97 protein-coding genes, 1 tRNA gene, 1 other RNA gene and 1 pseudogene (2 of these 100 cut by a window edge) are annotated in these 115,343 nt (G+C 35.2%); 50 read left to right on the forward strand and 50 right to left on the reverse strand.

All coding sequences use genetic code 11. From position 1 onward, the window contains the following. The 15 genes from OZP11_RS20740 to OZP11_RS20810 all read right to left on the reverse strand — a co-directional run. Positions 1-693, reverse strand: partial view of an RHS repeat domain-containing protein gene (locus OZP11_RS20740; protein ID WP_281232399.1) — the 5' portion only. It extends 534 nt beyond the left edge of the window; only the first 693 of its 1,227 coding nucleotides appear in the window; it begins with the start codon at positions 691-693; its stop codon lies off the left edge, out of view. 97 nt (positions 694-790) lie between these two features. Continuing rightward, the gene (locus OZP11_RS20745; protein ID WP_281232400.1) at positions 791-1,342 is read right to left on the reverse strand and encodes a hypothetical protein; all 552 of its coding nucleotides are present in this window, start codon (positions 1,340-1,342) and stop codon (positions 791-793) included. A 185-nt stretch (positions 1,343-1,527) separates the two neighbouring features. After that, positions 1,528-2,664, reverse strand: coding sequence for a type II secretion system F family protein (locus OZP11_RS20750; protein ID WP_281232401.1), 1,137 nt, complete (start codon positions 2,662-2,664; stop codon positions 1,528-1,530). Further along, positions 2,654-3,130, reverse strand: coding sequence for a PulJ/GspJ family protein (locus tag OZP11_RS20755; protein ID WP_281232402.1), 477 nt, complete (start codon positions 3,128-3,130; stop codon positions 2,654-2,656). Before OZP11_RS20755 ends, OZP11_RS20750 begins: the two co-directional genes overlap by 11 nt. Further along, a complete protein-coding gene (locus tag OZP11_RS20760; protein ID WP_281232403.1) occupies positions 3,112-3,456 on the reverse strand; it encodes a hypothetical protein in 345 nt (114 codons plus the stop codon). Before OZP11_RS20760 ends, OZP11_RS20755 begins: the two co-directional genes overlap by 19 nt. Next, a complete protein-coding gene (locus OZP11_RS20765) occupies positions 3,444-4,733 on the reverse strand; it encodes a hypothetical protein (RefSeq protein WP_281232404.1) in 1,290 nt (429 codons plus the stop codon). Before OZP11_RS20765 ends, OZP11_RS20760 begins: the two co-directional genes overlap by 13 nt. Next, entirely contained in the window at positions 4,730-5,215 is a 486-nt protein-coding gene (locus tag OZP11_RS20770) for a hypothetical protein (protein WP_281232405.1), read from the reverse strand. Before OZP11_RS20770 ends, OZP11_RS20765 begins: the two co-directional genes overlap by 4 nt. Before the next feature lie 8 nt (positions 5,216-5,223). Next, positions 5,224-6,438, reverse strand: a complete 1,215-nt coding sequence (locus OZP11_RS20775) for a hypothetical protein (protein WP_281232406.1) — start codon at positions 6,436-6,438, stop codon at positions 5,224-5,226. After that, positions 6,435-7,406 carry a hypothetical protein gene (locus OZP11_RS20780; protein ID WP_281232407.1) on the reverse strand — a complete coding sequence of 324 codons (972 nt, stop codon included), beginning with the start codon at positions 7,404-7,406 and terminating at the stop codon, positions 6,435-6,437. Before OZP11_RS20780 ends, OZP11_RS20775 begins: the two co-directional genes overlap by 4 nt. A gap of 158 nt (positions 7,407-7,564) precedes the next feature. Then, entirely contained in the window at positions 7,565-8,542 is a 978-nt protein-coding gene (locus OZP11_RS20785; RefSeq protein WP_281232408.1) for a hypothetical protein, read from the reverse strand. 6 nt (positions 8,543-8,548) lie between these two features. Then, entirely contained in the window at positions 8,549-9,442 is an 894-nt protein-coding gene (locus OZP11_RS20790) for a tail fiber protein (protein WP_281232409.1), read from the reverse strand. Between the two features lie 3 nt (positions 9,443-9,445). Continuing rightward, complete coding sequence (locus OZP11_RS20795; protein WP_281232410.1) at positions 9,446-10,381, reverse strand: hypothetical protein; 936 nt, start codon at positions 10,379-10,381, stop codon at positions 9,446-9,448. Beyond that, positions 10,374-11,342, reverse strand: coding sequence for a hypothetical protein (locus OZP11_RS20800; RefSeq protein WP_281232411.1), 969 nt, complete (start codon positions 11,340-11,342; stop codon positions 10,374-10,376). Before OZP11_RS20800 ends, OZP11_RS20795 begins: the two co-directional genes overlap by 8 nt. A gap of 37 nt (positions 11,343-11,379) precedes the next feature. After that, the gene (locus OZP11_RS20805) at positions 11,380-12,312 is read right to left on the reverse strand and encodes a hypothetical protein (protein ID WP_281232412.1); all 933 of its coding nucleotides are present in this window, start codon (positions 12,310-12,312) and stop codon (positions 11,380-11,382) included. Between the two features lie 34 nt (positions 12,313-12,346). Beyond that, positions 12,347-13,075: a hypothetical protein gene (locus OZP11_RS20810; protein ID WP_281232413.1), complete on the reverse strand. Its 729-nt coding sequence runs from the start codon at positions 13,073-13,075 to the stop codon at positions 12,347-12,349. Between the two features lie 214 nt (positions 13,076-13,289). Here OZP11_RS20810 and OZP11_RS20815 point away from each other — a divergent pair, with 214 nt between their 5' ends. Genes OZP11_RS20815 through OZP11_RS20825 form a run of 3 tightly spaced genes read left to right on the forward strand, consistent with a single transcriptional unit; the run spans position 13,290 to position 15,521 of the window. Beyond that, positions 13,290-14,276, forward strand: a complete 987-nt coding sequence (locus OZP11_RS20815; RefSeq protein ID WP_281232414.1) for a hypothetical protein — start codon at positions 13,290-13,292, stop codon at positions 14,274-14,276. A gap of 1 nt (position 14,277) precedes the next feature. Then, a complete protein-coding gene (locus OZP11_RS20820; RefSeq protein WP_281232415.1) occupies positions 14,278-15,192 on the forward strand; it encodes a hypothetical protein in 915 nt (304 codons plus the stop codon). Positions 15,193-15,206: 14 nt separating this feature from the next. Then, positions 15,207-15,521, forward strand: a complete 315-nt coding sequence (locus tag OZP11_RS20825) for a hypothetical protein (protein WP_281232416.1) — start codon at positions 15,207-15,209, stop codon at positions 15,519-15,521. Between the two features lie 148 nt (positions 15,522-15,669). Here OZP11_RS20825 and OZP11_RS20830 read toward each other — a convergent pair whose 3' ends face one another. The 5 genes from OZP11_RS20830 to OZP11_RS20850 all read right to left on the reverse strand — a co-directional run bounded on the left by OZP11_RS20830 (position 15,670) and on the right by OZP11_RS20850 (position 23,712). Further along, entirely contained in the window at positions 15,670-16,086 is a 417-nt protein-coding gene (locus tag OZP11_RS20830) for a hypothetical protein (RefSeq protein ID WP_281232417.1), read from the reverse strand. A gap of 278 nt (positions 16,087-16,364) precedes the next feature. After that, positions 16,365-16,802: a hypothetical protein gene (locus OZP11_RS20835; RefSeq protein WP_281232418.1), complete on the reverse strand. Its 438-nt coding sequence runs from the start codon at positions 16,800-16,802 to the stop codon at positions 16,365-16,367. A gap of 6 nt (positions 16,803-16,808) precedes the next feature. Further along, a complete protein-coding gene (locus tag OZP11_RS20840) occupies positions 16,809-20,420 on the reverse strand; it encodes a DUF6443 domain-containing protein (protein ID WP_281232419.1) in 3,612 nt (1,203 codons plus the stop codon). An 18-nt stretch (positions 20,421-20,438) separates the two neighbouring features. Beyond that, positions 20,439-20,924, reverse strand: coding sequence for an RHS repeat domain-containing protein (locus tag OZP11_RS20845; protein ID WP_432419644.1), 486 nt, complete (start codon positions 20,922-20,924; stop codon positions 20,439-20,441). Further along, positions 20,821-23,712, reverse strand: coding sequence for a hypothetical protein (locus tag OZP11_RS20850; RefSeq protein ID WP_281232420.1), 2,892 nt, complete (start codon positions 23,710-23,712; stop codon positions 20,821-20,823). The genes OZP11_RS20845 and OZP11_RS20850 overlap by 104 nt, the downstream gene beginning before the upstream one ends. Before the next feature lie 572 nt (positions 23,713-24,284). On the opposite strand from OZP11_RS20850, the gene OZP11_RS20855 reads away from it, so the two are divergent. The 8 genes from OZP11_RS20855 to OZP11_RS20890 are packed head-to-tail and all read left to right on the forward strand — an operon-like array spanning position 24,285 to position 32,622. Further along, positions 24,285-24,695: a prepilin-type N-terminal cleavage/methylation domain-containing protein gene (locus tag OZP11_RS20855; RefSeq protein ID WP_281232421.1), complete on the forward strand. Its 411-nt coding sequence runs from the start codon at positions 24,285-24,287 to the stop codon at positions 24,693-24,695. After that, on the forward strand, positions 24,695-25,171 hold the full coding sequence (locus OZP11_RS20860; RefSeq protein ID WP_281232422.1) for a general secretion pathway protein: 477 nt from the start codon (positions 24,695-24,697) through the stop codon (positions 25,169-25,171). Before OZP11_RS20855 ends, OZP11_RS20860 begins: the two co-directional genes overlap by 1 nt. Further along, entirely contained in the window at positions 25,172-26,572 is a 1,401-nt protein-coding gene (locus tag OZP11_RS20865; protein ID WP_281232423.1) for a GspE/PulE family protein, read from the forward strand. A 38-nt stretch (positions 26,573-26,610) separates the two neighbouring features. Next, positions 26,611-28,809, forward strand: a complete 2,199-nt coding sequence (locus tag OZP11_RS20870; RefSeq protein ID WP_281232424.1) for a type II secretion system protein GspD — start codon at positions 26,611-26,613, stop codon at positions 28,807-28,809. Further along, the gene (locus OZP11_RS20875) at positions 28,809-30,002 is read left to right on the forward strand and encodes a general secretion pathway protein (protein ID WP_281232425.1); all 1,194 of its coding nucleotides are present in this window, start codon (positions 28,809-28,811) and stop codon (positions 30,000-30,002) included. Before OZP11_RS20870 ends, OZP11_RS20875 begins: the two co-directional genes overlap by 1 nt. 1 nt (position 30,003) lies before the next feature. Continuing rightward, positions 30,004-30,525, forward strand: coding sequence for a general secretion pathway protein (locus OZP11_RS20880; protein ID WP_281232426.1), 522 nt, complete (start codon positions 30,004-30,006; stop codon positions 30,523-30,525). 41 nt (positions 30,526-30,566) lie between these two features. Continuing rightward, positions 30,567-31,577 carry a hypothetical protein gene (locus tag OZP11_RS20885; protein ID WP_281232427.1) on the forward strand — a complete coding sequence of 337 codons (1,011 nt, stop codon included), beginning with the start codon at positions 30,567-30,569 and terminating at the stop codon, positions 31,575-31,577. A gap of 4 nt (positions 31,578-31,581) precedes the next feature. Then, positions 31,582-32,622 carry a hypothetical protein gene (locus OZP11_RS20890; protein WP_281232428.1) on the forward strand — a complete coding sequence of 347 codons (1,041 nt, stop codon included), beginning with the start codon at positions 31,582-31,584 and terminating at the stop codon, positions 32,620-32,622. A gap of 73 nt (positions 32,623-32,695) precedes the next feature. Here the strand turns inward: OZP11_RS20890 and OZP11_RS20895 are convergent. The 3 genes and pseudogenes from OZP11_RS20895 to OZP11_RS20905 all read right to left on the reverse strand — a co-directional run. Continuing rightward, positions 32,696-33,142 (reverse strand): annotated as a pseudogene (locus tag OZP11_RS20895) (IS1595 family transposase); the annotation flags it as partial. 126 nt (positions 33,143-33,268) lie between these two features. Continuing rightward, positions 33,269-33,643 (reverse strand): hypothetical protein, encoded by a 375-nt coding sequence (locus OZP11_RS20900; protein WP_281232429.1) that lies wholly within the window; start codon positions 33,641-33,643, stop codon positions 33,269-33,271. A gap of 556 nt (positions 33,644-34,199) precedes the next feature. After that, positions 34,200-34,946, reverse strand: coding sequence for an NUDIX hydrolase (locus OZP11_RS20905; protein ID WP_281232430.1), 747 nt, complete (start codon positions 34,944-34,946; stop codon positions 34,200-34,202). 395 nt (positions 34,947-35,341) lie between these two features. Between OZP11_RS20905 and OZP11_RS20910 the strand changes: the two genes are divergently transcribed. From OZP11_RS20910 to OZP11_RS20935, 6 genes are all read left to right on the forward strand, one after another. Beyond that, entirely contained in the window at positions 35,342-37,600 is a 2,259-nt protein-coding gene (locus tag OZP11_RS20910; protein WP_281232431.1) for a TonB-dependent receptor, read from the forward strand. 11 nt (positions 37,601-37,611) lie between these two features. Further along, entirely contained in the window at positions 37,612-39,921 is a 2,310-nt protein-coding gene (locus OZP11_RS20915) for a glycoside hydrolase family 3 protein (protein WP_432419645.1), read from the forward strand. A 260-nt stretch (positions 39,922-40,181) separates the two neighbouring features. Next, complete coding sequence (locus OZP11_RS20920; RefSeq protein ID WP_281232432.1) at positions 40,182-41,207, forward strand: nucleoside hydrolase; 1,026 nt, start codon at positions 40,182-40,184, stop codon at positions 41,205-41,207. Between the two features lie 18 nt (positions 41,208-41,225). Then, the gene (locus OZP11_RS20925) at positions 41,226-42,110 is read left to right on the forward strand and encodes an alpha/beta hydrolase (RefSeq protein WP_281232433.1); all 885 of its coding nucleotides are present in this window, start codon (positions 41,226-41,228) and stop codon (positions 42,108-42,110) included. A gap of 74 nt (positions 42,111-42,184) precedes the next feature. Continuing rightward, entirely contained in the window at positions 42,185-44,632 is a 2,448-nt protein-coding gene (locus OZP11_RS20930) for a beta-glucosidase (RefSeq protein ID WP_281232434.1), read from the forward strand. A gap of 163 nt (positions 44,633-44,795) precedes the next feature. Then, on the forward strand, positions 44,796-46,214 hold the full coding sequence (locus tag OZP11_RS20935) for a sugar MFS transporter (RefSeq protein ID WP_281232435.1): 1,419 nt from the start codon (positions 44,796-44,798) through the stop codon (positions 46,212-46,214). A 194-nt stretch (positions 46,215-46,408) separates the two neighbouring features. Here the strand turns inward: OZP11_RS20935 and OZP11_RS20940 are convergent, their stop codons facing one another. After that, the gene (locus OZP11_RS20940; RefSeq protein WP_281232436.1) at positions 46,409-47,506 is read right to left on the reverse strand and encodes a surface glycan-binding family protein; all 1,098 of its coding nucleotides are present in this window, start codon (positions 47,504-47,506) and stop codon (positions 46,409-46,411) included. A gap of 137 nt (positions 47,507-47,643) precedes the next feature. Here OZP11_RS20940 and OZP11_RS20945 point away from each other — a divergent pair, with 137 nt between their 5' ends. The 8 genes from OZP11_RS20945 (at position 47,644) to OZP11_RS20980 (ending at position 61,055) form a co-directional block, all read left to right on the forward strand. Continuing rightward, on the forward strand, positions 47,644-50,046 hold the full coding sequence (locus tag OZP11_RS20945; RefSeq protein WP_281232437.1) for a TonB-dependent receptor domain-containing protein: 2,403 nt from the start codon (positions 47,644-47,646) through the stop codon (positions 50,044-50,046). 317 nt (positions 50,047-50,363) lie between these two features. Beyond that, the gene (locus OZP11_RS20950) at positions 50,364-50,717 is read left to right on the forward strand and encodes a hypothetical protein (protein WP_281232438.1); all 354 of its coding nucleotides are present in this window, start codon (positions 50,364-50,366) and stop codon (positions 50,715-50,717) included. A 251-nt stretch (positions 50,718-50,968) separates the two neighbouring features. Continuing rightward, positions 50,969-51,538 carry an RNA polymerase sigma factor gene (locus tag OZP11_RS20955; protein ID WP_281232439.1) on the forward strand — a complete coding sequence of 190 codons (570 nt, stop codon included), beginning with the start codon at positions 50,969-50,971 and terminating at the stop codon, positions 51,536-51,538. A gap of 198 nt (positions 51,539-51,736) precedes the next feature. Continuing rightward, positions 51,737-52,876, forward strand: coding sequence for a FecR family protein (locus OZP11_RS20960; RefSeq protein ID WP_281232440.1), 1,140 nt, complete (start codon positions 51,737-51,739; stop codon positions 52,874-52,876). 236 nt (positions 52,877-53,112) lie between these two features. Next, on the forward strand, positions 53,113-56,661 hold the full coding sequence (locus tag OZP11_RS20965; RefSeq protein WP_281232441.1) for a SusC/RagA family TonB-linked outer membrane protein: 3,549 nt from the start codon (positions 53,113-53,115) through the stop codon (positions 56,659-56,661). A gap of 4 nt (positions 56,662-56,665) precedes the next feature. Further along, a complete protein-coding gene (locus tag OZP11_RS20970) occupies positions 56,666-58,093 on the forward strand; it encodes a RagB/SusD family nutrient uptake outer membrane protein (protein WP_281232442.1) in 1,428 nt (475 codons plus the stop codon). Positions 58,094-58,098: 5 nt separating this feature from the next. Beyond that, complete coding sequence (locus OZP11_RS20975) at positions 58,099-60,537, forward strand: zinc-dependent metalloprotease (protein WP_281232443.1); 2,439 nt, start codon at positions 58,099-58,101, stop codon at positions 60,535-60,537. After that, a complete protein-coding gene (locus tag OZP11_RS20980) occupies positions 60,534-61,055 on the forward strand; it encodes a DUF3347 domain-containing protein (protein WP_281232444.1) in 522 nt (173 codons plus the stop codon). The genes OZP11_RS20975 and OZP11_RS20980 overlap by 4 nt, the downstream gene beginning before the upstream one ends. A 327-nt stretch (positions 61,056-61,382) precedes the next feature. Here the strand turns inward: OZP11_RS20980 and ssrA are convergent. Together ssrA and OZP11_RS20990 are read right to left on the reverse strand one after the other, a co-directional pair. Further along, positions 61,383-61,779, reverse strand: a transfer-messenger RNA (tmRNA) gene (gene ssrA, locus OZP11_RS20985). A 221-nt stretch (positions 61,780-62,000) separates the two neighbouring features. Further along, the gene (locus OZP11_RS20990; RefSeq protein ID WP_281232445.1) at positions 62,001-63,203 is read right to left on the reverse strand and encodes a serine hydrolase domain-containing protein; all 1,203 of its coding nucleotides are present in this window, start codon (positions 63,201-63,203) and stop codon (positions 62,001-62,003) included. 241 nt (positions 63,204-63,444) lie between these two features. On the opposite strand from OZP11_RS20990, the gene OZP11_RS20995 reads away from it, so the two are divergent. Beyond that, positions 63,445-64,647 (forward strand): NAD(P)-dependent oxidoreductase, encoded by a 1,203-nt coding sequence (locus OZP11_RS20995; RefSeq protein ID WP_281232446.1) that lies wholly within the window; start codon positions 63,445-63,447, stop codon positions 64,645-64,647. 182 nt (positions 64,648-64,829) lie between these two features. On the opposite strand, the gene fumC is transcribed toward OZP11_RS20995, so the two are convergent. Next, complete coding sequence (fumC, locus tag OZP11_RS21000) at positions 64,830-66,215, reverse strand: class II fumarate hydratase (RefSeq protein WP_281232447.1); 1,386 nt, start codon at positions 66,213-66,215, stop codon at positions 64,830-64,832. A 336-nt stretch (positions 66,216-66,551) separates the two neighbouring features. Between fumC and OZP11_RS21005 the strand changes: the two genes are divergently transcribed. Continuing rightward, on the forward strand, positions 66,552-66,731 hold the full coding sequence (locus OZP11_RS21005) for a hypothetical protein (RefSeq protein WP_281232448.1): 180 nt from the start codon (positions 66,552-66,554) through the stop codon (positions 66,729-66,731). Positions 66,732-66,872: 141 nt separating this feature from the next. Here the strand turns inward: OZP11_RS21005 and OZP11_RS21010 are convergent, their stop codons facing one another. Further along, positions 66,873-69,365: a TonB-dependent receptor gene (locus tag OZP11_RS21010; protein ID WP_281232449.1), complete on the reverse strand. Its 2,493-nt coding sequence runs from the start codon at positions 69,363-69,365 to the stop codon at positions 66,873-66,875. A gap of 96 nt (positions 69,366-69,461) precedes the next feature. Further along, positions 69,462-69,806, reverse strand: a complete 345-nt coding sequence (arsC, locus tag OZP11_RS21015; protein WP_281232450.1) for an arsenate reductase (glutaredoxin) — start codon at positions 69,804-69,806, stop codon at positions 69,462-69,464. A 121-nt stretch (positions 69,807-69,927) separates the two neighbouring features. Between arsC and OZP11_RS21020 the strand changes: the two genes are divergently transcribed. Both OZP11_RS21020 and OZP11_RS21025 read left to right on the forward strand, forming a co-directional pair. Further along, complete coding sequence (locus OZP11_RS21020) at positions 69,928-70,860, forward strand: CPBP family intramembrane glutamic endopeptidase (protein ID WP_281232451.1); 933 nt, start codon at positions 69,928-69,930, stop codon at positions 70,858-70,860. Between the two features lie 7 nt (positions 70,861-70,867). Next, the gene (locus OZP11_RS21025; RefSeq protein WP_281232452.1) at positions 70,868-71,908 is read left to right on the forward strand and encodes an AMP-binding protein; all 1,041 of its coding nucleotides are present in this window, start codon (positions 70,868-70,870) and stop codon (positions 71,906-71,908) included. 89 nt (positions 71,909-71,997) lie between these two features. On the opposite strand, the gene OZP11_RS21030 is transcribed toward OZP11_RS21025, so the two are convergent. From OZP11_RS21030 to OZP11_RS21040, 3 genes are all read right to left on the reverse strand, one after another. Then, the gene (locus OZP11_RS21030; RefSeq protein WP_281232453.1) at positions 71,998-73,212 is read right to left on the reverse strand and encodes an RsmB/NOP family class I SAM-dependent RNA methyltransferase; all 1,215 of its coding nucleotides are present in this window, start codon (positions 73,210-73,212) and stop codon (positions 71,998-72,000) included. Between the two features lie 148 nt (positions 73,213-73,360). Continuing rightward, positions 73,361-75,334 (reverse strand): KUP/HAK/KT family potassium transporter, encoded by a 1,974-nt coding sequence (locus OZP11_RS21035; protein ID WP_281232454.1) that lies wholly within the window; start codon positions 75,332-75,334, stop codon positions 73,361-73,363. 132 nt (positions 75,335-75,466) lie between these two features. Further along, positions 75,467-76,765, reverse strand: coding sequence for a hypothetical protein (locus OZP11_RS21040; RefSeq protein WP_281232455.1), 1,299 nt, complete (start codon positions 76,763-76,765; stop codon positions 75,467-75,469). Between the two features lie 236 nt (positions 76,766-77,001). Here OZP11_RS21040 and OZP11_RS21045 point away from each other — a divergent pair, with 236 nt between their 5' ends. Then, the gene (locus tag OZP11_RS21045) at positions 77,002-78,060 is read left to right on the forward strand and encodes a WD40/YVTN/BNR-like repeat-containing protein (RefSeq protein WP_281232456.1); all 1,059 of its coding nucleotides are present in this window, start codon (positions 77,002-77,004) and stop codon (positions 78,058-78,060) included. 73 nt (positions 78,061-78,133) lie between these two features. Here the strand turns inward: OZP11_RS21045 and OZP11_RS21050 are convergent, their stop codons facing one another. The 4 genes from OZP11_RS21050 to OZP11_RS21065 all read right to left on the reverse strand — a co-directional run bounded on the left by OZP11_RS21050 (position 78,134) and on the right by OZP11_RS21065 (position 80,873). Then, positions 78,134-78,586 carry a sensor of ECF-type sigma factor gene (locus tag OZP11_RS21050; RefSeq protein WP_281232457.1) on the reverse strand — a complete coding sequence of 151 codons (453 nt, stop codon included), beginning with the start codon at positions 78,584-78,586 and terminating at the stop codon, positions 78,134-78,136. Positions 78,587-78,604: 18 nt separating this feature from the next. Beyond that, positions 78,605-79,018 (reverse strand): hypothetical protein, encoded by a 414-nt coding sequence (locus tag OZP11_RS21055; RefSeq protein ID WP_281232458.1) that lies wholly within the window; start codon positions 79,016-79,018, stop codon positions 78,605-78,607. 33 nt (positions 79,019-79,051) lie between these two features. Continuing rightward, positions 79,052-79,594 (reverse strand): RNA polymerase sigma factor, encoded by a 543-nt coding sequence (locus OZP11_RS21060; RefSeq protein WP_281232459.1) that lies wholly within the window; start codon positions 79,592-79,594, stop codon positions 79,052-79,054. 79 nt (positions 79,595-79,673) lie between these two features. After that, positions 79,674-80,873, reverse strand: a complete 1,200-nt coding sequence (locus OZP11_RS21065) for an SRPBCC family protein (RefSeq protein ID WP_281232460.1) — start codon at positions 80,871-80,873, stop codon at positions 79,674-79,676. Between the two features lie 349 nt (positions 80,874-81,222). Between OZP11_RS21065 and OZP11_RS21075 the strand changes: the two genes are divergently transcribed. Then, positions 81,223-81,603, forward strand: coding sequence for a nucleoside triphosphate pyrophosphohydrolase family protein (locus tag OZP11_RS21075; RefSeq protein WP_281232461.1), 381 nt, complete (start codon positions 81,223-81,225; stop codon positions 81,601-81,603). Between the two features lie 58 nt (positions 81,604-81,661). On the opposite strand, the gene OZP11_RS21080 is transcribed toward OZP11_RS21075, so the two are convergent. Continuing rightward, complete coding sequence (locus tag OZP11_RS21080) at positions 81,662-82,732, reverse strand: branched-chain amino acid aminotransferase (RefSeq protein ID WP_281232462.1); 1,071 nt, start codon at positions 82,730-82,732, stop codon at positions 81,662-81,664. A 311-nt stretch (positions 82,733-83,043) separates the two neighbouring features. Here OZP11_RS21080 and mnmC2 point away from each other — a divergent pair, with 311 nt between their 5' ends. Then, positions 83,044-83,709: a tRNA (5-methylaminomethyl-2-thiouridine)(34)-methyltransferase MnmC2 gene (gene mnmC2 / locus OZP11_RS21085; protein ID WP_281232463.1), complete on the forward strand. Its 666-nt coding sequence runs from the start codon at positions 83,044-83,046 to the stop codon at positions 83,707-83,709. Between the two features lie 167 nt (positions 83,710-83,876). Further along, positions 83,877-84,074 carry a hypothetical protein gene (locus OZP11_RS21090; RefSeq protein WP_281232464.1) on the forward strand — a complete coding sequence of 66 codons (198 nt, stop codon included), beginning with the start codon at positions 83,877-83,879 and terminating at the stop codon, positions 84,072-84,074. A 26-nt stretch (positions 84,075-84,100) separates the two neighbouring features. Here the strand turns inward: OZP11_RS21090 and OZP11_RS21095 are convergent, their stop codons facing one another. Next, complete coding sequence (locus OZP11_RS21095) at positions 84,101-85,048, reverse strand: LysR substrate-binding domain-containing protein (protein ID WP_281232465.1); 948 nt, start codon at positions 85,046-85,048, stop codon at positions 84,101-84,103. Between the two features lie 109 nt (positions 85,049-85,157). Between OZP11_RS21095 and OZP11_RS21100 the strand changes: the two genes are divergently transcribed. From OZP11_RS21100 to can, 4 genes are all read left to right on the forward strand, one after another. Next, a complete protein-coding gene (locus OZP11_RS21100; protein ID WP_281232466.1) occupies positions 85,158-85,637 on the forward strand; it encodes a Dps family protein in 480 nt (159 codons plus the stop codon). A 133-nt stretch (positions 85,638-85,770) separates the two neighbouring features. Next, the gene (locus OZP11_RS21105) at positions 85,771-86,052 is read left to right on the forward strand and encodes a hypothetical protein (RefSeq protein ID WP_281232467.1); all 282 of its coding nucleotides are present in this window, start codon (positions 85,771-85,773) and stop codon (positions 86,050-86,052) included. An 80-nt stretch (positions 86,053-86,132) separates the two neighbouring features. Further along, on the forward strand, positions 86,133-87,779 hold the full coding sequence (locus tag OZP11_RS21110) for a SulP family inorganic anion transporter (RefSeq protein WP_281232468.1): 1,647 nt from the start codon (positions 86,133-86,135) through the stop codon (positions 87,777-87,779). Positions 87,780-87,892: 113 nt separating this feature from the next. Beyond that, positions 87,893-88,528, forward strand: a complete 636-nt coding sequence (gene can, locus OZP11_RS21115; protein ID WP_281232469.1) for a carbonate dehydratase — start codon at positions 87,893-87,895, stop codon at positions 88,526-88,528. A gap of 50 nt (positions 88,529-88,578) precedes the next feature. On the opposite strand, the gene OZP11_RS21120 is transcribed toward can, so the two are convergent. The 4 genes from OZP11_RS21120 to OZP11_RS21135 form a co-directional block, all read right to left on the reverse strand. Beyond that, positions 88,579-89,274 carry a hypothetical protein gene (locus tag OZP11_RS21120; RefSeq protein WP_281232470.1) on the reverse strand — a complete coding sequence of 232 codons (696 nt, stop codon included), beginning with the start codon at positions 89,272-89,274 and terminating at the stop codon, positions 88,579-88,581. After that, entirely contained in the window at positions 89,253-90,113 is an 861-nt protein-coding gene (locus OZP11_RS21125) for a hypothetical protein (protein ID WP_281232471.1), read from the reverse strand. The genes OZP11_RS21120 and OZP11_RS21125 overlap by 22 nt, the downstream gene beginning before the upstream one ends. Before the next feature lie 92 nt (positions 90,114-90,205). Continuing rightward, the gene (locus tag OZP11_RS21130; RefSeq protein WP_281232472.1) at positions 90,206-91,408 is read right to left on the reverse strand and encodes an LETM1-related biofilm-associated protein; all 1,203 of its coding nucleotides are present in this window, start codon (positions 91,406-91,408) and stop codon (positions 90,206-90,208) included. Positions 91,409-91,517: 109 nt separating this feature from the next. Next, positions 91,518-92,045, reverse strand: a complete 528-nt coding sequence (locus OZP11_RS21135; RefSeq protein ID WP_281232473.1) for a superoxide dismutase family protein — start codon at positions 92,043-92,045, stop codon at positions 91,518-91,520. Positions 92,046-92,258: 213 nt separating this feature from the next. Between OZP11_RS21135 and OZP11_RS21140 the strand changes: the two genes are divergently transcribed. The 3 genes from OZP11_RS21140 (at position 92,259) to OZP11_RS21150 (ending at position 93,808) form a co-directional block, all read left to right on the forward strand. Continuing rightward, positions 92,259-92,693 (forward strand): META domain-containing protein, encoded by a 435-nt coding sequence (locus OZP11_RS21140; protein WP_281232474.1) that lies wholly within the window; start codon positions 92,259-92,261, stop codon positions 92,691-92,693. 7 nt (positions 92,694-92,700) lie between these two features. Continuing rightward, positions 92,701-93,225: a DUF4251 domain-containing protein gene (locus OZP11_RS21145; protein ID WP_281232475.1), complete on the forward strand. Its 525-nt coding sequence runs from the start codon at positions 92,701-92,703 to the stop codon at positions 93,223-93,225. A 97-nt stretch (positions 93,226-93,322) separates the two neighbouring features. Beyond that, positions 93,323-93,808 (forward strand): hypothetical protein, encoded by a 486-nt coding sequence (locus OZP11_RS21150; protein ID WP_281232476.1) that lies wholly within the window; start codon positions 93,323-93,325, stop codon positions 93,806-93,808. Between the two features lie 63 nt (positions 93,809-93,871). On the opposite strand, the gene OZP11_RS21155 is transcribed toward OZP11_RS21150, so the two are convergent. From OZP11_RS21155 to OZP11_RS21185, 7 genes are all read right to left on the reverse strand, one after another. Continuing rightward, positions 93,872-94,966, reverse strand: coding sequence for a glycoside hydrolase family 18 protein (locus OZP11_RS21155; protein ID WP_281232477.1), 1,095 nt, complete (start codon positions 94,964-94,966; stop codon positions 93,872-93,874). Positions 94,967-95,189: 223 nt separating this feature from the next. After that, entirely contained in the window at positions 95,190-96,980 is a 1,791-nt protein-coding gene (locus OZP11_RS21160; protein WP_281232478.1) for an acyl-CoA dehydrogenase FadE, read from the reverse strand. Positions 96,981-97,036: 56 nt separating this feature from the next. Continuing rightward, positions 97,037-97,387 (reverse strand): four helix bundle protein, encoded by a 351-nt coding sequence (locus OZP11_RS21165; protein WP_281232479.1) that lies wholly within the window; start codon positions 97,385-97,387, stop codon positions 97,037-97,039. Between the two features lie 128 nt (positions 97,388-97,515). Further along, on the reverse strand, positions 97,516-98,697 hold the full coding sequence (locus tag OZP11_RS21170) for a thiolase family protein (protein ID WP_281232480.1): 1,182 nt from the start codon (positions 98,695-98,697) through the stop codon (positions 97,516-97,518). Positions 98,698-98,803: 106 nt separating this feature from the next. Next, positions 98,804-101,194, reverse strand: a complete 2,391-nt coding sequence (locus OZP11_RS21175; RefSeq protein ID WP_281232481.1) for a 3-hydroxyacyl-CoA dehydrogenase/enoyl-CoA hydratase family protein — start codon at positions 101,192-101,194, stop codon at positions 98,804-98,806. A gap of 38 nt (positions 101,195-101,232) precedes the next feature. Continuing rightward, complete coding sequence (locus tag OZP11_RS21180; RefSeq protein WP_281232482.1) at positions 101,233-101,718, reverse strand: MarR family winged helix-turn-helix transcriptional regulator; 486 nt, start codon at positions 101,716-101,718, stop codon at positions 101,233-101,235. 220 nt (positions 101,719-101,938) lie between these two features. Continuing rightward, positions 101,939-102,976, reverse strand: a complete 1,038-nt coding sequence (locus OZP11_RS21185; protein ID WP_281232483.1) for a helix-turn-helix transcriptional regulator — start codon at positions 102,974-102,976, stop codon at positions 101,939-101,941. A gap of 219 nt (positions 102,977-103,195) precedes the next feature. On the opposite strand from OZP11_RS21185, the gene OZP11_RS21190 reads away from it, so the two are divergent. Both OZP11_RS21190 and OZP11_RS21195 read left to right on the forward strand, forming a co-directional pair. Beyond that, positions 103,196-107,569: a PKD domain-containing protein gene (locus OZP11_RS21190; protein ID WP_281232484.1), complete on the forward strand. Its 4,374-nt coding sequence runs from the start codon at positions 103,196-103,198 to the stop codon at positions 107,567-107,569. A gap of 17 nt (positions 107,570-107,586) precedes the next feature. Continuing rightward, positions 107,587-108,588, forward strand: a complete 1,002-nt coding sequence (locus tag OZP11_RS21195; RefSeq protein WP_281232485.1) for a PorP/SprF family type IX secretion system membrane protein — start codon at positions 107,587-107,589, stop codon at positions 108,586-108,588. A 58-nt stretch (positions 108,589-108,646) separates the two neighbouring features. On the opposite strand, the gene OZP11_RS21200 is transcribed toward OZP11_RS21195, so the two are convergent. After that, positions 108,647-109,261 (reverse strand): HD domain-containing protein, encoded by a 615-nt coding sequence (locus OZP11_RS21200; RefSeq protein ID WP_281232486.1) that lies wholly within the window; start codon positions 109,259-109,261, stop codon positions 108,647-108,649. Between the two features lie 94 nt (positions 109,262-109,355). Here OZP11_RS21200 and OZP11_RS21205 point away from each other — a divergent pair, with 94 nt between their 5' ends. From OZP11_RS21205 to OZP11_RS21240, 8 genes are all read left to right on the forward strand, one after another. Beyond that, positions 109,356-109,757 carry a hypothetical protein gene (locus tag OZP11_RS21205; RefSeq protein WP_281232487.1) on the forward strand — a complete coding sequence of 134 codons (402 nt, stop codon included), beginning with the start codon at positions 109,356-109,358 and terminating at the stop codon, positions 109,755-109,757. Between the two features lie 171 nt (positions 109,758-109,928). Continuing rightward, positions 109,929-110,050: transfer RNA gene (locus tag OZP11_RS21210), tRNA-OTHER, on the forward strand. A 266-nt stretch (positions 110,051-110,316) separates the two neighbouring features. Continuing rightward, positions 110,317-112,557 (forward strand): hypothetical protein, encoded by a 2,241-nt coding sequence (locus tag OZP11_RS21215; RefSeq protein ID WP_281232488.1) that lies wholly within the window; start codon positions 110,317-110,319, stop codon positions 112,555-112,557. 96 nt (positions 112,558-112,653) lie between these two features. Continuing rightward, the gene (locus OZP11_RS21220) at positions 112,654-113,205 is read left to right on the forward strand and encodes a hypothetical protein (protein ID WP_281232489.1); all 552 of its coding nucleotides are present in this window, start codon (positions 112,654-112,656) and stop codon (positions 113,203-113,205) included. After that, positions 113,205-113,741, forward strand: coding sequence for a hypothetical protein (locus tag OZP11_RS21225; protein WP_281232490.1), 537 nt, complete (start codon positions 113,205-113,207; stop codon positions 113,739-113,741). The genes OZP11_RS21220 and OZP11_RS21225 overlap by 1 nt, the downstream gene beginning before the upstream one ends. A 21-nt stretch (positions 113,742-113,762) precedes the next feature. Continuing rightward, positions 113,763-114,533, forward strand: coding sequence for a hypothetical protein (locus OZP11_RS21230; protein WP_281232491.1), 771 nt, complete (start codon positions 113,763-113,765; stop codon positions 114,531-114,533). A gap of 3 nt (positions 114,534-114,536) precedes the next feature. Next, the gene (locus OZP11_RS21235; RefSeq protein WP_281232492.1) at positions 114,537-115,277 is read left to right on the forward strand and encodes a hypothetical protein; all 741 of its coding nucleotides are present in this window, start codon (positions 114,537-114,539) and stop codon (positions 115,275-115,277) included. Positions 115,278-115,319: 42 nt separating this feature from the next. Next, a protein-coding gene (locus OZP11_RS21240; RefSeq protein WP_281232493.1) for a T4 RnlA family RNA ligase crosses the window boundary here: on the forward strand, positions 115,320-115,343 show its beginning. It continues 993 nt past the right edge of the window; the window shows 24 of its 1,017 coding nt (coding positions 1-24); it begins with the start codon at positions 115,320-115,322; its stop codon lies off the right edge, out of view.

Genomic DNA, 115,343 nt, shown 5'->3' on the forward strand with positions numbered 1-115,343 from the left:
TAATTCTTGTCTTACTGCTCTTCTGGCTTCTCTAAATTCTGCCCTTGTTTGCCCTTCCTCTCTTGCATATCTAATTCTCATTCCATCAGGGTCAATAAACCTCATTGGATTATCAATACAATAGTTATAGGATGACCATCTTCGATATTTCTCCGCCAAAGGATCAATGTTCATCCAACGTCCCAATGCAGGATCATAGTTTCTAGCACCATAATCGTAAAGATCTAAACGTTTACCATTTACATTGTCATCCTGAAGCTCTTTCCCGTTATATTTATATTTGTTGTCAATGCCATTTACGGCAGTGTTATAGCCTTTGTGTGATAATCCAAAAGCGTAGTAATTGTTTTCCTGTACAATTTCGCTGCTGTTTACAGAACCGTTATTATCTTTATCCTGATAACTTAAACGTATATTGCCTAAATGATCTTTGTACTGATAAATATAATTATAAATTCCTGAAGTTTTAATGATATAACCTTCTGGTTGTGAGAATTGTTTTAAGGCATTGTTCTCATATACAAAACTGCCGGCATAATCTGTACTGCCGCCTGTACTAACGGTTTTACGCTGTTTTACCCCTGTAGCATCGTAAAAATAATTTATAATCCCGCCATTTATCGTTACAGATACTGGCAGGTTTAAATGGTTGTAACTTATGGCTGTTATCCCTTTATTGGCATCGGTTTTCATGTTGCCGTTATTGTCATAGGTATATTCTATGGCTGTGTTGCTGCCGTTGTTAAATCCTTCGGTACTTCCTGAAGTATCTTCGACTTTGATAAGTTTATTACCGGCATCGTAGGTGTAAGCAATTTGGCGGAATTATCTCTTTTAAATACCAAGATGTAACATAATTAGGTAGATTTGATGTACTATTATTTTGTCTAACAACTTCAGTAGCATCTTGTGAATCGAATCCTAATCCAAAACGATAAATAGTTCCATCATCTTTTGTAATCTCTAATGTTTTTAATAGGTCAGTGAATTTGACGTTTGTGTTTTGTAAATCTTTAAAGACAGCTTTATTATCAACAAAATAAAATGTTCCGGAAAGACCTGGAGCATTTACTATAAATTCATCATATGCTGTATCGTTGCTAGCATTCTCGTGAGGATGAGTTTTAAATTGACTATATAAAGTTTGATAATTCTCAGATGTGAAAGTTAAATTTGCTAAATTAGGAACCGGTCTCCCGTTATCCGGGATGCCTTTTACGTTTCTAATTACTGCTCCTCCGGCGTTTAGATTCCAGCCTAAACCTACCCATGAGGTGGCATTGGGACTTACAGGAAAGTAATTGGGTATATCTTTTGTTACTGAGAATAAATTGAGTTGCATAAAACTAATGATAATAATATTAGTTTAGAAAAATGAAATTTTAAACATAATTAGATGTTAATATTATAAAATGTTAAATGATAGTCTTATTTTGTAAGAAAATACAATTTTAAGATTAAGTTTTGTTAAAAAAAGCATTTTTAAATAAAATATATTAATAAAAAAATATTTACTATTTCACTGCTCTACCCAATCGCACTGCTCAACTGAAACATTGGCAGATACATAGCCACTAATAAAACCGCTACCAATACTCCAACAAAAAGAATAATAAAAGGCTCTAAAACAGTAGTCATGACTTTAGACTGCTGTACCACTTCCTGATTGTACTGCTCGCTTAACTGTTTGAAGACATATTCGGTTTGATTGGTTTCTTCGGCTACTTTTACGAGTGATATGATTCGGTTATCGAAAAGGGGAGTGTTTTTTAAGCTTGAACTCAGGCTGTTTCCTTTTAAAATGCTGTTTTCAACCTGCTCTAAAGCATCCTGTAAAGGGACAAACTGAATCATTTTTTTTACCATTTGGATGCTGTTCAAAAGCGGGACTTTGGCTGTCGTTAGTAAGGTTACGGCTTGTGTAAATTGTGCCAGATAAACTTTGGTCATAAAAGCACCCAGAACTGGAATTTTTACCAGAAAGTAATGCAGCGTCCTTTTATATTTATGATTGTTTTTGAAAAATTGGGTTGAGGAAATAAAAACTATAACTGCCAATAAAAAATACAACCCATAGGTTTTTGTCCAGACTGATAATTTTACAATAAATTGGGTCAGTATAGGCAGTTCCATATTATTTTGTTTGAAGATATCCTGAAACATAGGCACCACATAACTCAACATAAAAATAACAACCAAAACAGCTGTGCTTAATACGATAGAAGGGTAGGTAAGGGCAGCAACTATGATTCGTTTCTGCTCGTTTTTACGTTCGAAAAAATGACCCAATTCTTCACATACTTGTGCGGTTGTTCCGGTTTCTTCACCTATCTGGATAGAATAATATTCGTATTCTGTAAACGATTTGGAGACACGCATGGCATCAGAGAAAGGTTTCCCGTTAACCACATCATTCAGGATTGTCTGGATTAGATCTTTGTCGGCATTTTTCTTTAAGGATTCTATAATCAGCGATAATCCTTCCTTAAAGCTCACACCGGCTTTTAAGAGTACAGCCAGTTCAAGATAAAACGCCTGCTTTTTTTTATTATTAAAGCTGTCACCAAAAAGTGTGATTTCTTTTTTTAATAAATTTTCGATACTGTTTGAGTCCTTAGACTGAACTGTTTTTTTATTTGGGGTATTTTCGATTTTAAAAGCCATCTTCCTGATTCATAAGAAAGGTTAAATCATTTTTTTTCGAAACAAAAATCTGGTAACCGGGTAATTCTGTTTCGGCATATATGGATAAAGCATCAACGTGACCGGAATTTATTTCCTTTCCTCTAAAGAAGGCTTTACCAGGATTAATTTTTAATTTAATGGTGTCAAGATTTCTTAAACTATATTTATCCTGAAAAGAATAAGTTATGGTATCAATTTCTGATGTCATAAATAACGCTTGCTTGTTATTATCATAAATAACTGTATGCTGTGTATTGAAATCCTGCCACAACTGCTGCTCAAAAAGGGCTAATGTGGTTGTTTTTTCAAAATTGGTCTGGATAGTGTGAATTTGTTTTTGTACAATTCTTAAAACACTAAATGCCATGCCTACGACAATAGCCGTTATAATCATAACTACTATTAATTCGGATAGTGTGAATGATTTTAATTTTCCGGCTGCCATAGTATTTGTTGTTTTGTAATTTCTTTTCGTGATGTATTGTTTACTGCTGAAATTGAAAACATTTTTTTCGCCGAAATTGTTTCTGGTTCAATATTGATATTCCAGTCTTTATAATTTTCCTGATAAGGCAATTTTATAACTTTGTTTTGTACTTCGTATTCTAATTCGCTTATTCGGGTTTCGATGCTGTGTGTATTTTTTGAAAAAGTATTAAAAACCAGATTGTTTAATATTAAACTTGAAATAATAAATATGATGACTACTAAAACAGTTGCTACAACTGCTTCGATTAATGTTGCCGATTTTATTTTTTTTAGTATAACCATTTCAAAACAGTTTTGGGTTCTTGTTCTAAAATGATACCGCCATAGAGTTGAGGAACATTCTCATTTTCGATCGTGGCATTATACACATGGTTCACAAAAATAGAACCTGCCTGATTAGCCGTAAATTGTCTGGTAAAAACACATCCCGAAACGGTTCCTCTAATTTCAAAGTTACCGTTACAGTACACCTGACCCTTTATTTTTGAGTCTTTTTCTAATACAATCTGAGTTAAAAAATCCGGTATTTCTTTTGTCTGGATATATACGACACTTCCTTTTATGATGCTTCCAATGTCTATAAAAACTTGATTGTCGGGCACGGTGCTGTAATTAGAATTGTCTAAAATAATATCTTTATTATCCTGATACAATAACAAAGCCGAAGGATATGATAAATTACATTTCTTGCCCATTATAATTTTTCGGGAAGCAATAGCCTGAAAGCAGCCGGTAACTTCGTCATCGATTTCGATAATTGGGGCGATTAGTATTATATCTTTCAGTAAAGCCGTTTTTTTGATTTTAATTGAAGTTTCGGATTTAATTATGATATTTCCTGATAGTATTTTATTCTCTATTACAATAGGATTTTGGGAGTAAAACCCTTTAGTTTTTTCTTTGAAAGAATTGGTAATTTTAATTCCTGAATTTAAATTTATGTAATCTTCCTGACGATCTATTTTATATTCTTTTAAATAAAAATTGATAGCATCTATAAACATTTTTTCAGGTTTAGGAAGTTCTGCTGTACTTTTTTCTATTCGGCCATAGATTAATTGAGAACCGTAATAACTATTTCCGGCTATATATCCTGAATTAACTCCCTGAGTTGGCAAGTATGCAATTCCCTGAATTTTAGTACTTCCTACAACAGTCAAAGCATTGTGGGTTTCCTGTAAATAAAGAGTAGGGGATTTATCTGCTAGAATTACAGATCCAATTATGGCTGTTTTAGTAAATTTCTTTTTTCGGAACAAGGTTGTTGTGATTCCCTTTTGAAAAACTCCCCATTGCGATAAATGTGTTTTTATTATTTGATTTTCTTTTTTTATAAAATCAATTTGAGAAGTATCTGTACTTAATTCTTTTTGTTCTAAAAGTGACTGAATTCCAATATCGGCAATTTGAATATTCTCAATAGCTCCTTTTGACTGCTCTTTCATATAAATAAAAGTGTACGCATATAAAACAAGACCTGCTAAAAGCAAAGCAATAAGTACAGCAATAAATACCGTAAATTGTAAAGCACCGGATCTAAGTTTTAATTTTAGTTTCAATCGTGAAGCATTATAATATTCAGGTTACCCTTGTACCTTACATAAATCGATTCCTTATCACCAGATTTTAGGAAAACTTCATTTTCAGTATCTCCTATCTTCATATAATAATTTTTGTTATCTATAATGAGCATATAAATTTTGTTTCCTCCTTTCGAATCTGTAATTAATCCTTTATAAATAATAGCAGGCCAAACTAAAGGTTCTGGCTGTTTAATGACTTTTGGCGTTTTAGAATGTGTGGATTTGGATTTTACTTCTGTTTCGGGAGCATACATTTTTCCTAGAAAAGGATCTCTGTAATTTACATTAATAGCAAAAGTTTCTCTTTTATTAACTTTTAAAGGTTTTAAATGGAATTCAGGATCATTGACAGGTACTGCTTCAGCTGAATTAGTAAAAGAAAATACCTGAAACAAAACTGCTCCCCAGACGAATAAAACGACCGGGAGCAGAATGTATATGTTTTTTTTATTTTTCATTTAATGAATTATTTCTGATTTAATTCATTTTCAATTTTTGCGATTCTCAAGGCCAGACTTTTCAAAGATTCAATCTCTTTAGCCTGTTCTTCAATTTTTTTGTTCTGCTGAATAGAATAGAGGGTTAATTCCTCGATTTTCTGAAGAAGTTTAGAATTCATTTCTCCCAGGTTAATTCCGTTTTTAAGAACTTCTTCCTCACTAGGAATATCTTTTAAATGTCCTTTTTCAGCAATGTGTTTTTCTACTTCTGTAAGTGTTGGCAGTTCGTATTCCTTTTTGAAAACAAAATCAGACCAGCCTGTTGCGGTTACTTTAACTTCTCTAGCACCAATTGAGCCTTCTACAGCCAGCTTGTGAGTTCCAGTTGTTGTTGTGCCAATGCCAACGTTTCCACCAACAGGGTTGATTATTATATTTTTAGGTCCAACGCCGCCTTTGACAGCCTGTAAGTATGAATTTTCATTCTGAGAATTTACACCAATGTTAATGCCTAATCTATTAGTTGCTCCATCGTGTATTGAAATGCCATCTGAACTGGATGAACCGGTACTTGTTGGAACTTTAACCTCAAACGTATTTAAAGGACTTAATGAGTTAATGCCAATTAAACCATTTGCTGTTATTGAAACTCTTTCGTAAGAATCTCCAACGCCGCCACTCATTATTCTAATTCTGCTCGATGCCATTCCAATTCCCCCTAATCCAGTTGAACCTGAAGTATTATAAAATAATAGATTACTATAATCATTTAGAGATCTGGCTCTTACTATTATACCTTGTGCTAATGAATTACTTGTGACATCTAATGGGGCGTTAGCTGAAGTTGATCCAATAGCAAAATTTCCATTCACAATTTGATTTCCTGTAAAGGTATTCGTGCTGCGAGTAGCTAATTCAATCCATGCTGTGTTTGATGAAACTAAACCAGCAGCAATTTTTCTAAAAAACAAGCGCTCATTTACGGTAAAAGAGGAAGCTATTTGAAGTTGATAATTATTTGTGGTATTAATATGTCTCATTGTAAATAAGTGATGCCATATCTGACTATCATCGGGAGTCATACCAGTTGTAGAAGTATTAAGACCATTGTAAATTCCTGACTTTAGAGGAGCTGAAAAATCAGGAATAACTACAGGAGCATATCCATCTCCAATTTGTTGTGCATATGAAAATATTCCGGTAAAGAATATTGCTATTAATGTGATATTTTTGAGTTTCATAATTTTTGTTTTTTAGAAGATAATTGATCTTTAAGATCTTTTATTTCTTCATTTTGTTTTTCATTCTCCTTTTTCATTTCGATCATATAAAGCGTCAATTCCTCGATTTTTTGTAAAAGTTTAGAATTCATTTCTCCCAGGTTAATTCCGTTTTTAAGAACTTCTTCCTCACTAGGAATATCTTTTAAATGTCCTTTTTCAGCAATGTGTTTTTCTACCTCTTCAAGGGTTGGCAGATCGTATTCTTTTTTGAAAACAAAATCAGACCAGCCTGTTGCGGTTACTTTAACTTCTCTGGCACCAATTGAACCTTCTACAGCCAGCTTGTGAGATCCCATTGTTGTTGTGCCAATTCCTAAACTTCCATTTTGGATGTAATGGTTTCCTGCTCCGGTTAATCGTAAATTTGCTGTTAAACCATCTGATACTGAAAAATCCTGAATATTTACTGCAACGGGATTTTGATTAATAGAAATTTGATTAATGTTAGTTACAACATCGACTTTCTCTTGCAGATAAGTAAGCCTAATTCTATAAGTAGCATAATATCTAACATCAAAATATATTGGTAATGCTCTATTTATTTTATCTCCCATACTTGTAGTTAGATCCGTAGGCACACCTACAGCTATTTTTCCGGAATGGTATACACCCTGTGATTCAACAAGTTTTAGAGCGGGAGATCCTGAATTTGCTCCCTGTGAATATCCATTTTCAATGATATATTTTTCATATCCTGTTCCATAAGATGTCTGAAATAACTCAATAATTACAAGACCTCCGCTTTGCCAATGAAAAGAATTGTATCCAATTGAAGCAATCTGATATCTTTTGGCTTGAGTATCTGTGGTGTATAGGTTTGTGATTACTGTAGTTTTTAATCCATTTTGGTTTATATCATTTTGTGAGTATACCAATAGATTTATGAATAAGAATAAGACCGAAAATGCCAGATTTTTAAATTTCATATATATAAAGTTTAATTAAGGATGTTTTTTTGTTTAATTTATAAACTGGTAAAAAATATATTGTAAATCGATATAACTGTTGTGTAAAATTTGAAGCTGCATTTATTGCTTGAATAATGAGTTAAGATTATGATTAAACTTGAGGACTCATGATAGTTTTATTTTTCAAGTTTTTCTAAACGTTTACTTTGCTCTGAAATAGTTTTATTTTGTTCCAGAATATATTGATGCAGTTTTTCAGTTTTCTTTTCCTGCTCAATCATATACAAAGTCAATTCTTCAATTTTCTGAAGAAGTTTGATATTCATTTCAGATAAATTAATTCCTTCTTTTTGCATTTCTTTTGCCGAAGCTATTTCCGGAAGATGTTTGTTTTCGGCTATAAATTTTTCTACAGAATTCAGAGATGGGAGTTTATAATCATTTTCAAAAACAAAATCTGCTCCTGCATCGACTGATACTTTTACTTCGCGTGAAGCTATATTGCCTGCGACAGTCAATTTAGAAGTTGGATTTGCCGTTCCGATACCTACATTTCCGTTTTGAATTGCTTTAATTGCTAAGGTTGCAGTGTTTGCAGTAAAAACGTTTCCCACATATAAATCCCAGTCTGATGTCATTGGGAGGAACTTGGAAACGCTCACGTCATTTCCAGTAATATTTAAAGGATTGAAATTTCCATTTACATTTATGGAAGTAACTTTTATGTATACAGTAATAGCAGTGTTTATTCCTAAAGTATTAACCGCTCTTATTCTAAATCTTGGATTTGCAGATTCGGTATTGCAGTCAACAGTAAAATTTGTACCAGTGCCCGTATAGGGATTATTATTGATTCGTCCTGTTTCTCTCCATAAGGCTGGATTAAAGTGACTAATAGATGCAATGTGCGTTGCCGCAGATGCTACATTTCCTCTTGTATAACTTATTGAAATTTGATAATAACCGCTTGCACCAGCAGATGTTGGATTTACTCTTAAAAATTCGATATAATCGCCGATTGCATAACCTGCCGGAAAAGTAACGCTGCTTTCATATTCAGCTGCGTAAATCAATGAAGTTTTATTATTGATTTTAGCAGAAAGCTTTATAGTAGCAGAAATAATTAGTATAGAAAGGAATATTATTTTTTTCATGTTAATTTATTTTTTTGAAATTGTTTCGATTTTCTTTTCAAGGTTTTTAATCTGCTTATTCTGTTCGATCATATAAAGTGTTAATTCCTCAATTTTTTTAAGTAAAGCCATATTCATTTCAGCCAGCATTAAACCATTTTTTTCTATTTCCTGTGCAGATGGAATTTCTGGTAAATGTTTATTTTCGTTGATATAGTTTTCAACATCCTGTAATGATCTTAATCTATAGTCATCAGCAAATACATAATCAGGGACTAACGGTCCAGTCATATCAACTTTTACCTCTTGTGTATGAATTTTGCCTTTTACAGTTAGTTTTTCATCTGGAATCGTTGTGCCAATACCAACATTTGACATAAAATAGGCGTTTCTACCTTGATAAATTCCAGTGGTTATTGCGTTTTCATCGATGGCTGTTTTAAAGCTGTGAGAAGGTCCATTGACTTCTTTATATGGAAGCACATTTTGAACACCATCATAAATTGTTGGATTTACAGCATAATTGGACTGGTAGTAATAAGTAGTTCCTCCACCTCTTAACCATATAATGATACAAATACAAGTGCCGTTTGGTGTGGCATCTCGCCAGCCGGCTATGAAACTGGTATTTAGACCGATCGAAGGTTTTATTTCTGCATCTATAAAGTTAGATCCGTGACCATAATTTGTTACATGATAATTAATATTAGCCATAAGCGAACCTCTCCAATCAGAATTAAAGTGAACATTACTGCGGCCTAATTTTAAGTTTGTAGGTGAATTATTAATCCATCCACCATCGTTAAAAGTCACAGGATAAAATTTGTCAATATCACCCCCAACGTTAAAGCTGCCTGTAATTTGTCCAAAACTATATTGTGCAAGGAAAATGAAGGCAGCAAGAATTACTAATTTTTTCATTATTTATTTGTTTTCGATTTGTTGTATTTTTTTTTCTAATACTTTTTGATTGGTTTTCAGGAGCTCATTTTCTTTCTTCATCTCAATCATATAAAGCGTCATTTCTTCTATTTTTTGAAGCAGTTTTGTATTCATTTCTCCCAAACTAATTCCATTTTTGAGAACCTCTTCTTCACTTGGAATGTCTTTTAAATGTCCTTTTTCGTTAATATGTTTTTCTACCTCTTCAAGTGTTGGAAGATTGTATTCTTTTTTGAAGACAAAATCAGACCATCCATTCATATCCACTTTTACTTCTTTGGAATGAATGATTCCGTTTACATCTAATTTATTTGTTGGATTTGCTATTCCTATTCCAACATTATTTCCCATTATAAGAAGTTTATTAACATGAAGAGTTTCATTCATGTTTGGACTATAATCCTGAATATCAGAAAGAACATCTGTGTTAATAGCAACTCCGTCTTTTTGGTAAGCTACAGATTTCATATTTTCTCCGGTAGAAGTTGTCCATCCCGAAAATTTGAACCCCCAATTGTGATAGGCAGCAGAATAGGGAACATCTAGTGCCAGATATTTTTTTCCGTTATAAATGCAGGTTTTTAATACCCAGCTGCTGTTATTATCTCTGGATTTAATAAGAGCAGATGTAGTCAAATAGGCAGACGAAGAATTTATTTCTACAATATTTATTCTATTACTAGCTCCAGCAGCACCCCTAAACGCTGTTATTGTACCCACTGCATTATTCATGTTTATGCCTGTTTCATCATACATTTGATGCAGTAGAATTAAATTTTTAGTGTAATTTCCCCCGCCATTTCCTCCAATATCAATTATTTTATAATCTCCTGCTAAAGGTGTTATTGTTTGTGCATTTATAGATACAGGTACAGATAACCATAATATTAATGACAATAGTTTTATTATTTTATTCATTTTGCTTCATTATTTTTTCAAGTGATAGTATTTTTTTATTTTGTTTTTCATTTTCTTTCTTCATCTCAATGATATAAAGCGTCATTTCTTCTATTTTTTGAAGTAATTTTGTATTCATTTCTCCCAAACTAATTCCATTTTTGAGAACCTCTTCTTCACTTGGAATGTCTTTTAAATGTCCTTTTTCATTAATATGTTTTTCTACCTCTTCAAGTGTTGGAAGATTGTATTCTTTTTTGAAGACAAAATCAGACCATCCATTCATATCCACTTTTACTTCTTTGGAATGAATAGTTCCGTTTACATCTAGTTTGTTTGCGGGATTTATAATTCCAATACCAATATTGCCATTTAGAGCGATTGCCATTTTAGTTGAATATGTCAGGTTTTGAGCAGAGGCAGCCGGATCAGCAGTTTGAAATAATAAACCATTCATACCAGTATCGGTTCCTGCATACAATCGCACACCAAAGGAACTGTTGGCATTGGTATGAGTAATAATTTCCAGACCGCTTTGTCCGTTTCCGTATTGTCCTAATTTTATTTCTTCGAAGTTATAAGTACCTGGAATACTAATTTTGTTGGCTGAGTTTTTTGCAAAATCGCCAATTTGTAAAATACTTTGAGGATTGGAAGTTTTGATTCCAATGTTTCCATTTGGCAGAAAAGTCATAAATTGATTATTATGACCAACTCCAATATAACTATTAGTGACAGAAGTAACCCCATTAGTAACTGTACCAAGAGTACCAAGAGAAATATAATTTTGATCTCCGGTTTCATTAGTTACATGATAACCTCTTGCCCAGCCGCCAGTAACACCCGGAAAGTTAGGCTTTATTTTTATTCCCAAATTAGGCGAATCAGTACCTATTGAGACATTGTTATATGTGGTAACTTGAGCATTAGTTGAAATATTGATGATGAAAAGAATGATTGTTAAAAAAAGTATTTTTTTCATAATAATGAGTAATTTAACGGTATAAAGAAGGTTTGTTTTAGTTGATCGTAAAATTGAAAACAGTACTTCTGGCGCTTTCATTTCCGGCATCATCAAATGATTTTACAAACCAGTAGTACGTGCCCGTAGTTAATGTTTTATTGTATGGACTCGTACCTCTGTCTTTAAAATTTAAATTTGTTAAAGTGCTTCCGGTATAAACATAAATACTGTCTCTTTCGGCAGTACCGGCTATTGGCGTTCTGCTCCACTGAAAATTAATGCTGGTATTTGTAGTAGTGCTTGCATTTGCAGGACTGGAAAGAGTAGGAGTGTTGGGCGCTTTGGTGTCAACAGTAATAGATCTTGAAGTATATAATGTCTGTTCTGTTCCATTGCTGGCTCTAATTTTCCATGTATATTTCCCTTCATCAAAAGTAAAATTGATAAAAGTCGCCTCTGTACTTTGTTCTTTTACCAAAGTATTGCTTTCGTCTAAAATTTGAAGCTGATAATTGACTGCGCCAATAATAGCATCCCATGACAGCTTTTGTAAAGCAGTTTTAGTAGTTAAATTATTGCTGGGAGTTAATAAAACAACCGTATTATTTTGAAAGTCATCATTGTTCAAAATTTCAAAGCTTTTTCTGAAATAGGCTGTTTCATAACTGCTGTTAAGAGCCCTTACTCTCCATTCATATTTTCCAATATTTAACTGCTGCGTATACGAGTTTTTTGTAACTGTTGTATCTGTAACTATCTGTAATGGAGCATCAAAATTGGGAGTTGCGATTTGCAGCTGATATTTAGTTGCATCATCTACGGCTTCCCATGAGAATGTTACCCCGGAAGATGATAAAGCGGCATTGTTTGCAGGAGCTGTTAAAACAACTTCTCTTTTTGAAATATCTTCAACAATTAATATTTCTTCGCAGGAAATAAAACTAAAAAAGATAAGGAACGAAAAATAGGTAAAGGAAAATTTATTCATAATATTTAGAGACTTTATTTAAAAAGAAACAGATTTACATATCAAATAAATCCTTAGTGTTTTTCTTTTCATTTATTTTTTGTGTAGTTATTCCAGAGCATTTATTGTTTTCGTTTACAATATCGGCAACATTCCAGCTGCCTTTACTTGATTTAACCCAGCAGAATGAACTAACCTGATAAGCTACGATAGTTTCGGGATTTATGTCGATACTATCTATTTTCTTACCTGATTTGTATAACGATATTGTATATTTTTTGTATTGATTGTTAGTTAAATAAAATGCATCTGACTGTCTGATTTTTGCAATTTCGTCAACAGGTAAACTTACGGCAAGACTTGAAATGATTTTTAATTTTTGAGTATCCGTCAATAATTTCAGAATATTTGCATTATAATCAGCGTTAATTTCCTGCACCAGACCTGCAATATCTAAAATCTTAATGGTTACCAGTTCAGGCTTAACAGGCAAGCTGTCAATAAAAGCAACTTTTGTCTGGTTTTGGTTGTATTTTGCTTTCGATACGTATATTTTATTTAATTTTTTGTTATAAGGAACCACTCCAATTTCGACCCTTATATTGTTTTCTAATTTAGGCAGTGCTTTAGGTTCAAATACATTCAGATGATATGATAATTTGGATGTTCCTATGCTTCCTAATTCTACAACCGAAGATGAAAATTTGTAGTCGTCATTTTTAATTTTAGTTGTCTGGCATGCACAACAAATAAGCACTATCAGGACAACAGTTTTTTTTAACATAATATATTCGTTTTTTTATATGATTTTGATAAAGATAAAGTCATTGTGAATACGCATTATTGCTGACTTTAATATTAATTATTTTTTAACAAATCTAATGAAATTGATGTAATATAGTGTTAAAATCAAATCTTTATTTTTTTAGGAAGTTAATTTTAACAAACTGATTATTTATGGAGTAATATCTTATATTTGTTTTCCTAAAAATATACTAATGAAAAGAATTTTATTTTTCCTTGGATTGGTTTTATGCCATACTGGAAACGCACAAACTATTACAACAAATGCAGCTCCGGTAGGATGGGAGCATAACGTTTTGTTTAACGCGGCAACCCGTTATAAAGTCTCGACGCAGGGACCAGTGGTCAGCCTTCCAATGTTATTTGACGGAAGCATGAACCCGTATTATGCTTCGGGTGTTACTCCTGATAATCCAATAGTTGTTCTTGTCGAAGATTTACCCAATTATCATACACAAAAGGGAGCCTGGGTTGGTTGGACAACAAGATATCTTCCGGCAAACCGATTTAAAATAGAAGGATATGATGCTTACAACGGAGTAAATGTCTGGCGGGTTATAGCTGACTATTCTACCGTAGATTATAATAAAGGTGATTTTGTCTCAGCAATTCCGGTGGGAGGGGCTTATACTAAACTTAAGTTTACTTTTTATAATGGTCAGGGAGGAAATGTTGGAATTTCTGAATTATTTTTTGTTCATCCGGAAGCTACTACGCCTTATGCCGGCTTATTATCGCCAGCACTTAATAACTGGAAAACTGCCGGTACAAATGTGGTGTTTACTTCCGGAAATGTTGGTATAGGAACGGCAGCACCTAAAAATCTGCTTGATGTAAAAGGAACGATGCATGCTCAGGAAGTAAAAGTTGATATGGAAAACTGGTCTGATTTTGTTTTTAAAAAAGAATATCATCTGCCAACACTTGAAGAAGTTGAAAGATATATAACTGAAAAAGGTCATTTAGCTGATATTCCAAATGAAGAAGAAGTTTTAAAAAACGGAATTAATCTGGGAGAAATGAACGCAAAGCTGCTTCAGAAAATTGAAGAACTTACTTTGTATATTATCAAACAAAATAAAGAAATTGAAATATTGAAAAAGAAAGGTGAATCTAACGATATTATTTCCAATCAAATTCTTGAGCTTCAAAATGAAATTAATAAATTTAAAAACAGATAAAATGTTCCAAACGAAAATGAATAAATTCCTGATTTCAATTTTTATTGTACTATGTTCTCATTTTTCTGTTTATTCACAGACCAGCAATCATTTTGAGATAACGTTAAGTTCGCCGGCTTTTCCAAATGGAGTGTCAAATCAGGCAGTAAATATTCAGTTTCCAAGTGCGCCGTTATGGGGGTGGTTTGAAGTTACAATAACTTCAGCTTATAATAATCAGATATCAACGGGAAAACTAACAAAAAGATATCAGATAGGTCATAATGTCGGGGGATACTTTCATCAGGCATCCGAAATTCCAGACGCATTTGGAGCCGTTGCAACTCAATGGCATATTGGCGATTTTAATCATGATACTAACAGTATTCCTATTTATCATTTGGTAAGTACCGGTAATACTTTGATAATAAAAATTGAAGGTACAATGGTTATCAGTACTGCAAATCTTAATTTAATAAAAAGCGAAACCACAATTAGTCCTTTAGAAACTGTTGTTTTTCCCGGAACCCGTCAATACATGAGTATTATGCAGGATAGGGTAGGTATTGGAACAAATACTCCTGATACAGCACTTGCAGTGAATGGTACGATTCATTCTAAAGAAGTAAAAGTAGATATGGAAAAATGGCCGGACTTTGTGTTTAAAAAAGAGTACAACCTGCCAACTCTCGAAGAAGTTGAAAAACATATTACCGAAAACGGGTATCTGCAAAATATTCCTAATGAAGATGAGGTCCTGAAAAACGGTATTAATCTTGGTGAAATGAATTCAAAATTATTGCAAAAAATAGAAGAGCTGACTTTGTATGTTATTGATCTGAATAAAAAAGTAAATGATTTAAAAATGAATAATAATAAAATACTTCAGGAAAATAAGCTTTTACTTGAGAAAGCTGCCAGTCAGAGGAAAATTTAGTTAACAATCTAAATATGAAATATAAAAAAGTAGTACTGGTTCTTATTATCTTGATTTTGCAAAGCTGTAATGTCGGAACAACCGGCAGTTGGAAAAATGAAAATATTGAAAAGGAGAAAAGAGAAGAAATCAGTCATTTAAATGATAAGTTATTTAAGGCTGTACAGAGTAATAATATTACTGATGTAAAATCTCTCATGTCAGACAAGCTTCTTAAACAGGCAGGCTCAGAAGCAGATAAGATTATTACTGATATCAGCAATTTTGTCAAAGCCGACAACTATAAAATCCTTGATGAAATACAATTAAAAGAAGAAATTAGTTGCTAATAATATATTGCAATAACGAAATGAGCCCGATACAATATCGAGCTCATTATTATCATAATTAATTATAATTTTTCTAAAACTTTTGGGTGCAGTCAAAGAGACATTTGCCAACTTTTAATTAGATTTTTTTTGAGAACTTAGGGAAATTTTACTTTGATACAAAAAGTGAATAAACTATTCCTTCCAGTTTATCATTTTTAAATAAATCTCCATTATTATCGTTCCTTAATATAACACCATCATAAATTGTATAATTTATAGTGTAATAATGATTTTTTTTCTCTTCATCAAAATCTATCTCAAAAAAACCATAACCAGCTCCAGTATTTACTCCCGTTTTAATAACAGTAGAGTAAGTAAAAGAATTAATAATCTGTTCTATTTGATGTATATCTTCGATGATTATCTTACCAGATTTTAATTTATGTATACTACAATCTATTTTGTTAGTTATAGTAATTTTTTTAATTTTTGAAACATCTATTTTTTCTACTTGTGTATTTTCCTGTCCGTGGCAGGAAATGAACAATAATAAAAATGATGCGTAATAGAATAGTCTTACCATTGATTTTTTTGTAAAATTGTGTTTGTTAATCTTTCGATTATCAATTGTTAGTTTTGTGTGTTTTTAAAAGACAATTTCAATGTCATTATATGAATAGAATATTCAATGAGATATAATAACTGTATTTTAAGCTTGTCAAAAATTGAAAAATTAGAGACGGCCAACAGGTCGTCTCTTTTACTACTTAATAATTAAAAAATTATATTCTTTTTTAGTTAATTACATTGCTATTTTGCAAAAACACCTAAACATAAACACAACCTTACTTTGTATTTATCTCATAATACTTCAATCTTATTCTTCTCTAATTCAGTTATTATTTCAATTATTTGGTTCTCATACCAGCCATCAATAAGACCTCCTATGTTAACAATACTTTTATCGATATCTTTCTTATAAATTCTAAATTTTAGACCTCTTGAATTTGCTCCTTCAAACTCATTTTTATACGTAAATCTTAAATCTGTATATCTGTAAGACTCTTTGTGTTTCTTGAAATATTTGCTAAAGATTAATATGATATAATCATCATGAATTTCTACTGCCTTTAAGTTTTTAAGAAAGGAAAGAATGAAATTTGGCAAAACAACTGATACTATCCATATAGGTAGAATATTGCTAAGAGTTAAATTTCCCCCGATATATATAAAAAGAATTAAAATATGAGACATCAAAATTCTATATAACAAATATTTTTTATTTCTTTCGATTATCATGTTTCTTTACTTTTTTAGATTTTGATAACTAGATATTCCGCTATTTACAGTGCCATAAGTACTGTAAATTGATATTCCATTGTATAACATGTTTTGACCTTGAGATAAATTTTTAGCAGAACTTATTAAACCATTATAATTTCCCAATAGATTTGGAGAGTTAATACTGCCTGTTGCCCACACTGAAGCTACGTCGATCAATGGAGCATATTCACTGCCATTTTGGCCAGCTATAAGACCTGGTACAGAAGAAAAGTTATGAAGAACAGAGTTGGGTTTGTCATTAAAGGAATCAGCCATTTGAGAAAGACCTATAGAAACTTGTCCTATTGTTAATGATAAGGCTAGTCCCGATGCTCCTCCTGTTTCCGGAATAGCAGCTACAGCCCCTACAGTGGCAACAACTCCAAACGCAGTGTTGCTCAAACCATTCATAAATTTGTTGTCACTATCCCATGGTTGCATTGCGGGGCCATACTCTCCCGACGGCACATAGGAACTTTTAGTATCACCAACAACTACTTCATCTAATTCAATAGTATTTCCAATATTCTTTGAGCCCAACATACCATACCACATAGCATCAGATTTTGAATAAACCCAAGTTCCATCTTCATCTTCATGAATTGTTGCATCTTCGGCTTCAAATCCAACGGGAGGTTCGGCAATCATTCCGTCTGGATCAATAAAATAAACGGGATTATCAAGAGCATAAGTGTAAGGATTAAATCTGCGTGATTTTTCCGCCAACGGATCAATATTCATCCATCGTCCAATTGCAGGATCATAATTACGTGCACCGTAATCGTACATGTTCAATTTAAAGCCTCCAATATTATCGTCCTGTAATTCTTTGCCGTTGTATTTGTATTTTAAAGCATTATTTGTGGAAATAATTCCTCCATTATAGCCAAAATGTTTTAAACCAAAAGCATAGTAATTGTTTTCTTCCTGAATGGCAAGAGTTTTATCATAACTGATACGCACGTTACCCAAATGATCTTTATACTGATAAATATATTTATAAGAACTTCCAGATGGTTCAGCATAACCTTCTGCAGTTGGGAAAAATTTTAATACGCCATTTTCATACTGATAACCTCCCAGATAATCTGTAGTTACTGCAGTTTTCCCTGTTTCGCTTACAGTCTTCTGCACCTTTTGTCCCGCTGCATTGTAAAGGTACACAATATTCCCGGCGGTGCCAAAGGTAATTTTTAACGGCAGATTTAAATGGTTATAGGTTATTGCCGTTATGTTTTTATTGGCATCAGAGATCATATTTCCGTTTAGGTCATAAGTATAATCATCTCCTGTGTTGGTGCCGTCTATAAATCCTATTGTTTTATTGCTGCTGTCGGCAACTTTTACCAGCTGGTTGCTTTTATTGGTATTGGAATAGGTATAAACTAAATTATCAATTGGAGTTACCGTTTCGCTGTTTCCGTTACGAGTAAGACCGGTTATGTTTCCGTTTTTGTCGTAGCCTACAGTTTCATTGTAAGCATTTAATGTTGTTCCTTTTTTATATAAACCTTCTTTTAATCGGTTCAAATCATCGTATTTATAGCCGTAGGCTCTTATAACACCATTGTCTGAATTGGTTGCCCAATGGGTTTCAGAAATATTTCCGTTGTATAGAGGTTTTACATTGGCAATGCCTGTTGAAGGTGTATTGTAATTAATCTTAAAAGCAAAGAGATCTTTAGGGTCGCCTGCTTTTGTAAGTGAGGTCACATCATTAATCCCCGTAAGCCATCCTCGGATGTTATAGGTATAATTGATGTTCTGCACAGCGCCGCCTGTTTTTTTAGAAATAAGCTGTCCTAATTCGTCATAGGTATTGGTAAATAAAACTTCTGCAGCCACATCGTTTATCTGGTGTGTCTGGCTTATTAAACGATCCTGGGGCGAATAGGTAAAAGTATCTTTTGTTTTCAGCTCGGTATCTCCTGCCAGTCTTTTATGTCTGGTTATCGTATATTCTGTTTTACCCGAAAAATCAAATTTGGTGTCGGTATAGGTATAGCCTCCCAGATGGTTTATGGCATAAATACGAACCGGTCTGGCTTTATCATCATAAAATGTAGCAGTGGTTTCTCCCATAACAGCCGTGCTGGCCGAAGGCACTCTTGTCCATGAAGCCGTCTGAAGTCCTTTTACCTCACTGGCAGAGAGAACTTTTTGTGTTTCGATAATTGCAGGTACTGCAATTGCAGGAGTGCTAGGGAAGGTATAATTGTCATAATAATTAACCGATAAAAGTTTAAAACTAGTCGGCGAAACTGTATTGGAGTAATAAGCCGGGATGCCGTCTATTGTTCCGCTGGTTAGTTTTGTTTCGTTCAGTACAGTCAGCGACGGACTGTTCTGCGCTGTCTGCAGGGTGATCCTTCCTGATGCCGTGGCAGGGGAAGCTGTCGACCAGCCGGTATAAACCGGACGGCTGAAGGCATCGTATTTGGTAATAATCCACCCAGCAGTATTTAAATCAGAAAACGGGGAATTAGCAGGTCCTGCGGCCACGACTCTGTCGAGTTTGTCATATACGATAAATTCCCATTGTTTTCCCGGGAGTTTTTTCTCTGCTAATCTGTTTCTGTGGTCGTATTTATATTGGTAGCACAAATCGTCAAGGATAGCTTTATTGGCATCGATAACCGCGCTGAAGGTGCTTCCTGCCTTGGCATGAAAACCGTCAAGAAGCCTGATGGAGTTTGATGCTGTTAAATGCAGGGTGCCTGCCGGTTCTACTTTGGCTGTAGAGGTTACATCTGACTGCGTGCTTGAAGAACCTCCAATTAAATCCACCGCTTTTGGAGGGATTACATAGGTAAGGTTTCCATAAATATCATAAACATAGTAGGTATCGTGTTCTATACCCGCATCAAAGGTTCTTTTAAGCACGATTTGTCCTTCTTTGTTTTTAAACTCCTGTATTCCGGCTTTTACGGCCGGGGCGGTGTTTTCATCATAAGTAACGGTTTTATAAAGCTGGTTTGCTTCATAAAAGCCGTTATTGTTAAAAGAAATAGTATACAAGCCGGATGCAGCATCCCAGGATGTACTGGCAGTAAACAGCCTGACTTCATCTTTGGCATTACTCTGGTAGCTGATTTTGATCTCATGTCCTGATCCTGATCTCCAGTCATTACCCGGAGCGGCCTGCATAAGCACACGGTTAAGAGGTGATGCTTCAAGTTCTTTTCGGCTGAAAGGGAAATCGGTAATATCCATGGCGGAGTTTCCGGTAACGGCTTCGGATGCGGTTTTGTAATAATTCATTACTTTAGCTTTTCCCGAAGGTTCAAAAGCCATATTGGTGGTTTCTGCCTTAAAAGGAAGATAGTCTTCAACCTGTCTTCCTAAGCTGTCGTATTCGATATGCGTTACGATATCTTTTCCGGATTTGGACTGCTGGCCGTCTATTTTCTGTATGGGTCTCCCGAGTCCGTCAAAATAGGTGGTGCTCTGTGATGCCTGCGAAATTGAAGGCGACACTATCTTCTGTGTAACCGGCACTTTGTAGGTAACGGTTTTAACATAGTTTTCACTCTGGGTCTGGCTCATTACCATAACAGGGAACAAAACCAAAAGGAATTTGATTAGATTTTTCATGGTGCTTTTGGTTTTTTTCTATTGTTTGTAACGGTACTGGTTTTCTGAAAGGATATTGCCTTTGGCATCTTTTACAACATCAAGACGGCCAAAATCATCATAGGTATAGGTTGTAGTCTGGCCTTTAGGATCTGTAACGGTGCTTACCCCGACAAGCGGTTTATAAGTATAGGTTGTAATCATGGCATTTGGCAGTGCTGTTCTAAACAGACCGAGGGCTTCTTTTAGTTCGGTTTCTGTTTTTGTATCTGATTTATCCTGTAAATTAGCTGCGTAAGAAGCAGCCTGGCTGTAAAGCGCATTTTCTATCTTGGCAATAGGCTGGGTTTTATTATAGCCCCAGATTATCGATACAGGCGTGCCGTTCTCCGGAGTATATTCAAGGATATTGCCTTTTTCATCATATTTGCCAAAGGTGATTTTTTTCTCTAATGATCTTCGTGACTTTGGCTGTATAAATAAATTTTGGCAGTAACAAATCTGCTGTTGAGGCATCTTTGCCAAAAACTGTTTTTTGCTCAGACTGTTTTACAGTTCCTCTGTAGGTTTCTGTTTTCAGCGGGGTATCGATTCGGTTCCCTGCAATCATTTCTGATACAAAAGGCTCCGAAAGAAGATCATGAGGATAATAATATCGGGTTTCCAGATTCTCTTTTAACGATGATTTGGTGCTCTGCGAAGTAAGCTGGATATGGCTTGGATTACCGTATTTATAAACCGTTTGGGTTTCAACAGGGTTTAATCCGTCAAGATCGTATTTTTTTGAGATTGAGGATTCTAAATAATGCCAGTACAGTTTTGTTTTATATTCTACTATACTTAAATTCTCTGCATACTGAGCAACACCGCAGGGATCATTAAAATTTTTACGTACAGAAAAAGACCTAACTTCTCCTCCATACGAAGGATCAAGTTTGTACGTATTTTCGCTTTCTGCTATAGTGATAAAGCCATCTCCGGATGCTTTTTTCTTAAATATTTCTGACTTTAATTCAAGACCGTTATCCCAGCCAAGATTGGTTAATGGTGCACTTTTAATATCTAAATCGCCTATAATCAAAGCACCTGTTACATCTCTGTGAATTTTAAATTCTTTCATTTCTCCTCCATTTTCGAAGTTGTCTCCTCCTTCGCTTACGGTCACATATTTATAAAAACAATTGCTGCTTCCGGTATCAAACAAAGAAATTATACTACTGGAACTTACCACAAGATCCTCGTAATCTGCAAACCAGCAAGCTGTCCCCAACTGTCCGTCTCCGGGCGGACAACTAACTCTTCTCACAGATTTATCCATGTACAAAGGCATTTTCCCTTTATTGCCGGATGAGTGATTCAGATCATCCTTAGGTCCGTAATAGTATCTTTTGTATCCTGCTGCTATTCCTGTACCCGAAAAATCTTTGGTTGTTTTAATACGTACACCTCCTGTTGGAATATTAGTATCCGTTTTAACAGGAGCTGTTGCGTAATACGTCGCTTTTAATGTTGCACTTGTGTAAGGCCCTCCTTTAAAAAAATGAAATTCATATGTTTTTCCTGCTTCCGCATTAAAATAAAAAATATTACTTTCTCTTCTTATAAAATTATATGGCGAATGACTAACCTGAGTTCCAAACTGGCTGTAAGTGTAAAATGAAATGTCGGGTAAAGTACAGTCTATACATTTAAGCAGTACGGAAGCAATATCATGTCCAGTATCGTAAGGATCATCAAATATAGGCTTCCCCTCTGCATCTACTTTAGGAGGTCCATTAGGACTTACATAATTGACATGACCGGACATTTCAACTCTTTGGGCTATTGGAGAGGTCATGGTATATACTCTACTATCAACTCGATCATTAACTCCTCTAACATAGGTATCCGTTTTTCGGGCAGGATAAGTGGTTTGTTCTCCCCAATACGTATTGCCTTCATAATCAAATTCAGTATATCCCTTGGCAGGATAGATAACTTTACTTAACATTCCTGTTTTTGCAAAATCTGCATACGGTTCTTTATCTGCTCCACTGTACTGTGTTTCATCAATGGTTACTCCGTAACCACTAATATTTTTAGGTATCAAATTGCCATTGCTTTTACCATTGTAATACCCCCAGTGATCCTGACTGGCAGAAAGTCTTTTTGGGAAATTCGACTGGTTTATATATTCAAAACTATATTTTTTTGAAGGGTCCAAGAAGGTAAAGTTTTGAAGAAAAACACGGCCATTTGCAGTTTTTAGATAATTGAAACTTACTTTTTCAATTACCTGATTACTCTCATTATAGTGAGTAAGGGTTTCTATTTTACTGTCTCCTTCTACTTCTGCATTAATACCTCCGGTAAAATAGGTAAAAGTGATATAACCTTCTTTACTGTTATTACTGTATATCTTTTTTATTCTTTTTCCTATAACTGACATTTCGTGAGCCACAATACCGCTGAGAGTAGGGGCTTTAATATAAAAATCCCTGCCGCAACCGGTCTGCCCCGGTGTAAAAGCCATTGTAAGGGTCTGCGAATTAGATGCTGTATAATCCATAAAATTATCCTCATACACCAGATTAACTACTGACCCGTTAGGATGGACCATCTGGGTTAAATACCAAGCTGTTACACTTGCACTAATAATTGAATGTCCCGCTCCCTGACTTCTAAAAGCAGTAGTTTCTTTTTCTGTAAAATAATACCTGATTCCATTAGCAGTTGTTAATAAAAAATCAGCATTATTTGTTCCGGTTCTTTCGATCTTAATTTTTTGATTGTTAACCAATACCGGAACATTATTTTTATCATAGATAAATTTTCCGGAATTGCCATTAAAATTAAAAGAGTAGATATCTTTTTCAGTATCAGCAAATTCCTGTCCGGCAGCCCTGTAAAACTGTAATCTATCGTCAGACGATGCATTGGGTATGTCATCCGGCGGATAAACCATTCGCTGGTTATCATCATTCTGATCTCTTACTGTACGGGTAATAACACCTCCAAAAATCAAATTCCATCCCAAACCTACGTTTGAAGCTACTTCGTCAACTTTGATCCCGTTTGAGCCATAAGAAAGCGAAATGGGAGACTCTAAATTTTTTGTTTTAAAATTAAGCAGCGGGATTGAGAGATTGGGTGCTCCCGTAAATAGCCCTACGGGAACATTCCCGTATTTACCTAATTCGCCCGCAACAGGAGACGGGGGAGTAATATTGGGTAGAAAACCTTCGGTATTCTGGGCATTAGAGGAAGATACTATACAGAGAAAGAACAGAGAGAACAAAAATCTAAATGAACTCTTTACAATTAAATTAAACATAGGAACTAACATTTTTTATAATAGATTTTATAAGGTATTTTAATGAGGCATATCTGGAATTTTATTACACGCGCTCAATATGATTTCGATTTTTTTATGAAACCCTGATTCATACAAATAACGTTCATCTGTCGCTCCATAATTACGTGCGTGTTATTTGTTCGCTAAATTGGTATTTTTACGTCATCAAGATTGATTGTATAGGAATATCAATAGAAGACTAGTCTGTGTTTTTTAAATTCAGAGTATTTCATAGGTAAAGGAATTCCATAATCGTATTCAGTAGTTTTTTGGCTGTAGAGTGTCAGATTTAGAAGTAAAATCGTGATAAGAAATTTAATTTTCATTTTGGTGATGTATTAGTATTACTGGCTTTGAGAGTTTTTTTGTGTGTAATTTGCTGACAGTGAAGTTGTTGTTTTGAAAATGTTTGTGTTTAAATGACACTTACAATTATAGTAAAATTTTTCTTATTTTTCTGTAAAATTATTAACAAATTATTTCTCAATACCCGCTTCCTTGTTTCTCAATAAAAAAGATATATTTGTAAAAATTAATTTATCTTTTTTGTTTTGAAAAAAAATCTATTTAAGAGACTCTCCTCTTTCAATCTTCAGGAAATGCTGATTGTTCTTGCCATCATAGGAATTTTGCTTTTAATTGCTTTGCCAAACCTGATGCCTTTAATTACAAAGGCCAAAAGTGTAGAGGCACAGGTACAGTTAAAAGCTATTTACAATGCCGAAAAACAGTATTATTTTATGTATTCGAAATACAGCCCTAATTTTAGCGAAATAGATTTTGAAGCACCAAAAACAACAAAAGAAAACGGAAGTGCCAATTACGTTTACGAAATTGTGCATTCGAGTAATAATGAGTTTAAAGTAAAAGCCACCGCAATTACAGATTTTAACGGAAACGGAGTTTTTAATGTTTGGGAAATTGACCAGAATGGCGTTCCAAAACAAATCGTAAACGATTAATGTGGTATTTAAAACTAATATTAGTTATAGTTTTTGCTATAGTTCTTTATCAGGATTTTAAAAGCCGGCTGGTTTATTGGTTTTTATATCCAATAATCGGAATACTGGCTTTTTGGATTCAGCTTAAAATGGTTCCGTTTTCAATCGCATTGACTAATATAGGTTTTAATCTCTTGTTTGTAACATTGATCTTAGGGATCAGTTTTATATATATAAAATTAAGAAAACTACAATTCAGCAATACAATAGGGATAGGAGATGTGTTGTTTTTTGTTTTTATAGCAGCATCATTTTCAATTGTTTCTTTCCTGGTTTTATTTGTATTTTCGCTGCTCTTTTCATTGATTTTGCATTTGATTTTAAGTAATAAAAAAGAGCAGTCATCTGTTCCGCTTGCCGGATATATGTCTCTTTTTTTTGGTGTCGTTTATACAGCTTCGCTTTGTTATAATGATACTTTTTTATACGCATACTAAATGGAAAATTTTGACATTCCAATAGAATTTCAGCAGCTTGTAAAATCAGAACAGGCTTATTACTACCGAATAATTCCAATAGGAAAAAATCAACAGGTTGTTGTACTTAAAACAGATGCACCAGACATTGCAGGTCTGCAGAACGAATTAAGTATTCTGCTCAGCTTTCAGGTTCAGTTAGAAACCGATTCAACAGAAAATATAAATCGATATTTAAGTACCAACTATCGAAAGACTTCCAATAATGTTTCCGAGATTCATTACACCTCTGATTTTTTGGAGAAAATTGTCCTGAATGCCAAAGAAATAGGAAGCAGTGATATTCATTTTGAACCTTATGAAAAAAATGCAAGGGTGCGTTTTCGTTTAGATGGAAAATTAAAAGAACAATTTCATATTTCGGTAGAAGAATATCCGGTTATCGTAAATAAAATTAAGATTAGGGCACAGCTTGACATTTCTGAAAAGAGATTACCACAAGACGGCCGTATAACGATGGTTACGGATTATGAGGACTTTGATGTCCGTGTTTCTGTTCTGCCTACACTCCATGGCGAAAAAGTCGTTTTGCGTATTTTGAGTAAAGATACCAGCCATATCAATATTAATTCACTCGGATTTACAGATAAAGAATTAGCTGTATATCTTGAAAATATAAAAAGACCAAACGGCATTGTTCTTATTTCAGGACCAACAGGATCTGGAAAAACCACCACTTTGTATGCCACCTTAAAAGGGTTAAATGTTCCTAATACAAATATCCTGACTGTCGAAGATCCTATCGAATATACGCTGGAAGGAATAAATCAGGTACAGTTAAAAGAAAACATAGGACTGGATTTCGCAGCAACTTTAAGAACCTTTTTACGTCAGGATCCGGACATTATTATGGTGGGTGAGATACGTGATGTAAATACCGCCAATATGGCAATTCGTGCGGCATTAACAGGACATTTGGTTTTATCTACGATACATACTAATTCAGCCTGGGCTACTGTTTCGCGATTAATAGACATGGGAGTTCCGTCTTTTTTAATTGCCAGTACACTTAATATGAGTGTTGCACAGCGTTTGGTGCGAAAATTATGTAATTCTTGTAAAACAGAAGAGCCTGTATCTCCGGATATTTTTCCAACAGGGTTTGAAGTTCCAAAAAATTTAACTTCGCATTATACAGCATCAGGCTGCGAGCATTGTTATCATACCGGATATTCAGGACGAAAGGCTATTTATGAAATTTTACCTATTGGATCAGAATTGTCTAATCTGATAAAGAATAATCAGCTGGATATCAATGAGTACCTTGAAGAAAAAAATGTTTTTACCTTAAAACGTAATGCATTGTTATTAATAAAAGAAGGAATTACTTCTGTAGATGAAGTTTTTTCACTACTCTTGTAAATAAACACACTAAAAATCTTACAATACAATATAGTTTCATGAAAAAGATAATTACGCTGTTTTTTATACTAATTTTTCAGATTTCCTTTTCGCAGGACAATCGGATAATACAGCTTAAAAATAGTATTGAATCCATTTCTGCTGATGCGCCCGGTTTAAATGAAAAAGTAAACGTTAATATAAAAGAAGCCTCGTTATCCAGTTTTTTATTGGCAGTTTCTCAAATCCATAAACTGAATTTTAGTGTAGCGTCAAATCTGAATCAGATTAATATTGTGAATAATTTTTCTGATGTAACAGTAGGTGATCTTCTTATATTTTTATGTAAAGAATACAATCTTACAATCGATTTTACAGGAAACATTTTAGCAATTAAATCCTATGAAAAACCAGCTGAAGTTCAGAAAGAAAAATTTATCGACGTTTCTTATGATTTGGCAAATAATTTACTTTCATTGAATCTGAAAGACGACAAATTATATGATGTTTTTAGAAAAATAATGGATGAAAGCGGTAGAAATCTTGTTTTTGCTCCAGGTTTAGAAAATCAGTTATTGACTGTTTACATTAAAAATATGCCCTTTGATGCAGCCTTAAATAAACTGGCTTTTGCAAATAATTTAAGTGTGAATAAATCAAGAGATAACTTCTATATTTTTGATAAGTTAGAAGGTAATTTTATTGCAGAAGGAGGCACTGATCCAAATGGTGGTATCAGACAAAACAGACCACAGCGGCCTCGTAAATCAAATTTTTTCTTTACTGTTGTTGATGCGGATAAAAAACTGCTGAATGTTGATTTTGAAAATACTCCAATTTCGAGTATCGTGTATGATATTGGGCATGAACTGGATATTGATATGTTTATATCCAGTCCGTTAGAAAATGCAGGAAACGGAACTGTTAAGGCAAAAAACATCACTTTTGATGAGCTTTTGGTCAAACTGTTTGAGATAAAACCGGATAATACTTCTCAGGGAAACAATTCGCAGCAGTACAATACAAATAATTCTTCTGTTCCTTCCCAGTCTTCCGGCGGAGGATATACTTTTAAAAAGAGCGGGGCATTGTACTATTTTGGTACGAAGGATCAGTTAGTGGTTAGAAACATAAAATCAATTCCGTTGATGCATCGTTCGATCGAAATTTTAAGCGATCCTTCAAAAGAAGGAAGAAGTGCAGGAAGATTAAACAATGTAAACAGTTATTCCAATTACAGTTCTTACGATAACAGTAACCGATACAATTCAAACTCTAATTCTAATTATTCAAACCAGAACAGTAATTTTAATACAAACAGCAGCAATAACTATTCATCATCATCTGGTACTAGCAGAAGTAATCCGTCAGAATCTATTTTGACCATTATTCCGGATGAGATTAAAAAAGATCTCGATATAAAAATAGACAAGGAGTTAAACAGCTTTTTAGTAAATGGTCCTGCAGCAAATATTGAACGATTCGAATCTTTCATTAGTTACATTGATAAAGCTGTTCCTGTAATTTTAATTGAAGTTATGCTTCTGGAAGTAAATAGAAGCGCCACTGTTGAAACTGGAATAAAAGCAGGAATAGGAGATAAACCAGTAACAACAACAGGAACCGTTTTTCCTACTGCTGATATTAATTTAGGCGCCTCAACAATCAATAAAATCATCGATGGTTTCAGCGGATTTGGTTCTTTGAACATAGGACAAGTTGTACCTAACTTCTATTTAAGTCTAAAAGCAATGGAAACAAATGGGAATGTAAAAGTTCGTTCTTCCCCTAGATTATCTACCTTAAACGGTCATAAAGCATATCTTTCTATTGGTGAAACAACTTATTATGTCGTTACGAACCAAAATTATTACGGTTCGCAGATTCCACAGGCTTCAGAAGTGAAAAATTATCAGCCTATCGACGCTGAATTATCTGTAACGATTATGCCATTGGTTTCAGGTAACGGACAAATTACTATGGATATAAAAGTAATCCAGTCAAGTTTTAACGGGCAAAAAGTAGATAAAGATGCTCCTCCGGGAATAAATTCAAGAGAATTTACATCTATTATCAGGGTAAAAGACCAGGATTTAATTGTTTTGGGCGGGTTAGAAGAATCTATCAAAAACGATTCAGGAACCGGAGTACCTTTACTTTCCAGAATTCCAATTATTAAATGGTTTTTTAGCTCCCGTAAACGAGAAGATTCAAAGAAAAAATTAAGTGTATTAATTAAACCTACTGTTATTTACTAATGGCTGTATTATCCTTACATAATTTTTTACTTGGAAAACAGTATATTGGTGTTGAACACTTTACTTTAAATAATGAAGATAAAACTGCCTTATTATTAGTTGAAAAGAAAAAAGAAGGACTTATCATCAGTAAAAAAGACCGCGTTGGTTATAATGGGAAAATAGCAGAAAAATGGGATTCAAAACTGCCTTTTTTTCTAATTATTAATTCCAGTCAGGTTATTCAAAAAGAAGTTTCAGGTATTGAAGCGTCTGACGAAAAATTATTGCATAAATCTTTTCCCAATACAAACTGGGATGATTTTTATTATGAAATCTGGAGATTAAAAACAAAATCGATAATCGCAATAGCGAGAAAATCATATGTTAATACAATAATAGAAAATTATACAAATCAAAAAATAACTGCAGCGGGAATAAGTCTTGGTGTTTGTTCTATTGCTGATATTGTTGAATATACGAATCAGAATAAACTTTACACGAATCATCAGCTTATATCGAAAGAAGAAGATCAAATACTTAGTTTGAACTCTTTAGAAACTGCAGTAAGTTATAATATAAATGATCTTGAGATTGAAAACCGCCAGCTGTTGGCATTTTCTGGTATTTTGAGGCTGATTGTAAACAATACTTCAAATACCGGCTCAATAATCGCTTACAGCGATGAGTTATATGATAACTTTAATCAGAAAACTTTTTTTAACAAAAGTATCAAAATAATGGTTGGAGTTCTGCTGGGAATTTTGGTTCTCAATTTTCTGTTTTTTTCTCACTATTACAAGCTGGCCCAGGAATCGTCGGAAACTCTTTTAGTAAATAAATCATCAATAGAAGACGTTTCGAAAATAAAACAGAGAATAATAGTAAAAGAAGAAAAAGTTAAGGATATTGATGGAAAAATGACTTCAAAAAGTTCTCTGATTATAAATGAAATAGCGGGAAAAGTACCGTCTTCTATATTGTTAAATGAATTAGTTTTTAATCCGTTAGAGAAGAAAATAAAGGCAGAGGAACCGGTCTTAACCAAAGACAAAATCATTACAATTTCGGGAACTACAATAGCAAATAATGATTTTACAAAGTGGGTAGAAGAGATTGAAAAATTAAAATGGGTCGATAAGGTTTTAATTACCCATTTTGGTAAAAATGAAGAAAACGAAACCACCTTTTCTGTTAATGTAACATTGAGATAAAATGAAACTGAATAAACGAAATAAACTGTTAATAGTTGGATTTTGCATAGTGCTTTATATTTGTTATTCGTTTGCCATTTCAAATACGATACACTATTATCGCGAATATAAAAAGAAACAGGAAGAGATAGCTGCTGACAGTGATATGCCCAGAATGATGGCTCAGTTATCACAAAAAGAAAAGCAACTGGATCAGATATTATCTAATTACGATGTTAATATATCCGAATCTTTTCAGAATGATTTATTAAAACAGCTTACTTCTTACAGCGAGAGTTATCATTTAAAAATTGTAGATTTTAAAGAACCCCATATCATTTCTCAAAAAGGATTTACCACAACAAGCTACACATTTTCATTAGAAGGTTCTTTTAATGGCTGCCTGGCGCTGCTTAATAAAGTAGAAAATAATCCTATGCTGGGAAACATCAAACATTTAAATTTCATAAAAAAAAGAAATTATAAAACCAATGCAGATCAATTGTTTGTAGAGGTTATAATGCAAAAAAATAAAGGAGTTTAATAAAAACTTCACTAACGAAACCAAACATAAAAAATTAAATTATGAAAAAGATTTTTTTACTATTTGCGGCATTTGCTGCACAGATAACTTTTGCCCAGAATAAATTAGAAGCAACAGGAAATGTTGGAATTGGGACTTTAACACCTTCGCAGGCTCTTGATGTAAGAGGGAATGGGATTTTTCAAGGTGGTGTTATTTCTGATGTTTCGGGTACAATTGGAGGGAATTTGAAGATTATGAATTCTTCTAAAACTGCAAATGGAACAGCGAAAGACTGGACAATATTTAATATGACAGGTACTTATGGAAACAGTCTGCAGTTTTGGGCTTATGACAATTTAGGTTGTGTAAGTGGAGGGCTATGCAGTAATCAGTTCACTATTATGGATACCGGAAATGTTGGTATTGGAACTAATGTCCCTTTTAGTAAATTGTCTGTTAACGGATCTTTAACTCTGAATGGAGGTCTGACAAATACCAAACAAAGACCGGCAATAGCGGGAGGTACTTTAACTAATGGAGAAATAAGAGCTTACAGCAGTTCTGGAAATGGTTATGATGATGGATTTTTAAGGCTTTCAGCGGGCGGTGGAACATATGCTAATATTAAATCCTATATAGATCTGTCTGGTTATTCGACAGTACCGGACATGAATAGAAACATTGTGTTTGGAACTTATGGTTTAGAACGCATGAGAATTGATCTGGATGGAAATGTTGGTATTGGCATCTCAAACCCTAAAAACAAACTTGATGTAAAAGGAACAATACATTCTCAGGAAGTAAAAGTAGATATGCTAAACTGGTCAGACTTTGTATTTAAAAAAGAATACAATTTACCAACTCTTGAGCAGGTCGAAAAGCATATTACCGAAAAAGGGCATTTAGAAAATATTCCAAGTGAAGAAGAAGTTTTGAAAAACGGAATCAATTTAGGAGATATGAATGCCAAGCTTTTACAGAAAATTGAAGAATTGACTTTATACATGATTGAAATGAAAAAGGAAAATTCCGAAATGAAAAAAAGAATAGAACAGATAGAGAAAAAATAGTTGTATGAAAAAGACAGGTATATTATTTATTTTATTTGCCACGCAAATAAGCTTTGCACAGAATAAATTGGAAGCAACTGGAAATGTTGGAATTGGAACTTTGACACCTTCAGAGGCTCTGGATGTAAATGGAAATACAATTATAAGAGGACGTCTGGTTTCTACTATGCCGGGTGATATTGGCGGAAGTATAAGACTGGCTAATCCTTCCAAAACAGCGAACGGAGCTGCCAGCGGCTGGATGATATATAATATGACAGGTACTTATGGAAACAGTCTGCAGTTTTGGGCTTATGACAATTTAGGTTGTGTGAGCGGAGGGTTATGCAGTAATCAGTTCACCATTATGGATACCGGAAATGTTGGTATCGGAACAAATATTCCTTTTAGTAAATTGTCCATTAACGGATCCTTAACTCTGAATGGAGGTCTTACAAATACTAAAGAGAGACCGGCAATAGCGAGAGGTACTTTAACTAATGGAGAAATAAGAGCTTACAGCAGTACTGGAAATGCTTATGATGATGGATTTTTAAGGCTGTCAGCAGGTGGAGGAACAAATGCGATTACTAAATCTTATATTGATTTATCTGGATATTCAACAGTTCCAGATATGAATAGAAACATAGTGTTTGGTACTTTTGGTTTAGAACGTATGAGAATTGATTTGGATGGAAATGTTGGAATTGGAACACAAAATCCAAAGAATAAATTAGATGTTAACGGAACAATTCACTCCAAAGAAGTAAAAGTCGATATAGATTTTCCTGCTCCGGATTATGTTTTTGCAAATGACTATAATTTAAGAAGTCTTCCTGAAGTTGAAAAATACATTAAAGAAAATAACCATTTGCCTGAAATTCCTTCAGCAAAGGAAATAGAGAAAAACGGAATCCATTTAGCTGAGATGAATATGGCTTTATTGAAGAAGATCGAAGAGTTAACATTGTACGCAATTGAGCAGCAGAAAAACTCAGATCAATTAATGAAAATTATTCAAGAGCAAAATAAAAGATTAGAAGTTTTGGAAAAAGCAGCAAAATAATTAAGCAGCTTTTGTTAAAATAGAATCATCAATAAAAAGAGTTTAGTACTGGAATTTTCTAGTATCAAACTCTTTCCCTTTTCTGTACAGCCAGTCTGTCAATCTCCTCCAAAAACTCCTTATCAAATTCAGAATACGCTTTAAGACGGTACTTTTCATCGCGTCTTTTCATTACCAGACGAATTTTCTGTACCATGAGCCAGATCGGTTCATAGCGTTTATGGCCTAATAAATACTGAATTTTCAGGATAGAAAGTTTTCTTTGAGATAAAGTAAGAAGCTCGATGCAGATCATCCAGTGGCGGATTGGGAGATTTGAGTTTTCCATGACTGTGCCCGAGCGCAGGCCGATTCGGTTACCGCATTTTCTGCATTGAAATTTAAGATCTGCTTTTCGAAAGGAGTGAAGATTGTGAGAACATTTTTTACAGATCAGACCATTTTCAAGACGTTTGTTTTTGAACTCCTCAATACAGGAAGATTCATCAGGATACTTCTCGAAAAACGCTCGTAACTCCATTCTTACAATTTAAAAATTAGATTTTAAATATAAACCAATCTGCGCAAGCATGAAATTTTTGTTAAAAAATAAAAGGGAATATTCAAAATAGAATACTCCCTCTCACCATTATGCGTAAGGTTGAAATTACAGTTTGTGCGCGATTTCTTTTTTGTATTTATTTAAAATCGACTTCGTCATTCCTAAATTCGCTTTTGTAGAATCAACAGCCAGGTAAATAAAATATTCCCCGTTATCAGAAATGTCAATAATATGAATCTGAGATGTCAGCGTGATCATGATATTATCGATCTCCTGATTTAAACTTAAAGCTTTAATGGCATTCATTTTTGCCTTAACTACTTCAAGGTTAAATGCAGAAGCCAGTTCAGGATCAAAATCAGCAACAGCAGATTGTGAATGATAAGAAATACCGCTTCTAATTTCGGCTACCGAAACAGCGATAAATCCCGGTACGTTTGTTTTTAGATCTTCTCCAAATTGTTTTAAAAAATCAGACATAGTTTTGATATTAAAATTGCTTATTGGTGTGTATTCGTTGAGATTTTTTTGCAAAAGTAGCTATACATTATTATATAGTTATCCGCTTTGCGTACCTTGAGCGGTCTTTTTTTTAAATTATTTCTATTTTTTTTAGCTTTTTAATAATTTGAGATACTTTTCTTATAGTATTTTAAGAAAAATGGTATTTAATACCCCACATTGAAATTCGGTGATGCAATCTTTTATGAGCCTTTGGATCTCTTATGGATTGAAATATATTATTTATAAAATTTCAGCTGAAATGTTTACCCATTGCAGTAAAGAATTTCATTCTTTGTAATAAAGAACAGGAAAAGAAGTTTTGCAGAAACGGAACATATTAAGTTTAAAATATGCAGTCGTTCTGAAGTTTTTTTTTAGCAAGGTAGTTTTATGTCCCGGATTGAAATCCGGTATTACAATAGTATTCGGGCCTTTGGCTCTTTCGTATGAATTTGAATATTTTATTTATAAAATCTGTAAGGAATGTATCTTTATTGCAGCAGCATTCATTGCTAAAAACAGATCACTAAACTTACCAGCTTCCCTTTAAACCTTCTTTTAGGGCGCTGTTGTATTTCTCTAAATCAAAACTATACAAATCTGGAGCTTTATGTGCGCCTCCTTTTCGGGATTCATCCAGTTTGGTCAGAATATCATAACGAAGAATCTTTCTGTAAAAATTCCCGCGATTTAGTTTTTTTCCTAAAATACCTTCATATAACTTTTGAAGCTCCGGCATCGTAAATTTCTCAGGAAGAAGATTATAACCAATAGGATGATTATTTAATTGCTCACGAAGCGTCATCAAAGCCTTGTCAAAAATAGTGCGGTGATCCATCATAAATTCAGGTAGATTTTCGATAGAATGCCATTTAACAATACTCGAAAATTCATCAATATTTAGTTTTACCTGCGAATGCTCTGCCAGGGCATAATAGCCAATCGACACAAAACGCTGTTTGTGCCACATGCTGTCATCATAATCCTGAAAAGCAAATTCAGAACGGTTTAGATTTCCAAAAGTATAAAATTGCTGCAGGTAAATATTCTCGGTTCCGGTTCTGTCTTTTAAGATACGGACAGCTGCATCATCAACATTTTCAGCCTTTTCTACATAGCCTCCGGGAAGTCCCCATTCCTCACGATCTTTCATTTTTAAGATTAAAACCTGAAGGGTATTTTCGTGAAAACTGAAGACAACACAGTCGATAGAAAGTGTTGGAATAAACTTTTCCCAAGACTCTGCGGAACGTATTTCGAGTAGTTTTTTAAATTCCATGGGGGTACAATTAGCTCCAAATTTAAACTTTTTAATTGGTATGAGTCAAATTGTTTAAATTTTTTCTGACAATCTTAAAATCTTTCCAAAAAAAATTTTCACCTCACTTTTTTGATTTTTTCAATGTAGTCAAAATTATCAGATTGTTTACAGTCAAAATTCTTTTTGCCACTAATTACAGCACTTTACGCAAACGAGGTAGTAAAATTTAAGTGTCAATTTAACAATTCACAGTCATTAACGGCTTTGTTGTTTTTATGGAATTTATCACTCCCTTTTAATGCGAAATTGAAAATTATAACATCAATTATTTGTTGAAATCAGAAATTGTAATTAATATTGCTTCATTATGAAGCAATGAAAATTCATAATGAAAACTCTAACTTAAACTACTCATGAAAAAATTAATTTTTGCATCGATCTGCACAATGTTTTTTTCGACTTACGAAGCTTTTTCACAAGACGATAAAAAACAGCAGAAAGCCACAGATTCAATTAAAAGCCTAACCAAAATTGTTGAAACTGACACCAAAGAAGAAAAAAACAGAAACGTAATGCTTAACGCCGCCAATAATACCGGACCGCGTGATGTAAATATTGGTCTGCCCTCGACCGTAGGAGGAATTACCATTCAGGAAAATGACCTGCCGGTAGTATATTATTTCTGGCCTGAACTGCCAAACCGTACCTGGAGACAAAGTACAAGTCTGGGGCGTACCGGTTTATTAAAAATTGGAGAAGCTGCTATAACCACCGGAGATTTAGGGTTTGCAGTAAACTCGTATACAAAACTGGGAACGGACAAATTAGAAGTCGTTGGTAATTTTTCAGGTTCTAGTTTTGGTTGGATGAAAGGCGACTTAAACGTTTCTGGACCTTTAGCAAAAGGATGGTCGTACACAATGGGCGCTTACGCCAATTTTGACCCAAACTCTTTTGATTTGAAATTCGCCAAATACTCAGACCGAACTCAAATTTACAGAGCAGGTTTGACTAAAAAGTTCAATAACGGAAAAGGACAAATCAGCTTTTTGTATAAATATGCCAACTCGGCTTCTTTGACCAATTATGCCGTTTTTAGATACAAAGAAGGCGGAAAAGTAGAAGAATACAATGACTTTAAAATCGGACGCGATTCGTATATCGTCAATGACGGAACGTTAAAATTCAAAGACATCATGACCGGCCAGACCAAATTTGCGGATATGGGCGGAAGCGATGCAGCATCAACCTCTCATACATTTGATATTTTAGGAAATTATGATTTGGCAAACGACTGGAAATTTACATTCTCAACCCGTTTTCGTTATGCCGAAGCTTCGCAGCTGATCGCTATCCCGCTTGGAATTTTCCAGGCATCAGCTTCAGATAACTTCACATACAAATCAAATGGTAATGCGTATGTTGGAAATGTAAACTCAATGTTGGGATTGTACACAGACGGGACGCCGACAAAAACGGCTATGTCGAGATTTGAGGTTACAAAAAATGAAGAAAAACACAAATGGAGATTTGGTGTAACAGAATATTACTATCAGGTTGATGATTTTACGTCAAGCAGATCATTCTTTAACCAAACCGTAAGTGCAAATCCGGATAAACTGGTTCGTAATACTCCGGGCGGTACATCAAATACAGATGCTGACGGATTTTACAACTACAATGTTGGGGGTGAATACCACAACGGTTTCGAAAACAAATTATCCGGCTATTTCTCTGATAACTGGACAGTAAGCGACCGTTTCAGTCTGACATACGGAGTTAATTTAAGATACCACAAATTAAAAGGAGATTATTTCCTGACATCAAGAACACCGGATTTAGTATTTGATCCAAGCCAGAAAACCTATTTTGATAACAACTGGTTTCATTTAGGCGGTTCTATCAATGCTGTTTATAAGGTAACAAAAAGTGCCGGAATCCTTGCTGACTTTACATATACAGAAAAAAATGGCCAGTTAGAAAGCTATTCAGGAGCTGTAGCACCAAATAATGCAAAATCAAAAAGCCCATTGGCAGCATTTGGATTGTACTTCAATCAGAAAAATTTCAGTATTGTTTCTCAGGCAACATACTTAACCAGAAATAATTATCTGGCAAGATTAAACTTAGTTAATCCGTCAGATGCAACCCAGTCGGAAGTAGCAACCATTTTCTACGATATTCAGACTTTGGGCTGGACTACAGATATTGTTGCTTCGCCATTCAAAGGATTTAATCTTCACTATTTGATTACATTCCAGGATCCGGTTTATAAAAATTACGATTTCTCTGCTTTTGGAAATAACTATTCTTATAACGATAAAAACGTGTTGGAAATTTCTAAAGTATTAATGGAAATCGACCCGAGCTATACCTACAAAGATTTCAAATTCTGGGCAAGTTTCCGTTACTTCAGCAAGCAATATGCGAACTTAACGAATGCCTTGTATTTTGCACCAAGATGGGAAACATTTGGAGGAGTAAATTACAAAATCAACAACCATTTTGATATTGGCATCACGGCTGTAAACTTCTTAAACCAGACAGGAGCAAAAGGAACGATCAACGGGGCTGAATTAATTACAGATGCTTCAGCTTACTACAACCAGCTTTTGGTAGGATCTTATATCCGACCATTTACACTGGAAGCTTCTCTTAATTTCAGATTCTAAATGTATTTCACATGAAAAAAATTATTATAACTGCCGGGCTTGCTTTTTTTATAAGCACAGCTATGCAGGCACAAGGCGGAAATTTTACCATAGTTAAAAATAATAAAGGTGCGGATTTGGGATATTCTCCTGAATCCGGCATCAAAATTCTGACTGTAAATGGTAAGAAATTCAAAGATTTAAATAAGAACGGAAAACTGGATAAATATGAAGACTGGCGCCTTTCGGCAGATGAGCGTGCGAAAGACCTGGCTTCAAAAATGTCTGTAGAACAAATCGCAGGATTAATGCTCTACAGTCGTCATCAGGCGCTTCCGGCTCCGGCTGACGGATACCGTGCAGGACATTACAACGGAAAATTATATGCCGAAAGCGGTGCAAAACCATGGCAGTTAACAGACGAGCAGAAAGCCTTTTTGAAAGAAGATAATCTGCGTCACGTTCTAATTACCAGTGTCGAAACGCCCGAAGTTGCGGCTTTATGGAACAACCAGATGCAGGCTTTTGTAGAGGGAATTGGTTTAGGAATTCCAAGCAACACGAGTACAGATCCGCGCCATACGGCAAATGTAACATCTGAGTTTAACGCAGGAGCAGGAGGAACAATCTCAATGTGGCCTGATGGTTTAGGAATGGCTTCGACTTTTGACCCAAAAATTGTAGAGCAGTTTGGTCAGATTGCGGCCAAAGAATACCGTGCTTTAGGAATTGCAACGGCGTTGTCTCCGCAGATCGATTTGGGTTCAGAACCAAGATGGTACAGAATTTCTATGACCTTCGGCGAAAGCCCTGCCTTAACCCGAGATATGGGAAGAGCGTACATTGACGGTTTTCAGACTTCATACGGAAAAGACGAAATCAAAGACGGCTGGGGGTACAAAAGTGTCAATGCAATGGTAAAACACTGGCCAAGCGGCGGTGCCGAAGAAGGCGGACGCGACGGTCACTGGGCGTACGGAAAATTTGCAGTATATCCTGGAAATAACCTCGAGCAGCATATTGATCCCTTTATCAACGGTGCTTTCAAATTAAAAGGAAAAACCGGTAAAGCATCGGCTGTAATGCCTTATTACACCATTACTTTCGATCAGGATAAAAAATACAGCGAAAACGTAGCCAACGGTTTCAGCAAATACATTATTACTGATTTATTACGAGACAAATACGGTTACGACGGAGTGGTCTGCACGGATTGGCTTGTAACCGGAGATGAAGGTAAAACACCGGACATTTTTGCTGGAAAACCGTGGGGAGTAGAAAATCTTTCTATAGATGAAAGACATTACAAAGCGATTATTGCCGGAGTAGACCAGTTTGGCGGAAATAACGATAAAAAACCGGTTCTGGCAGCTTACGAAATGGGCGTTAAAGAATTTGGAGAATCGTTTATGAGAGCCAGATTTGAAAGATCGGCAGTGCGGTTACTGAAAAATAGTTTCAGAGTTGGACTTTTTGAAAATCCGTATCTGGATGCAGCCGAAACAAAAGCAATTGTAGGGAATCCTGAATTTATGAAAGCAGGATACGAAGCACAGTTAAAATCGGTTGTATTGTTGAAAAACAAAGCAGCTGTTCTTCCTGTAAAAGAAAAGAAAACCGTTTTTATTCCGAAAATTTATACCGCTTCGACCAAAGACTGGTGGGGTGTGGCAAGTCAGCCAAAATTAGAATATCCGGTAAATTTAGATTTGGTCAAAAAATATTACAATGTGACCGATGAGCCTTCAAAAGCCGATTTTGCGATTGTATTTGTAACAAGTCCGCAGAGTCTGGAAGGCGGTTACGATTTAAAAGACCGAAAAAACGGAAGCAACGGTTATGTGCCGATTTCACTTCAGTATGGAACTTACACGGCGGTCGAAGCCAGAACAAAAAGCATTGCAGCAGGAGATCAGGTTATTGACCCAAGTATTAAAGACAGAACCTATAAAAACAAAACCGTTACCGCAGCTAATACTATGGATTTGAGAACTATTCTTGATACCAAAGACATGATGAACGGTAAACCGGTAATTGTTTCAGTGACGGCTAATAAACCAATGATTTTTAATGAATTTGAAAAAGAAGTAAACGGAATTGTATTGAATTTCGGGGTTTCTTCTCAAGCCGTTTTGGATATTATTTCAGGAAAAACAGAACCATCAGGATTGCTTCCGGTACAAATGCCGGCAAATATGGCAGCAGTTGAAAAACAATTCGAAGACGTTCCGTTTGACATGGAACCGCATAAAGACAGCGAAGGAAATGTATACGATTTCGCTTTTGGGCTAAACTGGAAAGGTGTTATAAAAGACTCACGTACTGAGGTTTATAAAAAGTAAGTTTTTTTTATGCAGTAATTTAACCGCAAAGTCAGTAAAGATTTTACGCAAAGGTTCGCAGAGTTGTCATTTCGACCGGAGGGAGAAATCACACCAGGAATTCGACACAGATTGTAGACATGCTTTTTGGAGCTTCTAGTGTGATTTCTCGTACCTCGAAATGACAAACTGTACCTTAATTGAGATCTATAAAATCAGCTTAAATCTTAACAAATCTGCGTGAAACACTAAACCTGCTTAAAACCCAAAACAACAACAATATGAAAAATAAAATCAAAATGACACTAGCGTTCTGCCTGCTTTTAGGCACAGTTTTGCAGGCACAAACCAAATCAGCGAAGTCAAAAGATTTGGTTATGCCCAGAATGCGTGTTATAGTCGACAATGATTTTGGAGGCGATCCGGACGGATTGTTTCAGTTAGTGCATCAAATTTTGTCGCCTTCTGCAGAAATTCGGGGTATTATTGGTTCTCATTTAAAGCCTGGAGATCCTTTTGATCCTTCTTCGGAAACAGCTGTAAACGCCGCAAAAAAAGCAAAAGAACTTTTAGAAGTAATGAAACTTCAGAATTCTTTTTCGGTTTATGAAGGCTCAAATTTACAGTTGAAAGATACCAAAACACCCAATATTTCCGAAGGTGCAAAAGCAATCGTAAAAGAAGCCATGCGTACCGATGTTAAAACACCGCTTTATGTAGTATGCGGTGCCGGACTAACAGAAATTGCAAGCGCCTATTTAATGGAACCGAAAATTGCAGACCGTCTTACTTTGGTCTGGATTGGAGGTCCGGAATATACAGATCTTGCTTCACCGCCTCCGGGATATACACCGCTTGAATACAATCTTGGAATCGATATTACGGCCGGACAGGTCATTTTTAATGATTCGAAAATTCCGATCTGGCAGGTGCCGAGAAACGCGTACAGACAAACTCTTTTATCCTATTCGGAGCTGCTTTTGAAAGTAAAACCAGCCGGAAAAACCGGAGAATACCTTTCTGAAAAAATAGAAAGCCTCATGAAAAGAGTACAGCAGTTTGATCTGCATATTGGTGAAACGTACATTATGGGCGATAGTCCGCTGGTATTGCTTACCGCGCTGCAGTCATCTTTTGAAGCCGATCCGAGTTCTAGTTCCTATGTCCTGAAACCATCGCCTTTGATTAACGCGCAGGGACTTTATGAAACCAATCATAACGGAAGAAATATCCGAGTTTACAATCAATTGGACACCCGATTGATGTTTGAAGATTTCTTTGCAAAACTTCAATTATTTAAAAACTAACTTTTAAAACTAGTTAAAATGAAAAATAAAATCAGCCTGTTTTTTGCCTGTTTTCTATTTATAGGCACTGTAAAAGCACAGGAAATCGTAAAATTATATCAGGGAAAAGCACCAGGATCTGAAGACTGGACACAGCAAGAAGCCCAAATGTATTCGGATCTTTTTAAAACAGAAGTGGTCTACAATGTAACCGATCCGGCTTTACTGGTATATCAGGTTCCAAAAGGAGTTAAAAATACAGGAACAGCGATCGTAATTGCACCGGGAGGCGGATTTCAGAGTCTTTCCATCAACAGAGAAGGAAAAGAACTGGCAGAAATTTTAAGCAAAAAAGGAATCACCGCTTTTGTATTAAAATACCGTTTGAACAAAACCGAAACCAATGATCCGGCAAGAGAAATGATGGAGAAGTTAAAAGACAGAGCAGCATTCGAAAAAAACTCTATCGCGACAATACAATTAGCAGCTCAGGACGGAAAAAACGCTTTGAACTATGTTCGTAACAACGCATCAAAATACGGTGTGAATTTGAAGAAAGTAGGTATTATTGGTTTTTCTGCGGGTAGTACCGTGGCTATGGAAACCGTTCTGGACAACAAAACAGAACAGCTTCCTGATTTTGTTGCAAATATTTACGGCGGACCTCGACCTGAACTTCTAAGCGTTCCGGTACCACAAAAAAACATCCCAATGTTTGTCTGCGCGGCAAGCGACGATCAGCTGAAACTTGCTCCAAGAAGTATTCAGATGTACAACAAATGGCTCGAAGCCGGACAATCAGTAGAATTACACATGTACTCAAAAGGCGGACACGGCTTTGGAACCGGAAAACAAAATTTACCAGTCGATTCATGGGAAATACGCTTTGAAGAATGGCTGACCTTACAAGGATTCTTAAATTAAGTTTTGGCATCTGGCTGAAAACCCCAAACAACAACATTATTAGCTTAAAGTAGAACTTTAAAACTATCTATATTATGAAACACACAATAACAAAAACAGTAAGAGTAACGCTTTTAACAGCGCTTGTTCTTTCAAACTTGTCATTTAACAAGTTAACAGTAAACGAAAAAGATCCGGTGATCACAATCAACGGTTTCTCTTTTGTTGATTCGAATAAAAACGGAAAATTAGACCCGTGGGAAGATACCCGTCTTTCTGTAAATCAAAGAATTGAGGCCATCATCAAAGAAATGACGAACGCTGAAAAAGTAGATTTATTAATAGGAACGGGAATGCCTGGAATTGAAGTCTTGACAGGTCCTGTTGGAGATTCTAAACAAGGTCTGGTTCCCGGAGCAGCAGGAGGAACGGCTGCTTTTGAAAGATTCGGAATTCCTGCTACGGTTGTAGCCGATGGTCCTGCGGGATTACGTATTGCACCAACCAGAGAAAACGATTCAAAAACCTATTATGCAACAGCATTCCCTGTTGGAACGGCTTTGGCTTCAACCTGGAACAAGGCGCTTTTAGAAGAAGTTGGAAAAGCAATGGGTAACGAAGTAAAAGAATATGGAGTTGATGTTTTACTGGCTCCGGCTTTAAACATTCACAGAAACCCGCTGAACGGAAGAAACTTCGAATACTATTCTGAAGATCCGCTTATTTCAGGAAAAACCGCTGCAGCAATTGTAAACGGAATCCAGTCTCAGGGCGTTGGAACTTCGATTAAACACTTTGCGGTAAATAATGAAGAAACCAATCGTTTAACAATCAACGCACATGTTTCTGAAAGAGCCATTAGAGAATTGTATCTGAAAGGTTTTGAAATCACGGTAAAAGAATCTGATCCGTGGACGATTATGTCTTCATACAACAAATTAAACGGTATCTATACTTCTGCTAATAAAGATTTATTGACAGAAGTTTTAAGAAACGAATGGGGCTACAAAGGAATCGTAATGACCGACTGGTTTGGCGGTTTCCCGGGCTTTGAATCGATACAAAAAGGATCAAATTCTGATGTTGTACAGCAGATGATTGCCGGAAACGACCTTTTGATGCCGGGAATTCCGGTTCAGAAAAAAGCATTATTAGAAGCTTTAAATTCAGGAAAATTATCTCAGGAAGCAGCTAATACCAATGTGAGAAGAATTTTAGAGTACGTTTTCCGTACGCCTACTTTTGCTAAGTACAAATACAGCGATAAACCAAATCTTACGAAAAATGCTGAGGTAACCAGAAAAGCAGCTGCTGAAGGTATGGTTTTACTTAAAAACGAAAAAAATGCCCTGCCTTTTGCTGACAAACAAAAAGAGGTTTCATTATTTGGAGTTACATCGTACGCATGGATTACAGGCGGAACAGGAAGCGGAAGTGTAAACAACAAACATACTGTTTCTCTTTTAGAAGGATTAAATGCAGCAGGTTATAAATTAGACAAAGAATTGGTTGATTTATACACGCCTCATGCTGAAAAAGAAGTAGTTGCCGAAAAAGAAAGAAGAAAAGCAAGGGGCGTTTTAGCATTGCCTGAAAGACTGCCGGAGATTAAAATGGACGATGCTTTTATTGCTAAAAAAGCAGCAAGTTCTGAAATCGCATTTGTGACTTTAGGAAGAAATTCTGGAGAAGGCGGAGATAGAGTAGTAGACAACGACTTCAATATGGCAAACGAGGAAATCGAAATGCTGGATAAAATCTCAAAAGCATTCCATGCAAAAGGCAAGAAAGTAGTTGTGATTTTAAACATTGGCGGTGTAATCGAAACCGCTTCATGGAAAGACAAAGCAGATGCTATTTTATTAGCATGGCAGCCGGGTCAGGAAGGCGGACATTCTGTTGCCGATGTAGTTTCTGGAAAAATTAATCCATCCGGAAAACTTACAATGACTTTCCCTGCGAAATATTCTGATACTCCTTCGGCTAAAAACTTCCCTGGATTCCCGGTTAACAATCCAACAGAGGTAACATACGAAGAAGGTGTTTATGTAGGATACCGTTATTTCAATACCTTCAACATCAAACCATCTTACGAATTTGGTTTTGGAACTTCATATACCACTTTTGATTATTCAGGTATTAAATTGAGTTCTCCAGCTTTCAAAGATAAACTGACCGTTTCGGTAACGGTTAAAAATACCGGAAAAGTGGCCGGAAAAGAAGTGGTACAATTATACCTTGCTGCTCCTTCAAAATCAATCGACAAACCGAAAGAAGAATTAAAAGCTTTTGCAAAAACAAAAGAACTAAAACCGGGCGAGAGCCAGACGTTAACATTAACGTTATCTCCAAAAGACCTGGCTTCTTTCTTAGAAAATAAAAGTGCATGGATTGCCGAAGCCGGAGAGTACAAAGTACTTATAGGAGCATCGTCATTAAATATCAAACAAACTGCATCCTTCTCAGTACCAAAAGAAATTACAGTTGAAAAAGTGAAGAAAGCTTTTGAATTAGATTCAAAGTTTACAGAACTTAAACCTTGATTTAGTTAGTTTATTGTTGAAAAACCGTCTCGATTTTTTTGAGGCGGTTTTTTTGAATTTCAGATTTCAGATTTTAGATTTTTTAGAATTTGATATTGATATTGATATTGGAATTTAAACTTTTGAATTTAGCTATCTTTATGCTTTAAATTATTGATTACTTATGAATACCAAAAACACCACCAGTCAAGCGGTTCCAAACTACACCGTTCCGCTGATTACCATTACGATATTATTTTTTATGTGGGGATTTATTACCTGTATGAACGATATTTTGATTCCCTATTTAAAGAAATTATTTGCCCTTACTTTTGTTGAATCGATGCTGGTTCAGTTCTGTTTTTTTGGAGCTTATTTTCTGGGGTCGCTTACTTATTTTGTATTTTCATATTACAAAGGAGATCCAATCAATAAAGTGGGTTACAAAAAAGGAATACTTTCCGGAATTCTTCTTTCGGCAATAGGCTGTGTTTTATTTTATCCTGCAGCAACTTTTTCAGTATATGGTTTATTCCTTGGCGCTTTGTTCGTTCTCGGACTTGGATTTACCATTTTGCAGATTACGGCAAACGCCTATGTCTCTCTTTTAGGAACAGAAGAAAGTGCTTCGGGCCGATTGAATATGACTCAGGCATTTAACGCTTTCGGGACTACAATTGCACCAATACTGGGCGGTTATTTAGTATTTGGTCCGGGAGGCGATCATAATATTACAGCCGAAGCAACCCGTATTCCGTATCTTGTATTTGCGGGAATTTTAGTTTTAGTTGCCGTTTTGATTTACAATGTAAAACTGCCTTCTTTTCAGACAGAAGAAACAGAACAGGGAGGTCTTGGAGCTTTAAAATTCCTTCAATTGCGTTTGGGGATTTTAGGAATCTTCTGTTATGTTGGAGGAGAAGTAGCGGTAGGAAGTTTTATTATCAGTTTTCTGGAACTGGACAGCGTTGGCGGTTTAACCGAAGCAGTTAGTAAAAACTACCTTGCCATGTATTGGGGAGGCGCTATGATCGGACGTTTTCTTGGAGCCATTTCGCTGAGTCAGGGTATCAGTGCTTCAAAAAAAGCATTGTATATGATTCTGACTGCAGCAGCTGTCTTTTTATTGATTTATTCTATTGTAAACCTGACCTTTAGTCAAATGAGTTTTTTCCTTGTATTCTTAGTTCTGAATTTCTTTGCTTTTATGATTGGAAAATCGGCACCGGCAAGAACACTGGCAATATTTGCGTCTATTAATATTGTATTACTGCTGGTATGTATTTTAAGCACAGGAAAAATGGCTATGTACAGCATATTAGGAATTGGGATTTTTAACTCAATTATGTTTTCTAACATTTATACTTTAAGTATTGCCGGATTGGGTAAATATACCAGTCAGGGTTCATCTCTTTTGGTAATGGCAATTTTGGGAGGAGCTTTGGTTCCGATAATTCAGGGTGTCCTTGCTGATTCTGATTTTGGCGTACAAAAATCATTTATCGTTCCCGTATTCTGCTACGCTTATATTCTTTGTTTTGGTTTGTACTGCACTAAGAAACTGAAGAATGTAGAGCATGTTAAGAATGTTTCGGGGCATTAATTGTTTAAAATCCAAGGTTTAAATATCAATGACAATATCAAATTTCAAACTTTGCGAACTTAAATTGGACAATGTTTAAACTCTAAATTTTGCGAAACGTTAGCATTCTCTGTCGTAAAAAACACAATTTGGAAATAATAAAAAAGGACTTGCTTTTTACAAACAAGTCCTTTTTTCGTTATAATCAGAATTAATTATTCGGCATTTGCCATATTTAATGTCAAAGTTGTCAGGAATTCAAGTCCCGTTGTTGTGATTGCCTTAACGGTGATTTCGTATGCACCTGCAGTCAGCGAAGTACTTTTCTTTACAGAAACAGAACCTGTTTTTTCGTTTATTGAAAATATACTTTCAGTATCACTAAAAGGCTGTCCGTCTTTCTTAATACCATTTATAGCAAATGACGATTTGTAAGCTTCAGGAGAAAATGCCGGTGCGGCCGATACGTATCCGTTTGATAAAGCAATATGAAGATTATTCAATACGATAGTCAGATCATATTCAGGATAATATGTACCAAAAAAGAATTTGATTTTTGGAATGAATATTACGCGGAATGTTGTTGATGCTACGCGGAAATTATCTTTAAGAAGAACCGGAGTTACGTCATACGCTTTTTCTGCCTTTTTATCCGGATCTCCGGCATTAGCAGCAAATTTCAAAACATTCGAATTCAATGTAACTTCTGTTCCTATAGCTGAAGGATTCTCAATTGCCCAGCTCATATCAGCCGAAACTGTTTGAGGAGCTTCAAGCTCAAAATTGGCAGCATCACCGTAAATCACATAAGCCACCGGAATTACTGCTTTGCTTTCGATATCTTTAATTGACAGTTTTGCAGGCGTGATTTTAAAGTCAATAGTCTGCTTACCCTGAAAGTTCTGACTTACCGAGCTTACGTTTACGGTAATTTTGTAGCTGTCAGGTAATTTCGTTCCATTGCCCGAAACAGCGCTATTTGGATAAAGCAGACCGCTGTTTACATTGATTTTTCCCGATTCCTTGTTTACCGTTACTGCTTTCGAAAGTTTATCATTTAGAAATTCAGAAGCATTGACTTTTACATTTTCATTCAGGCTGAAATCTAAACTTATCTGAACATCAGATGCATCTAAAACACTCGAAGGTAAAGTAATGCTCTGCTGTTCGCCGTAGACCATAGAAGCTGTAGGGGTAAGTTCAATATCAATTTGTTTTTGAGGCGTCTCCTCATTGTCACTGCTGCAGGCTGTCAGTGACAAAGCCAAAAGTCCCATAAATAGTGATCTCGCGTAGTTTTTTTCTTTTCTCATAGTTTAAAATTTTTGCCAAAAGTATATTTTAAAAATATTTATCGCAACAAAGTTGCGATATTTTATTGCAATTTTGTTGCGATAGTGTTTTTAAGCAGTATATTTGCGCCCATTATTTACCCAAATTCAGTGCGATCATGCAAATTAATCCCCGATCCTTATGTCTATTTTTCCTTGCCTTTAATCTATATGCATATTCGCAGCATAAACCTTCCGATAGTATTAAAACCAATGTTCTGAATGAAGTTATAATCAGCAACAACAGTAAATCAGAATTATCGAATTCAAGAAAAATTTCACGAAAAGAACTTTTAAAAAATCAGTCGGCAACGCTGGGAGAAACGCTCAGTCATGTTCCCGGAATTCAGAATTCGTATTTCGGACCAAATTCGGGAGCTGTGGTAATCAGAAGCCTCAGCGGTAACCGCGTAAAAGTTTTAAGTAACGGAATGGCAATGAATGACCTTTCCGGAATCAGTCCAAACCTTAACCTGATTACCGATACAGATAATCTTTTAGGCATTGATGTTCATATAAACGACGGAAATGTTCTTTTTGGCGGAAGAGCTATTGGCGGTGCAGTTAACCTGAAAGACAACACGATCCCGAAAGAAAAAGCGCCCAAATTCCTTTCCGGTTTTGTACGGGCAGAAGGAAATACGAATCTCGGATATAAACAATCTTTTGACTTTAACGGAAATATAGGAAAAAAATGGGTCTGGCATGCGGGAGGTATGAACAGATGGAATGGAGACATTAAAATACCCGGAAACACAAAAGCTCCCATTGCTTACGATCCAAAAATTGATGATCTGACCGCCTCGATGGCGCAGGTTCATGTCGAAAAACAGACCACAAGAAACTTGACTTTGTATCCCTACATAAGCCAGTTTGTTTTGGATAAAATGAATGATCCGAAATGGGCGCTTACAGATGCTGATTTATACACTTTTGAAGAAAAATCATTTATTGACGGCGCTTATGTGTCAAATCCCAAAAATAACTTGTACATAGCGGGACAGCCTGCCGGAACGCCATTTTCGACAACCGTAGTAAAAGGTATTACTGATTATGCTCCTGTAAAAAAAGGAACAATGCCTAACAGTCATGCCAACAGTTATGCCCTAAATTTTGGAACGGGTTATGTGGGCGAAAAATTCAATATTGGAGCCGGATTTCGAAGAACGTACGGATATTATGGAATTCCCGGTTTTGCACTGCGCAAACTGCCGGGGCATACGCACACACACGACGATGGGTATACACATGAAATAGAAGGAGAAAGTATTTACCTGCCTATAAACACACGATCTGAAAGCAATAGTTTGATGATGGAATCGGAGTACAGACCCCAAAGTGCAGGAATTGCTGCTGTAAGATTAAATTATATGCTGCAGTATTCTCAAGACAGCGAACTTATTGACGATTACCTTGCCAATAAATTTTCGGCATCGCGCCACATTGTTAGGCTAGAGGTGGATCAGCAGCGTCTTAAGTTTTTAAAAGGACTCTCCGGTGCAGATGTTTCTGTTGTTAATATAGACGGAAGCGGTGAGCAGCGCTATCTTCCCGATAATAAAAGCCGTGAATACGGAATATTTACATTGCAGCAATTTGCAATTAAGTTTTTAAAACTAAATGCCGGGTATCGTCACGATCTTGTTCAAAGACGCGCCATGCTCACAGAAGGCTACAAACCAAGCAGGGGACTTGGCGGCGGGAAACTCTCAGATCGTGATTTTCATCTCAGCCAGTTTACTTCCGGCTTACAAATAGATGTAACAAAATATGCCTATTTACGAGGTTCGTATTCGCATTCAGAACGTGCTCCTGATGTTAACGAATTGTATGCGGGTAATAATCACTTTGCTATTATTTTAGAAGAAAATGGAGATGACAGGTTAAACAAAGAGACGGCAAAGACAACAGAGTTTGGAGCAGGATTTAATTACGCTGGATTAAAACTTTCTGTTACGCGATACAAAACCTTGTTAGATAATTATTTATATCTGGCTCATACAGGAATTTCGCGTTCAGGCGGTTTTTTGGTGAAAGAATGGCGGCAATCAAATACTGAATTGAACGGATGGGAAGTTGAAATGGCATACAATAAAAAAATTACCGAAAATTTTAATATCCAGCTGGGATCTTATTTTGACTTGGTTAAAAATGTAAATACTGCCGAAGATCGTATGAGAGACTGGGCAGAAGGTGATTATATGCCCAATATGCCTACCAGCCGATTTGGGTTTTCAGGAGGAATCGGCTTTAGGAAATTTGAATTCAGCGCAGCATTCGACCGTTACCTGGAACAGCGTTACCTTGGAAAGAACATTAATCCCGAACCGCCAATGCCGGCCTATTCACTGCTTTCTGCACGACTGAGCTATAACATGATTTTTAAAGACTACAAAATAGAATATTTTGCTGCAGGTACTAATCTGCTTAATGTTGAAGCCAGACCGCAGAATTCTTTTCTAAAGTATTTAGCACCGCTGCCGGGGATTAATATTTCTTTAGGGTTGATGGTTAGTATTTAAAAAAGTGATTAGTGATTAGTTGTTAGTGATCATATTAGGGATATATTTTACTGCTTCGTGCTGTCAGATTAGAGATTTATAACAGAGAAAATCCGAGAAAAAGATGCTAAGGCAACAAAAATAAAACTCTGCGAATCTTTGTGTGCTTCTTCGGTAAATTTGACAGATACCAAAAATCACGACTTTAATCCGAAAATAAAACTTACAAATTTTGGTATTTTTTTAACAAACAAACTGTCACCCATTTAGGATGTTTAATACTCTTATTTAGAGATTACATTGTGTAATTTATTAAATAACCCTTTAACCCTTACATTATGAAAAAAATTACTTGTTTGTTCGTGCTGGGAATATTGTTTTCCTGTGCAAGTGAAACCGAAGTTCCGCAGGCCTCTGCAGATGCAGAAATTATCAGACTTATGAAGACACCTGATAAAAACACTTTAACTCATGATGAAATAAGAAAAATTGTAGCACATTTGGATAAAAAACCTGAAGATTCTAAATATCTGGCTTCAGAACCTATTTCTAAAAAGAAACCTGTAAAGACTTTAGATCCAAAGGCTGTTAAACGTGAGTACACGATTGAAGACTATATGCAGGTTGAGGTTGTACCGCAAAATGCTCCTGATTATAAAGCCACCCTTCAAATGATTAGGATTGAAGAGTAATTTTTGAAATGAAAAAAATAAGAGGTTCGCAAAGATTCAATAGAACTCTGCGAACCTTTGTGGTAAAACCTGAAACTTGAAACTTTTTAAACATTTTTCAGGCTCATTATAAATAAAACGTTTGATTTTAAATTTATTCCTGTTAAAATCAAATTTCATGAAATAATCTTCATTATTTTAACTAATTGTCTTTTAGTTTTTGACGTGAAAATGCGTAATATTGCTTTTTTGATTTTCACCTCTTTAAATTAATGTCTGTTTATAGCAAATATGCTGATCCCATCTTATTAAATCTTCTTAAAGAAGATGATCAGCTGGCCTATACAGAAATTTTTGAAAGGTATGCCAGACTTCTTGTGAACCATGCTTGCAAAATGCTCGGCAGCCGTGATGAGGCAAACGATGTGGTTCAGGAAGTATTTTTATCCATCTGGAACAAACGTCATGAAATAACCGTTACCGGATCTTTTTCGGCTTACTTATACAAAGCGGTAAAAAACAGAATACTAAATCATATCGCTCACGAAAAAGTGGTTTCGAGTTATGCCGATTCCATTTCAAACTTCATCGAAGAAGACTATGTTTTCGCTGATTCCAGACTCAGGGAAAAAGAACTTGAAGCGATTATTGCCAAAGAAATTGCTTCTCTCCCGGAAAAAATGCGCGAAGTTTTCCTGCTTAGAAAAGTAGAAGAACTCTCGTATGACGAAATTGCACTTCAGTTAAATATTACCGACAAAACCGCGAAACAGCAAGTCTATAATTCGCTTAAAATACTGCGCGAAAAACTCAAAACTATGATGGGTGTTTTTATTTGGTGAAGTATTGTAAAGGTTTTTGTTAATTTTTATGATAGAATCTACTCATAATCGTCTCATTAGTAAATAGAAAATAACGTTATTCAGGATTTATTAATGATATAATAATATTTTTTTTAATTTTTTTTGCTTTTCGTCTATGACAAAAGCTGTATATAACTGTCTTACTTAAAAACGGGACAAAATTCTGTGTTGTAATTTATGAAAGAAACTGAAATCTTAGAACTGCTTCAAAAATACCAAAACGGTACTTTATCGAATGAAGATAAGGACAAACTCGACGCCTGGTATCTGAACCGTGCTTCTAAAAGTAATGTACATCTTAACGAGTACGAACTCGAAGAAAGTTACGAGTATCTAAAATCGAAACTTCCGTTACAGCAGGAAACCAAAGTAATCAGTATCTGGCCGCGTATTACCGTTGCAGCCTCTATAGTTGTAATGCTGGGTACCGGAATTTTTTACTTTACAAAAACAAAGGAGCAGGTTATTCAGGTTGCGGCAAAGCCAAAGGAAATTGCGCCCGGAGGTACAAGAGGAATTTTAACGCTTTCAAACGGAAAACAGATTGTGCTTTCGGCTATTTCTGAAAAAGATACTATTGCCAGAGAAGGCGAAGATAAAGAAGTAACGATCAAAATGAGTGCTGACGGCGTTATTACCTATATAATAAATCCTGATGCCGATACTTCAAAAAATGATGCCGATGCTTATAATACACTTTCGACCCCAACCGGAGGTCAGTATAATATTGTATTGGCAGACGGAACAAAAGTTTTCCTAAATGCGGTTTCGTCTATTAAATATCCAACCCAGTTTAACGGAGATCAAAGAGTGGTTGAGTTAGAAGGAGAAGCGTATTTTGAAGTGGCAAAAAATAAAAACCAGCCCTTTATTGTAAAATCAGGAAGTCAGGATATAAAAGTTTTGGGAACGCATTTTAATGTACATGCTTATGATAACGAACCGGCTATTAAAACCACTTTACTGGAAGGAAGCGTAGCAGTAAGTTATAAAAACCAGAAAACGATTTTAAAACCGGGACAGCAGTCAAATGTGTCTGATAATTCGAATAAAATATCTGTTCGTGAAGTGGATACCGAAGCTGCAATTGCCTGGAAAAACGGCCGTTTTAAATTTGATAATGCCGACTTGAAATCGGTTATGAAACAGCTGGAACGCTGGTACGGAATCAAAGTAGAATACCGCGGCGATGTGTCGGATGTGAGATTCAACGGCGGTACGTTTAGAAATAAAAATTTGTCTGAAGTATTAAAAGTACTTGAGCTTAGTAATATAAAATTTAAAGTCGAAGGAAAAACAATTATTGTATATCCCTGATTTTAGATCTGCCCGTTTATGCTGAGTCTATAAACTAAAAAACCAGAAGCAGTTGCGATGCTTCCGGTTTGTTTTTAATGTTTATAGCCAGTATAAGTTGTCCACTATTGTTTAACTATAACCAATGTAAATGTATGAAATTAAATTTACAACCAAAAAAACCTTACAAAAAACTAACAAAAAAGATTCCCAGGCTTAACTTTTCTGTCTCTTTATGGGGGGTAAGTTTTATGCTAATGCTGCTGAGCAGTTTTACAGCTAGTGCACAGAGCATCAGTGTTAATTTTAAAGATGCTTCTCTGGAAACGGTTCTAAAAGAAGTGGGAAGACAAAGTAATTACGAAATTTTCTATACTCAGAAATTACTTAAGGATGCAAGTCCTGTAACGATTAATGTTAAGAATACTTCTTTAAAAGAAACTTTAAATCAAATTTTCAAAAGTCAGAATTTAAAATACTCGCTTACCAACCAGACCATTGTAGTAACTGCCGGAACAAAAGCAGAGGAAAAGCCAAAGGGAAACGGAAACGGGTTAGTGGATATCCGCGGGAAAGTTCTAAACAATAAAAACGAACCTTTTCCGGGAGTTACGGTAACGGTTGCCGGCACTAACAAAATGAGCATTACAGATTTTGACGGAGGATTTTCTTTAGATAACGTACCCTCAGACGCTGTTTTGGAATGTTCGGGACTAACGATCGAGAAAAAATCTTTTGGCGTTGGCGGACGAAATATTGTTTCGCTTGTTGTAGAAGACAAAGTATCTGCCATGAAAGAAGTGGTGGTGACAGGTTACCAGACTGTTACGAGAAGTCATTTTACAGGAGCGATTGCCAAAGTAGACGAAAAAGTTTTAAACGAAAATATTAATGGCAATTTATCAAGCGCACTCGAAGGTCGTGTGGCGGGTTTAATGCTTCAGAAAAATCCAACCGGAGCTTCTGCAGATACGCCTATTTTACGAGGAATGGGAACTTTTTCCAGCAATGTAGGCTACAGTCCGCTTATTGTAATCGACGGTCTGCCGACTGAATTGACTCTGGATGAAATTAATCCGTATGATATCGAAAGTGTAAACGTGCTTAAAGATGCCGCCGCAGCTTCTATTTACGGTTCACGCGCCGCAAACGGGATTATTGTTTTAACGACCAAAAAAGGAACGGGAAAACTAAAAGTGACTATCAATTCAGATTTCTTTATTTCAGATAAGCCTAATTTAAGAGATATGAATTTGGCTTCGACAAGCGAATTAATCGATTTTGAACAGGCGGTTTACAATAGAGAAAGAGCAAGATATGCCGATACAGCCACTATGTTTAACAGCTATGGAGATATTGGAAGCAGTAACCCAAAATATTACAGTCCGCTTTATCAGCTGAACCGCGATTTAGAAGAAGGCGTAATCAGCAATGCCGATTACAACAGCACTATGGCACAATGGAGAAAGAACGATTACGCGAAAGATTATCGTGATAATGTTTGGCAGAAAGAATTCAGGCAGCGTTACAACGTAGCATTTTCCGGAAGTACAAGCAAACAAAATACGTATGTGTCTCTTAATTATGACGAAGCAAAAAACCGTGTCAAATACAACGAAAGCCGTTCGTTTAATTTGTATGCCAAAAGCAGTTTCCAGATTTCAAACTGGTTAAACGCCACTTTTGGATTAAACGGAACGTATAGTAATGATGACAGTACAGATGGAGATTACAATAATTACGATATTCAGAAAAGATACGAGCGTATTACAGATGATAACGGAGCTTTGGTATATTCGCCTTTTGTAAATATTGATGACGGTTTTACATCCGGAAGTGCATTAAATCCAGCTATGGCGAGAAAAATTGCAGGTTTAAGCGGTTTTAAATCGACTAGTTTTAATGTTTTAAATGAGCTTCAGGAAGGTATTAAATATCAAAATTCATTGAGCCTTCGGTCTTTTGCCAATTTACGCGCAAAGATCTGGAGAGGTTTAAGTGTTAGTACACAATTTCAGTACGAAGTAAGACGAAACGACAGTGAGGAATATAACAGTGTTGACTCGTACAAAATGCGTTATGCGATTAATGCCTTAACGGGGTACAATCCAACGACAAACGCCTATACCTATGTGGACGGTTTTTCTGCAGGAGGCCGATACAAACAGATGAGCGGTCGTGTAAGCAATTACTCATTTAGAAATCAGCTTGATTTTGCAGAGGATTTTGCCGATGGTAAACATTCGGTTACCGGTTTAGCCGGTTTTGAAATGCGCGAAACCTACGCTCCAAGAGGTATTGAACAAATCCGCTACGGATACGATCGTGTTACCCTTACATCGGCTACATTAAACAGCCTTTCGTTAAGTCAGACAGGAGTTCCGAGTTATATATATGGCAGCAACCGTACACTGGCCGCTCTTTCAAGAACGCAGGGAGAAGTTTTGCATCGTTATTTTTCAGTTTTCGCCAGCGGAGGGTACACCTTTTTGTCTAAATACAACTTAACAGGAAGTTACAGAGTCGACAGAGCCGATTTGTTTGGAGTAGATCCAAAATATAAAAACCGTCCGTTGTGGTCTGCAGGTTTAGGATGGAACATCAGCAGCGAAGAATTCATGAAACCAATAAAATGGGTAAGCATGCTGAAACTGCGTGCCACGTATGGTGTAAACGGAAACGTTGACCAGAGTACATCTCCGTACATCACGGCGACCAGAAAAAATGACTTTCTTTATCAGTCTTTACAATATGTAAATATAAGCGGACAGCCAAATCCTATGCTTCGATGGGAAAAAACACAAAGTACCAACTTTGGTATCGATTATAGTTTGTTTAGAACGAAGATCAACGGAACGATCGATATTTATAGAAAATACAGCACTGATTTATTGGCAACGACGGATCTTGACCCAACTGTTGGTGCAACAAGCAGAACAATCAATGCAGGAGCTTTGCTGAATAAAGGAGTAGAATTTAGCATTGGTTCTGAATGGTACAACCGAGGAGATTTCAGAATTGGTTCAAATGTTATTTTAGCCTTTAACAGAACTACCGTTAAAAAAGTAACTAGAGCCCAGTCAACCGCTTCGGTATATGTGAGCTCGCCTACAAGTTATTTCTTTGAAGACGAAACATTCAATAGTTTATATGCCTACAAATATGGCGGAACGGTAAATGGTTATCCGTTTGTTTTAGACGAAAACGGAAATCCGTCAGTAACTTTTGATGATAGCGGAAATCCAATTTCCTCAAGTATTAAAAGCATTACAAATCCGGATGCATTAGTAAACATGGGAAGTTTAACGCCTACTTATACGGGTTCGTTGTCACAGCGTTTTTCATACAAACAATTCGATCTGAATTTTCTGTTTGTTTTCTCAGGAGGGAACAAAATGCGTAAAGAGGTTCTGGATACAGGATCTGATGCTGTTACCCTTTCTGGTATTGCAGATCGTTATACAGATACCAACCGAAATGGAAACACCCGTTTGTTTGTTGATTATGATGAAAACGTTAGAAACTATGCTGTAACGATGAGCAGCCAGTGGAGAAATTCAGATATAAATGTTGTAGACGGCGATTATATTAAATTGAGAAATATCTCCTTGGCATATAATCTTCCAAAAAACATTGCCAATAAAATGAAAGTGGCTTCGGCTAAATTTACTTTTCAGGTAAACAACATCTGGTACTGGAGTGCGGCAGGAAATCGTATTGATCCCGAAGTATATTCGGCTAATTCAGCAACACGAAATTTACCATCGCCTAAAACGTATTTATTTGGTTTTAATCTTACCCTTTAAAAAAATGAAAAATATATTCACCATACTACTGCCATTGTTCCTGCTTACAGTATCATCTTGTGAAGAATACACAGATATTACGCCAAAAGGAGCTTTAGTAATCGACCAGGCTTCACAATTTCATGAAATGGTATCATTGCCGGGAAGAGGTTATCCTATCAATAACTTTCAATATTTATCAGACGATCAATGGATGAAAGAATCGAATGTGATAGGAAAAACACCCAATATAGATATTATCAATTTTACTTTTAATGAAAACGTAGACCGTGTTTCCTTGATGACAGGTTCCAGTTTCTATAATCAGTCTTATACTTACATCAACAGATGGAATACAATTATCTCACTTGTAGATGACAGCAAAGGAGATGCAGATACAAAAAGACTGGCAAAGGCCGAAGCAAAAATTTACAGAGCTTACGACCACTTTTTATTAGTAAATACGTATGCAAAAGGATATGATCCGCAGACTGCAGCTTCAGACGGAGGAATCTGCATTATGAATAAATTTGATTTAGAATCGCAGCCATCAAAATCTACTGTAGCGCAGGTGTACGATTTTATTCAGAAAGATATTGAGGAAGCGTTGCCGTATCTTCAGGAAAAACCCCTGGATGTTTATCATCCTTCACTGGCATTTGCGTATGCTTTTAAGGCAAAAGTACATTTGTTTAAACGTGAAATTGCAAGCGCCAAAGCTGCTGCCGAAAAATCATTAAGTTACAACAATCAAATTTTCGATTTGGTAGCCTACAGCGCACAAGGCGGACCATCTGTGGTTGCCGTTCCTGCAGCAAACAATGTTGAGGTGTTAAGCTATATGTATATGATTGGGTATAACGAAATGAATTTTGTAAGCAACTATGTTATCAGTCCCGAGCTTCGAAATTTATTTGGTGCAAACGATGCTCGTTTTAATTTGTTTTTTAACACAACCAATACCAATAATCTTGATATTGGCGCAAACACAGCCTACTGGGCAACCCAGTACACCCGATTTTTTTACCCGACAGTAGGTATGAAAACAACCGAAGTGTATTTAATGCTGGCCGAATGTTATGCGAGAGACAATAAACTGAAAGAAGCGATTGATATTCTGAATACCTTACGTGCAAAACGTATTTTGGCAGGCGGTACAGTTGAGTTAACCGTTCCGGCAACCCGAAAAGAAACAATGGAGCTGGTTGTAAATGAAAGAAGAAGAGAGCTGCTTTTGGGCTTTAACCGTTTTTTTGATTTAAAGAGATTAAACACTGAGACCGAATATGCAAAAACAATTACAAGAGTATTCCCTATAGTCAATAAAACAGTACCGCAGCAAACCTATACTTTGCAGCCAAACTCAAGATTATACATTGTGCCGTTTCCGTTGACTGCCTTGACAAAAAATCCAAAACTTACTTTAAACACTGACGAAAAAGTTCCATTTTAATTCCGATGAAAAAATTATTTATTCTGCTCATCATGCTCGCCGCCGGTCAGCATGGTTTTGCACAGACCCCCGAAAAAAAAGCCGACAGCACCAGTACACAGCCAAAAGGCATGCAGCCTTACAATAAGGTAATTACAGACAAAGCCAAAAACAAATCAGGTCTTTTTACGATCAGTCAGGTTGATGCTAAATACTATTTTCAAATTCCTGATAGCTTGTTTAACCGCTATATGCTTGTAGTAACCCGTTTTCTTTCGACTCCGGAAGGCATTGGTGTTTTTGGCGGCGAAAAAGCAAACGAGCAGACTATTTATTTTGAAAAAGGTATTAATAATACAGTTTATTTAAGATCCCTGCAATACAGGCAGGACGTTCGCTCTGCCGATTCGATGCTGGCAAAAGCATTGGCAGGCAGCAGCGAAAATCCAATTGTGGCAGCTTTCCCGATAAAAACAACCAATCCGGATAATCAAAATGTGGTGATTGATGTAACGGATGCTTTCAAAAAAGAAAATGCAATGTTTTCTATTGGAAGTAAGGAAAAAACAGAATATAAACTGACTTCTCTTTCAGACGATAAATCGTTTATTGAAAGTATGGATACCTATCCAATTAATATTGAAGTTAAAACGACCAAAACCTATACAAGTACTACGTCAAGCAGCGGAGGAAATACATTACGTTTAAATACGTCAATTGTACTTTTACCAAAAGACCCAATGCGTAAACGATTCTTTGATGAAAGAGTAGGGTATTTTGCTAATAAATATGTTTTGTTTGATGATGACGAACAGCGTGCTCAGACTAAATATATCGTACAGCGTTACCGTTTGGAACCAAGAGATAAAGATGTTAAGAAATATCTTAAAGGTGAATTGGTAGAACCAAAAAAGCAAATCGTGTATTATATCGATCCTGCTACGCCAAAAAAATGGAGACCGTACTTAATTGCCGGAATCAACGACTGGCAGAAAGCATTTGAAGCGGCAGGATTTAAAAATGCAATTGTAGGTAAAGAATGGCCGGAAAATGATAAAACGATGAGCCTTGAAGATGCAAGGTATTCGGTAGTACGTTATTATGCATCTGAAACGCCAAATGCTTACGGACCAAGAGTGAGCGATCCAAGAAGCGGTGAAATCATCGAAAGCCATGTAGGCTGGTATCATAACGTAATGAAACTGGTACAAAGATGGTACATGATCCAGGCAGGTCCACTGGACCCAAAAGCCAGAAAAATGCATCTTGATGATGAACTGATGGGACAATTAATTCGTTTTGTTTCTTCTCACGAAATAGGACATACTATTGGTCTTCGTCATAATATGGGAGCCAGCAGTGCAACTCCGGTAGAAAAATTAAGAGACAAAAAATGGGTTGAAGCAAACGGACATACCGTTTCTATCATGGATTATGCCCGTTTTAACTACGTTGCGCAGCCAGAAGACAATATCAGTCCGCAGGGAATTTATCCCCGAATTGGGATCTACGACAAATGGGCAGTTAAATGGGGTTACGGCTATTTTCCAAACACAAAAGATGAGTTTGAAGAAGAAAAACTGTTGAGTAAAATGACAACAGATAGTTTGACTAGTAACCCAAGATTATGGTTTGGAGGAGAAGGAAAAGACGAAGATCCGCGCAGCCAGAAAGAAGATTTGGGAGATGATGCGGTACTAGCCAGCGATTACGGAATTAAAAACCTGAAGCGTGTTGTGCCAAACTTGATTCAATGGACATATCAGCCGGATGATGCCTATGATAATTTATCAGATATGCATAAAGCTGTTGTAAAACAATATAGTTTGTACTTGTACCATGTATTGAAATATGTTGGAAACAACTACATCACTAAAAGAACTGTTGATGAAAAAGACGTTGTGTACAAACCAGTTCCCAAAGCAAAAGTTAAAGCCGCGATTGATTATATAGGCCGACAATTGTTTAATCCGCCGTTATGGATGTATCCGCAGGAAATAGATCAATTAATCCCGTTGAAAACAGCAGACCAAATATCAGATCAGCAAAATCAGGTTCTGAATATGCTTTTGAGTTCCGGTATGCTGTACAACATCAGCCTAAAAACCATGCAGTTCGAAGGAGCTTATACCGTTCCTGAATTCTTAAATGATTTACAGCAGACGGTTTGGGTAAAATTTACCGGGAACGAAAAATTAGATTTTTACAGACGAAGCCTGCAGCGCAGTTATGTTGAGAAAATGGGAATGCTTTTATTACCAAAAGAAGTAGAGCCGGGAAAAGCTTTAAATGCAGCGCAGCGCAGTGACATTCGATTATACGGAAAACAGCATCTGGTAAAATTAAGAGCCGATATCGTGAAACTGATGAATGTTTCAACAGGTATAAACAAAGATCATTTCGAAGCCGTTTTGATCGACGTAGATAAAATCATAACAAAATTAAATACAACAACTACTCCATGAAAAAATTATTAGTGACGGCATTTATCTGTTTAAGCACTTTGGTAAATGCACAATTAACATCAAAAGAAGAAGTAGCTCCGGAACTGGCTGCAAAACGTGAAACAGAAAAAAAAGAAATCACGAACAGTTATCTGGCCTTAAAAAACAATTTATTGATTTCGGATAGTCTTGCAGTAGTAAAAGATGCTGCTGCGCTGCAGAAAGCTTTGAAAAATTTCAAGTTCAAAAAACTGACTCTTGATCAAATGAACGAAGCAACGAAAACAAGAAGAGAGATTATTGAATTGGCTGCCGAAGTTGCCGCTACAAAAAACATCAATAAACAGAGAAAAATTTTCATAACACTGTCTGCTAAATTTTGGGATGTGGCACCAAGATTCAAACCAGCCGATACGGCTTTGCATCTTCAGATTTGTCCTATGACCAGCGCAACCTGGTTAAGCGACAGCAAGGAAATCAAAAATCCTTATTATCCAAAAAATATGCTGACTTGCGGCGAAGTAAAAGCAAGTCTATAAGCTAAAGATTGAATTAGTTTGTATAAGTACGGTATTCTGAATAAGGAGCCGTATTTGTCGTTTAAAGTAATTTGGGCTTTACACTTATAACTGGTGGTTTGTCCTAAAATGTCAAACCTCAGGAAAATGGCTGCGATGTCGGGTTTTGAAATTATTGCATCTTTTGAATTTAGGAAGCTGTAAAAAAATCTAATTTAATAATCATTGGTTTTAACCATTTGGACACAATCTAAATCATCGCTCATCTCCCCGAGGATTAAATCTTGGTGTTTTGAATTTAATAGCTGAAATGAAAAAAGCCTGTAAACAAGAAGTTTACAGGCTTTTTTGTGGAGTCGCCGGGAATCGAACCCGGGTCCAAACAAGCAACTAAAGAGCTTTCTACACGCTTATTTCCTGATTGAATTTTCGATGTTAAGCAAGGCCAGAAACAGCCACTCAACACTTATCTTCTTAATTTTCGAAATCCACCCGAAGCTCATGGAGATCTAGGTTTATTTTTACGGTTCCCCTTGACGGAACGCCACAAACCAAGGCTTTCCAGGAGAATCCAGCTTCCCTACCTTGTAGGGACGTGGCTAATCGTACTATGATTCAGATTATGCAGCTAAAGCGTAATTATTTTCGCCGTTTAAAAGTGTGAGATCTTATATTTACGAGCAAGGTCTCAATGCTCGGCGTGCTTACTGTTCAATTCGACTCGCTGTCAAAACCAGTCGACCCCAGAAATAAGTCTGCAAATGTAGACTATTTGAAATTACTTTTTATTAAAATTTTCAGAAAAAATTCTTGTTAGTCGAAAGTCTTAAAGTCGCAAGTCAAAAGTCTTAAAGTCCAATACTTTTGTGTTTATACCATTTTGGTATAAACCTAAACAGCAAAGTAAATATTGGCAAAAGCTTTAAGACTTTATGACTTTCGACTTTAAGACTTTCGACTATTATGTTACTCTTCGTCTTTAAAATTAAAAGGATAATCCCCAAAAATTGGAGCCAGTTTACGAACCGCATACGTGTTTCGGGTCATTTTATTCGAAAGCGCAATAATCGTAACACCTTCATTCATTAAAGTGATGTACGATGAGGTATTTCCGTGCCACCAGCCGTTATGAAAATAATAGTTTTGTCCCGTTTCCCAATTGATCATTCTAATACCCAAACCATAATTTTTGGTTCCTTTGCGCTCATTGCTGTAACCCTGATAAACCTGTTTTAATAATTCAGGTTTTAAAAAATCAGGAGATTGTCTGGCACGGTCAAATTTTAAAAGATCTCTTGCAGTCGAAAATATATTTTTGTCTCCATAAACATTATCCAGATAATCAAAACCAATTTCGACACCATTGCCTTTGTACGACGGAACAATTTTTTTACGGTCTTTATCATCATCAAAAACATATGTATTATCCATTCCCAAAGGTTTAAAAATCATTTCATACATCGCTTCTTTATAACTTAAGCCGGTAATTTTTTCAATAATAAGTGCCAGCATGGCATAATTGGTATTGCAATAACTGAAACGAGTTCCTGTTTTAGCTTCCAAACCAATATTTTTAGTTGCCAGAATATTTAAAATATCTTTATTAGTAAGCTGATTATGTCGGTCCCAAACCGATTTATCCCTGTCTGTAAAATAAGCATAGTTACGCATTCCGGTACGGTGATTCAGCAGCATTCTGATCGTACAGTCCTCGTAAGGGAATGTTTTTAAAATCGTATTTACTTTTTGATCAAGATCTATTTTACCTGCATTTGCCAGTTTTAAAATAGCTGTAGCGGTAATTACTTTACTTACAGAAGCAATTTGTACAGGTGTTTCGGGGGTTATTTTTGTACCTTCATTTTTGTTCGCAAAACCATTGTAACGTTCAAACAAAATCTGTCCGTTTCGGGCCACTAAAAAACTTCCGTTCATAGTGTTATTTGGCCAGTTTTTATTGTAAAAGTGATTAATTCTGCCGGTAACTGAGTTTTTATAAGCCTGAGAAATCTTTTTCTCAGGACCTAATGGTTTCATTCTGGGTAAAGTATCTTCGACTGTGGGTACTGCCGTCTGCTGTGTTTTTTTGTCCTGGCCGCAAGAGCTCAAAATTAGTAGTGAGAAAAGTATTTGTGTTATCTTTGTTTTTTTAAGGAAAATCATTTGCATCGTTCTTTAAAAACAAATATATCGATTTCAATTTTGTCGTTTTCTCAATTTTAAGCTCTGTAATGAGGTTTTTTAACATACTTTTAACGAGTAGTGTTTTTAGTTCTTTGTTTTTCAGCCTGTCACGGTTTCGAAACATTCTAAATAACATTTTGAAAACAAAATTTTAACTATATTTGTTATATTTGAAACAAATAACACTTAAAAAGTTATATTATTAAACTGTCAAAAACCTAATTAAATGAAGTTTGGAATTATAAAAGAAAGAAAAAATCCGCCGGACAGGAGAGTTGTTTTTTCTCCAAATGAGCTCACAAGGCTGAAACAATTGTACCATGATGCTTCTGTAAAAGTGGAAAGCTCTGATATTAGGATCTTTTCGGATGATGAGTATAAAAACATGGGAATTACAGTTACCGATGATGTCTCTGATTGTGATGTGTTATTTGGTGTAAAAGAAGTTCCGGTTGAAAGCTTAATTCCAAATAAATCATATTTCTTTTTTTCGCACACGATCAAAAAACAGCCGCATAACCGAAAATTACTGCAGGCCATTTTAGAAAAGAATATTGATTTATACGATCATGAAACGATTGTAGACGAACATAACCGACGCTTAATTGGTTTTGGAAAATACGCCGGAATGGTGGGAGTTTACAACGGAATCCGCGCTTTTGGGATTAAATTTGAATTGTTTAAACTGCCAAAAGCCGAAACACTTTCGGGAAAAGAAGCCTTGATTATGCATTTAAAACGCATTACAATGCCGGCTTTAAAATTTGTGGTTACGGGAACCGGAAAGGTAGGGAGCGGGGCAAAAGAAATTCTGGATGCCATTAAAGTGAAAGAAATTACAGTAGATAATTATCTAACCAAAAAATATGCACAGGCGGTGTATGTACAGCTTGATGTTTTGGAATACAATAAAAGAAAAGACGGTCAGGTTTTGGATTTTACAGATTTTGTAAATCATCCCGAAGAATACGAATCGGATTTTGAAAGGTTTACGAAAGTTTCGGATATTTATTTTGCCGGACATTTCCACGCCAATAACGCTCCGATGATCCTAACAAAAGAAATGCTGAATGCCAGTGACTGCAAGTTAAAAGTAGTAGCCGATATTTCTTGTGATGTAAATGGTCCTATAGCATGTACCGTTAGATCTTCTACAATTGAAGATCCTTTATATGGTTATTTTCCTTTAGAAGACAGAGAAGTAGATTTTTTCCATCCGGCAGCGGTTGCTGTGATGGCGGTTGATAATCTGCCATGCGAAATTCCAAAAGATGCCAGCGAAGGTTTCGGCGAACAATTTATGGAACACGTAATTCCGGCATTCTTCAACGGTGATAAAGACGGAATCCTAAAAAGAGCCAAGATAACAGAAAAAGGAAAGTTAACTGAACGATTTGCCTATCTGCAGGACTATGTTGATGGGAAGTAGTTTTTTTTGTTTCAGGTTTCAAGTTTCAAGTTAAAAAAAGGAGAAAATTTTAATTTTCTCCTTTTTTTATGGATAGTTCAGTGTTTTCAACCTGAAACCTGAAACCTGAAACCTGAAACCTGAAACCTGAAACCTGAAACCTGAAACCTGAAACCTGAAACCTGAAACCTGAAACAAAAAAACTAAACCATATCTTCCGGCTTCACCCATGCATCAAAATCTTCGGGTGTTACGTAACCTAAACGAACGGCTTCCTCTTTTAAAGTTGTTCCGTTTTTGTGAGCTGTCTGAGCGATTTCGGCTGCTTTGTAATAGCCAATTTTAGTGTTTAAAGCCGTTACAAGCATAAGCGAATTGTCTACTAATTCTTTAATGCGTTTATGATTGGGTTCGATTCCCTGAGCGCAGTGTTCATCAAATGACACGCAGGCATCTCCAAGTAAACGAGCCGATTGTAAAAAGTTAGCTGCCATGACCGGTTTGAAAACATTCAGTTCGTAATGTCCCTGCATACCGCCAACAGCAATGGCCATATCGTTTCCGATAACCTGAGCACAAACCATTGTTAAAGCTTCGCATTGCGTTGGATTTACTTTTCCGGGCATAATAGATGATCCTGGTTCATTTTCAGGAATATGAATTTCACCAATTCCGGAACGAGGTCCAGAAGCCAGCATTCTGACATCGTTTGCAATTTTATTTAAAGAAACAGCCAGCTGCTTTAACGCTCCGTGTGTTTCTACTATGGCGTCATGAGCGGCAAGTGCTTCAAATTTATTCTCGGCAGTAATAAAAGGATGATTGGTGAATTGTGCGATATATTCGGCTACTTTTACATCATATCCCTTTGGGGTATTTAAACCTGTTCCTACTGCGGTTCCGCCCAAAGCGATTTCAGACAAATGTGCCAGAGTATTTTTGAGAGCTTTTAATCCGAATGCGAGCTGTGCTGCGTAACCTGAAATTTCCTGACCTAGAGTTAATGGAGTTGCATCCATTAAATGTGTACGGCCAATTTTTACTACATCTTTATATTCGGCTGCTTTTTTTACTAAAGTGGCGTGAAGTTTTTCAACTCCGGGAATTGTGGTTTCGACTACCATTTTATAAGCTGCGATGTGCATTCCGGTTGGGAAAGTATCGTTTGAAGACTGCGATTTATTTACATCATCGTTTGCTTTGATGAATTGTTCGCCTTCGCCAATTTCAAAACCTTTCAGAACTTGTGCGCGGTTTGCGATTACCTCGTTTACATTCATGTTGCTCTGAGTTCCTGAACCTGTCTGCCAGATTACCAGCGGAAACTGATCGTCTAGTTTTCCTTCCAGGATTTCATCGCAGACCGCTGCAATAGCATCTCTTTTTTCGATTGGCAGAACTCCTAAATCATAATTGGCGTAAGCTGCTGCTTTTTTTAGATAAGCAAAACCTTCAATAATTTCCTGAGGCATTGATCCTGAGTTTCCAATTTTGAAATTGTTTCTTGAACGTTCTGTCTGCGCACCCCAATATTTATCGGCTGGGACCTGAACTTCGCCCATGGTGTCTTTTTCTATTCTGTATTTCATTATGATGTTTGTAAAATGTTATTCGGAAAATGTAAAAATGTCTAATTGTAAATTGAATTTCTTTTGAAAACGATAGTCTTAGCCCTGATGGAAGCGGCATCCTTTTTGTTTTTTCTTTAAAAACAAAAAGATACAGCGAACAGCAGGTTTCTGCTCCTTATAAATAGTTGTTTCAGATTCCTTAAATAATAAGGTTCCGTATTCAGAAAAAACCCTTATTTAAAATGAGTATAAATATACATATAAATGTTATTTCCCGAAAATTGATTTAGATTTTATTGGTGAGAAAAAATATATACCCTACATTTGTGGTAACATTCAAAAATTCCGGAAAACATGTTTGAATTTTCACAGTACTTAGGCTTTTTACTTTTCTTAACCATTCTAACTATAGGGTTTTGGTTAATGTTTTTCTTGGTTGGTTTCGTATCTTATTGGGTTACGGGAGCTAGCTGGGAAATGATCAAAGAGAAAAGAGCTAAAAAAAGACAAGAAGAACAATCTTTTAAATTATAATAGATTGATGTCATAAAAAAAGGACCCGTTTTACGAGTCCTTTTTTTTGTTCCAAAAAATAAATTCCAAATTCCAATTTTGAACTGTTAATAAATTCAATCAATTGGAATTTGGAATTTTTATATTGGGATTTAAAAGATCTTATCCGGGAAATTCGCCGCCTTCACCGCCGCCGTCATTATTTTTCGGAGCGTTTTTATCTCTTTCACCTTTTGGTTTGTTGAAACGGTAGGTGAATGATAAGTTGAACTGACGTTTACGGAACTGGAATTCGCTGTATGAGGTTACATCATCTAAATAGGTGTATGATCTCATTTTTCTGGAATTGAAAATATCACTGATATTAAATGCGATAGTACCTTTGTCTTTTAAGACATCTTTACTAAAAGCTGTATTCATTCCGAACTGACCTAGGTTTTTTCCCTGTGCTGTTTTCTGTTCCCCGTTGTACATTGCGGTTAACTGCCAGTCAATTTTGTACGGAAGAGTCACTTTTGAGTTAATTCTGGCGAACCATGAAGTTGCCTGATTGTCTAAGTTTTGAACAACAAAATTACCTTGTGTATCTGTGTAGCTGTTTTCGCCGGTTGTTTTTAAATTAAAGAAGTTAAAGTTACTGTTCAGTTTCCACCATTTATAGGGTGTGTAATTGAAAGTAAATTCGAAACCAAATTTTTGCTCTTTACCTAAGTTAATAGGTGAACTTTTGATTATTGGAGTACCCGGAATTATCACGCCTGGCGGAGGAGTGACTACTTGGCCCTCAGGAGTTAGAACGTCACCGGTAGGAGATCTTACAAAGCTGAAAACGTCTTTTGTATCTTCAAAATAAGCAGAAGTTGTAAAAGTCAGTTTGTCCCATCTTTTGATGTAGCCAAGGTCATATTTGTCTGTTAAAGAAGGATCTAAATCGGGGTTTCCCTGAAAAATATTGATGTTGCTGGCGTAGTTTACAGCCGGATTCATGAAACGTCCTCTTGGTCTGGATAAACGTTTGCTGTAGCTTGCAGAAACATTGCTTTGATCTGAAATTTCGTAGCTGACAAAAGCACTTGGGAATAAATTATTGTATTTTTTAGTATTAAAGTTGCTGTTGTCTAATAAGTTAACTTCAATATTGGTGTCTTCCCATCTTAGACCGAATAAATAAGAGAATTTATTTACTTTGAAACCATATTGGGTATAAAGCGCGTTAATATTTTCTTTGTATTCGAGCGTATTAGAAAGATTGGTGTTTATATTACCCGCTGCATCGGTAACATTGTATTTATTATTGAGGTCACCAAAACTTCCTTTATAACCGGCTTCGAACTGGCCTCCTTTTCCAAGCGGAAGTACATAATCTGCCTGTAAAAGAACCTGTTTTTGTACCTGATCGTTTAAGGTTGTATCAAATCTTGGCGAATCGGTAATGATACTGTTGTTGTCATCTGTATTTCTAGAAATAGAAAGATCGGCGGTTAATTTATGCCCGTCGTTATTGAAATTTTTGATCAGATTCGATGTAAACTCTACGTTTTCACTTTTCGTATCCCCATTGTTTAAACGATAGGTTGTACCGGTATAAATGCGGTCAGCATCAAAATTATTGTAAGTAATCAGATCGCGTTCTTCTCCGTTATTTTTTTGATAATTAATGGCATTTGTCCAAAATGTTGTTGGTGTAATAGACCATTCAAGTCCGGCTCTTCCGTTGAAACCATTTCGGATTCGTTTGGTATCACGATCTTCATCTATGAATTTAGAAGTAGAACCATCTGTATTAAAATATTCTGAGTTCGTTTTTCCGGCACCTTCGGTAGTTCTGTAGTTGTAGCCTGCCGTAGTAAAGTAATTTAATTTCTCTGTTTTATAGTTTAAATTACCACTTATGCCATATGTTTCCGGTAAACCTGTTGAAGCGATTAAAGTTCCGTTGAAACCTTGATTTTTACCTTTTTTAAGGATAATGTTGATAATTCCTGATCCTCCTTCGGCATCATAACGGGCAGATGGATTGGTAATAACTTCTACTTTGTCAATGGCATCTGCTGGAAGCTGACGTAAAGCTTCGGCCATGTTTATTGCGTTTGAAGGTCTTCCGTCAATTAAAATTCGGATATTATCGCTTCCTCTTAAGCTAACATTTCCTTCAGTATCAACCGTAACCGAAGGTACGTTGTCTAATACATCACTTACAGTTCCGCCTTTTACAAGCATGTCCTGACCTACATTGTAAACCTTTTTATCCAGTTTTATTTCTACGGTAGATTTCTCGGCGCGAACAACTACTTCATTTAACTGCGCCGCATCTTCGGATAAGTTTACGGCTCCTAAATTCGTATCTCCCTGAATGTTTCTTTGTTTGAATTCGGTTGCTTTAAACGAAATGAATTCAACTTTTATATCGTAAGTTCCCGGTGCTACGGCAACTTCAAATTCGCCTTTTGGATTTGTAATTCCTCCTGCAATAACTTTGGTATCGTTGGGTGCCATGATCGAAATGGTAGCATATTCGAGAGGCTGTTTAGTTACTTTTTCGTAAACTTTTCCGGTAACTTTAACTTTGTTTTTTGCTGGTGGTCCCTGCTGTGCGTAAGTGTAAAAACTCGTCAAAATAAGCACAAGCAATACAGCGAAATTGATTTTCTTCATCTTTTTTTTCTGGTTTCTTTTTCTTCTTAGACGGCAAAAATAACTTTTGGTTTAAAGAGAAAGATCACAAAAAAATGTTAAGAGCTTATTTTAGAATCAGTCTAAAAAAGAAGCGACTTTGTCTAAATCCCTGCCAATGATTGCTTTTCCGTCTTTTACAACAATGGGTCTTTCGATTAAAATAGGATTGTCAGCCATTGCTTTAATGATTGCATCATCTGCAAGATTTTTGTCTTTAAAATTTTCAGTCCAGACTTTTTCCTTGGTTCTTACAAGTTCGATAGGTTTTAAATCCAGTTTTTTAAGAAGCTCTTTTAATTCTTCAAATGATGGTGTTTCAGTTAAATACGGGATTATTTCGTATTCTTCTTTAGTGTCTTCAATAAAAGCCAGACAATTTCTTGATTTTCCGCAGCGTGGATTATGGTAGATTTGTATCATTTTTATTATATTTAAGGTGTCCTAAAACAAGGTTTGTTTGCTTACATGGTGTTTTAGTAATAACAAAAATAGGACTTACTGCATTAAATTGAATTCTCATTTCAAAAAAATAAATAAAAATATGTTTTTAGAACAAGGAGTTAACCCCGAAAATAAATTTTGGAAATATCTAATTGGATCCGTTTTTATAATAACCGCCTCATTCATTGGTCAGATTCCTTATTCAGCTGCTGTTCTTCTTAAAAGCTTTAAAGACAAACAGCCGTTTCCCACAAATAATGAAGAAGCCATGCGGATTTTTGAGCCCAATCTGACTTTGTTTCTGGTTATGCTTTCTTTTCTGTTTGCCTTTGCAGGGATTTATTTTGTTGTAAAATATATGCATCATCAGACGATTTTATCTGTAACCACCTCAAGGCAGAAGGTCGATTGGAACCGGATATTCTTCTCGTTTTTTCTTTGGGCGGTTTTTTCGATAATCAGTTTCTTTATTATTTATTTTCAGAAACCGGAAGAGTTTGAATGGAATTTTAATTTAGTTCCTTTTCTAATTTTAGTAGTGGTGGGCAGTATTTTTATTCCGATACAAACCAGTACTGAAGAATACGTTTTTAGAGGATATCTTATGCAGGGTTTTGCTAATCTGGCCAGAAATAAATGGTTTCCGTTACTTATGACCTCGGTAATATTTGGTTCGATGCACATCCTGAATCCCGAAGTAACTAAGATGGGATATGTTATCATGATTTATTATATAGGAACAGGATTGTTTCTTGGTGTTATAACATTAATGGATGAAGGAATGGAACTGGCATTGGGTTTTCATGCCGCTAATAATTTGGTAGGTGCTTTACTTGTAACATCAGACTGGTCTGTTTTTCAAACGCATTCTATATTTAAAGATTTATCAGAACCGTCGGCCGGTGCAGATGTTATTTTACCAGTCGTAGTCGTATATCCTATTTTGCTTTTTATTTTTAGTAAAAAATACAAATGGACCAATTGGAAAGAAAAATTAACCGGTGAGATTACCGCCGCTGAATCCTTAAATTAATTCTATCATGCTGAACTTAACACATAAAAAAGTACATAATTATTTTAAACTGAACGGATATCACCTAAATGCTGCCGATTTGTGCCAGATTGGTTACGGTTATATCAAAGAAGGAGATATTTATGAAAGAGCTATTGGAGAATTTTTTCTCGATTGGTTCGATAAGAAGGATTATATCGAAATGACAACTTCCGGCACAACCGGACTTCCCAAAGTAGTACGGCTTGAAAAACAGGCCATGATTCAGTCGGCATTGGCAACGGGCGATTTCTTTGGTTTAGAACCGGGAAATAAGGCATTGCTTTGCCTGCCAACCCAGTTTATTGCCGGAAGAATGATGCTGGTTCGAAGTTTGATTTTAGGTTTGGAATTAGATATAGTAACGCCAGGAACAGAGCCTTTGGCTTACAGTAACAAGCAATATGATTTTGCAGCAATGGTACCGCTGCAGGTTCAAAATTCAATTGAGAAACTGAGCAATATAAAGAAACTGATTATTGGCGGTGCAAAACTGGACAGCGCTCTAGAAGAGAAACTTTTGCCGCTGAAAACGGAAATCTACGAGACGTACGGAATGACCGAAACCATAACTCATATTGCTGCCAAAAGAATAGGGGAGAAAGCTTTTTCGATTCTGCCAAATGTGAAAATTGAAAAAGACTATCGAGGCTGTCTGGTTATTTACGTTTCATCTATTTCAGAGAATCCAATTGTTACCAATGATTTAGTCGATTTAGTAAGTAATACAGAGTTTGTTTTTCTGGGCAGAATTGATAATGTAATCAATAGTGGCGGAGTGAAGCTGATTCCGGAGCAGATTGAAGCAAAATTGATTGATAAAATTCCGAACCGATTTTTTGTAACCGGTGTTCCGGATACAACTTTGGGTGAGAAATTAATCTTGGTAATAGAAGGGGAGAAATATGATTTTTCTCCTGATTTCTTTGATAATCTGGGAAAATTTGAAAAACCAAAAGAAATTGTTTTTGTTCCGAAATTCAAAGAAAACGAAAACGGAAAACTGCTTAGAAAACCTAGTTTGTTGTAAATTTCAATAGTAAAATAAAAACCCAAATTTCAAGTATTGAAATTTGGGTTTTTAAATATTTAAGTACCAAAATTGGAATTTTAGATACTTTACTTTTTGCGTTCCAATAAAGCCATATAGAATCCGTCAAAACCAGATTCCGAAGCCAGCATTTTGCGGTCTTCTACAAAAGTAAACTGCTGTCCGATTTCGGTTTTTAGGAATTTTTCAACTTGTTCCTGATTTTCTGAAGGTAAAACAGAACAGGTAGCGTACACTAATTTTCCACCTGGTTTTACAATTTTAGAATAACTTTCTAAAACCTCGCTCTGAACTTTACGGATATTGTCGATAAATTCAGGCTGTAATTTCCATTTCGAATCAGGGTTCCTTTTTAAAACCCCCAATCCGCTGCAGGGTGCATCAATTAAAACACGATCTGCTTTTTCGTGTAATTTTTTAATCACCTTTGTGCTGTCAATAATGCGGTATTCGATATTGAAAGCACCGTTTCTTTTAGCTCTTAATTTTAACTGCTTTAATTTGCTTTCATACAAATCCATAGCAATTAACTGACCTTTATTGTTCATTAAGGAAGCCATGTGGAGTGTTTTACCTCCCGCTCCTGCGCAGGTATCTACGACGCGCATTCCTGGTTGTACGTCTAAAAAACCGGCAACTAATTGAGAGTTGGCATCCTGAACTTCAAAAAGACCTTGTTTAAAAGCGTCGGTTAAAAATACGTTTGCTCTTTCTTTTAAAACCAAAGCTTCCGGCTGATCTTTTAAATATTCAGTTTCGATATTTAAATCCATTAAGGTGTTTCTCAGGCTTTCCTTAGTTCCTTTAAGTGTATTGGTTCTTAAAATAACTTTAGCAGGCTGGTTTTGAGCTGCAATTTCTTTGGCCCAAACTTTTTCGCCAAGTTCTTTTACACCGAGTTCATCCATCCAGTCCGGAATAGATTCTTTTAAGGCTCTGTTTTTAGATAATTCATCAAAACGGCCTTTTATTTTTCTTTCGGGAGTTCCTTCCAGCTGTCTCCAGTCCGGGATAGGATATCCTCTCAATACTGCCCAAACGGCAAACATTCTCCATAAATTATCCCTGTCGTATGGTTCTTTTACTTCTGCAATTTCTGCATAAAGACGTTTCCAGCGGACAATTTCGTATATCGTTTCAGCAACAAACTTCCTGTCTGAACTCCCCCAGCGTTTGTCTTTTTTTAATGCTCTGGCTACCACTTTATCTGCATATTCACCTTCATTGAAAATTGCATTCAAAGAATCGATGGTAGTATAAACTAAATTTCTGTGTAATCTCATTTCTAATATTTGAGTTGCAAAGGTACTATTAATTGATTGAAAGTTAAATTTTTAATTCTGATTCTTGATTCAACTTTCGTTTTAAAAGAAAAACACTCTTATAAAGTTTTAAAAGAGTGTTTTCTGAAATTTATTTCTGTTAACGATTTTACTTTGTAATTCTCGTTAAACCGATATTCTCCGGAGCATGAAGCACCATTGGGAATTTTTCTATTTTTACAGAACTGCTGTCTAAACCAAAAGCTCTTTCTTCGGATAAACTCAGCTTTTTAATAAAGAAATACGAGTTCATGATGATGTTTTCATGCCATCTTAAATCGTTGTCGTTTGATAAGAATTTCTCAGACAAAACAAATTTAAAGTCTCCGATAATATTGTTTTTGTTCAAAGATTCGTAACGGCTTGTAATGTCCACTTCACCGCGTTTTACCATATCACGAATTACTTCTCTAAACATTAAGTTGATTTTGGTAGGTTCTCTAAATCCTAAATTAAAATCGATTCTGTAAATATCGTCTTTAGCGATTTCGGTAACCTTATATTGTGTTTTGTAAGGTTCGGTAAGGATATTTACGTGAACAAACCAGTATATGTCAGCTCTTTTTGGACGTTTTTGTAAAATCGAATAGATTACTTTTTCCTCAAGTTCGTCAACACGATTAGCATTGGTCATGTACACTAAATGCGTGGCGTATTTCGGAATCGAAAGGTCTTCGCTCAATTCCATTAAAACCTTTTTGTAATCTTCAATTTTGACCACTTTTGTGTAGTTCTTGTTGATTTTCTTCGCCAGATACCAAATAGTCATTATCGAAATCAGTAAAATGGCAATAATCAGTGTTACATAACCGCCTTCTGCAAACTTAGTAATATTGGCAATCAGGTAACTAAACTCAATTAAAAGATAAACTGTGATAAGCGGTACCATGAAATACAATTTTACACGCTTCATGATTAAGTAGTAATTAAGCAGAATAGTTGTCATAATCATACACAAAATGATAGCAAGACCATATGCATGTTCCATATTTCCTGATTTTTCGAAGTGGAGTACAATACCCACACAGCCAAAGAATAATAACCAGTTGATAGAAGGAATGTATAATTGACCTTTAACCTCCGTAGGATATTTGATTTTTACTTTTGGCCAGAAATTTAGACGCATAGCTTCGTTAATCAAGGTAAACGAACCGCTGATAAGTGCCTGAGAAGCTATAACAGCAGCTAAAGTTGCTACCACAATTCCGAATGGTAAAAACCAATGCGGCATAATTAAATAGAAAGGATTTCCGTTTTCGCCTCCTAATTGCTGTAAAGTACTTCCTTCATGATGTATAAGATAAGCAGCCTGCCCAAAATAATTTAAGACTAAAGTGGCTTTAACAAAAATCCAGCTTATTCGTATATTTTTTCGGCCGCAATGCCCCATGTCTGAATATAAAGCTTCGGCTCCGGTTGTACATAAGAATACAAAGCCCAAAACAAAAAAACCATCCGGATGTATTGATAGTAAATGATACGCGTAATACGGATTTATGGCTTTAATAACCTCAGGGAATTGTGCAATTTGTATTGCTCCTAAAGTTCCCAGCATCGCAAACCATATCAGCATCATAGGAGCGAAAAATTTCCCAACCAGTTTGGTTCCGAATTGTTGTATGGTAAATAAGATGAATAAAATGGTAATTACAATGTAAACAATAGTTTTTGTTTTCATTGTTGGATAAAAGGCCCTGATTCCTTCAACTGCAGATGAAATCGAGATAGGCGGTGTAATAATTCCGTCGGCAAGAAGTGCGCTTCCTCCAATAATGGCGGGAACAATAAGCCACTGAATTTTAGTTTTCTTGACTAAGGCATAAAGTGCAAAAATACCACCTTCGCCATGATTATCTGCACTTAAGGTAATAAGTACATATTTAATTGTAGTTTGTAAAGTCAGTGTCCAAAAAACACATGAAATACCCCCTAATACAATATCGGCATTTATAGTATGGCCGCCAAGAATGGCTTTCATTACATATAACGGAGAAGTACCGATGTCTCCGTAAATTATCCCTAATGTTATCAATAAACCCCCAATAGACAACTTACTATGTAAGTTTTTTTGCGATGCGCTCATGTATATTTTTAATAAAAGACGGATGCAAATTTACTGTTTTAAAACAAATTAGCTGCATTAATAATTAAAAAGATAAAAAAAAGCACAATCCCCAAATTGTGCTTTTAGTTTAAAGTGAAAATTCAATTATCATTATCCTCTTCTTCCGCCTCCTCTTGAACCCGAACCACTTTCTCTTTGAGGCTGGCCGCCTCTTGATTCCTGATTTACTCTTGGAGATTCTGTACGCTGTGTACTTTGAACTCTTGAAGTATTGGTATTAGATCTGCTTTCAGAATAGCTTCTTGGGGCTTCAGTTCTTTGTGCTGGTGCCGGTCTTGAAGCTGCCCTGTTTTCAGAGTAACCTCTTGATGCTTCACCAGACTGAGCAGAAGATCTGTTGCTGTAGCTTCTGTTTTCTGAACGTGTCTGTGGAGCAGTTACAGTCGAGTTGTTTCTGCTGTAATCTGTTCTCTGTGTGTTTTCATTTCTTGCAGGTGTACTTACAGATGCAGAGTTTTCTCTACTTGTGTTTGCTGAACGATTTGTATTGTTATACGTTCTGCCGGAATTTGTGTTAGTATAGCTTCTGTTAGAATTTGTATTGTTGTAGGTTCTGTCAGAAGACGTTCTGTTAGTAGTGTAATTTCTATTTTCTGAAGAAGAAACTCTGTTCGTATTAGAACGGTTTGAACTATACGATCTGTTTGCTGTTCTTCTTTGATCCAGATCATATCTGTTGCTTACATTAGAATGTCTTTCTGCAAAACTATAATTAGGTCTCATTCTTTCATAACCATAAGTACGTCTTGTTTCGTAGATTACAGGCGCTCTATAGCTTCTTCTGGTGTTTACATAAGTATATGTGTTGTGAACATTGATGCACACGTTTACATTATTTCTGTATCTGTAAACCGGATAAGGCGTCCATGCTGTATAATAAGTTGGGTAATATCCCCAATACCATGTTGAATAGTAAGGTCTGTAGTTGGTTACCCAGAAAGAGCTGTATATTACAGGAACTACATTATAAACAGGCTCATATATGTAGTTTGTACCATATAAATAAGAGTTACCTACAATCTGAACACTTACTTTGTTGTAATTGTCTCTTTCTACGTCAATCGTAGCTACGTCCTGATAAACGTCACGATCTAAAACCGCCTGAATAATTACCACGTGGGTTCTGTCTTCTACAGATTCGATTACACGTAAATAATCTACTTCATTATCGCCGTTTAAGTCAAGGTTAGATATTTGATATTTTGGATCGTTTAATCTTCTTTCGAAATCCTGAAGATTGGCTGATTCACCAAACATAGAAGCAACAGCTCTAAGATCTAAATTATCGCTTATGTCTGAGTTTTTTGCATAAACAGTAGCTTGATTTTGTGCTGAACAAGAACCAAAAACTAATGCTGAAAGCGCTATAAAAAGTAGTTTCGTTTTCATGATGAAATCATATTAAATATTAATACTACGAGATATCCAATTACTGTGCCACAAATTTTATTAGGGGTTTGCTTCTGTATAAGTTGTTTGTATTTAGTGTTTTAGCTTTTGTTTGTTAAGGCTCTGTTTTATTATTGTAAAGAAGGGATACAAAAATTATTATTTCTTAAAAAAAGGAAAAGATATTTGAGATGTTATAAATAATTGTATTTTAGCGTTAACCAAAATCTAATTATATGAAAAAAATTATACTATTTTGTGGTGCTTTCGTTTTGTTTGTATCTTTTAAAACGCTTAATGAAAGTAAAAAAGAAATTAATAGTGGTTTTACCTCTATAAAAATAGATACTCTTTTTCAGGATAATATTAGTATAAGGGCCATTGCTGTTGATAAAAACAGAATTTGGTATGGTGCAGATAATTCCCGTTTTGGTTATTTTGATTTAGATAAAAAAGAGAAATTCGAAGAGCGTATTTATCGTGATACACTTAATTTAGAATTTAGAAGCATTGCTCAGACTTCTAAAGATATATTTCTTCTGAGTGTTGGAAATCCGGCAATGCTGTATTCGGTTTCAAAAAAAGACAACAAGTTTAAATTAGTTTACAAAGAAATTCATCCAAAAGTGTTTTACGACAGTATGCAGTTTTGGAATGATAAAGAAGGTATTGCGATTGGAGATCCTACCGAAGATACTTTTTCGATTATTGTAACCCGCGACGGTGGTGAAACCTGGACTAAATTACTTTCGGATAAATTACCAACAAATTCTGTTGGCGAAGCTGCTTTTTCTGCCAGCAATACCAATATTGTTATAAAAGGAAATGATACCTGGCTGGTTTCGGGCGGGAAAAAAGCACGTGTTTTTTATTCTCCTGATAAAGCTAAAACATGGAAAGTTGTAGAAACGCCTATTGTTCAGGGAAAACAAATGACAGGTATTTTTACAGCCGATTTTTACGATTCGAAACAAGGATTTATTGCTGGCGGAGATTATGATCAGCTGGGCAATAAAACAGATAATAAAGCTTTTACTAAAGATGGCGGAAAAACCTGGGAACTAATTGGCCAGGGAATGGGTTTTGGGTATGCGTCTTGTGTACAGTATGTTCCGGGAGGAAACGGAAGAGAGATTATCTGTGTAGGTTCAGAAGGAATTCAGTATTCTCAGAATGGCGGCGAAAACTGGATGCAGCTTTCTACAGATTCAAAACTTTTTACTATTCGTTTTGTAAACAGAAATACAGCAATTGCTGCAGGATATAATAAAGTGGTCCGACTAAACTTTAAATAAATAATAAGAACCCTAAATAATAAAGTAAGTATTATTATATAGGGTTCCTATCGCTGTTGTATGTTGAAAGCAGTTAATTTTTCCCTGCTTTATATTGCTTTAGTAATTTTCGATTAAAATCGTCCTCGGATTTTTTAAGCTTTAGTATTTTTTTTGCCGAAAGCACCTTTTTCAGGTTTGTCATATATTTTTCTCGTAAAACATATAATTCTTTGTCTGTGCTTTCTATTTGAGATAAAAGTGCAGCTGCTTCTTTTTCTGATATAGAGTTTACGGTTTCATCAGTAAGTTTACGCAGATACGTTTTCATTTTTTCATGACGGAGTTCAAACTGTTTGTCATCGTATGCATTATAAATAGGCCAGAATTTCTCTGCTTCTGCTGGTGTAAGTTCCAGTTCTGTAGTTAAAAAAGAAACTTTAAAAGCCTTAATTTTTTCACGTTTTTCATCATCTTTATCGTTTTGGGCATAAAATGAAAAAGTGACTAAAAACAGAAGTAATGCTGCTATATTTTTGATTCTCATATCGTACTATTTTTGTTTTTATTCGGAAATTAAATTTTCAATATTCGGATTAGAAGCTAAAATGTCTTCCAGGGTTTCGTTTTCAAGGGCAACATTTTTATTTAATTTATCAATATCATTTTCGTCCAGTTCCCTAATTATGTCATATTGATTTAAAGTAGACTGATACGCTAAATAGGTTTCCAGAGTTGACTCGTCAAGTTCTTTTGAAGCTTTGTAGTAATGATTTGCCGTTGGGATTAAAAAAGCAATTATAATGGCAGCCGCTGCAGCTATTGAGATTACTTTTTTACGTTTGTAAATCGGAATTACTTTTACTTCTTTTTCCTGTATCTGTTCTAAAACTTTTGCCGAAAAAGCATCAAAATAATGATCGGGTACTTTAAAACCCGATGCTGTTTTCGGTTCGTTTTCTAATTTAAATTCTTTCATAATGTCTATAAGATAAGATTAGTTATAAAAGGTTTAATTTGATGTAACATATAATTCAATTTTTTTTACGGCATGATGATAAGATGCTTTTAATGCACCAACTGATGTTCCTAAAATTTCGGCAATTTCTTCGTATTTTAATTCTTCAAAATATTTCATCTTAAAAACCAGCTGCTGTTTTTCGGGCAGGGTTACAATTGCTTTTTGAAGTTTAAGCTGGATTTCATCGCCGTCAAAATAAACATCTGATTTTAAATTTTCGATGGTTTTATTTTGTAATTCTTCAGAAGTGATGCCTTTTAATTTTGCTTTCTGGTTTAGAAAAGTCAGCGCTTCGTTAGTTGCAATTCGATACATCCAGGAAAAAAGCTTACTCTCTCCTTTAAAGTTTTTTAAGTACTGAAATACTTTTACGAAAGTATTCTGCAGAACATCATCTGTGTCATCATGATTCAAAACAATGTTTCGAATATGAGAATACAAAGGTTTTTGATAATCGGATATAAGTTTTTGAAACGCTGTATTTTGCGTTTTAGGATCTAGTAATTTTTGTATAAACTCCTTTTCGTCGGTCAAACTTCGTCGATTTATCAAACTTTATAATCAGTTAGAATAAAATTTATACAAAAGGTTTAATCAACCTCGAAAAAAAAAATTAAAATTCTGACTGTTCCTCTTCTTGTTTCTCTGCCGGTGGTGTTGTAGCGGCAGGTTTTGGTGCAGCAGGTTTTTGTACGGCAGGCTTTGGTGCTGCAGGTTTTGGTTCGCCAGTTTCTGTTCCGGAATTATATACCTGTCCTGCGGCTGATACTGGGGCAGGTGCTGCAGGAACAACTTTTGGTTTAATTGGGAAATAAATTTCGGTCACTAACTTAGACGGGCTTTTAACGTCTAATTTGCTCACTGCTAAAATTTCCAGATGCGACCATGCCAGTTCCGGAGTAATCTTTTCGTTGTTTATGTAAGCAGTTGTTTTTGCGATTGCTTCAGTAGTATGCGAGTAATCTCCGTTCAGAGTTGTCTTTACAGCATCAAACTCATTTAGTTTTCCGGCTAAAATATCACTTCCGGAGCTAATTGAGATTTCTTTGTTAATTGGTAAACAAATCGAAATTTTTGCCAGACCCCTTGCAGTATCGTAGGTATGATAAATAATGAAAGGTTTTCCGCTTGCGCTTAATCCGTTAGTTTCGCTAAAATGAATAAGTTTCGGAATAACGATTCGGGCGTTTTTGTTGATTTTCGGTATTTCGCTTGTAAAAGTCTGTTTGATATACGGAGTTTCCGTTTTCTTAATCAGCCCGTTTACTTTTATAGTATAGGTTTTGGTTTCGTAATCCAGATTTTTATCAATATTTACAAGGCTTTTTTCAGAGATAGTTCCAATAACCTTATCAGAACCTCCATTAAGGGCAGCATAAATTTTGAATAAGAAACTCATAGTTCCTTTGGCTTTCCAGGTTACTTTTGTTTTTCCTGCCAGCGTGTCTTTAAACGTCCAGATTACATCGCCTTCAGTACCGTCGTATTTCATTTTCTGCTCAATGCTTTCCCCTTCTTTAGTTTTTAGGGTAATGGCGTTTCCTGAACCTTCGCTGCCTGTCCATGAAAAAGAACCTCCCGGACCTGCTGTTTTGTTTGGGAAAGTAAAATGAAGGGTTGAATCTTCAACCGCCCATGATTCAAAATCTTCGTAGTTTCTAAAATCATTAATGTAATTGTAAACTGCTGCTTTTGGCGAATTTATTACTTTGCTTCTTTCTACAGAAAAAATCCCTTTTTGAGTAGCAACAAAAACAGTCAGAGCAACTAGACTTAATAATAGTAATAGAAATAAGTATTTTAGAATCTTCATTGGGTGCAGGTTTTGCGTAAAGTTATAAAATTTTATTGCGAGTCAGGGTAAATAACTGGAAATAAAAAAATAGATTGTGTTATCTCTTTAAAAAGATTTTGATTACAAACAGAATGGCGATAAAAAGAAAAAAAACAAGTAATACTTTGTAATTTCCTTTATAAAAAATCTTGTGAAGTTTAAGATCTTTACGATAAGCAAAAATCATAATGATAACAAATGCGATAAAAAAACAGAGTCCGAATATTAATTGTCCTTGACTAAACATAGATAAAATTATTTTTGGCAAATTTAGAGAATTGTATACGATTTGCTGCTAATTTGGCGGTTCATTTAATAGAATAAAAACATGAAAAAACAACTTGACGCGGTTACTGAATTTCATACGGCATTCAAAATAGGCCACAGCCAGTCTCCAATAGCTGATTTGGGAGAAACTAAAAAACTGCTTCGTTATAATTTAATGAAAGAAGAAAATGAAGAATATCTTGAAGCGGTGCAAAATAATGATCTTGTCGAAATCGCTGATGCTCTTGGTGATATGATGTATATTTTGTGTGGAACAATTATCGAACACGGTTTACAGGATAAAATTGAAGCCGTTTTTGATGAAATCCAACGCAGTAATATGAGTAAATTAGGTGAAGATGGCCAGCCAATTTATCGCGAAGACGGAAAAGTAATGAAAGGTCCAAATTACTTTAAACCAGATTTTTCTAAACTTCTATAAAATTAAAAACCCGATAAATGAAAATCTATCGGGTTTTTGTTTTTATTGTGGTTTTGGATTATTGTACTTTAACTGTCCATCCGTAAGTATCTTCAGAAAGTTTATTTTGAAGATTTGTTAATTTTTCTTTTAAGAAAGAAGCGTAAGAATTCTCGATTGGGGCCATTTCAAAATACTCATCTTTATAAGAGAATCCTTTTATAACACTGATTACGGCAGCAGTTCCTGCGCCAAAAATTTCTTTTAGAGACCCGTTTTTAGCAGCTTCAACTAATTCAGAAACAATTACCGGACGTACTTCAACGTTTAATCCTTCTTTTTCTGCCATTGCGATCAAGCTTTTTCTGGTAATACCATCTAAAATTCTTTCACTTGTCGGAGCAGTTAATAAAGTATCGTTGATTCTGAAGAAAACGTTCATAGTTCCCGCTTCTTCTAATTTTGTATGCGTTGCGTCATCTGTCCAGATAACCTGTTGGAAACCGTCCTTATTAGCCAGATTAGTAGGGTAGAACTGAGCAGCGTAGTTTCCTGCCGCTTTTGCAGCACCGATTCCTCCATTTGCAGCACGGCTGAAATGTTCTGCAATAATTACTTTTACTTCGCCTCCGTAATATGATTTTGCAGGAGAAAGCAAGATCATAAATTTATATTCGTCAGATGGATTTGCGATAACTCCGGGTCCTGTAGCAATCATAAAAGGACGGATGTACATACTTGCTCCGTTTCCTCTCTGGATCCAGTCTTTGTCGATTTTTAATAACTCATTTAAACCTTCCATAAAAACATGTTCCGGAACTTCCGGCATAGCCATACGAACCGCAGATTTGTTGAAACGCTCGTAGTTTTCATCAGGTCTGAACAACCAAACATCATTGTTCTCATCTTTGTAAGCTTTCATTCCTTCAAAAATAGCCTGCCCGTAATGAAAGACTTTTGAAGAAGGATCCATTAAAATAGGAGCATAAGGCTTAATGACCGGAGCCTGCCATTGCCCGTTTTTGTAATCACATTCTAATAAATGGTCTGTAAATACAGCACCAAAACTTAAGTTTTCAAAGTCTACAGAGCTTATCTTAGACGAATCAGCTTTTCTGATCTCAATTTTGCTAGTTTGAGTTGTACTCATAATTATGTAAAGTTTTTATCTAAATTTGAATTCTTAACAGATGAAAATCTAATGTAATGATCTGATGAAGAATAGGTTCTATTGAATGCAAAATTACGGAAAAATATATAATTTCCTTGGTAAAAAAGCATTAATTCCGGCTTTTGACTGAGATTTATTTATCTTATAATAAACCTAAAAATTTAGCAGAGATTTATAAAGAATTTATGAAAAAACTATCGATTTTTAAGGCTTTACGCATTTGTTTTGAGTATTTTTGACGATTAAAACAGATTCAAAATCAGTTAAACTCTATTGAAAAATTCGAAATCGTGAAAAGGGAAATAATTAAAACGTTAGATGGCTCAATGACAATTCATTTAGAAGAATGGAATGAAAGTTATCATTCAAAACATGGTGCTATTCAGGAAGCAAAACATGTATTTATAAAGAATGGTTTGTCATTATTTGAGAATAATCCGGTGAGTATTCTGGAGATTGGTTTTGGAACGGGTTTAAATGCTTTTATTACGTTTTTAGAATCAGAACAAAAGCAGCAAAAAATAGATTATGTTGGGGTAGAAGCATATCCGGTAAAAGCAGAAGAAGTTCTGGCGATGAATTATGTGGCCGAACTTAACGCATTGGAATTTGATAACATTTTTGAAAAAATGCATAAAACGGAATGGGACAAGAAAAACGAAATTAGCAGCCAGTTCTCGTTAACCAAAAGGAAACAATTTTTTGACGAAATAAACGATTTTGAAATTTTCGATTTGATTTACTTTGACGCCTTCGGATACAGGGTCCAGCCGGAGCTTTGGAGTACTGAGATTTTTCAGAAAATGTACAATAGTTTAAAGCCAAACGGAGTCCTTGTTACTTACGCTGCACGAGGTGTTGTTAAAAGAAGCATGATTTCTGTAGGATTTACTGTAGAAAAGTTGGCAGGACCTCCTGGAAAACGAGAAATGTTTAGAGCCTTTAAAAAGGTTTAAATGAATTGTTTAGAATGGTTCTATATTGATTTATGCGTATTAAGAAAACGTATTCGCTGCTAAATTTTTTAAAAAAATAAGTTAAAATGAATCTCAGTGATTGTTATTTGATTAAATTTGTTGCGAGTTTAAAAATATAGATAACCCCCAAAAAATCTTATTTTATTATGTCAAAAATGATGTTTGATTACACGAAATCAATACTTGAGAGAGTTAGTTTCGATCCGGTACTTTTCTGCAAAGAGTTAGAAAAAGCTATCAAAACCCTGTTACCATATGAAATGGAGCAGTTACAAGAATGGTTACTAAGTTTTGTAATCGAAAAACCAGAACTACAAGAAAGTCTACTACTAATTAAAGTATAAAAAAAGGAGCCGAACCGGCTCCTTTTTTATTGCTGTTTTTTTTGCAGCGGACTTATAATCTGCACATTCTGAAAAACAATGGCTCCTTTTATAACTCCGGCTATTGTAGATCGCAATGCGTCAATGATATGCATTTTTAATTCGCTCTTCGGGTAAATTAAACTTACCTCACGGGCAGGTTTTGGTTCCTTAAAATTGCGAAGTTTCAGTTTATCTGATTCTTTTAAGTCTAAAGTGTGCAGATATGGTAATAATGTCGTGCCCAAACCTTCGTCGGCTAATTTAATAAGGGTTTCAAAACTACCGCTTTCGATCTGGAAGTTGTTTTGTTCTACATCTGATCCGTTTTTGCACAGATTTAAAATTCCGTCTCTAAAACAATGTCCGTCCTGTAATAACAGAATTTCGTTTAAGTTCAAATCCGTAACTTCGATTTCCTGTTTCTCAAAACTGGCATGATGCTCGGGTATATAGGCTACGAAAGGCTCAAAATACAATACTATTTCTTTGATTTTTTCGTCTTCAAGCGGTGTTGCGGCGATTGCAGCATCCAGATGACCGTTTTTTAACTTCACAATAATTTCTTCGGTATTAAGCTCTTCAATTAAAAGTTTAACCTTTGGGTATTTTTTAATGAAATTATTTAGAAACATTGGCAGAAGTGTCGGCATAATGGTTGGAATAATCCCTAAACGGAATTCGCCGCCAATAAAACCTTTTTGCTGCTCCACGATATCCTTAATACGATCCGCTTCGTTTACAATATTTTTAGCCTGGTTTACTATCTTTTGACCAATATCAGTAAGCTGAATTGGTTTTTTGCTTCTGTCGAAGATTAAAATATTAAGTTCTTCCTCAATTTTCTGAATCTGCATACTTAATGTTGGTTGCGTAACAAAACATTTTTCGGCAGCAAGAGTAAAGTTTTTGTGTTCGGCAACAGCTAACACATATTGTAATTGGGTTATCGTCATTTTGATAATAAATTTTGATGCAAAAATAAGAAAATATAATTTTTAATTATTTAATTTTTTTGAAAGTTACTTTAAATTTGTAGTAAATTAGTGAAAAAAAATACAGATTATGAAAACAAATATTTTAGGACTGCCTGTAAAAGAATCAGAATTATTAGTAAAAGAATTGAATGTGTTATTATCCAATTTTCAGGTATACTATCAAAACCTTCGCGGGATTCACTGGAATATCCGTGGAAAACGTTTTTTTGATTTACACGTAAAATTTGAAGAACTATATACAGATTCACAATTAAAGATAGATATGATTGCCGAGAGAGTTTTGACAATTGGAGGAACGCCTCTGCATACTTTTGAAGATTATATCGCAAACAATAAATTAGCGGTTGGAAAGAACATTTCAAACGATGAAAAAGCGGTTCAGCTGATCGTAAATTCGCTTTCGGATCTTTTAAAGATAGAGAGGGAAATCTTAAACAAATCAGGAGAAATTAACGATGAAGGAACAAATTCTATGATGAGTGACTTTATTGCAGAGCAGGAAAAAACGATCTGGATGATGAATGCATGGCTTGATGAAACTTTGTAATTTGTTGTTTGATAATAGTTTAAAAAGCAGAATGGTCTGATTTGATCATTCTGCTTTACTTTTTTTGTTAAAATTGTATAAAATTTTTCGCTCATTGCTTTGATTTTATTTGTTTAACGTTATTTTTGTTTCAATGAAATTTGTAGCCCGCATATTATTATTCATATTTATTGCCTTCTTATCGACCCCAACCATTGTTCAGGCGATTAAGAAAGGGAATAATACGGTAATGTCTTTTAGTATTGCGGAAGAAGAAGTTCACAAGGAACTTAAAAATGTTGTTCATCCCGTTGTTTTAGAGCATGAGGTTTTACTGCCTGTTTGTGTAGAAAAGAAAACCATTATCTCTGAAAACATTGTAAAATTAGATAATATCTCTCCGAGCATATTTGCTCCGCCGCCCAATTTAATATAATACTTCCGATTGTTTTGAAAGTAACTGTATTTATCTAAATGCAGTCAGTTCTTTATATATCAATTTTTTAGTATTGTATTATGACAAAAAAAATCAATCTTTTTGCCAACCTTAAGTCTGACTTTGCTTCAGGTTTAGTGGTTTTTCTGGTTGCTCTTCCATTGTGTTTAGGTATTGCAATGGCTTCTGGAGCGCCGTTATTTTCCGGAATTATTGCGGGTGTTGTGGGTGGTATCGTTATTGGATATTTAAGCCAGTCGCATATTAGTGTTTCCGGACCTGCAGCTGGTTTAACTGCTATTGTTTTGACTGCTATTACTGATTTTGGCGCTTTTGATGTCTTTTTATTGTCAGTTTTCATTGCAGGTATTATTCAGTTAGTATTAGGATTTCTAAAAGCCGGAAGTATTTCAAATTATTTCCCTACAAACGTAATCGAAGGAATGCTGGCGGGTATCGGGATTATTATTATTCTAAAACAAATTCCGCATGCATTTGGTTACGATGCTGATTTTGAAGGCGATCAGGCTTTTATTCAAAATGACGGAAGTAACTCATTTTCATTTCTGTTCGATGTTTTAAATCATATTCATTTAGGTGCCGTTGTAGTTTCGTTAATTTCACTTGTAGTATTGATTGCGTGGGATAAAGTACCTTTTTTAAAACGATTAAAATTGGTGCCTGGAGCTCTTGTGGCTGTTATCCTTGGCGTTGTGCTAAATGAATTTTTTATTTCTACCGGAAGCTCACTGGCAATTGCAAAAGAACATTTGGTTTCTTTGCCTGTTCCAAAATCTTTTGATGAATTTAAATCAATTCTGGTTGCACCGGACTTTACTGCCGTTTCAAATCCGCAGGTTTGGGTTGTGGCTGTTACAATTGCCATTGTAGCTTCTATCGAAACGCTTTTATGTATCGAAGCATCAGACAGAATGGATGTTCAAAAACGATATACAAACACCAATGTCGAGCTTAGAGCTCAGGGGGTTGGGAATATTGTAAGCTCACTTTTAGGCGGTCTGCCAATGACTTCTGTCGTGGTGCGATCATCTGCCAATAATAATGCAGGGGCAAAATCGAAAATGTCTGCTATTATTCACGGTGTGCTTTTATTAATTAGTGTATTATCTATTCCGACTATTTTAAATAAAATTCCACTGGCCACATTGGCTACGGTTTTGATTTTGGTTGGATATAAATTAGCAAAACCAGCAACTTTTATGCATTTCTGGGAAAAGGGAAAATACCAGTTTATCCCTTTCATTGCAACTTTGGTCTTTGTTGTTGCGACAGATTTGCTAAAAGGTGTTGCGTTGGGTATCATTATTAGTATCATTTTTGTTTTAAGAGGAAATCTTAAAAGAGCCTACAATTTCAAAAAAGAAGAATACGAAGATGGTGATATCATTCATATCGATTTAGCTCAGGAAGTTTCGTTCCTTAATAAAGCGGCAATAAAGCAGACTTTAAGCGATATTCCTGAAAATTCAAAAGTAATTATTAATGCTCATGACACGGAATATATTGCTCATGATGTTCTGGATTTAATTCGGGAGTTTAAAGAAACCCGCGCTGTAGATGAAAACATAAAAGTAAAACTCACGGGTTTTAAAGAGGCTTATGAACTGGAAAATACTCCGGATAATGCCAATCATGTTACTATCGAACATTATTATGATGTGGCGAAAAGGGAAGTGGTTCGAAAAGAAGTTATTAGAGAAGAATAATTAAAATAAGACATTTTTTAGATAAAAGAAGTCTCAAAATTTAGGTAACTTTACATTCAAGTTCTTTTTGAGACATTTTTAGAATTAGAAATTACCACACAAAAAATAAAAAAATGAGAAAATTTTATGAGCAGTTATTAGAAAATAATAAAAAGTGGGTTGAAACTTCATTAGCAAAAGATCCTAATTATTTTGCTGATCTGGCAAAAGGACAACAGCCGCCATTATTGTGGATTGGATGTTCTGACAGCCGTGTTCCTGCAAACGAAATCGTTGGTGCAAAACCGGGTGAAGTTTTTGTACACAGAAACATTGCTAATATGGTTGTTCACTCTGATATGAACATGTTAAGCGTTTTGGATTACGCGGTAAATGTTTTAAAAATAAAGCATATAATCGTATGCGGCCATTACGGATGTGGTGGTGTAAAAGCAGCAATGGGAAATCAGTCTGTAGGGATTATCGACAACTGGATCCGTCATATTAAAGATGAATACCGTTTACACGATAAATATTTAAATTCAATTAAAGATGAAACAGAGCGTTTTAATACCTTTGTTGAAATCAATGCGAAAGAACAAGTTTACAATTTAGCTAAAACATCAATTGTTCAAGGAGCTTGGAAAAACGGTCAGGACCTTATGCTTCACGGCTGGGTTTACGGATTAAATTCTGGTTTTGTAACCGATTTAAATGTTACCATCAGTTCAAACGCGGAACTTGATAGTGTTTATCAGTTAGATTTATAATAGAAAAAAATCGCCCTCAAAAAGGGCGATTTTTTTTATTCGTTTTTCGTTTACAAATAATAACGTGAATTATTTATGCATCCAGAATACCAGTCATCCAGAATATCGTGATAATAATTACTTAGATAATTAATATTTATTTCATACGATTTATCAGTATCTGAATAGTAAATACGGACATTGTTGTTGTCAATTTTAAATCTAGTAACATAATTATTCTTAATTGAATTTTTTAAAGGTAGTATCTTGATTTTTAGACTATCATAGTATTTTATTATTTTTTTCTCACTTGTTAAATCTGGTATTTCTTTTTGGAAATGATTTTGGTTATAAACTTTTATAAATTTATAAAACAATTTGCCGTCTCGAAATAAATATGTTATTATTCTGTTGTTTAAATCGTTTTGAAGATAATTAATATTTTTTCTCTTCTTAATAGAATCTTCTCGATAAAAATGTCCTAATTGGGTAGGGTATATTTCTCCTTGATCGTTTTTTTCGGGTTTTACGTTTGTAAACATGTCGTATCTAACGATATATTTAATAGTGTCATTGATTTTGTCTTCATCATCAATGGTATCTGTATATGAATATTTATAGAAGCCGTTTTCTTCTAATGCTTCTTTTGTAATAGGATTAATCAAATAATGATTAATCCTTTCTTGTTTTTTGCAAGAAGGAGCTAATATTAATAATATCAAACTGACAATTATACTTTTATTTATTAATTTGTATTTATTCCCCATTCTTTTAATTCATTTAAAGTATCTCTTTTTAAAGTTTTTTTATCTTTTAATCTCTGAGGAGATACATAGCCATTTGAATTATCTCTTTCATATTTTTGATACATTGTTTGCTCGTCAAGATAAACAGGTCCATTTACAGGGTATGTATATTCTGCAAGACTAAAACGAGGCTCTGCGCTTAGGGCAAATCCTAAAATTTTTATTGCAGTATCAGCAATTACTGGGGCTTTTCCAGGTACAAAACCTACTGTAGCTGTTGTAATTCCCAAAAGACTTAATTTGTTATTTAACTCATCACGGTTCTCAGAAACTTTTAAATATGTATAGTTGACATAAGTTCTGCGATTGCAGATAGAAGCTTGTATAATATATTCATGAAACTTTTTTAATAAATATATTTTTCCATTTCTAAAAGTAATCTGCTTGTTTTTTATTATCAGATTATGAAGTTCTTTCTTATCGACACATCTTTCTATTTCCTTACTTATTTTGGATTTTGAATCTAAAATGTGTTTTCCATTACTGTAAATTAATTTAAATTCAGTATTTATTTTTTCTCCTTTTATTATTCGTCCTTTATTATCCATATAAATAGTCAAGGCACTCAAATAACAATTTCTAGGAGTTTTTGACTGATATTCTCCTTTTTCAACAGGATCAGTATAACATTTATTTAATTCTAAAGATGTTAATGCAGTTATGCAATGAAATAATCCATTTATTTTCATTGATATACTTTGTGTGTAATATGATCTGTACAAATCTCTATACTGATATTCTTCCCAAGGTTCAGGTACAATATCTGGTTCATAATCACCAAAACTAATTGATACTCCCATTTTTATATTTTTACAGTTTAAGTAAAAATATTTCATATGAATGAAATTAAGGGGAAATTAAAGGTGAAAAAGTATTAAAATAAGACGTAATTTTATTCGTTTTCGTCAAGATTTTCATTAAATGCTGACGGTAACATTGTTGGGATAAATTTTATCAGGATTGGAAGTAATAAACTACCGCCCGGAAGTAAAAAAATAGTCAGCGACGGAATTGTTTTACAAATGTCCAAAAGCTGTTTTTTTACTTTTTTCTTTTCTTTTGCATCGAGATCCCTTGTAGTGGAGTAGGCCAGTAAAACCATCAATTCCTTACTCTGAACGATTTCCTTAATTAACCTGTTTTTGTTTCTGATGATCAGTTTTACCACACTGTGTGTCATCTGATCGTAAAAATGTTTAACAGGATTTGAGTAATTAAAGTACGGAATTTTCTTTTTATGAGTTGTGATAAAAGTATGTGTTGTATCGATACTTTTGGCAACAAAATCATCAGAAACCCCCATTGTAGAGCCTAAAGAATATAAAAAATACGATTCTTCGTTTTCAACCACACCGTCACTCCACAGTGCCATTCCGGCCATATCAATCAAATAATACTGCTCCAGTTTGTTTTTGAAATAATCAAGATTTAAGGTTTCCAGAGTTTCAACCGTAACTTTCGAGAATTTTGAATAGCGGATTGAAGCTTCAAAAAGTTTAATCAGTAAATCATCGTGCTGTGATTTAGAGGTTTTGGTTTTTAAAGCCAGACCAACAATTCCTAAAACAGTTTCTTCAATACGTTTTAAATATTTTTCGGGAATTTCACCATGTTCGAGGTATTGCCTAAAAGCCAGAACATCAATAAACAGAAGAGCATTGGTTACCAAATGCGAAAAGTTTTTGCTGATGATACTGTCGTTTGTCTGTACCCTTTGATCTATTATAGTTTCTAATGAAAGTGAAGGACTGTCTTTTGGAAGAAGCATCTTAAACAAATTGAAACCTTCCGGATTCATCTGCTTGTAGAATTTTAAAACTTCGGTTATAAAATTATTGGGTTCAGAACTTCTTTTCTCTAAACAAAAAACATTATAAAGTGTATTTAATAAAGCTGTTTTTGAGATTTCGGTTTTAAACCATCCTTTAATTTCAATTGGAATTTGAGAATCGATTGCAATAATATGTCCATAAATGAACCCCGTTTCTCTCACTTTATAGTAAAACGAATCGGTAGTTTCAAAAGGAATTGCTTCTGAAAACTTCTGTTCACTAAAAAATTTATCGATCCAGCCTGGTGCTGATGGGTTAATCATTGCATTATATTTATAACTGCAAAGCTATATTTTTTTCTTGTTTCAGGAGGTATTAAAATAAAATAACCACTAGATTTTGTGAAAAATAGTGGTTATCGTAATTTTTTACTTATTTAATGATTCCGGCACATGCAACTCTTCCGCCGGCATCTCCGGTTGGCTGGGTTGTAAAATCATCTTTTCCTTTATGTACGATTAAACCTTTCCCAATTACGTTTTTGGTTTCATCCTCACATCCTACACACCATTCATCTGTTGTAAAAGTAATTGTTCCGTTACCGCTTGCATCAGCTGTAAAGTTTCCAATATCGCCTTTGTGATATTCTCCAACTCCCCATTTTCCATGTTTTTTGAAAGTAGGGTTCCAGTGTCCGCCAGCTGAACTTCCGTCTGCCGACGTACAATCTGCTTTTTCGTGAATGTGGATAGCGTGAACTCCCGGTTCTAAACCGCTTATTTTTGCAGTAAACGTAACTTTACCGTTTTTTTCGGTAAAAGTGGCAGTTCCGGCAACATTACTGCTGCTTTTTGGTTCTAAAGCTACCGTTAAAGTTTTAGCATCATTTGACTTTGTATTTGTCTTACAGCCAACTATTAATGCTGTAATTATAGCGAAAGATACGATCAGTTTTTTCATTTTATATGGGCATTTAGATTTAAGATTAAGTAAATTTAACATAAAATAACGGAATTGATTAACTCTAAAAGTTAAAAAAAAGTCAAACTATACTTCGTAATTTAATATCGATTGAGCTCAAAACCGAAAAATATTGCTTAAATTCGTGTAACTTTAGTGAGTAATTTCTTAAAATACCACTTTTTAAATCACTCACATTTAATTCTAAACGTTATGATGAAAAAGATTTTAATGTTCGTTATTTTTACTTCGGTACTGGTTTCATGCAATTGTGCTAAAAATAAAAAAGGAGATGCCGTTTCGAATCTTGAAGGCAGCTGGATTCTTACCTATATAACAGAACCACGAATTACTTTTGATGGTCTTTATCCAAATAAAAAACCAAGCATACATTTTGACTTAAAAGAGAACGGGGTTTCCGGAAATAACAGTTGTAATTCTTACAGTGGAAAAATGGTTTTAGACGGAAATAAAATTGATTTGACAGCGCCCATGATTTCTACCAAAATGATGTGTATGGACGGGCAAGGTGAGTCTGTTTATATGGGTACGCTTCAAAAAGTAACTTCATACGAAATAACAGATGGAGGCAAAACTCTGAATTTTATTTCGGATGGCATTACTACGATGAAATTTACCAAAAAATAAAACGAAAATGAAAACCGGGTTATATATTTTTATGCTTCTGAGCTTTTTAAATTTTTCTGTTTATGGACAGGAAAAGACAAAAAAAGAGCTGAAAGCTGAAAGAGAACTGAAAAAGCAAAAAGAAATCGAAGCGTTGATCGATGGTAAAAATTTTGTTTTTGAAGCTCAGAAAGTGACACCGCAGGGAGGAAGGCTCATAAATCTAGATTATAGAACTTATTTCCTGAAGTTTAATACCGAAAATACAACCTGTGATCTTCCTTTTTTTGGACGCGGCTATAATATTGGATATGGAAGTGACGGGGGTATTAAATTTGAAGGAAAACCCGAAAATATAAAAATAGAAAAGGAAAAAAGAAAATACACTCTCAGAACTACCGTAAAAGGGAAAGATGATGTTTATGATTTGATGTTTACCATCTTTTTTGACGGAGGTGCTTCTCTTTCGGTAAATAGTAATAACAGGGCTGCGATTTTTTATGACGGAGAAATAAGTGCGCCAAAAACAGATAACAAGACAGATAAAAAGTAGAGATTGATTTAAGTTTGATGAAATCTGTCCGGAATAGTTTAGCAAGTTAACAATCAGAATGCATAATTATTTAGAAACACATTTAAAAATCAAAACTATGAAGAAAGTATGTCTTATTTTTATTATGGCTCTTGCCTCGTTTTCATCTTATGCACAATCTACATTTAAAGAAGATGTGGATGTTTTACAAAGTGTTTACGGAAAAACTAAAAGTGATTTGGTAAAACAGTACATGAATCTTTCTGATTCGCAATCTGCCGCTTTTACCAAAGTTTTCGATAATTACGAAACCGAACGAAAAGCACTCGGACAAACCAAATTTAAACTGATAAATGATTACGCGGCCAATTATGAAACCCTTACAGATGCTAAGGCAGACGAACTGGCCAAAGGAACTTTAAAAAATCATATTGATTACGAAAAACTCTATTCTAAAACATATAATCAGGCAAAAAAAGCGATCGGAGCGATTAATGCTGCTAAATTTATTCAATTAGAAGTGTATCTGCAGACAATTATCAGATCTGAAATTTTAGAGTCGATTCCGTTTATTGGAGAACTGGATAAGAGTAAAATTCAGTAATGATAGCATTATCGAATAAAAAACGGCAGTTACTAAATAACTGCCGTTTTTGTTTTTATAGATTTATTTAGCTGATTTTACTTCGTAAATCGCATTTACCATTCCGTTTTTCGGACTGTCTAATGTCAGTTCCCAGAACATAATTCCGCCTAATTTCTTAGCTTTTACATATTCTGTTTTTGCTTTTACAGATTTAATATCATCAGATGTTGCAAATGTTTTGTTTTTGGCATTGTACCAATATGGTGCTTTGGCTTTGTCATCCCAAAAATATTTCCAGCCGTTTGCTTCTGTGTACGTTTTAGCATAATCTTTATAATTTACACCCTCTACATGTTTTCCGGCCTGATATAATCCGTTGTTAATATCTTCAACATTAATCCAGGTTCTGGTATAGAATGCAGCACCAATTACCAGTTTTTCAGCAGGAACACCTTGTTTTAGTAAAAAAGTAACCGCTCTGTCTGTAGATTCTTCGTTTGGACTTGTACTGTATAAGGGTGTATGATGCCCTGTAACCTGAGAATATCCGTTTACTAAATCGTAACTCATAATATTAATGCGGTTTACCAATGGCGTCACAGCCTGCCAGTCTATAGATTCATCCAGATATTTTTGAAAACCTCCGGCAGCAAAACTCAATTCGTATTTTTTACCTAAAGTTGAACGTAAAATCTTGATAAGTTCTGTAAAGTTAGGTTTGTCAACTGTCTGATATAAATGTCCCGGAAGACCTTCGATTGCAGGATATTCCCAATCTAAATCTAACCCGTCTACTTTAAAATAATCGCTGACTTCTTTTACCGATTTTGCAAATTTTAATCTGCCTTCGGCTGTAGAAAATGCTTCTGAACACGGTTCGCAGCCTCCCCATCCGCCAAGAGAAAGAACGATCTTTAATTGCGGATTTTTAGATTTTAAAGAAACCAAATGTTTAATAGTAACCGAGTCTTTAGCAGAATCAACACTTAATTTGCCATCTTTTAAATGACAGAAACTAAAGATAATCTGATTTAATTTATTGATTTCGTATTCGTCAATAAGTTTAGAATCGCCCGTGTAATAGGCGATGATATCCATTTTTTTATTTTTTTGTGCGAAAGTATTACTTAGACCAAAGCACGCTAAAAACAATGCAATTAGGGTTGTTTGTTTCATTTTTTCTGGTTTTTTAGGTTTTTTGAATGCTAAATGTACTGCAATAGATTTGAATTTTAGCAGCCCTGCACCACTTTAAAAGCTAATTTTAACGAATATTTCGCAAGAACCTGCAAAAAAATTGCGTTTTGCAGCCGATATCTTTCGTTTCAGAAAAAATAAACCCGCACAGTTTCGGACAAGTGCGGGTTTAAACAAATTAAAAGCTAAAAACTATTTTGTATTAGAAACAGTAAGTGTTTTCTGCAACTAATTTTTCTGCGATTTTTTCTCTCAACGCTACTACGTTTGGCAGGTTCGTATATTTAGTGAAACGTTTAAGTCCCATTAACATCATGCGTTGCTCGTCGCCTTCAGAGAATGAAGCGATTCCTTCTTTTCCTCTTAAGTTTACGATATCTACGGCTTTGTACAAGTATAATTTTGCCATTGCAATCTGCTCTTGTACTTTATCTTCACCTTGAGATTTTGCTAATTTTTCAGTTCTTAAGATGGTACTTTCAGCCATATAGATCTCGATCAAGATATCAGCAGCAGCCATTAATAACTGTTGGTGAGAATCTAAATCTGGGCCGTATTTTTGAACAGCGCTTCCGGCAACCATTAAGAAAACTTTTTTCAGGTTTGCCACGATTACTTTTTCTTCTGAGAATAATTCAGAGAAATCCGGAGTATCAAAAGATGGAATTCCCATTAATTCTTCCTGAACTTTCATTGCTGGTCCAAGTAAATCAACATGTCCTTTCATTGCTTTTTTGATCAGCATACCTACAGAAAGCATTCTGTTGATTTCATTTGTGCCTTCGTAAATACGAGCGATACGAGCATCTCTCCAGGCACTTTCCATTGGAGTATCTTCAGAGAATCCCATTCCGCCAAAAACTTGAATTCCTTCGTCAGAACAGTTTTGTACGTCTTCAGAAACTGCAACTTTCAAGATAGAACACTCGATAGCATATTCTTCAACACCTTTTAATTCTGCTTCTTGATGAGAAGTTCCTTCCGCTTCACGAGCAGCGATTCTGTCTTCGATGTCTTTTGCAGCACGATAAGAAGCACTTTCTCCTGCGTAAGCGCTAGTTGCCATTTCAGCCAATTTAGAACGGATTGCTCCAAATGATGAAATAGAAGTATTGAACTGAATTCTTTCGTTAGCATATTTTACAGCTCCAGAAGTAACTCTTCTTTGTGCATCTAAACAAGCCGCAGCCAATTTAATACGTCCAACGTTAAGAGCATTCATAGCTATTTTGAAACCGTTTCCTCTTTCAGATAACATGTTTTCAACCGGAACTTTTGTTTCGTTGAAGAAAACCTGACGAGTAGAAGAAGCACGGATTCCTAATTTATGCTCTTCTTCATTCATAGAAATTCCGTTTGAAGGATCGTTTTCTACGATGAAACCTGTAATATTTTTGTCATCTCCAATACGGGCAAAAACAATGAAAACGCTGCAGAAACCTGCATTTGAAATCCACATTTTTTGTCCTGTGATTGAATAGTATTTTCCGTCATCAGATAAAACTGCTTTTGTTTTTCCTGAGTTAGCATCAGATCCTGCACCTGGCTCAGTTAAACAATAAGCACCAAACCATTCTCCAGAAGCTAATTTTGGAACGTATTTTTTCTTTTGTTCCTCAGTTCCGTAAAGTGTAATTGGCATAGTTCCAATTCCGGTATGAGCACCAAAAGCTGTAGAGAAAGATCCAGTAGCTCCAGAAATGTAGTCACAAACCAACATTGTAGAAACGAATCCCATTCCTAATCCGCCGTATTCTTCTGGAACCGCAACTCCTAAAAGTCCTAGTTCACCTGCTTTACGCATTGAAGATTCTGTATAAGCGTAATCTTTCTTTTCAAAACGATCTTTATGCGCCCATAATTCTTTGTCTACGAACTCTTTTACAGAGTCACGCATCATTAACTGCTCTTCTGAGAAATCTTCTGGAGTAAAGATATCTTCACATTTTGTTTCTTTAACTAGGAATTGACCTCCTCTTGTTTTGTCGCTCATGACTTTTTTGTTTTTTAGATTTTATAGATGAAAGAAGCAAGAAGCAAGAGGAAAGATTAATCTAACTTGCTTATGAAACCTGATGTCATCCTTTGAAATTCAATTATTTTGTTTTCTAATTTTTCTGTTTTTTCTTTTGTTATATAGTCGTTTTGACAAGCTATTAACAATTGTGTCTGCAATTCAAATGACGATCCTAAACTGATATTCAGATAATGTTGAAAATGTTTATTTCCTCTGTTCGAACCTTCGGCAATATTAGAAGGCATTGATACAGAACATCGATTCATCTGACTTACCAAACTATAAGTTTCAGATTTTGGAAAAGTGGAAGTTAGTTTATAGATATCATTTGTAATCTCCATAGCTATAATCCAAATCTTCAAATTCTTAAAATTGTGTTTCATGTTTTTTAAGGCAAGATAAGAAGAAAAATTAAAAGTAAGTTTTTTACTACTTTTTAAAAACCCATTTCAGACTAACTTTTCATCCCAAATAGAAAGTCTTTCCTCTTGCTTCTTTCCTCTAAAAAGTCTTAAAGCACTTCGTAAATCCCAGCAGAACCTTGCCCAGTACCTACACACATAGAAACAATTCCGTATTTGTTGCCACGACGTTTCATCTCGTCAAATAGCTGAACAGAAAGTTTAGCACCAGTACAACCCAGAGGGTGTCCTAAAGAAATTGCGCCGCCGTTTACGTTTACGATATCCGGATTTAAACCTAATTCGCGAGTTACTGCTAAAGCTTGAGAAGCAAAAGCTTCGTTTAATTCGATTAATTCAATATCGTTTAATGTTAAACCAGCTTGTTTCAAGGCTTTCGGAATTGCTTTTACAGGTCCGATACCCATAATTCTTGGCTCAACACCAGAAGAAGCAAAGTTTACCAAACGTGCAATTGGTTCAAGGTTTAATTCTTTTACCATGTCTTCGCTCATGATTAAAACGAAAGCAGCACCGTCGCTCATTTGAGAGGAGTTACCAGCCGTTACACTTCCGTCAGCAGCAAAAACGGGTCTTAAGCCTGCTAAAGCTTCTTTTGAAGTTCCAGCTCTTGGACCTTCGTCTTTACTTACTACGTATGATTTGGTTTCTTTTTTACCGTTTTCGTTAATGAAAGTCTGCTCAACAGTAATTGGAACGATTTGTTTATCGAATTTTCCTTCTGCCTGAGCTTTTAAAGCTTTCATATGAGAATTGTAAGCAAACTCATCCTGATCTTCTCTAGAAACATTGTATTGTTTAGCAACCGCTTCGGCAGTTAAACCCATTCCCCAGTAGTAATCTTCGTGACCTGCAGCGGCAACTTTATAATCCGGAGTTGGTTTGTAACCTCCCATCGGAATATAACTCATACTTTCTGCACCACCAGCAATGATGCAATCTGCCATTCCAGACTGGATTTTAGCCGTCGCCATTCCGATCGTTTCTAACCCAGAAGCGCAGTAACGGTTTACCGTAACTCCTGGAACGTCTTCTACTTTTAATCCCATTAAAGATATCAAACGACCAACATTAAGTCCTTGTTCTGCTTCCGGCATTGCATTTCCAACCATAACGTCGTCAATACGTTTTTTGTCAAAATCAGGCAGTTCATTCATCATAAACTGAATGGTTTCAGCAGCTAATTCATCAGGTCTTTTAAATCTAAAAACACCTTTTGGAGCTTTTCCAACTGCTGTTCTGTATGCTTTTACTATATATGCTGTTTTCATTTGTTTTTGTTTTTTTAAGATTTTTTAGAAGGGAAAGAGGCAAGAAGCAAGAGGAAAGACAAAACACAGTTTTGAAGTCTTGTTTCTTACATCTTTCTTCTATTCTCTAGTTACGAAGTGGTTTTCCTTTAGTTAACATATACTGAATGCGCTCAAGAGTTTTTCTCTCTGTACATAAACTCAAGAAAGCTTCACGTTCGATATCTAATAAGTATTGTTCAGATACTAAAGTTGCTTCAGATAAATCACCACCAGCCATTACGTAAGCTAGTTTGTTGGCGATTTTCTTATCGTGTTCAGAAATGTATTTTCCAGCTTCCATTTGATCCGTTCCAACTAAGAACATCCCTAAAGCTTGTTTTCCTAAAACTTTAATATCGTTTCTTCTGATTGGCTGTGTGTAACCTGCTTCAGCCATTAACAACGCATGTTTTTTAGCTTCTGCAATCTGGCGATCTTTGTTTACTACAATAATATCTTTGCCATGTTGAAGAAGTCCAGTGTCAAAAGCCTCGTAACCAGAAGTTGATACTTTTGCCATAGCGATCGTTAAGAAATACTCTTGAAGAACATTCAATTCCACATCATTTTTGCGGAATAAATCTGAAGCTCTTAAAGTCATCTCTTTAGAACCACCACCACCAGGGATAACTCCAACACCAAACTCAACTAATCCCATATATGTTTCTGCTGCAGCAACCACTTTATCAGCATGTAAGCTCATTTCGCATCCTCCTCCAAAAGTCATTCCGTGAGGTGCAACAATTACCGGAATTGAAGAATAACGAACACGCATCATTGTATCTTGGAACAATTTAATTGCCATGTTCAATTCGTCGTATTCCTGCTCAACCGCCATCATGAAAATCATTCCGATATTAGCTCCAACAGAGAAATTCGCTGCCTGGTTTCCAATAACTAAACCTTGGTGTTCTTTTTCGGCTAATTCAATTGCTTTATTGATTGCAGAAAGAACATCACCACCAATAGTATTCATTTTAGATTGGAATTCTAAGTTTAAGATTCCATCTCCTAAATCTTGGATAATCGCTCCACTGTTGCTCCAAACTTTTTTGCTTTCGCGGATGTTGTTTAGAATAATGAATGAATCTTGTCCAGGAACTTTTACCTGAGATTTTGTTGGAAGGTTGTAGAAATACGTAGCACCTTCTTTTACAGTATAGAAACTGTCGCTTCCAGAAGCGAGCATTTCGTTTACCCATGCAGCAGGTTCTAAACCTTCTGCTTTCATGATTTCGATTCCTTTTGCAACGCCAATAGCATCCCAGATTTCGAATGGTCCATTTTCCCATCCAAAACCAGCTTTCATAGCGTCGTCAATTTTGTATAATTCGTCTGAGATTTCAGGAATTCTGTTTGAAACATAAGCAAACATTCCAGCGAAACTCTTACGGTAGAATTCTCCCGCTTTGTCTGTACCTTTTACTAAAACTTTAAAACGGTTGATTGGTTTATCGATAGTTTTAGTCAATTCTAAAGTCGCAAAATTTGCTTTTTTTGCAGCGCGGTATTCTAATGTGTCTAAGTCAAGAGAAAGAATATCTTTATCTACTTTTTTGTAGAAACCTTGTCCGGTTTTGCTTCCTAACCAATTATTTTCCATCATTTTATTGATGAAATCAGGAAGTTTAAATAATTCATGTTGTTCGTCAGTTGGGCAGTTTTCGTAAATACCATTGGCAACATGTACCAAAGTATCTAAACCAACCACGTCAACGGTACGGAAAGTAGCCGATTTTGGACGACCAATTACTGGTCCGGTCAATTTATCAACTTCTTCAATTGTTAATCCCATTTCTTTCACTAAATGGAATAAACTCTGGATTCCATAAATACCAATTCTGTTTCCAATAAATGCCGGAGTATCTTTAGCAACAACCGAAGTTTTTCCTAAAAATTTAGAACCGTATTCATTTAAGAAATCCAATACTTCGTTTGAAGTTTTTGGACCTGGAATAATTTCAAATAATTTTAAGTAACGAGCAGGGTTAAAAAAGTGCGTTCCGCAGAAGTGCTGTTGGAAATCTTCGCTTCTTCCTTCGCTCATAAAGTGAATTGGAATACCAGAAGTATTAGAAGTAACCAAAGTTCCCGGTTTGCGGAATTTGTCGATTTGTTCGAATACTAATTTCTTAACATCCAAACGCTCTACAACAACCTCGATAATCCAGTCAACATTAGCAATTTTTGCCATATCGTCTGTTGTATTTCCAGTTGTGATTCGGTTTGCGAATTTCTGACTGTAAATAGGAGAGGGTTTCGATTTTAATGAGTTCGCCAAATGGTCATTTACCACACGGTTGCGAACGGCTTTACTTTCAAGCGTTAATCCTTTTTTAGCTTCAGCTTCTGTCAACTCGCGAGGCACGATGTCAAGCAGTAAAACTTCAACACCAATGTTGGCAAAATGACAAGCTATACCTGAACCCATAATTCCGGATCCAATTACAGCAACTTTTTTAATTGTGCGTTTCATACTTTCTTATTTGTTTGTAGGAGCAGATGAATTATAGATTATTCATTTGCTGTGTTTTCTGTTTGTTTCGCCAGTTCGCTGACGTTCGTGTGATTAAATATTTTTTTGTCCTGAATTAATTCATTAATGATTTCCGAAACTTCAATAAAATGCTGCAGTTTTTCGTCTGAAACATGTTTTCTTACTGATTCATTGAATTTCAAGACTGTATTTTTAGATAATTCTCTTTTTTCTTTTCCAAAATCAGTCAGGTAGATCAAAACGCCTCTTCCGTCACTTGGGTTTTTCTTGCGAACAATTAAACCTTTATCTTCCATTGATTTTAAGGTTCTGGTTAAGCTGGTAGCTTCCATTCCCATTCTTGGGCCCAGGGCGGTCGATGGAGTTCCTTCTTCCTTATCAATACTTAACAGAGCAAATCCCGTTGCCATTGTAGCATCGTATTTTGCAGCCTCTTCATTATACATTCTTGAAACAGCCTGCCATGTAGCTCTCAAAATATAATCTATCGTTTTGTCTTTCATAGGTAACTATATCGATTTCAAATATAAAGAAAAAATACTATGCATGCATATTATTTTTTCATAAATTTTTGGTTATTTAAAAAATCCCTCTGATTTCGAGGGATTTGAAGTGATTTTATTTTGAAATATACTATCCTTTTTTTATATTTTAACAATTTAGGTAAAGGAAAAATATTTTTATTGTATTTATTTTGGTTTTAATTTGGTATTATTTAAAAAATCATGCATTTTCTTCTGTAGATTCATTCGAATTATATCTTGAAATAGCACGTTCTAAGATCTTTTTCATACGATTTCGTAAGTTCTCCGGACGCAGTACTTCGATGGAATCACCAAAGCCCAAAAGCAGTCTTTCCATCTCATAATTGGGAGAAATAAACAAATGAACTATAACACTTCTATCTTCATTTTCCTTAATTACTCTTTGAGATGGATGAAGAGGCTTGGTGAGTACATAAGGCGCGTTCGAAGCATCAATCCAAAGTTCAACTCGTCTGGGCTGTAAACCTGAATTTACCGTAACGCCAATAATATCCTTATAATAAGATTCGGCATCAAAATCTTCTTCTATATAAGAAAGGTTAAAATCGTAATCTATAGAAACGATTCTGTCTAAAGCTAAATTGGTAATGGGCTGCGTTGCTTTTTTCTTTCCAATTAAAAACCAGCGATTATTGAATTCTTTTAATATAAAAGGATGAAAGTGGAATACAGTTTCTTCTCGAGATTTAAAAGATTTATAAGTAATAATCAAAACCATCTTTTTGATAATGGCCTGATAAATTTCATCCAAATAATGAAGTCCTTTTAGTTTTTCATTTTTATCCAGATAAATTACCGGCTTAGTATGTGATTTTTCAGAATAGATTTTATCTTCCAATCGTTGTAGAATATCTGATACATCATTAAATAAGGAGAAATCTTTGAATTGCTTTAACATTGAAACAGTTTCGGTCAAAACATTCATATCGGTTTCCGTCAGCGGAATATCGGTTATCGAAAAATCTTCGTCTTCATATTTATAATATTTTTTATCGTAAACCACGATTGGCGCATTATAACCCAATTTTTCACTACGCATCATCTGGATATCCATTTGAATGGTTCGTTTACTGATCGGAATCTTGCGTCCCTCATATTCTTCCAAAGCCTGAGAACAGCATTCGATTAAATCTTCAAGTGTCCATTGCCTGTACTTATTTTGCAGACATTTGTCGATGGTTTTGTATCGGATTAAGGCGTTTTTGTTTTGTGACATATTGAAGTTTTTTTAATCTCTATTATCTCGTTTTCGTCTTTAATTGAAAAAGAGAAGATTGCTTTGATTTTAAATTTTATTGCTAAAAATACACTTTTTATTTAGTGCGCAGTCAGCTGCGCAGTTAGAAATTTTTTGCAGGTCTGAAATCCGTATTTGTACTATTTTTTTGTGTTAAAAAAACGTATACATTTACCGCTCCAAAATCAATTTAATTATATGGGGAAACTTTACTTTCTGCATCTACAACTTATTTTATTAATTACTTCCTCAGTTTATTCTTTCAATGAAAGTAGTAAGATAAATCTTCTGCATGAAGATGCTCTCGATTGGACCGCACCTCCTGTGGTCGATTTTACTTTTAGCAGCAACGGCACGTGTTCCGGAACTCCGGTTACGTTTAATCCAACAGTAAACGGAGCAGGACCTTTTACATATAAATGGGATTTTGGCGATGGATCTTCATCGTCTGATACTACCCCAAACCACAGCTTTACGGCACTAGGCTGCGGGACTCAGAATTTTACTGTAAAACTGACCGTTACGGATGCTAACGGAGAAGTAAATTCAATTACAAAAACAGTCAATGTAAAACAGAAACCGGACCTGAAATTTACCGACTTAACTCCCGGATCTGCAAAACCTTTTGAAAGATGCGGTGATAACAATTCGAATCCTAAGTACAGAATCAATGTTGGCAACAGCTCGGTTTCTGCTTCTTGTGTCTCGTCTTATACTATAGACTGGGGTGACGGAAGTACAGAATCGAATGTTACATTTCCTAAAAACCATGAATACCAGCGATTGGGTACATACAATATGGTTATTACAGGTTACGGAACCAATAATTGCAGTAACTCCGTAACGTATGTTGTTAAAAATTCGAACAATCCTCTTGGCGCGCTTATAGCACCTGGAAATACAACGAATTTATGTGTACCGGTCCGCCCAATGGATTTTGCAATTGGCTCCTGGGGACTCAATCCTTCTGATACCAATTATCAGGTTAATTATGGTGACGGAACTTATCAAAATTATACTCAGGCACAATTAGAAAGTTCCCCTTATTATAATAGTCTGAATCCTCAGGCATCACGAAATTTTCCTATTCCGCATACTTTTACACGCGCGAACTGCCCATCCGGAAGTACGGTTACTTTGACTATTTCGACATCTTGCGGGAGTACTTATTTAACGGCGGGTCCTATAATTATTCTGGATGTGCCTGTAGTCAGCTTTAACGTCAATCAGATTGCCTGCGTAAATACAGGAGTTCTTTTTAATAATACAACCTTTGCCGGCTATACCAATGATTGCAGTACCTATAATGTATATACCTGGGATTTTGGTGATGGAACACCTGTTTCCAGAGAAGTTAATCCGTATCATATATACACCGCTCCCGGAACGTATACGATTAAATTATCGGCACAAACCCCTTGCGGTATAGGAAACAGTACAACCCGAACTATTTGCGTTGAGCCTGTATTACAGCCAAGTTTTACCTATTCAAAAGCCTGTGCTTCAGAAAATGTTCAGATAACCAATACGACCAATACCAATTTAGGCTGCGGTACCGAAAGTTATTTTTGGGAAGTACTGAATTATTATGAAGGTTATTGCGGAAAGGGCAGAGGACAGTGGAATTTTGCAAACGGAACCGGTGCTTATTCAAAAGATCCGGTTATTAATTTTTCGAATCCCGGAACGTATCAGCTGCAGCTAAGAACCTTAAATTCATGCGGTGTTTATAATTATACATCGCAATATATCGAAGTTAAAAAGAAACCCGTAATTACACTGGATCCTATTTCAGATTTTTGTAATTCGGCTACTATAAAACCGGTTGGTAAAGTGGTTGAAACTTGTTCACCAAGTTCTGAAATTACATATTTATGGAGCTTTCCCGGAGGCTCGCCTTCAACATCAACATCGCTTAATCCGGGTTCAATTAATTATACCAAAAGCGGTAATTATCAGGCGACTTTCAGCGTAAGCAATAGCTGTGGTACTACTAGTGTCACACGAAATTTCTCTGTCGATTTAGTACTTTCTCCTGTTATAACTCCCAAAACTATAAAAATTTGCAGTGGCGGCAGTTTTCAGGTTACACCGGTTACAAATGGTGTCGATAATGTTCCGGCGGGTACGACTTATGTATGGTCAAATCCTGTGATTTCGCCTGCGGGAGCTGTAAGCGGGGCTTATGCACAAAGTACCCCAGTGACTTCTATTTACCAGACTTTAACCAACAATACAGATAAACAGGCAACGGTAACCTATACAATATCTCCAATTTCTAAAGTCTGTCCCGGACCTGATTTTACTATTACTGTTACAGTTGATCCATTAATCAGAGTTGTTCAAACGGTTAAAAATAATACCTGTTTTGGTTCAGAAGACGGAAGTATAAATATTTCGGTTTCAGGCGGTATTCCTTTTACAACCGGAAAACCGTATACTTTTTCATGGGCAGGGCCTGACGGGTTTACCAGTTCAGATCAGAATATTTCGAATCTAAAACAGGGATATTATAATTTACGGGTTATTGATAACGGTCAATGTCCATTTTCTCAAAGTTATTATGTCAGCGGACCGGATAAATTTCAGGTTTTGGGAGAATATAAAAACGATATAAGCTGTTTCGGATTAAATAATGGTGTAATTAACTTGTCAATATCCGGCGGTACACAACCTTATAATTTTGTATGGCTGAAGGATGGGAATCCATATCCGGGAAATACAGGTTATCTGAGCAATTTAGCGCCGGGTGATTATCACGTAACAGTAACCGAGTTAAATAACTGTGATGTACTAACCAGAAGTTTTAAGATCATTGAACCGCCTTTACTGGAACTAAAATATGAAAGTCAGGTAGATATTTTATGTTACGGATATTCAACCGGAGAAATTTATGTGAGTACAACCGGAGGAAGAGCAGTCGAAATAGCACCGGGTATTTTCAATTATCAATACTATTGGACAGGACCAAATGGTTTTACCAGCTATTCTCAAAATCTTAGAAATGTACCGGCAGGAAAGTATCATTTGGTTGTAACAGACAATTCAGGTTGTACAGACGATTTAGATGTTACCCTCCTTCAAAATGATGAAATAAAATTAGACTATACAAAAACAGAAATTGCCTGCTACAATTATGCTGATGCCTCTATTACCATAAATTCTATTACAGGAGGAGTTCCGTTCCCAACGGGAGAACCTTATATCATAAAATGGAGCAATTTAGGAAGCGGACATGTTCAGAATAATTTATCGGCCGGAACTTATATCATCACCATTACCGATGCATTGGACTGTCCGAAGGAATTTCCAATCGTTATTGACAACGCTCCGGTTTTTACTATAAATCCCAATGTAAAACAAATTTCCTGTTTTGGCGAAAAAGATGCGCATATCCGACTTAATCTTGTTGGAGGTCTGGCACCTGTAACTTTGGTCTGGGCCGATGATGCAACAGCCGGAATTGAACGAAATAATTTAGCCGAAGGAAAATACGCAGTAACCATTACAGATGCAAAAGGATGTGTAATTAAAGAAGAATTCCTGATTGTAGAACCGCCGTTATTGGAATTAAACGCAGATGTTGTGAATCCGTTGAGTTGTAACGAAGCCAATACCGGATCTATAAATCTGGTTGTAACGGGAGGAACGCCGCCATTTACGTATTCGTGGTCTAATGGTGCATCAACAGAAGATTTACAGAATCTGATTCCGGGCAATTATACCGTAAAAGTAACCGATGCCAATGGCTGTAACAAAGCCGCTTCGTGGACCGTAACCCGATTCGAACAGCTTACACCGACAATTGAAGTCTTAACCGATTTTGACTGTGATACCAAATACGTAAAACAAACCTTTGTAGGACATGTAAAAGGAGGAATACCGCCTTATACCCTGCATTGGTCTGACGGAGTGGTAAGCGGTACCAACGGCGAAATTATGAATACTGAAAATAACGGCCTTGTGATATTTAAAGTAACCGATAGTTTTGGCTGTTCTGCCGAAGTACCTTACAATGTGAATACACCTGTTTTAGGCAGTGCCGATTTCTCAATAGGTTCTTACGGAAAAGATATGTACGATTTGTATTCGATTTATGATCCAATAACGTTTACAAATGCCGCTACAGGTAATTATACTTTAATATCATGGGATTTTGGAGACGGAAATTTTTCGGATGAAGAAAACCCAAAACATATTTATACACGTGTAGGAACGTATACGGTTAAACAAACGGTTACATATCCTTTTGGATGCCAGTATTCTTTTTCTATGACTATAAAAGTCGAAAAAGGGTACAGCCTCATTATGCCAAATGCTTTTACGCCAAATAATGACGGGTACAATGACACCTTTGCTCCTGTGTTTTTAGGTTTGTCATATATCACACTGGATATTTATGATACCTGGGGTGCTATTGTCTATTCTGAAAGCGGTATCAACATCAGAGGATGGAACGGAAGAATAAAAGATGCAGAAGCCGAAAACGGAAATTACTTTTATAAAATCACCCTGAAAACCTTCTACAATCATACCATTGTAGAAAAAGGCGCAGTAACACTAATTAAATAAGCAACCCAGAATTCCAAATGAAATTAAAACTTTTTATAATATTACTCACAAGTTGCTTTTTTACTCAGGCAAGAGCGCAAGATCCGGTTTTTACCCAGTACTTTTTAATTCCAGAAACATTAAATCCGGGATTTACAGGATTTATGGAAACGACTTATGCAGGAATCATCCACAGAGAACAATGGCCGGATTTAGCTTTAAGAATAAATACCGATTATGCTTTTGTAAATACATGGAGCGACAAAATAAACAGCGGTTTTGGAGTTAGTATCCTAAACCAGCGTGAAAATGCAACCAATTATAATTTTTCTCAGGTTAATGCCAATTATGCTTATAAAGTACGATTAAATGACGACTGGGAATTCAGACCCGGAATTGAAGTAGGTTTCGGACTGAAATCATTTGCGTTTCAAAACCTGCTTCTGGAAGACCAGATTAATATTAGAACCGGAGTAGTAAATACCAGTTCTATGGATCCGATGTTACTAAACCGCAGAGCCACATTTTTTGATGTATCGGCAGGAATGGTTTTTAATACAGACAAAGCTTGGATTGGCTTAGCCATGAAACATCTTAATAAACCCAATATTGCATTTAGTTCAGAAGGAAACGTACCGCTGAATACATTCTTTTCTGTGAGTGCCGGTTACGAATTTTTGGTAATCGATTATATAGATGTATTGCTGCTTCCGTATGAAACCAAATTTTTCCTGACCTCAAATTACATGCAGCAAGGACGTTATAACCGATTGGATTTAGGAGCCTCAATTCTTTTTGAGAAGATATTCTTTGGTGCAACCGCAGTAACCAATCCCGCCAAAAACGGAATAAACAATGATTTGCTGACTTCTGTAAATCTTTTTACAGGCTTGCAGTACGAACATATGCGATTGGGATTTTCGTATGATTTTAATACCACTAAAATGGGCAAAACCGGAGGTATTTATGAACTTTCATTAACTTATCAGTTTGACCTGAGAAGAAAATGTTTCGGCTGCCCAAATTACTCCGGAAATTAATTGTAATTCTTATAAACTTTAAACCCGACAAATTTCTAAAATCTGTCGGGTTTAAAGTTTATAGTAATAATGAAATCTCTTTTTCAATATTTCGTCTCGCTTTCTCTTCGTATAAACCTCGGAATTCGTTGGTTTGAAAAATAAATTCATATTCCAGAAAATGCTTCAAAGCTTTTGCTCTTCCAGGTTTGTAGAGAAAATCAGGATAAATGCGGTATTCTTTTCTAATTTGCTCAAAATAGATTTTATAATCTTCCCAGTCTTTCGCAAGGATTTTCAAATCAAAATCAATTAACCAGTTAATATCTTCGATTGAGTTATGTTGATGTTGCTGTGTAGCGCAGATGGCATCAAAAACCAATTGTTTATTCAAACTGATATTTTCAGGCAAAATCGCCAAAGCAAACTCGGCACTTTTTAATTCGTTATCTTTTTTTGAAGCTGAATACACAAAATCATGATAAAAAATTGAAAATAATATTTCATTCGGATTTTGAAGTTGATCGCGATAGATTTCAAAACTGGCAATCATTTCTTTTAAATGCGTCAGATTATGATAATGTCTTGACTTATTGGAATAGGCCTTTTCTAGATCAGTCCAGTTTTGCTGAATTTCGTTATCTTCAAAACCAATATTTAGAAGTAAATCGGTATAGATTTTATTCAGATTCATTTTATTTTTTACTCAAATTTAAAATTCTTTTTTTACTACGCAAAATAATTGCGTAGTGGTTTTGAAATCTTTGTTCTGTCAAAATGAAACAATTATGAAAACTATAAAAATTTATTGTAGAGAATGTGAAATAGAGTTAACTAATCAATTAATAGAGATTCCTGAAGAAAATTTATGTTGGGAAGATCGAGAAGATATTATGCCTGAGAATAACTTTTCAATAATTTTTGAAAAGGAAACAAAAATAAGACTTTTATTAGCTTCAATTGATGGTCATAATTTAAAAGACCATTCTGATACAAGAAAATTTCAAGGATGTTGCGGAAGCGCTGGATGTAATGGTTTAAACAAGTTATGTTTAAATGGACATGATGTTGCAACTGAGATTTCTGATTGTTGGACAAGTCACTATATTAAATTTGATATTGATAAAGTAATTATTAAAGAAAAAATCGATGATTATAATTTTAGAAATTTAGAATTAGAAAGTATTTAATTCTTAATACGCAAAATAATTGCGTACTAGTTTTAAAATCTTTGTTCAAGAAATAAAAAACAAACGTTCATAGAAATAAAAAATTGAAAAAAGCAGGTCAAGTTTAAGTTACTTCTAGAAACCTTTCCACGATTTATACTTATACCATTACCGCTTAATTTCAATTTTCATGAAGCAGTAGCTCAGTTGGATAGAGCATTGGAATATTAGTTTTGAAATTATCATCAAAGGTCAATTAAAACTTACTTCAATTAGGGATCCAGAGGTCGTGGGTTCGAATCCCATCTGCTTCACTATTAATGGTCAATTAAAACTTACTTCTTAGGTTCGATTCCTAACTCCCTCAGCGGGGGTTCCCGGTTATAAGTTTTAAAATTATCATTAATAAAAAAAACGAGGGTCAAAATCAGCTTACTTCTTGGGGATAACCCGCCAAACTGTTAATTTGAAAACAGCTGATTCATTACACTCCAATTTAAGGTCAAGCGCTTCTTACTTCAAACACTCTTTTAGGTAGAACTCAGAAGCACAATTATCTAAATTTTAAAAATTAAAAAAAATGAAAACAAAAGAATTATTAAAAATCAGTTTAAGTCAAAATGCTATTTTCATTCCATCAGAAATGATTGCGAATGACAATAAGAATTTATCAGGAATAACATCGGTTTTTGCAGCCAATGTTTCAAAACTTGGATATACATTTTCTGAAACGTTACTGCATGCTTTAAATAATGTCAGCCCAAATTATAAAATCGAGGTTTTAGAAGTGCTGAGAGAAGTATTAGGAACAGATAAAAACTGGACACCATTGGTAAAAGAATGGAATGTGCCAACAAATGAATCTGTTATCGATCATATCATCACATTTTTCGGAAATGTTTTTCAAACTAAAAACGGAACAGTTTTGCAATGCGGACATACAATTCCAGATAACACTTTTCCATTAGAAAGATACAACGGTTGCCCGTTTTGCGGAACTCCGTTTGAATTTGGTAAACTGGAAAATATGGGTCAAGGAAGTAAATTAAAAGTCCTTGAATTATGGAATGAGAAAGATTTAGAGAACTTTTATATTTCGTTATTACAGTCAAAAACCGCTTTAGACGCTACTCAGGTAGATAGTTTAAAAATGGCGATGAAACATTTGGCATTGCCTAAAACTGAAATCGCAATGAAGGAAACTTTAATGCTGGTGATTGATCTTTTGATTGAAAACGCTAATGAAGATTTGGCTTCTCAGTTTTTGAAAACGCCAACCGATATTTTACGTTATTTATGGTATAAAAATACTGGAATGCTACAGATTATCGAGCCAAAAACGATTATCAAAAGAGCGGCTAAAAACGGTCAGCATTTTCATAATTCGTTAGATACAAGTGTGCTGGCAAGAATTACATCTAAAAAAGATTTGAAATTAAAATATTCCCGAAAAGAATGTTTAATGGTGGCAAATTGGTTGAACAATATGAATTTGGATGTCGGAGCCATGTGCGAAATCATGCATCCAAAAAGAGGAATGTGGGTTCGTTTTATCCGAGCGCTGCGTTTGGCAGAATACAGCAAAAGAAAAGGATTCGAGAAATTGAATTTTTTACTAGATGTATTCTACAACCAAGTGTACGATGTTTGGCAAAGCAAAGTGAATTCGTCAAGATTGAAATTTGATGCCGATAAAACATTCGGATTGTTGAAACAACGTCCAGGTTTGTTTGCTCGTTCATTGTTTTCGAATATGCTTTGGTTTGGAGCGAAGGAAACTATTGCTCATTTCGAAGAAGTTATTGATAAAGTTCCAGCGAGATTGGTGTTTACCTTAAACATGTATGCACAAAATTATTTTGATGTAAACATGCAGAGAAGTGTGAAACCTTTGGGTGGAACAAACAAACGTGTGGGATCAAACCCATTGTTGAAGTTGTACGAAGATTTTATGTTGACCGATATGAAAAATCAAATCGAAGACTTGACTATTTTGGCGATGAAAAAACGATTTGCGTCGGTTTCAAACCCAAATAAAACAATGTATATCGATCCACAATTGTTTAATATGCCGGTTTCTATTGGAGATCGAAGCGATACCGTTCAGGATTTGCCAGTTGCTTTAATGGGAACACGTTTTGCAGTTGAAGGAAATGAAGTGCGATTGTTTATGCAATGGGGTAAAGATCTTCCAGCGCAACATTTAGATATGGATTTAAGCTGTCATATCGCTTACGAAGACCGTTCAGATATTTGTTCTTTCAGCCGATTAACAACTACGGGTTGTCAGCATAGCGGTGATATCAGAAGTATTCCGAATAAAATTGGAACGGCTGAATACATCAATATCAACATCGACGAATTGGCAAAAGCCAAAGCAAAATTTGTAACTTTTACTTGCAATGCGTACAGCAACGGAAGTATTACGCCAAATTTGGTTGTAGGTTGGATGAACAGTAAATATCCGATGAAAATTTCGGAACGAACAGGTGTTGCATACGATCCGTCGTGTGTAGATCATCAGGTTCGTGTGACGCAAAATGTTGCCAAAGGTTTGGTTTTTGGAGTGTTGGATGTAGCCAAAAGAGAAATCGTTTGGTTAGAGATGACTTTCGGAGGTCAGGTTGTGGGAGTTTTGGATTTCAAAGGAGTTCAGGCGCTATTGGCAAAATTGAACAGCAAATTGAATATTGGTAATTTATTACAACTAAAAGCGGAAGCTCAAGGTTTAACGATTACCGAAAATGAAATCGCTGATGAGGTGTATACAGCACAATGGGCGATGAACCCAGCAGTTGTTACCCAGCTTTTAATAGATTAAATTAAAACCACGGATTTTTTAGATTCGTGGTTTTTTTTCATTTACGCAGAATCATTGCGTATTACAATAGAATATTTGTTCTAAAATAAAATGATTATGGAATTTATAGATATAAACGATTTAAAATCAAAATATTCAAATTGCCAAACTAAAAGTGATAGTCAAACGATATTGCTTTTATACTCTTATATTTTAAAATATGAAAGAGTAGATAGTGATTGGTGGAGAGAAGATCATGGATGTAATGATGTTGTATCAATTTTAGAAAGAACTTTTAATGATGAAGAATGGAATTTATTTGAAGAGGATATTGAAAACTGGACAGAAGATCAGATTGAATTATTTATTTTAAGTATTCTATCAGGTACTTCAGGTAACGGAATTGATGAAGACGAAAAAGTTAGAAATATTCAAAGAGAATATACATTAATGAAAAGAGCAGATTTTTTACTTAAGAAAAAAGAAATTTACTCCTCTATAATGCTATGGGATAATATTTGGTTTTTTGAAAAAATTCCTAATTTATCATTTGAGTATTTAGATCAAATAGCAAAACATATCGGTTTTTATGAAAATCTTAATACCAAATGGGAAGATTCTGATGGTATGTATTTGTTTAAAAAAATCCTTAAAAGAGCGAAAAAATAATGACAATTAAAGATATCAAATACAAAGCTGAAAAAAAGTTTAAAAGAATAAAAATCAGAGATGATGTTTGGGGATTCCAAGTACAATCAAATGCTAAATTTTTAAAAGGTATAAGTAGAAAGAAAATTGATGAATTGCAAACATTGTTTGGATTTGATTTTCCTTGGGAATACAAAGAAATGCTATTGATTTTTTCTAATATAGACACACATCTGATTTCAATTAATCCTGAAGACGAAACAGATATTGAATATGGCAGGGAAAACCTTTTTTATGAGTATCCAGAGGATTACGAAAAATCACGATGGATTATAGATGAGATTAATGAAAATAAATCGATAGCAGAATTGGTTCTTACAGAAGCGGGTTTTGATATTTCAAAAATAGTAGGATATATTCCAATGCATAATCATCGTGTTCTGGTGGTTTTTGAAGATAAGCATCTTTCACCCGTTATTTCTGCTTGGGGCGCTGATATTATTATGTTTGGAAACAATTTGAGAGAATATTTAAAAAATGAACTTTTAAGGTTTTAGAGGTTTTAAATAATTACTAAAATGAAAACAAATTTTCCATATCCATATTACCTCTATGGTTCTGATGATTCTACAGACAAAGACGTAATCATTGTTATTTCAAAAGAAGAAATGCCTGAGAAGCAGGAAGACAGAAAAAATAAAGTACTGGCACTTTTGAAAGAATATGATTTGAATTGGAATGCAACTTTTGTGGTAATTGAAAACGGAAAAATTTCAGATACGATTTTTACTAAATCATGGATTGATTCGCTTAACAATGCGTTGCTTGAAACGTATTCATTACATCAACAAAAGCATGAATTATTAATAACAGAAAAACATATCAGAAATAAGACTTTAGCAATTTATAAAGCAGTTCGTACTGTGTTGACAATGTTAACCAGAACGGAATATAGAACTCAGATTCGTCCAATTTTAAAAGGAATTCATGATTTTAATTTAAAACTAGAAGCGTTTAAGAATATAGATTTTGTTTCGATTTCCCAGTTTAATCAGAAGAATACTGATGATATTGATATTTGGAAAATCATTGCTTTTTATGTCGGACAAAATATCGCTTTAATTGAAAATGATGTTGAAATATATACCAAGAAAAAATTAGTACATCATTTTAAGGATTTGGAACCTTTTATTTATAGAAAAGCAATTCTAGAGGAGGATAAAAAAGTATTGCAGAATTATATCAACCATTGGTTGTCGCTGGTTCACAATTTTGGACCGTTTCGATCAGAAAATGGTTTTTTGACTTGTAAAAATGATTGCATAGATATGTTGAATGAAAAGTTCTAAGAAATGAAATTACCAATTTATCAAATATTCGGTTCTGAAAATTCGCTTGATCTTGATTTGGTTTTCTTTATTGAAGAAATGCCCGAAACAATAGCAGAAAAATTGGCATTATCCAAAGAACTTAGTCAATCCATAATTTCGTTTTTTCCTGAAAAAGAAATCAATGCCAACCTTGCAGTGCAGCGAAATGGTCATTTAGTTGAGGTTTACAAAGGAACAACAGACGAATTGAATAATGCATTGTTTTATACGTATCAAAATCATCATCAGAAATTCGACAATCAGATAACGAAACTTTTGGTTAGGGACGTTGATTTGAAATTTTTGAGAAGTGCTCGAATGATTTTATCTTTTTTGAGCAAGACAGAATATCGTTCAATAATAAAATGGGCGTTAAAAGGCGATTTAGACGAAAAGATTAAGGCATTAGAAAGAATTGACTTAAAACAGATCGATTCTTTCGGAAAAGATAAAAACGATTTAAACAGTATAAAATCAATTGCATTTCAGCTAGGACAAGCGATTTCGCTTCATGAGGGAAAAGAATTGTACACCAAAAATGAAATTGCGAATGCGTTTCCAGATTTGATAAAATATCTTTCTAGAAAAGAAAATACCGATTTTGAAAACTTGCAAAAGCGGCTTTTTAGTTTTATAATCATTCTCAAAGACAGAAACTCCAGAATGAAAAATAAGTCAGAGTATAAATATGAAGATGAAAATAAAATATGCTGCGCAGAATGATTGCGCAGTAGTTTTTGAATATTTGTTCAAAGAAAAGAACTAATGAATACAATCTTATTAAAAGAA

Origin of the sequence: Flavobacterium gelatinilyticum (genome assembly GCF_027111295.1) — a bacterium.
GTDB classification, from domain to species: Bacteria; Bacteroidota; Bacteroidia; order Flavobacteriales; family Flavobacteriaceae; genus Flavobacterium; species Flavobacterium gelatinilyticum.

Coding starts and splice junctions, on each gene's coding strand:
- OZP11_RS20745 (WP_281232400.1), bottom strand. CDS start 1,342: ATGCAACTCAATTTATTCTCAGTAACAAAAGATATACCCAATTACTTT.
- OZP11_RS20750 (WP_281232401.1), bottom strand. CDS start 2,664: ATGGCTTTTAAAATCGAAAATACCCCAAATAAAAAAACAGTTCAGTCT.
- OZP11_RS20755 (WP_281232402.1), bottom strand. CDS start 3,130: ATGGCAGCCGGAAAATTAAAATCATTCACACTATCCGAATTAATAGTA.
- OZP11_RS20760 (WP_281232403.1), bottom strand. CDS start 3,456: ATGGTTATACTAAAAAAAATAAAATCGGCAACATTAATCGAAGCAGTT.
- OZP11_RS20770 (WP_281232405.1), bottom strand. CDS start 5,215: ATGAAAAATAAAAAAAACATATACATTCTGCTCCCGGTCGTTTTATTC.
- OZP11_RS20775 (WP_281232406.1), bottom strand. CDS start 6,438: ATGAAACTCAAAAATATCACATTAATAGCAATATTCTTTACCGGAATA.
- OZP11_RS20780 (WP_281232407.1), bottom strand. CDS start 7,406: ATGAAATTTAAAAATCTGGCATTTTCGGTCTTATTCTTATTCATAAAT.
- OZP11_RS20785 (WP_281232408.1), bottom strand. CDS start 8,542: ATGAAAAAAATAATATTCCTTTCTATACTAATTATTTCTGCTACTATA.
- OZP11_RS20790 (WP_281232409.1), bottom strand. CDS start 9,442: ATGAAAAAATTAGTAATTCTTGCTGCCTTCATTTTCCTTGCACAATAT.
- OZP11_RS20795 (WP_281232410.1), bottom strand. CDS start 10,381: ATGAATAAAATAATAAAACTATTGTCATTAATATTATGGTTATCTGTA.
- OZP11_RS20800 (WP_281232411.1), bottom strand. CDS start 11,342: ATGAAAAAAATACTTTTTTTAACAATCATTCTTTTCATCATCAATATT.
- OZP11_RS20805 (WP_281232412.1), bottom strand. CDS start 12,312: ATGAATAAATTTTCCTTTACCTATTTTTCGTTCCTTATCTTTTTTAGT.
- OZP11_RS20810 (WP_281232413.1), bottom strand. CDS start 13,075: ATGTTAAAAAAAACTGTTGTCCTGATAGTGCTTATTTGTTGTGCATGC.
- OZP11_RS20815 (WP_281232414.1), top strand. CDS start 13,290: ATGAAAAGAATTTTATTTTTCCTTGGATTGGTTTTATGCCATACTGGA.
- OZP11_RS20820 (WP_281232415.1), top strand. CDS start 14,278: ATGTTCCAAACGAAAATGAATAAATTCCTGATTTCAATTTTTATTGTA.
- OZP11_RS20825 (WP_281232416.1), top strand. CDS start 15,207: ATGAAATATAAAAAAGTAGTACTGGTTCTTATTATCTTGATTTTGCAA.
- OZP11_RS20830 (WP_281232417.1), bottom strand. CDS start 16,086: ATGGTAAGACTATTCTATTACGCATCATTTTTATTATTGTTCATTTCC.
- OZP11_RS20835 (WP_281232418.1), bottom strand. CDS start 16,802: ATGATAATCGAAAGAAATAAAAAATATTTGTTATATAGAATTTTGATG.
- OZP11_RS20840 (WP_281232419.1), bottom strand. CDS start 20,420: ATGAAAAATCTAATCAAATTCCTTTTGGTTTTGTTCCCTGTTATGGTA.
- OZP11_RS20850 (WP_281232420.1), bottom strand. CDS start 23,712: ATGTTTAATTTAATTGTAAAGAGTTCATTTAGATTTTTGTTCTCTCTG.
- OZP11_RS20860 (WP_281232422.1), top strand. CDS start 24,695: ATGTGGTATTTAAAACTAATATTAGTTATAGTTTTTGCTATAGTTCTT.
- OZP11_RS20865 (WP_281232423.1), top strand. CDS start 25,172: ATGGAAAATTTTGACATTCCAATAGAATTTCAGCAGCTTGTAAAATCA.
- OZP11_RS20870 (WP_281232424.1), top strand. CDS start 26,611: ATGAAAAAGATAATTACGCTGTTTTTTATACTAATTTTTCAGATTTCC.
- OZP11_RS20875 (WP_281232425.1), top strand. CDS start 28,809: ATGGCTGTATTATCCTTACATAATTTTTTACTTGGAAAACAGTATATT.
- OZP11_RS20880 (WP_281232426.1), top strand. CDS start 30,004: ATGAAACTGAATAAACGAAATAAACTGTTAATAGTTGGATTTTGCATA.
- OZP11_RS20885 (WP_281232427.1), top strand. CDS start 30,567: ATGAAAAAGATTTTTTTACTATTTGCGGCATTTGCTGCACAGATAACT.
- OZP11_RS20890 (WP_281232428.1), top strand. CDS start 31,582: ATGAAAAAGACAGGTATATTATTTATTTTATTTGCCACGCAAATAAGC.
- OZP11_RS20900 (WP_281232429.1), bottom strand. CDS start 33,643: ATGTCTGATTTTTTAAAACAATTTGGAGAAGATCTAAAAACAAACGTA.
- OZP11_RS20905 (WP_281232430.1), bottom strand. CDS start 34,946: ATGGAATTTAAAAAACTACTCGAAATACGTTCCGCAGAGTCTTGGGAA.
- OZP11_RS20910 (WP_281232431.1), top strand. CDS start 35,342: ATGAAAAAATTAATTTTTGCATCGATCTGCACAATGTTTTTTTCGACT.
- OZP11_RS20915 (WP_432419645.1), top strand. CDS start 37,612: ATGAAAAAAATTATTATAACTGCCGGGCTTGCTTTTTTTATAAGCACA.
- OZP11_RS20920 (WP_281232432.1), top strand. CDS start 40,182: ATGAAAAATAAAATCAAAATGACACTAGCGTTCTGCCTGCTTTTAGGC.
- OZP11_RS20925 (WP_281232433.1), top strand. CDS start 41,226: ATGAAAAATAAAATCAGCCTGTTTTTTGCCTGTTTTCTATTTATAGGC.
- OZP11_RS20930 (WP_281232434.1), top strand. CDS start 42,185: ATGAAACACACAATAACAAAAACAGTAAGAGTAACGCTTTTAACAGCG.
- OZP11_RS20935 (WP_281232435.1), top strand. CDS start 44,796: ATGAATACCAAAAACACCACCAGTCAAGCGGTTCCAAACTACACCGTT.
- OZP11_RS20940 (WP_281232436.1), bottom strand. CDS start 47,506: ATGAGAAAAGAAAAAAACTACGCGAGATCACTATTTATGGGACTTTTG.
- OZP11_RS20945 (WP_281232437.1), top strand. CDS start 47,644: ATGCAAATTAATCCCCGATCCTTATGTCTATTTTTCCTTGCCTTTAAT.
- OZP11_RS20950 (WP_281232438.1), top strand. CDS start 50,364: ATGAAAAAAATTACTTGTTTGTTCGTGCTGGGAATATTGTTTTCCTGT.
- OZP11_RS20955 (WP_281232439.1), top strand. CDS start 50,969: ATGTCTGTTTATAGCAAATATGCTGATCCCATCTTATTAAATCTTCTT.
- OZP11_RS20960 (WP_281232440.1), top strand. CDS start 51,737: ATGAAAGAAACTGAAATCTTAGAACTGCTTCAAAAATACCAAAACGGT.
- OZP11_RS20965 (WP_281232441.1), top strand. CDS start 53,113: ATGCTGCTGAGCAGTTTTACAGCTAGTGCACAGAGCATCAGTGTTAAT.
- OZP11_RS20970 (WP_281232442.1), top strand. CDS start 56,666: ATGAAAAATATATTCACCATACTACTGCCATTGTTCCTGCTTACAGTA.
- OZP11_RS20975 (WP_281232443.1), top strand. CDS start 58,099: ATGAAAAAATTATTTATTCTGCTCATCATGCTCGCCGCCGGTCAGCAT.
- OZP11_RS20980 (WP_281232444.1), top strand. CDS start 60,534: ATGAAAAAATTATTAGTGACGGCATTTATCTGTTTAAGCACTTTGGTA.
- OZP11_RS20990 (WP_281232445.1), bottom strand. CDS start 63,203: ATGCAAATGATTTTCCTTAAAAAAACAAAGATAACACAAATACTTTTC.
- OZP11_RS20995 (WP_281232446.1), top strand. CDS start 63,445: ATGAAGTTTGGAATTATAAAAGAAAGAAAAAATCCGCCGGACAGGAGA.
- fumC (WP_281232447.1), bottom strand. CDS start 66,215: ATGAAATACAGAATAGAAAAAGACACCATGGGCGAAGTTCAGGTCCCA.
- OZP11_RS21005 (WP_281232448.1), top strand. CDS start 66,552: ATGTTTGAATTTTCACAGTACTTAGGCTTTTTACTTTTCTTAACCATT.
- OZP11_RS21010 (WP_281232449.1), bottom strand. CDS start 69,365: ATGAAGAAAATCAATTTCGCTGTATTGCTTGTGCTTATTTTGACGAGT.
- arsC (WP_281232450.1), bottom strand. CDS start 69,806: ATGATACAAATCTACCATAATCCACGCTGCGGAAAATCAAGAAATTGT.
- OZP11_RS21020 (WP_281232451.1), top strand. CDS start 69,928: ATGTTTTTAGAACAAGGAGTTAACCCCGAAAATAAATTTTGGAAATAT.
- OZP11_RS21025 (WP_281232452.1), top strand. CDS start 70,868: ATGCTGAACTTAACACATAAAAAAGTACATAATTATTTTAAACTGAAC.
- OZP11_RS21030 (WP_281232453.1), bottom strand. CDS start 73,212: ATGAGATTACACAGAAATTTAGTTTATACTACCATCGATTCTTTGAAT.
- OZP11_RS21035 (WP_281232454.1), bottom strand. CDS start 75,334: ATGAGCGCATCGCAAAAAAACTTACATAGTAAGTTGTCTATTGGGGGT.
- OZP11_RS21040 (WP_281232455.1), bottom strand. CDS start 76,765: ATGAAAACGAAACTACTTTTTATAGCGCTTTCAGCATTAGTTTTTGGT.
- OZP11_RS21045 (WP_281232456.1), top strand. CDS start 77,002: ATGAAAAAAATTATACTATTTTGTGGTGCTTTCGTTTTGTTTGTATCT.
- OZP11_RS21050 (WP_281232457.1), bottom strand. CDS start 78,586: ATGAGAATCAAAAATATAGCAGCATTACTTCTGTTTTTAGTCACTTTT.
- OZP11_RS21055 (WP_281232458.1), bottom strand. CDS start 79,018: ATGAAAGAATTTAAATTAGAAAACGAACCGAAAACAGCATCGGGTTTT.
- OZP11_RS21065 (WP_281232460.1), bottom strand. CDS start 80,873: ATGAAGATTCTAAAATACTTATTTCTATTACTATTATTAAGTCTAGTT.
- OZP11_RS21075 (WP_281232461.1), top strand. CDS start 81,223: ATGAAAAAACAACTTGACGCGGTTACTGAATTTCATACGGCATTCAAA.
- OZP11_RS21080 (WP_281232462.1), bottom strand. CDS start 82,732: ATGAGTACAACTCAAACTAGCAAAATTGAGATCAGAAAAGCTGATTCG.
- OZP11_RS21090 (WP_281232464.1), top strand. CDS start 83,877: ATGTCAAAAATGATGTTTGATTACACGAAATCAATACTTGAGAGAGTT.
- OZP11_RS21095 (WP_281232465.1), bottom strand. CDS start 85,048: ATGACGATAACCCAATTACAATATGTGTTAGCTGTTGCCGAACACAAA.
- OZP11_RS21100 (WP_281232466.1), top strand. CDS start 85,158: ATGAAAACAAATATTTTAGGACTGCCTGTAAAAGAATCAGAATTATTA.
- OZP11_RS21105 (WP_281232467.1), top strand. CDS start 85,771: ATGAAATTTGTAGCCCGCATATTATTATTCATATTTATTGCCTTCTTA.
- OZP11_RS21110 (WP_281232468.1), top strand. CDS start 86,133: ATGACAAAAAAAATCAATCTTTTTGCCAACCTTAAGTCTGACTTTGCT.
- can (WP_281232469.1), top strand. CDS start 87,893: ATGAGAAAATTTTATGAGCAGTTATTAGAAAATAATAAAAAGTGGGTT.
- OZP11_RS21120 (WP_281232470.1), bottom strand. CDS start 89,274: ATGGGGAATAAATACAAATTAATAAATAAAAGTATAATTGTCAGTTTG.
- OZP11_RS21125 (WP_281232471.1), bottom strand. CDS start 90,113: ATGGGAGTATCAATTAGTTTTGGTGATTATGAACCAGATATTGTACCT.
- OZP11_RS21130 (WP_281232472.1), bottom strand. CDS start 91,408: ATGATTAACCCATCAGCACCAGGCTGGATCGATAAATTTTTTAGTGAA.
- OZP11_RS21135 (WP_281232473.1), bottom strand. CDS start 92,045: ATGAAAAAACTGATCGTATCTTTCGCTATAATTACAGCATTAATAGTT.
- OZP11_RS21140 (WP_281232474.1), top strand. CDS start 92,259: ATGATGAAAAAGATTTTAATGTTCGTTATTTTTACTTCGGTACTGGTT.
- OZP11_RS21145 (WP_281232475.1), top strand. CDS start 92,701: ATGAAAACCGGGTTATATATTTTTATGCTTCTGAGCTTTTTAAATTTT.
- OZP11_RS21150 (WP_281232476.1), top strand. CDS start 93,323: ATGAAGAAAGTATGTCTTATTTTTATTATGGCTCTTGCCTCGTTTTCA.
- OZP11_RS21155 (WP_281232477.1), bottom strand. CDS start 94,966: ATGAAACAAACAACCCTAATTGCATTGTTTTTAGCGTGCTTTGGTCTA.
- OZP11_RS21160 (WP_281232478.1), bottom strand. CDS start 96,980: ATGAGCGACAAAACAAGAGGAGGTCAATTCCTAGTTAAAGAAACAAAA.
- OZP11_RS21165 (WP_281232479.1), bottom strand. CDS start 97,387: ATGAAACACAATTTTAAGAATTTGAAGATTTGGATTATAGCTATGGAG.
- OZP11_RS21170 (WP_281232480.1), bottom strand. CDS start 98,697: ATGAAAACAGCATATATAGTAAAAGCATACAGAACAGCAGTTGGAAAA.
- OZP11_RS21175 (WP_281232481.1), bottom strand. CDS start 101,194: ATGAAACGCACAATTAAAAAAGTTGCTGTAATTGGATCCGGAATTATG.
- OZP11_RS21180 (WP_281232482.1), bottom strand. CDS start 101,718: ATGAAAGACAAAACGATAGATTATATTTTGAGAGCTACATGGCAGGCT.
- OZP11_RS21185 (WP_281232483.1), bottom strand. CDS start 102,976: ATGTCACAAAACAAAAACGCCTTAATCCGATACAAAACCATCGACAAA.
- OZP11_RS21190 (WP_281232484.1), top strand. CDS start 103,196: ATGGGGAAACTTTACTTTCTGCATCTACAACTTATTTTATTAATTACT.
- OZP11_RS21195 (WP_281232485.1), top strand. CDS start 107,587: ATGAAATTAAAACTTTTTATAATATTACTCACAAGTTGCTTTTTTACT.
- OZP11_RS21200 (WP_281232486.1), bottom strand. CDS start 109,261: ATGAATCTGAATAAAATCTATACCGATTTACTTCTAAATATTGGTTTT.
- OZP11_RS21205 (WP_281232487.1), top strand. CDS start 109,356: ATGAAAACTATAAAAATTTATTGTAGAGAATGTGAAATAGAGTTAACT.
- OZP11_RS21215 (WP_281232488.1), top strand. CDS start 110,317: ATGAAAACAAAAGAATTATTAAAAATCAGTTTAAGTCAAAATGCTATT.
- OZP11_RS21220 (WP_281232489.1), top strand. CDS start 112,654: ATGGAATTTATAGATATAAACGATTTAAAATCAAAATATTCAAATTGC.
- OZP11_RS21225 (WP_281232490.1), top strand. CDS start 113,205: ATGACAATTAAAGATATCAAATACAAAGCTGAAAAAAAGTTTAAAAGA.
- OZP11_RS21230 (WP_281232491.1), top strand. CDS start 113,763: ATGAAAACAAATTTTCCATATCCATATTACCTCTATGGTTCTGATGAT.
- OZP11_RS21235 (WP_281232492.1), top strand. CDS start 114,537: ATGAAATTACCAATTTATCAAATATTCGGTTCTGAAAATTCGCTTGAT.